Source organism: Candidatus Hydrogenedentota bacterium (assembly GCA_013359265.1).
Lineage (GTDB): Bacteria > Hydrogenedentota > Hydrogenedentia > Hydrogenedentales > SLHB01 > JABWCD01.
On record JABWCD010000005.1, the window covers coordinates 115,343 to 230,685 of the forward strand.

The 115,343-nt window shown below is 59.4% G+C and carries 95 protein-coding genes, 3 tRNA genes and 1 pseudogene (2 of these 99 running past the window's edge); 52 read left to right on the forward strand and 47 right to left on the reverse strand.

All coding sequences use genetic code 11. From position 1 onward, the window contains the following. Together HUU46_05815 and HUU46_05820 are read left to right on the forward strand one after the other, a co-directional pair. On the forward strand, positions 1-982 hold the 3' end of the coding sequence (locus HUU46_05815; GenBank protein NUM53142.1) for a DEAD/DEAH box helicase family protein. It extends 2,180 nt beyond the left edge of the window; 982 of the gene's 3,162 nt are visible here — the last part of the coding sequence; its start codon lies beyond the left edge, outside the window; it ends in the stop codon at positions 980-982. A 24-nt stretch (positions 983-1,006) separates the two neighbouring features. Further along, entirely contained in the window at positions 1,007-1,498 is a 492-nt protein-coding gene (locus HUU46_05820) for a hypothetical protein (GenBank protein NUM53143.1), read from the forward strand. On the opposite strand, the gene HUU46_05825 is transcribed toward HUU46_05820, so the two are convergent. Continuing rightward, the gene (locus HUU46_05825; GenBank protein ID NUM53144.1) at positions 1,495-1,875 is read right to left on the reverse strand and encodes a hypothetical protein; all 381 of its coding nucleotides are present in this window, start codon (positions 1,873-1,875) and stop codon (positions 1,495-1,497) included. The genes HUU46_05820 and HUU46_05825 overlap by 4 nt on opposite strands. 33 nt (positions 1,876-1,908) lie before the next feature. Between HUU46_05825 and HUU46_05830 the strand changes: the two genes are divergently transcribed. Continuing rightward, on the forward strand, positions 1,909-5,493 hold the full coding sequence (locus tag HUU46_05830; protein ID NUM53145.1) for an N-6 DNA methylase: 3,585 nt from the start codon (positions 1,909-1,911) through the stop codon (positions 5,491-5,493). An 82-nt stretch (positions 5,494-5,575) separates the two neighbouring features. Next, complete coding sequence (locus HUU46_05835; GenBank protein ID NUM53146.1) at positions 5,576-6,652, forward strand: CBS domain-containing protein; 1,077 nt, start codon at positions 5,576-5,578, stop codon at positions 6,650-6,652. A 299-nt stretch (positions 6,653-6,951) separates the two neighbouring features. On the opposite strand, the gene HUU46_05840 is transcribed toward HUU46_05835, so the two are convergent. The 6 genes from HUU46_05840 to bamD all read right to left on the reverse strand — a co-directional run bounded on the left by HUU46_05840 (position 6,952) and on the right by bamD (position 11,361). Beyond that, positions 6,952-7,030: transfer RNA gene (locus tag HUU46_05840), tRNA-Pro, on the reverse strand. A 152-nt stretch (positions 7,031-7,182) separates the two neighbouring features. Next, a complete protein-coding gene (locus HUU46_05845) occupies positions 7,183-7,578 on the reverse strand; it encodes a hypothetical protein (protein ID NUM53147.1) in 396 nt (131 codons plus the stop codon). A 166-nt stretch (positions 7,579-7,744) separates the two neighbouring features. Beyond that, the gene (locus tag HUU46_05850; GenBank protein ID NUM53148.1) at positions 7,745-8,644 is read right to left on the reverse strand and encodes a Stp1/IreP family PP2C-type Ser/Thr phosphatase; all 900 of its coding nucleotides are present in this window, start codon (positions 8,642-8,644) and stop codon (positions 7,745-7,747) included. Between the two features lie 147 nt (positions 8,645-8,791). Then, the gene (holA, locus tag HUU46_05855; protein NUM53149.1) at positions 8,792-9,814 is read right to left on the reverse strand and encodes a DNA polymerase III subunit delta; all 1,023 of its coding nucleotides are present in this window, start codon (positions 9,812-9,814) and stop codon (positions 8,792-8,794) included. Between the two features lie 3 nt (positions 9,815-9,817). Then, positions 9,818-10,426, reverse strand: coding sequence for an LptE family protein (locus tag HUU46_05860; GenBank protein NUM53150.1), 609 nt, complete (start codon positions 10,424-10,426; stop codon positions 9,818-9,820). Further along, positions 10,378-11,361: an outer membrane protein assembly factor BamD gene (gene bamD, locus HUU46_05865; protein NUM53151.1), complete on the reverse strand. Its 984-nt coding sequence runs from the start codon at positions 11,359-11,361 to the stop codon at positions 10,378-10,380. The genes HUU46_05860 and bamD overlap by 49 nt, the downstream gene beginning before the upstream one ends. 635 nt (positions 11,362-11,996) lie before the next feature. Here bamD and HUU46_05870 point away from each other — a divergent pair. From HUU46_05870 to HUU46_05890, 5 genes are all read left to right on the forward strand, one after another. After that, positions 11,997-13,574: an MFS transporter gene (locus HUU46_05870; protein ID NUM53152.1), complete on the forward strand. Its 1,578-nt coding sequence runs from the start codon at positions 11,997-11,999 to the stop codon at positions 13,572-13,574. A 131-nt stretch (positions 13,575-13,705) separates the two neighbouring features. Then, entirely contained in the window at positions 13,706-13,912 is a 207-nt protein-coding gene (locus HUU46_05875) for a hypothetical protein (protein ID NUM53153.1), read from the forward strand. Between the two features lie 135 nt (positions 13,913-14,047). Beyond that, positions 14,048-15,568, forward strand: coding sequence for a hypothetical protein (locus HUU46_05880; GenBank protein ID NUM53154.1), 1,521 nt, complete (start codon positions 14,048-14,050; stop codon positions 15,566-15,568). 15 nt (positions 15,569-15,583) lie between these two features. After that, the gene (locus HUU46_05885; protein NUM53155.1) at positions 15,584-16,342 is read left to right on the forward strand and encodes a hypothetical protein; all 759 of its coding nucleotides are present in this window, start codon (positions 15,584-15,586) and stop codon (positions 16,340-16,342) included. 45 nt (positions 16,343-16,387) lie between these two features. Then, entirely contained in the window at positions 16,388-17,140 is a 753-nt protein-coding gene (locus HUU46_05890) for a metallophosphoesterase (protein ID NUM53156.1), read from the forward strand. Here the strand turns inward: HUU46_05890 and HUU46_05895 are convergent. Then, the gene (locus HUU46_05895; protein ID NUM53157.1) at positions 17,122-17,595 is read right to left on the reverse strand and encodes a cyclic nucleotide-binding domain-containing protein; all 474 of its coding nucleotides are present in this window, start codon (positions 17,593-17,595) and stop codon (positions 17,122-17,124) included. The genes HUU46_05890 and HUU46_05895 overlap by 19 nt on opposite strands. 128 nt (positions 17,596-17,723) lie before the next feature. Here HUU46_05895 and HUU46_05900 point away from each other — a divergent pair. From HUU46_05900 to HUU46_05910, 3 genes are all read left to right on the forward strand, one after another. Then, positions 17,724-17,798 (forward strand) — tRNA-Gly (locus HUU46_05900). Positions 17,799-17,872: 74 nt separating this feature from the next. Continuing rightward, positions 17,873-17,948: transfer RNA gene (locus HUU46_05905), tRNA-Lys, on the forward strand. A gap of 25 nt (positions 17,949-17,973) precedes the next feature. Then, positions 17,974-19,146, forward strand: coding sequence for a sugar phosphate isomerase/epimerase (locus tag HUU46_05910; protein ID NUM53158.1), 1,173 nt, complete (start codon positions 17,974-17,976; stop codon positions 19,144-19,146). 13 nt (positions 19,147-19,159) lie between these two features. On the opposite strand, the gene HUU46_05915 is transcribed toward HUU46_05910, so the two are convergent. Continuing rightward, positions 19,160-20,470, reverse strand: coding sequence for a sulfatase-like hydrolase/transferase (locus HUU46_05915; GenBank protein NUM53159.1), 1,311 nt, complete (start codon positions 20,468-20,470; stop codon positions 19,160-19,162). Between the two features lie 190 nt (positions 20,471-20,660). Between HUU46_05915 and HUU46_05920 the strand changes: the two genes are divergently transcribed. The 3 genes from HUU46_05920 to HUU46_05930 all read left to right on the forward strand — a co-directional run bounded on the left by HUU46_05920 (position 20,661) and on the right by HUU46_05930 (position 23,089). After that, a complete protein-coding gene (locus HUU46_05920; protein ID NUM53160.1) occupies positions 20,661-21,617 on the forward strand; it encodes a PQQ-binding-like beta-propeller repeat protein in 957 nt (318 codons plus the stop codon). 45 nt (positions 21,618-21,662) lie between these two features. Then, the gene (locus tag HUU46_05925; GenBank protein NUM53161.1) at positions 21,663-22,058 is read left to right on the forward strand and encodes an HNH nuclease family protein; all 396 of its coding nucleotides are present in this window, start codon (positions 21,663-21,665) and stop codon (positions 22,056-22,058) included. Between the two features lie 332 nt (positions 22,059-22,390). Beyond that, positions 22,391-23,089 carry an OmpA family protein gene (locus HUU46_05930; GenBank protein ID NUM53162.1) on the forward strand — a complete coding sequence of 233 codons (699 nt, stop codon included), beginning with the start codon at positions 22,391-22,393 and terminating at the stop codon, positions 23,087-23,089. A 92-nt stretch (positions 23,090-23,181) separates the two neighbouring features. Here HUU46_05930 and HUU46_05935 read toward each other — a convergent pair whose 3' ends face one another. Together HUU46_05935 and HUU46_05940 are read right to left on the reverse strand one after the other, a co-directional pair. Next, a complete protein-coding gene (locus HUU46_05935; protein NUM53163.1) occupies positions 23,182-23,820 on the reverse strand; it encodes a four helix bundle protein in 639 nt (212 codons plus the stop codon). 114 nt (positions 23,821-23,934) lie between these two features. Continuing rightward, positions 23,935-25,614: an MBL fold metallo-hydrolase gene (locus HUU46_05940; GenBank protein ID NUM53164.1), complete on the reverse strand. Its 1,680-nt coding sequence runs from the start codon at positions 25,612-25,614 to the stop codon at positions 23,935-23,937. Between the two features lie 244 nt (positions 25,615-25,858). Here HUU46_05940 and HUU46_05945 point away from each other — a divergent pair, with 244 nt between their 5' ends. Next, on the forward strand, positions 25,859-27,919 hold the full coding sequence (locus HUU46_05945; GenBank protein NUM53165.1) for a protein kinase: 2,061 nt from the start codon (positions 25,859-25,861) through the stop codon (positions 27,917-27,919). A gap of 9 nt (positions 27,920-27,928) precedes the next feature. On the opposite strand, the gene HUU46_05950 is transcribed toward HUU46_05945, so the two are convergent. The 5 genes from HUU46_05950 to HUU46_05970 are packed head-to-tail and all read right to left on the reverse strand — an operon-like array spanning position 27,929 to position 34,177. Then, entirely contained in the window at positions 27,929-29,779 is a 1,851-nt protein-coding gene (locus HUU46_05950; protein NUM53166.1) for a hypothetical protein, read from the reverse strand. 57 nt (positions 29,780-29,836) lie between these two features. Then, positions 29,837-30,577 (reverse strand): class I SAM-dependent methyltransferase, encoded by a 741-nt coding sequence (locus tag HUU46_05955; GenBank protein ID NUM53167.1) that lies wholly within the window; start codon positions 30,575-30,577, stop codon positions 29,837-29,839. Between the two features lie 47 nt (positions 30,578-30,624). Next, positions 30,625-31,719 (reverse strand): DegT/DnrJ/EryC1/StrS family aminotransferase, encoded by a 1,095-nt coding sequence (locus HUU46_05960; GenBank protein ID NUM53168.1) that lies wholly within the window; start codon positions 31,717-31,719, stop codon positions 30,625-30,627. Continuing rightward, positions 31,716-32,456, reverse strand: a complete 741-nt coding sequence (locus HUU46_05965) for a glycosyltransferase family 2 protein (GenBank protein NUM53169.1) — start codon at positions 32,454-32,456, stop codon at positions 31,716-31,718. The genes HUU46_05960 and HUU46_05965 overlap by 4 nt, the downstream gene beginning before the upstream one ends. Next, a complete protein-coding gene (locus HUU46_05970; protein ID NUM53170.1) occupies positions 32,453-34,177 on the reverse strand; it encodes a glycosyltransferase family 39 protein in 1,725 nt (574 codons plus the stop codon). The genes HUU46_05965 and HUU46_05970 overlap by 4 nt, the downstream gene beginning before the upstream one ends. Before the next feature lie 96 nt (positions 34,178-34,273). Between HUU46_05970 and HUU46_05975 the strand changes: the two are divergent. After that, positions 34,274-35,203: pseudogene (locus HUU46_05975) on the forward strand (haloacid dehalogenase-like hydrolase). Between the two features lie 140 nt (positions 35,204-35,343). Here the strand turns inward: HUU46_05975 and HUU46_05980 are convergent. From HUU46_05980 to HUU46_06000, 5 genes are all read right to left on the reverse strand, one after another. Then, the gene (locus HUU46_05980; protein ID NUM53171.1) at positions 35,344-36,033 is read right to left on the reverse strand and encodes an HAD-IA family hydrolase; all 690 of its coding nucleotides are present in this window, start codon (positions 36,031-36,033) and stop codon (positions 35,344-35,346) included. Between the two features lie 169 nt (positions 36,034-36,202). Continuing rightward, positions 36,203-37,699 carry a DUF853 family protein gene (locus HUU46_05985; protein ID NUM53172.1) on the reverse strand — a complete coding sequence of 499 codons (1,497 nt, stop codon included), beginning with the start codon at positions 37,697-37,699 and terminating at the stop codon, positions 36,203-36,205. Between the two features lie 89 nt (positions 37,700-37,788). After that, on the reverse strand, positions 37,789-38,751 hold the full coding sequence (locus tag HUU46_05990; protein ID NUM53173.1) for a hypothetical protein: 963 nt from the start codon (positions 38,749-38,751) through the stop codon (positions 37,789-37,791). 28 nt (positions 38,752-38,779) lie between these two features. Continuing rightward, complete coding sequence (locus HUU46_05995) at positions 38,780-38,938, reverse strand: YqaE/Pmp3 family membrane protein (protein NUM53174.1); 159 nt, start codon at positions 38,936-38,938, stop codon at positions 38,780-38,782. Between the two features lie 5 nt (positions 38,939-38,943). Beyond that, on the reverse strand, positions 38,944-40,290 hold the full coding sequence (locus HUU46_06000; GenBank protein NUM53175.1) for a right-handed parallel beta-helix repeat-containing protein: 1,347 nt from the start codon (positions 40,288-40,290) through the stop codon (positions 38,944-38,946). A gap of 279 nt (positions 40,291-40,569) precedes the next feature. On the opposite strand from HUU46_06000, the gene HUU46_06005 reads away from it, so the two are divergent. Genes HUU46_06005 through HUU46_06020 form a run of 4 tightly spaced genes read left to right on the forward strand, consistent with a single transcriptional unit; the run spans position 40,570 to position 46,664 of the window. Beyond that, positions 40,570-41,925: a glycosyltransferase family 2 protein gene (locus HUU46_06005; protein ID NUM53176.1), complete on the forward strand. Its 1,356-nt coding sequence runs from the start codon at positions 40,570-40,572 to the stop codon at positions 41,923-41,925. A gap of 13 nt (positions 41,926-41,938) precedes the next feature. Continuing rightward, the gene (locus HUU46_06010; protein NUM53177.1) at positions 41,939-42,808 is read left to right on the forward strand and encodes a polyprenyl synthetase family protein; all 870 of its coding nucleotides are present in this window, start codon (positions 41,939-41,941) and stop codon (positions 42,806-42,808) included. Further along, positions 42,786-45,101, forward strand: a complete 2,316-nt coding sequence (locus HUU46_06015; protein ID NUM53178.1) for a beta-galactosidase — start codon at positions 42,786-42,788, stop codon at positions 45,099-45,101. The genes HUU46_06010 and HUU46_06015 overlap by 23 nt, the downstream gene beginning before the upstream one ends. A 42-nt stretch (positions 45,102-45,143) precedes the next feature. Next, a complete protein-coding gene (locus tag HUU46_06020) occupies positions 45,144-46,664 on the forward strand; it encodes a hypothetical protein (GenBank protein NUM53179.1) in 1,521 nt (506 codons plus the stop codon). Between the two features lie 416 nt (positions 46,665-47,080). Here the strand turns inward: HUU46_06020 and HUU46_06025 are convergent, their stop codons facing one another. From HUU46_06025 to HUU46_06065, 9 genes are all read right to left on the reverse strand, one after another. Next, complete coding sequence (locus HUU46_06025; GenBank protein ID NUM53180.1) at positions 47,081-48,094, reverse strand: hypothetical protein; 1,014 nt, start codon at positions 48,092-48,094, stop codon at positions 47,081-47,083. A 140-nt stretch (positions 48,095-48,234) separates the two neighbouring features. After that, on the reverse strand, positions 48,235-48,552 hold the full coding sequence (locus HUU46_06030; GenBank protein NUM53181.1) for a carboxymuconolactone decarboxylase family protein: 318 nt from the start codon (positions 48,550-48,552) through the stop codon (positions 48,235-48,237). Between the two features lie 129 nt (positions 48,553-48,681). Further along, the gene (locus HUU46_06035) at positions 48,682-49,638 is read right to left on the reverse strand and encodes a DMT family transporter (protein ID NUM53182.1); all 957 of its coding nucleotides are present in this window, start codon (positions 49,636-49,638) and stop codon (positions 48,682-48,684) included. 6 nt (positions 49,639-49,644) lie between these two features. After that, positions 49,645-50,844: a molybdopterin molybdotransferase MoeA gene (locus HUU46_06040; protein NUM53183.1), complete on the reverse strand. Its 1,200-nt coding sequence runs from the start codon at positions 50,842-50,844 to the stop codon at positions 49,645-49,647. Positions 50,845-50,849: 5 nt separating this feature from the next. Beyond that, positions 50,850-51,191 carry a DUF86 domain-containing protein gene (locus tag HUU46_06045; protein ID NUM53184.1) on the reverse strand — a complete coding sequence of 114 codons (342 nt, stop codon included), beginning with the start codon at positions 51,189-51,191 and terminating at the stop codon, positions 50,850-50,852. Next, the gene (locus HUU46_06050) at positions 51,188-51,481 is read right to left on the reverse strand and encodes a nucleotidyltransferase family protein (protein ID NUM53185.1); all 294 of its coding nucleotides are present in this window, start codon (positions 51,479-51,481) and stop codon (positions 51,188-51,190) included. The genes HUU46_06045 and HUU46_06050 overlap by 4 nt, the downstream gene beginning before the upstream one ends. 17 nt (positions 51,482-51,498) lie before the next feature. Then, positions 51,499-52,920 (reverse strand): DUF1501 domain-containing protein, encoded by a 1,422-nt coding sequence (locus tag HUU46_06055; GenBank protein ID NUM53186.1) that lies wholly within the window; start codon positions 52,918-52,920, stop codon positions 51,499-51,501. Between the two features lie 175 nt (positions 52,921-53,095). Beyond that, complete coding sequence (locus tag HUU46_06060) at positions 53,096-55,042, reverse strand: DUF1549 domain-containing protein (protein ID NUM53187.1); 1,947 nt, start codon at positions 55,040-55,042, stop codon at positions 53,096-53,098. A gap of 98 nt (positions 55,043-55,140) precedes the next feature. Then, positions 55,141-55,974 (reverse strand): tetratricopeptide repeat protein, encoded by an 834-nt coding sequence (locus HUU46_06065; GenBank protein NUM53188.1) that lies wholly within the window; start codon positions 55,972-55,974, stop codon positions 55,141-55,143. Between the two features lie 368 nt (positions 55,975-56,342). On the opposite strand from HUU46_06065, the gene HUU46_06070 reads away from it, so the two are divergent. The 11 genes from HUU46_06070 (at position 56,343) to HUU46_06120 (ending at position 65,984) form a co-directional block, all read left to right on the forward strand. Then, the gene (locus HUU46_06070) at positions 56,343-56,480 is read left to right on the forward strand and encodes a hypothetical protein (GenBank protein NUM53189.1); all 138 of its coding nucleotides are present in this window, start codon (positions 56,343-56,345) and stop codon (positions 56,478-56,480) included. 148 nt (positions 56,481-56,628) lie between these two features. Next, on the forward strand, positions 56,629-57,591 hold the full coding sequence (locus tag HUU46_06075) for an acetyl-CoA carboxylase carboxyltransferase subunit alpha (GenBank protein NUM53190.1): 963 nt from the start codon (positions 56,629-56,631) through the stop codon (positions 57,589-57,591). Then, positions 57,573-57,893, forward strand: coding sequence for a DUF167 domain-containing protein (locus tag HUU46_06080; GenBank protein ID NUM53191.1), 321 nt, complete (start codon positions 57,573-57,575; stop codon positions 57,891-57,893). The genes HUU46_06075 and HUU46_06080 overlap by 19 nt, the downstream gene beginning before the upstream one ends. 2 nt (positions 57,894-57,895) lie before the next feature. After that, the gene (locus HUU46_06085; GenBank protein NUM53192.1) at positions 57,896-58,654 is read left to right on the forward strand and encodes a hypothetical protein; all 759 of its coding nucleotides are present in this window, start codon (positions 57,896-57,898) and stop codon (positions 58,652-58,654) included. Between the two features lie 300 nt (positions 58,655-58,954). Next, positions 58,955-60,016: a PIN domain-containing protein gene (locus HUU46_06090; protein NUM53193.1), complete on the forward strand. Its 1,062-nt coding sequence runs from the start codon at positions 58,955-58,957 to the stop codon at positions 60,014-60,016. 12 nt (positions 60,017-60,028) lie between these two features. Continuing rightward, positions 60,029-60,724, forward strand: a complete 696-nt coding sequence (gene ispD, locus HUU46_06095; GenBank protein ID NUM53194.1) for a 2-C-methyl-D-erythritol 4-phosphate cytidylyltransferase — start codon at positions 60,029-60,031, stop codon at positions 60,722-60,724. Then, positions 60,721-61,197, forward strand: coding sequence for a 2-C-methyl-D-erythritol 2,4-cyclodiphosphate synthase (locus tag HUU46_06100; GenBank protein NUM53195.1), 477 nt, complete (start codon positions 60,721-60,723; stop codon positions 61,195-61,197). Before ispD ends, HUU46_06100 begins: the two co-directional genes overlap by 4 nt. A 309-nt stretch (positions 61,198-61,506) precedes the next feature. Continuing rightward, a complete protein-coding gene (locus HUU46_06105) occupies positions 61,507-62,238 on the forward strand; it encodes a TlyA family RNA methyltransferase (protein NUM53196.1) in 732 nt (243 codons plus the stop codon). Between the two features lie 8 nt (positions 62,239-62,246). Next, positions 62,247-63,911, forward strand: coding sequence for a DNA repair protein RecN (recN, locus tag HUU46_06110; protein NUM53197.1), 1,665 nt, complete (start codon positions 62,247-62,249; stop codon positions 63,909-63,911). A gap of 103 nt (positions 63,912-64,014) precedes the next feature. After that, positions 64,015-64,605 carry an LOG family protein gene (locus HUU46_06115; GenBank protein NUM53198.1) on the forward strand — a complete coding sequence of 197 codons (591 nt, stop codon included), beginning with the start codon at positions 64,015-64,017 and terminating at the stop codon, positions 64,603-64,605. Further along, on the forward strand, positions 64,605-65,984 hold the full coding sequence (locus tag HUU46_06120) for an MBL fold metallo-hydrolase (protein ID NUM53199.1): 1,380 nt from the start codon (positions 64,605-64,607) through the stop codon (positions 65,982-65,984). Before HUU46_06115 ends, HUU46_06120 begins: the two co-directional genes overlap by 1 nt. A 21-nt stretch (positions 65,985-66,005) precedes the next feature. Here the strand turns inward: HUU46_06120 and HUU46_06125 are convergent, their stop codons facing one another. The 15 genes from HUU46_06125 to HUU46_06195 all read right to left on the reverse strand — a co-directional run bounded on the left by HUU46_06125 (position 66,006) and on the right by HUU46_06195 (position 86,023). Then, positions 66,006-67,718 (reverse strand): glycosyltransferase family 9 protein, encoded by a 1,713-nt coding sequence (locus HUU46_06125; GenBank protein ID NUM53200.1) that lies wholly within the window; start codon positions 67,716-67,718, stop codon positions 66,006-66,008. Beyond that, positions 67,708-69,489, reverse strand: coding sequence for a glycosyltransferase (locus HUU46_06130; protein ID NUM53201.1), 1,782 nt, complete (start codon positions 69,487-69,489; stop codon positions 67,708-67,710). Before HUU46_06130 ends, HUU46_06125 begins: the two co-directional genes overlap by 11 nt. Further along, on the reverse strand, positions 69,486-72,794 hold the full coding sequence (locus HUU46_06135) for a glycosyltransferase (GenBank protein ID NUM53202.1): 3,309 nt from the start codon (positions 72,792-72,794) through the stop codon (positions 69,486-69,488). The genes HUU46_06130 and HUU46_06135 overlap by 4 nt, the downstream gene beginning before the upstream one ends. Before the next feature lie 3 nt (positions 72,795-72,797). Beyond that, positions 72,798-73,415, reverse strand: a complete 618-nt coding sequence (locus HUU46_06140) for a hypothetical protein (protein NUM53203.1) — start codon at positions 73,413-73,415, stop codon at positions 72,798-72,800. 14 nt (positions 73,416-73,429) lie between these two features. Next, entirely contained in the window at positions 73,430-73,651 is a 222-nt protein-coding gene (gene csrA / locus HUU46_06145) for a carbon storage regulator CsrA (GenBank protein ID NUM53204.1), read from the reverse strand. Further along, positions 73,632-74,099 (reverse strand): flagellar assembly protein FliW, encoded by a 468-nt coding sequence (locus HUU46_06150; protein ID NUM53205.1) that lies wholly within the window; start codon positions 74,097-74,099, stop codon positions 73,632-73,634. The genes csrA and HUU46_06150 overlap by 20 nt, the downstream gene beginning before the upstream one ends. A gap of 96 nt (positions 74,100-74,195) precedes the next feature. After that, positions 74,196-75,548, reverse strand: coding sequence for a mandelate racemase/muconate lactonizing enzyme family protein (locus tag HUU46_06155; protein ID NUM53206.1), 1,353 nt, complete (start codon positions 75,546-75,548; stop codon positions 74,196-74,198). A 34-nt stretch (positions 75,549-75,582) separates the two neighbouring features. Beyond that, positions 75,583-77,121: a GMC family oxidoreductase gene (locus tag HUU46_06160; GenBank protein ID NUM53207.1), complete on the reverse strand. Its 1,539-nt coding sequence runs from the start codon at positions 77,119-77,121 to the stop codon at positions 75,583-75,585. Then, positions 77,118-77,672, reverse strand: a complete 555-nt coding sequence (locus tag HUU46_06165; protein ID NUM53208.1) for a hypothetical protein — start codon at positions 77,670-77,672, stop codon at positions 77,118-77,120. The genes HUU46_06160 and HUU46_06165 overlap by 4 nt, the downstream gene beginning before the upstream one ends. Before the next feature lie 604 nt (positions 77,673-78,276). Next, positions 78,277-78,708 carry a DUF4189 domain-containing protein gene (locus HUU46_06170; GenBank protein NUM53209.1) on the reverse strand — a complete coding sequence of 144 codons (432 nt, stop codon included), beginning with the start codon at positions 78,706-78,708 and terminating at the stop codon, positions 78,277-78,279. Positions 78,709-78,839: 131 nt separating this feature from the next. Further along, positions 78,840-79,346, reverse strand: a complete 507-nt coding sequence (locus HUU46_06175; GenBank protein ID NUM53210.1) for a GNAT family N-acetyltransferase — start codon at positions 79,344-79,346, stop codon at positions 78,840-78,842. Beyond that, positions 79,334-79,621: a DUF1778 domain-containing protein gene (locus HUU46_06180; protein NUM53211.1), complete on the reverse strand. Its 288-nt coding sequence runs from the start codon at positions 79,619-79,621 to the stop codon at positions 79,334-79,336. Before HUU46_06180 ends, HUU46_06175 begins: the two co-directional genes overlap by 13 nt. A gap of 773 nt (positions 79,622-80,394) precedes the next feature. Beyond that, entirely contained in the window at positions 80,395-80,694 is a 300-nt protein-coding gene (locus tag HUU46_06185) for an RNA-binding protein (GenBank protein NUM53212.1), read from the reverse strand. Between the two features lie 526 nt (positions 80,695-81,220). After that, complete coding sequence (locus HUU46_06190; protein ID NUM53213.1) at positions 81,221-84,571, reverse strand: helicase; 3,351 nt, start codon at positions 84,569-84,571, stop codon at positions 81,221-81,223. 48 nt (positions 84,572-84,619) lie between these two features. After that, complete coding sequence (locus tag HUU46_06195) at positions 84,620-86,023, reverse strand: sigma-70 family RNA polymerase sigma factor (GenBank protein ID NUM53214.1); 1,404 nt, start codon at positions 86,021-86,023, stop codon at positions 84,620-84,622. Between the two features lie 347 nt (positions 86,024-86,370). Between HUU46_06195 and ileS the strand changes: the two genes are divergently transcribed. The 8 genes from ileS (at position 86,371) to HUU46_06235 (ending at position 98,232) form a co-directional block, all read left to right on the forward strand. Continuing rightward, a complete protein-coding gene (gene ileS / locus HUU46_06200; protein ID NUM53215.1) occupies positions 86,371-89,166 on the forward strand; it encodes an isoleucine--tRNA ligase in 2,796 nt (931 codons plus the stop codon). A gap of 2 nt (positions 89,167-89,168) precedes the next feature. After that, entirely contained in the window at positions 89,169-89,537 is a 369-nt protein-coding gene (locus HUU46_06205) for a TraR/DksA C4-type zinc finger protein (GenBank protein ID NUM53216.1), read from the forward strand. A 239-nt stretch (positions 89,538-89,776) separates the two neighbouring features. Continuing rightward, positions 89,777-90,658 (forward strand): prolipoprotein diacylglyceryl transferase, encoded by an 882-nt coding sequence (gene lgt / locus HUU46_06210; GenBank protein NUM53217.1) that lies wholly within the window; start codon positions 89,777-89,779, stop codon positions 90,656-90,658. A gap of 198 nt (positions 90,659-90,856) precedes the next feature. Then, positions 90,857-92,530, forward strand: a complete 1,674-nt coding sequence (locus HUU46_06215) for a sigma 54-interacting transcriptional regulator (protein NUM53218.1) — start codon at positions 90,857-90,859, stop codon at positions 92,528-92,530. A 92-nt stretch (positions 92,531-92,622) separates the two neighbouring features. After that, positions 92,623-92,853: a hypothetical protein gene (locus HUU46_06220; protein ID NUM53219.1), complete on the forward strand. Its 231-nt coding sequence runs from the start codon at positions 92,623-92,625 to the stop codon at positions 92,851-92,853. Between the two features lie 380 nt (positions 92,854-93,233). After that, a complete protein-coding gene (locus tag HUU46_06225) occupies positions 93,234-93,335 on the forward strand; it encodes a hypothetical protein (GenBank protein NUM53220.1) in 102 nt (33 codons plus the stop codon). A gap of 315 nt (positions 93,336-93,650) precedes the next feature. Beyond that, complete coding sequence (locus HUU46_06230; protein NUM53221.1) at positions 93,651-97,034, forward strand: hypothetical protein; 3,384 nt, start codon at positions 93,651-93,653, stop codon at positions 97,032-97,034. A gap of 157 nt (positions 97,035-97,191) precedes the next feature. Beyond that, positions 97,192-98,232, forward strand: a complete 1,041-nt coding sequence (locus tag HUU46_06235; protein NUM53222.1) for a hypothetical protein — start codon at positions 97,192-97,194, stop codon at positions 98,230-98,232. A 12-nt stretch (positions 98,233-98,244) separates the two neighbouring features. Here the strand turns inward: HUU46_06235 and HUU46_06240 are convergent, their stop codons facing one another. Then, positions 98,245-99,504 (reverse strand): PKD domain-containing protein, encoded by a 1,260-nt coding sequence (locus HUU46_06240; GenBank protein NUM53223.1) that lies wholly within the window; start codon positions 99,502-99,504, stop codon positions 98,245-98,247. Positions 99,505-99,760: 256 nt separating this feature from the next. Between HUU46_06240 and HUU46_06245 the strand changes: the two genes are divergently transcribed. The 11 genes from HUU46_06245 (at position 99,761) to HUU46_06295 (ending at position 114,492) form a co-directional block, all read left to right on the forward strand. Continuing rightward, positions 99,761-100,573 carry an enoyl-ACP reductase gene (locus tag HUU46_06245; protein NUM53224.1) on the forward strand — a complete coding sequence of 271 codons (813 nt, stop codon included), beginning with the start codon at positions 99,761-99,763 and terminating at the stop codon, positions 100,571-100,573. Positions 100,574-100,717: 144 nt separating this feature from the next. Next, on the forward strand, positions 100,718-101,578 hold the full coding sequence (locus HUU46_06250) for an amidohydrolase family protein (GenBank protein ID NUM53225.1): 861 nt from the start codon (positions 100,718-100,720) through the stop codon (positions 101,576-101,578). After that, positions 101,575-102,378, forward strand: coding sequence for an amidohydrolase family protein (locus tag HUU46_06255; protein ID NUM53226.1), 804 nt, complete (start codon positions 101,575-101,577; stop codon positions 102,376-102,378). The genes HUU46_06250 and HUU46_06255 overlap by 4 nt, the downstream gene beginning before the upstream one ends. 3 nt (positions 102,379-102,381) lie before the next feature. Further along, complete coding sequence (locus HUU46_06260) at positions 102,382-103,506, forward strand: alcohol dehydrogenase catalytic domain-containing protein (GenBank protein ID NUM53227.1); 1,125 nt, start codon at positions 102,382-102,384, stop codon at positions 103,504-103,506. A 266-nt stretch (positions 103,507-103,772) separates the two neighbouring features. After that, on the forward strand, positions 103,773-104,417 hold the full coding sequence (locus HUU46_06265; protein ID NUM53228.1) for a PEP-CTERM sorting domain-containing protein: 645 nt from the start codon (positions 103,773-103,775) through the stop codon (positions 104,415-104,417). A 177-nt stretch (positions 104,418-104,594) separates the two neighbouring features. Beyond that, positions 104,595-105,371, forward strand: coding sequence for a hypothetical protein (locus tag HUU46_06270; GenBank protein ID NUM53229.1), 777 nt, complete (start codon positions 104,595-104,597; stop codon positions 105,369-105,371). Between the two features lie 232 nt (positions 105,372-105,603). Then, positions 105,604-107,370, forward strand: a complete 1,767-nt coding sequence (locus tag HUU46_06275) for a glycosyltransferase family 39 protein (protein NUM53230.1) — start codon at positions 105,604-105,606, stop codon at positions 107,368-107,370. 169 nt (positions 107,371-107,539) lie between these two features. Beyond that, a complete protein-coding gene (locus tag HUU46_06280) occupies positions 107,540-109,498 on the forward strand; it encodes a sigma-70 family RNA polymerase sigma factor (GenBank protein NUM53231.1) in 1,959 nt (652 codons plus the stop codon). A gap of 439 nt (positions 109,499-109,937) precedes the next feature. Beyond that, positions 109,938-110,948: a PD40 domain-containing protein gene (locus HUU46_06285; GenBank protein NUM53232.1), complete on the forward strand. Its 1,011-nt coding sequence runs from the start codon at positions 109,938-109,940 to the stop codon at positions 110,946-110,948. A 205-nt stretch (positions 110,949-111,153) separates the two neighbouring features. After that, positions 111,154-112,965 (forward strand): sulfatase-like hydrolase/transferase, encoded by a 1,812-nt coding sequence (locus HUU46_06290; GenBank protein ID NUM53233.1) that lies wholly within the window; start codon positions 111,154-111,156, stop codon positions 112,963-112,965. Positions 112,966-112,989: 24 nt separating this feature from the next. After that, entirely contained in the window at positions 112,990-114,492 is a 1,503-nt protein-coding gene (locus HUU46_06295) for a sulfatase (protein NUM53234.1), read from the forward strand. A gap of 3 nt (positions 114,493-114,495) precedes the next feature. Here the strand turns inward: HUU46_06295 and HUU46_06300 are convergent, their stop codons facing one another. Beyond that, on the reverse strand, positions 114,496-114,954 hold the full coding sequence (locus tag HUU46_06300; GenBank protein NUM53235.1) for a hypothetical protein: 459 nt from the start codon (positions 114,952-114,954) through the stop codon (positions 114,496-114,498). Positions 114,955-115,029: 75 nt separating this feature from the next. Between HUU46_06300 and HUU46_06305 the strand changes: the two genes are divergently transcribed. Beyond that, on the forward strand, positions 115,030-115,343 hold the start of the coding sequence (locus HUU46_06305; protein NUM53236.1) for a mandelate racemase/muconate lactonizing enzyme family protein. It continues 1,078 nt past the right edge of the window; 314 of the gene's 1,392 nt are visible here — the first part of the coding sequence; the start codon lies at positions 115,030-115,032; its stop codon lies beyond the right edge, outside the window.

Consider the following 115,343-nt stretch of genomic DNA (forward strand, 5'->3'; position numbering starts at 1 on the left):
ACTGGAAGAACAGGGCTTTACCCGCGTCGACGAAGTGGACTCCGCCAGCAAGAAAGACCGGGGCGTGGTCATCACCCGCTTCGCGCCGTACTACAACGATTCGTCGTCGGGAAAGCTGGCGGAGGAGGGTCACGATGAAACGGGCATCCTTATCGCCACGGACGTGCTCTCCGAAGGCCTGAACCTCCAGGACGCGACGCGGCTCATCAATTACGACCTCCACTGGAACCCTGTCCGCCTCATGCAGCGCATTGGCCGCGTGGACCGCCGCATGAACCCGGATGTCGAGGCCGCGATTCTCAAGGACCATCCGGAACAAGAGAAGATTCGCGGCAAGGTCGCCTACTGGAACTTCCTGCCCCCGGACGAACTGGACGAACTGCTCCGGCTGTATTCGCTCGTGTCGCACAAGACGCTGAAGATTTCGAAAACGCTCGGTATCGAAGGCAAAAAGCTGCTCCGGCCCGAAGACGACTACGAGGCCCTGAAAGACTTCAACCACGCCTACGAAGGCACGCCCAGCGGCGACGAGGCAATGCACCTCGAATACCAGCGACTATTGAAGGAACACCCCGGTTTGGAGGAACGGCTAAACGCGTTGCCCAAGCGGGTATTCTCCGGGAAGGAACACCCTAAGCCGGGCACCAAGGCCGTCTTCTTCTGTTTCTCGCTGCCCGCGTTCGATACCAGCGTGAAACTCGAAGAGGGCGATCCGGAAACGAACGCCTGGACAGACGACGCGGGCCTCACGCAGTGGTATCTGTACGATCTGGCGACCGAAAATATTCACACCGACGCTGCCGAAATCTTCACAGTGATCCAGAGCGAACCGGACACGCCACGACACCGATCCGTGACGGACGAGACGCTTTCCGAAATTCGCGCTAAGGTTGAAAGACACGTCAAGAACACATACTTCAAGCAAGTTCAGGCTCCGGTCGGAGTTCGGGCCACGCTCAAATGCTGGATGGAACTAAGCTAGCCGACGAGCAAGGGGATAGGGACCATGCCGTATCGAATCACTGAGAAACTTCAGGGGGTGAAGGTTTCGGCGGGTACACTGGCCAACGCCGTGTCAACCATCCAAGGTGCAAAAGGTGGCGTTCCCGTATTCAGCTTTGCCAAGGGTGAGTTCGAACTTCGGCGACTCGATGTTGCAGTCACCATACCCGCCACCGGTGCATGGCCCGGCCCCGTCCAAGTTCGCGTGGCACAACTGCCACGTTTGAAAAAGTACTTGGATTTGAAGTCCCTGGACGCGGAAATCGATATTTTGCCCACGCTAAGAGCGTTGAGGATTGGCGAGATTCAGGTTCCTTGCACGTGGCGCGCTAGGGCGTATGAAATCTTACGGGGCGCAACTGTAATTACATCGCCGGAACACCGACGCAAGTTCGAAGAGGTGGACAAAATAATTGGGAGCAAGTACGCCGCTCAAGCGATGAAAGATGCGGTCAACCCAAAAGAAGATGAAGAATGGCGCGAGACACTATTCTAAGCATCGTTGATTTCCCTAGCCTTGTTACCTTCCTGGCCGACGAACTCGATTGGCCAATCGAGGACGACCAGTTTGACGACCTCGATGCGCTGGCATTCGACTACACGCCGGACGAACTCAACTTGCCGGACGAACTCCATGCCCGCGTGCGCAACGTCAAACAAATGCGCCCGCTCACGACCAACCAGCCGTGGGCGGTGTTCTACGTCGAGTTCGAGTCGAAGCGCCTGCCCCTTACCGCGCTCCGCCGCATTCTGAATCGGTTCGTCGAGAAAAAGCGCACGTCCGCCGGTGACCGTGTCACGTGGAAAATGCAAGACCTCCTGTTCGTGAATGCCCACGGCGACGGCGAAGATCGGGGCATGACCTTTGCCCACTTCTCGAAGCCGGACGCGGGCTACACCGCCGTCATGCGCGAGTTCATGTGGACGCGCAAAGAAACGCACTTGGCCCATATTCACAATTATATCGAGTGCCTCCACTGGCCGGATGACGGTACGAGCCAGAAAGACTGGCGCGAGCAGTGGCGTTCGGCCTTTGTCGGCTCGAAGCGAAAAGCCATCCGGGACTCGAAAGAATTGGCCCAGGAAATGGCGCACTTCGCGCGGGACGTGCGCAAGCGCGTCGGTGAAGTGCTGGACATTACGCGCAAACGGCAGTTTGAGCCATTGCAGCAACTGTACAAGGCATTCAAGACGCTCTTAATCCATGACCTGTCGGAGGACGATTTCGCCGACACCTACGCGCAGACCCTTGCGTATGGACTGTTTGCGGCGCGCGCGGCCCATCCCAACGAATCATTTGACGTGGCCCACGCGCCGGAGCGCATTCCGCCTACAAATCCTTTCCTACAGGGCCTATTCGCGCAGTGCTTGGGTCTGACAAAGGTTGGCGGTGGGAAGATCGACATTGAAGAAATCGGCGTGGGCCGATTGGTTGAACTCTTCGAGGGCCTGCGCCCCGAGGATACGACACGCATTCTCAACGAATTCGGGTCGCAGACCGGCGATCCAGTCATTCACTTCTACGAGGAATTCCTGACGGAATACGACAAGCGGAAGAAGGTTCAGCGCGGTGTGTTCTACACGCCCAAGCCGGTCGTGTCCTACATCGTGCGCAGCGTACACGAATTGCTTCAGACCGAGTTTGGGCTTGAGGACGGTCTTGCTTCGACCGATACGTGGGCAGATATGGCCGCACGATTTCCGAAATTAAAGATTCCGGATGAAGTAAACTCGAAATCCGCTTTCGTACAAATTCTCGATCCCGCTACCGGCACCGCCACCTTCCTCGTGGAGGTTATCGAAGTAATTCATCGCACACTGACCGAGCGGTGGAAGCGCGAGAAGGTTTCCGCGCAACAGCAGCAGGTCCTGTGGAATCAGTATGTCGTCAAGCACCTTCTTCCGCGACTCCACGGCTACGAACTCATGATGGCCCCCTACACCATCGCCCACATGAAAATTGGGCTGAAGTTGAGAGAACTGAATTTCACCGCACTCCAATCACTTGGTGCGAATGACCGGGTTCGAGTATATCTCACAAATGCGCTAGAAGAACCTGACGATGCAAGCGGTCAAGCGCAAATCGAACAATGCACCCCCGCGCTCGCGCGAGAAGCCACTGAGGTTGGAAAGATTAAGCGTGGCACGGTTTTTACAGTTGTAATTGGTAATCCGCCATACTCCGGGATATCGGCCAATCTGTCAACTGCAATGCGCCGCAGTGTCGACCCGTACCGTTTTGTGGATGGCGATCCAATTAGGGAAAAAAGTGCGCTCCAATTCGAGAAGAATCTCAACGACGATTATGTGAAGTTTTTTCGTTTTGCCGAGAAGCAAATAGAGAAACGAGTTGGTCTTATCGGCCTCATCACAAACAATGGCTATCTGGAAAGCGCGACCCTGCGTGGCATGAGGAATCACTTGCTGCAATCGTTTGGTCGGCGTTGGTTCCTAGATCTGCATGGTGATGCTGACAAGCGAGAGCGTGATGAACTGGACCAGACAGACGAGAATGTCTTTGAGATAAAGCGCGGGGTTTGCATCGCACTCCTCGTTCGCCGTCCGAAGATCCATCTAGCCGACAACGAGTTGTTCAGACAGGACATACGAGGAAGTTCTGGGCACAAGTATCATTGGCTAACCACTAATTCGATTTTGTCCACGCGGTTTTCTGCATTCGCAGCTAGAGAACCAAACTACTATTTCTTTGCGCGCAACGCCGAAACGGAGGCCGAATATAACCAAGCGATTCCTATGGTCGAACTTTATGGAATAAACTCGACCGGCTTTGAATCTGGACGTGACGAGATCCTTACCGACTTTACTGCAATGGAACTTCGATCCAAACTTGTGCATTTTGCGACGTCACCAAAGGACGAGATTGTCCAAAGGTACTCTGTTTCCGAAGCGTGGGGAAAGAAACTATTCGATGAAAGGGCGACCATCGTCGCGGAAAAGGATTTTGCGAGGCATATCACGCCTTTCTTGTTTGGCCCTTTCGACTTGCGATACTGCTTCTACCGAAAAGACCTCTTGAAGACAAACAGTCACAGCGCGGGGAAACATCTCCTTGCAGGACAAAATGTTGCCCTGATGGTAATGCGGCAAGTCTCCATTGATGGCCCATTTACGCATATTGGCGTGTCCAAAGTCATTCCAAACAACCGGTGTTTCTATAGTACCAAAGGGAAAATCTCATATTTTCCGCACGAACTCTTAGCTGGTGATCGAGACCTGCCGTATTCGAGAGATCGATTTGTAGGATCTAACTTCAGACCGCAGGCATTGGCGCGAATCAAACGTCTTCTTAAACCCCACCAATCTGAGACCGAACTCTCTGATCGAGCAGTGTTCGACTATGCTTACGCGGTGTTTCACAGTCCCGGCTACAGGAGCCGCTACGCGGAGTTTTTGAAGACCGATTTCCCGCGCTTGCCGTTAACCGGGAACCTGGAACTGTTCGGCGCGCTGGCCCGGCTCGGCGGCGAACTCGTCGCTCTGCACCTGCTGGAATCGCCCAAGCTCGACAAACCAATTACCGAATTTATTGGTGGGCGGAATCCCGAGGTCGAAAAGGTCTCGTGGTCGAATAACACCGTGTGGGTGGACAAGGCACAGACCACCGGCTTCCAGGGCGTGCGCGAGGACGTGTGGAACTTCCATGTCGGCGGCTATCAGGTCTGTGAGAAATGGCTCAAAGACCGCAGAGGCCGCACGCTGTCGGACGACGACATCGCGCACTACCACAAAATCGTCGTCGCGCTCACCGAGACCATCCGGATCATGAAGGAAATCGATGAGGTCATCGACCAACACGGCGGCTGGCCCGGCGCTTTCTTGACGGGCAATTCCGCGGCGACGGTCCCCCCGGAAGCATCCGAGACAGTAGATCTCACATCAGCAAATAACGAACCAGAGTCACCCTGCGCCGCCGCCGATGAACCTGATCTGTTTTCATCCGTCGAGTCAGTCGGCTCCGACGAACTGGAGGGCGCCGCCGAGGAGTTGCCGGAAGTGCAGGACGAGGACGATGCGCCAAGTTATCGTCCGATCAGCGAGGTGCCGCGCGAGGAAGTGCTGTGCGCGGTGCGTAAGATACTCACCGCCGAATCGCCCTTGGACCGGGACGACCTGCTGAAACGCCTAGCCGAAGAGTTCGGTTATCAGCGGCTCGGCCCGAAGGCGCGCGACTTGCTCGAAGACGATCTGAAGACGGCAGTGCGCCGTGGCATCGCCAAGCGTAACAGCAACGAATACTCGCTGATCGCGCGCGGCATCAACGGCTACAACCGCAACTGGCTCAAAGACTGTTTCGTCAGCGCAACGGGCCGCACGTGGATTTCCCGCGAGGACGCCATCCGCCAGTTTGCGCGGCACCTCGGATTCGCCCGCACCGGCAGCGCTATCGAGGACATGGCCCGCTCCCTCATTAAAGGCCTCCTCCGCGAGGGGCGGCTCGAATCCGACGGCCCGAATATTCGACGGGTGTAGAACATTGACGAGCAATGATCAGCACCAATCCAACTACGAGGTTTAACGAATGCCATACAGGCCAAAGGAAGAATTTGTCCAAATGGCTAAGCAGGTGGTGGTAACGGGAAGGCCGCTCACTATTTCCGTGCGACAGTTGTTGGAGTTCTTTTGGCAGGAAAGGCGCGGCAAATACGTTACTCGGTACATTCGGAGCAAACTAACGAGTCTGGGGGTCGAGACGGATCCTCCATTTGAAGATGAACATATTGACGGTATAATCAAACTCTTTCCGCGGGAAAAGCGGGGCCCGGGCCGACCACCAAAAGCTGGTAAGAAAACGCCCGGTGCCGTTGCTGTGGTACCACCTGCCCTTGTCGTAAACGATACGGAGTCGAGCCCCGTTATCGAGGAAAATATCCCGGTCGAAGATTCGGTTGAAGATGAGCGCCGCTCGTACTTGCCCATTTCGCTATTGAGCGCAGCAAACCGAAAGCCTGTGAGTGTGCGTCCAGGCGATGAGATTGAAACGGTCGTGTTCCAATTAATGTCCGAAGGACTCGCTCATTTGCCCGTGTTACGGGATTCTAGAAGTCCTGAGGGAATCATCACTTGGCAATCATTGGGCAAGGCAAACGCGGGTGGCGATCCTCCGAAGACCGCAAGAGAGTGTTTGGATGTCGACGTCCGTGTTGTCGGCTTGGATACGCCGCTGTTCGATGCTGTTAGGGACATCATCAAAAGCGGCGTAGTATTGGTGCGGAACAAGAGCAATGAGATATGCGGCATGCTCACGGCGCAGGACATCGCGGAGCAGTTCGTTGCGCTCTCTGAACCTTTTTTGTTTCTCGAACAGATCGAGAACCATCTTCGTAATTTGTTGATTCGTGCCAAGCTCTCGCAACAAGAACTGAATTCTTTTATTGATCCGGCCGACAAAAGAAGAACTCAAGGAAAAATAACCGTAGATGACCTGACCTTTGGCGAGTATTTGCGGGCGATGTCGAAGGAAGAGGTTTGGTCGCGACTAGCACTTAGAATTAATCGGAAGCTGTTCATCGATCGGATGGATAAAGTGCGCGAGATCCGAAATAGCGTAATGCATTTTCATCCGGATGGAATTTCAGATGGCGATCGTGAACTGCTCGCCAAAACGCGTGAAATGCTACAAGGTCTGTAACAGAAATGCCATAGGATATAGGATTCTTGCGAATCTCACGGCATGGAGCCCAATTTAGTCCTACGGCAAGATTCATCGTATCACAGAAAATGCGAATTGATAACACGAATGCGCCGTGATGCACACGAATGGGCGCCAGGCCAGCGGGTTTGGGACGCGCCGTAAACGGCTAACCGACAAGAGCCTGTAAATGTTGGGAGAGGGCTGCGTATGCCATGCAAGTCGAAAGCGGAATTTGTGGCACTTGCGAAGCAGCAAGTTCGAAAAACCGGACGTCGTGCATGGGCAAGAGTGAAAAATGGTCGGGGCGACTGGATTCGAACCAGCGACCCCTTGCCCCCCAGGCAAGTGCGCTAAACCGGGCTGCGCTACGCCCCGACCGAAGGTGAGAATGCGTGATTTGTACGTGAAGTTTATCAAATGGGTGGCGACTGTTCCAGTGGCGGCTTCTTGCCGAACTATCTCCAGCGAATAAAGCGAATGCCGCGCAGGACTTGCGCGGCACTTCGCATTGATCGCGTGCGTTCGGGCTATCGACTGCAGGTCCAGAATCCGTCACGCCACACTCTGTATGTCTTCGTCGTGTAGTGTCCGGGCACCCAGACTTTCGTGTGGTAACCGTTGGACACCATCACGGTGAACGTGACGCCGTGTACCGTCTTGTGTTTGTAGACGGGCGGCACATAGTCCGTTCGGTAGTAGCCGGGGACCCACACTCGCTGATACACGGTTTCGTAGCGGCCGGGGACGTACTTGCAGTGTTTCCCGTGCTGATGGTGGCCGTGATGACCGCCATGCGGTTCGCCAACCGCGATGTTCGGCACGTAGAAGTTGTAGGGAGCCGTAACCGAAACGCTGGCGCCGTGGGCCCAGGCCGGCGCCGAAATCAGCGCTACTGTGAGGGCCGCAATTGTATACCTTCGCATAACCAACGCTCCTTTCGTCTGCTGGGATTGTTCCAGCCTTGCGTTCGCAATACTCGTAGATCAGGACGCGCGGGGGGATGCCGCATTCATTCCGGCGTAGACGGGGCGCGGATTTGACGTTATGCGGAAATCGTGACGACGCGCACGGAATGGGGGAGACGGGGCGTTACGAGAACAGGCGGCGAATCGAGCCGAAGAGGCCGGGCTTTCCCAAGGTGACGGGCTTTGCGCCTTGGGCCATGCTCGTCTTGAACGGCTGTTCCAAGACTCGCACCAGCAGCACTGTCACGTTGTCCGGCGCGCCGCCTTCAAGCGCGCGGCCGACGAGTACGCGCGCGGCGCCTTGCAGATTGCCGCCGGTAAGTATGCCTGCGATGGTGTTGTCATCGACGAGGTTCGACAATCCATCCGAACACATCATGATTGTATCGCCGACTTTGAGCCTGACGGCGTAGAGGTCTGCCTTCACGGCGTCTTTTGTTCCGACCGCGCGCGTGATGAGGTTTTTCAGCGAATGCGTGCGGGCTTCGTCTTCCGAGATGTATCCGTTGCGCACTTGTTCGGCCACGAGGCTGTGGTCTTCCGTGACCTGGTACAGGGCGTCGCGGTAGAGGTAGAGGCGGCTGTCGCCGACGTGCGCGATGTACGCGTGATCGCCGTGCACGAGCAGCGCGCACATGGTGGTGCCCATTCCGTAGAACTCGGGATGATTCTCCGCTTCCTGGAAGATGCGGCGGTTGGCCTGGCTGACGGCTTCCTGCAAGCGCTCGGGCGCGGTGGTCTCGTTGCGCGCGTAATATTCCTCGACGAGCGTTTGCAGACCGAGCCGGCTGGCAAAGTCGCCGCCGCTCACGCCGCCCATCCCGTCGGCCACGGCAAATAGAATGCCGCGTTCGCGGGCGAGTTCCCTGTCCTCCGGGACGCACAGCGTGCAGCCGTCTTCGTTGCGCTGCCGCTTCTTGCCCACGTCCGACAACAGGTGCGCTTCGAGAAACGGACCGGACCAGTGATATTCAAAATTTCCGCCGCGGGGCGGACCTAGTTGGGTCTGTGGAATTACCGCCATCCGGTTTTTTCATTCCTGCGATGCAGTGCGAATGTGCGCGCGAATTCGCCGCAGCTCATGGCCGCACCCGGTTAGTATCTGCCTATAGTTTACCGTATTCCCCGCAGCGGGGTATTCTAGGGGCGGATTCCGGCGCATTGCAACCGTTTAACTGGCGCGCGACGGCCTGGCCGGACGCCTGGGCGCGGCGAGCTTGATGACCAGCAGTTCGAGCGCGAGGGTCCGGTCGACGCCGGTCGAGCGGAGCATCACTTCCGTATTCATGCACAGCGCGAACGCGTCGCGAAACTTTTCCTTTCCGAGCTTTTCCGCGAGGGGTCTGACCTTGTTTGCCAGGAACGGTTTCACGCGGGAGGCGTTGGCCGTCGCGGCGAAATAGGCGGTCTTGATAAGCCACGTGATCGTGCTGAGAATCTCGAACTCGCTCTTGTTCATGTCGAGCACGGTCCGCAAGGTCAGCAGCGCCGTGCGGGTGTCGGACTGCGCGATGGCGTCCGTCAGCGTCCAAATCTCGTCCTCGGCCACGTCGGCGCACGCCGCGTGTACATCGGACTCCTGAATTGTCGATTCCGTGCCGATGTAATTACAGACGAGTGTGACCGCGTTGAGCACGTCAGAGAGTTTTGTGCCGCTGCGTTCGACGAGCAGTACGGACGCATTCGCGCCAAGCGTTTTTCCACGCGCTTGTGCCTCGTTCCGTGCCCATGCCGCGGCTTCCCGCTCGTGCATTTCCGGGCATTCGACGACGACGCCGTGCTTCTCGCACAGTTTGAACAACCTCAATCGCTTGTCGATCCGCGGGGCGATGAGCATGAGTATCGTGGTGTCGTTCGGCGATTCGAGATAGGCGTGCAAGGCCGCGCCGCTGGATTCGGACTCGTACTTGTCGGCTGCGTGCACGACAACGACGCGGTACTCCGTGAGAAAGGGGAGCGTGCGCGCGGCGTCGACAACATCCGAGGCGGCGGTTTCGTCGCCGTAGTAGAGGTGGTAGCTGAGGTCGCGCATCGAGGGTTCGACGTGGCGCGCGACGACATCATCGACCGCGCGGTGGGCCAGCAGCGGTTCAAACGTCGCTTCGCGCGCTTTCGGCGCCCGGTGCGGACAGAAGAGGTAGACGTTTGCGGGTTTGCCTTTACCGCTTGTCTTCAGGAATTCGGCGACGTCCACGGCCTACCAAGGCTCGACCGTGCGATAGAAAATGTCCGAGGCGAGTTGTTCGAGCGCTTCGGATGCGCCGCGGTTTTCCTCTTCCGTCGAAAACGAACGTACGCTCGGCAGGAACGCTTCGGCATTGCCGCGGAGGCGGTCCGACGACTGGCCGGACGCGCGCGTGTAGAAGCTGGTTTCGCCGGCCATCGTTTTCTCTTCCCATACGACGCGGCCGGTGCCGCCTTCCGTAAGGCGCGCGCTCGCGAGCACAACACAGAGGAACTGGGTCACTTCGTCGTCTTCGTCGTAGGTGATGCCCTTTAGGCGGTAATCGCGAATGATGCCTTCGAGGACGAGGTCGGCCTCGCCTCGCCCGACGACGCGCAGGCGCCCGTCGGTGATGAATTTCCGCGTGATCGCGTTGGTGAGCGGCGCCTGAAGGTCGTACTGGCGGCTCGTGTTCTGGAACGCGGACACGAAGATTGTCTGGTACTTCTCGTCCAGCGAACTTTTCGTGGTGTATCCACAGCCCGCCGAAATCAATACCCCGCCGGCGAGCAGGGGCAACAGGAGCCGGCGCATTACGACGGGGCCTGCCAACGCTTGCTGTGTCCGTGCTGTTCCAACCATGCCTGGGCTTCCGGCGCGGAGGTCGTACTCGGGAACTGCTCGACGACCACCTCATAGTAGATAGCCGCGGAATCGAACTTGCGGCGCTTCTCGTAAAACTTCGCCGTGCGCAACCGCTGTTCGGCGACGCGGTTCAACATCTCGGTCTTGATGGAATCCAGTTCGGCGACGCGGCTGTCGTCGGGGAATTTTCGCTTGAAATTGTCGACCGCATCGACGGCCAACAAGCTGGGCGATTGGTCGTACGCCGGCGGACGCGAGTCCTTGTAATGGCACATGGCCAGGCCGTGGCTCGCTTCGTCCACGTAGTCCGATGCGGCGTAATCGTCGATGACGCGCTGATACTCGAACGCCGCTTCCCTATATTCTTCCAACGTGTAGTGGCAGAGGCCTACCTTGTACTGTGCCTGGGCCGCGGAATCCGTAAACGGCTGGTTGTCGATCACCATCGCGTACACGGTTATCGCGCGGCGGAACGGCCGCTTGCGGAACGGGTGCCACCAGCCCTTGTTCAGGTTCGCGGTGCCGCGATCGTAGAAGTGGTCGCCGATCTCGTATTGTTTCGCAATGACTTGATCGAACAAGTCGCTGTCGGGATAGACAGCGACGACTTGCTGAAATTCCTTCGCTGCCGGCAGCAGATCGCCTTGCGCCAACATGATCTCGCCACGGAGATACTGGTTGTCGTCCGCCCATTCCGTGTCGCTGTAGTAGTCCTTGAACTTCTCGGTTTCGCGCAGGGCCTTTTTGTAGTCGCCTTGGACCATGAGGCTGCGCGCGAACTCGACTTGGAGTTCGGGGGTTTCTTTGGGAAGGCGCTTCACGTTGATCCACCGGCCGGTCTGCGGACTCCACGTCCACTGGGCCTGGGCGACACCCTGAACCATCACCGTCAGCGCGATTGCCGCGCCTACCCACCGCAACATGCTGTGCATGTACAGGTCTCCTGGCTCCATAAATTGTGCCGAACAAGTCTACACTAGGAGACTTCACCCCCGCAAAGACCCACCATCGGCGTCGTCAACATTCTAACAAGAGCTCCGGAGTGGTGCAAGGGCCGAGTTTTGAAGGACCTAAGGGACCAAAAGGACAGGAAGGACCGACCGAACCGAAGGGGCACGGATGTCGCACTTATTCGTGCATGGACGCACGGGCACGATGCCCGTGCTCCCTTTGTGCGCAAGACAGAGCGAGGGTGAAACACGGCCCAGCCTTTGCGCAGCCCGTCATTTGGACGGACGATATGTCTGTCCATACTCGCCAATTTACGATGTCCGTTTGGACAATGGCGGCGGGCTTCGACGTTGAGGGGAGAGCGTCCCGGCTTTGCGCTCGATTCGGCTGCCTTGCGATACAGCCGGCGTTCGAGGCGGCCATTATTCCTTGACGGTTTCGCGCAAAGCGAGTAGTATCTCGCCTAACCGCTGCGCGGCGGGGGCCGGGTGCGAAATCCTTATCAGACGCGGGAGGCGCGTGTCTGCGCGAGGCCGCTCCGGTAAACGCTGTAGCAGCAAAGAGGGCGTCACGCTGGGAAGGGCCCCAGCCGTAACACGAGAGGGAAGGGGATAACATGGGTGCGCAAGCCGAAGCCGGCCAGACCAAGGCCGACAAAGCACTGTTCTGGGCCTGTTTCATGTCGCTCATTGCGACGGCGTTCGGGTTCGTTGTCCGCAGCATGATCATCAAGGACCTTGGCGCGGAGTTCGACTTGTCGCCGACGCAACAGGGCGAAATTTTCGGCGCGGGGCTGTGGCCGTTCGCCATAAGTATCGTGCTGTTCAGCTTAATCGTGGACAAGATCGGTTACGGCCGGGCGATGGCGTTCGCGTTCGTTTGCCACGTCGTTTCGTGCGTGATGACGATCTTCGCGACGGGATACTGGTCGCTCTATCTCGCGACGTTCATCATGACGCTGGGCAATGGTTCGGTCGAGGCTGTTATCAATCCCGTCGTCGCCACGATGTTCTCGAAAGAGAAGACGAAGTGGCTCAATATCCTGCACGCGGGTTGGCCAGGCGGTTTGGTGGTTGGCGGCGTGATGGCGATTGCTCTAACGGCTTTCGGAATAGAAAGCTGGAAGTGGAAGGTCGGTCTGGTGCTAATTCCGACCATCGTGTATGGCGTCATGATGATTGGGCACAAGTTCCCGGTGCACGAACGCGTCGCGGCGGGCGTCTCGTATCATGCGATGTTGAAGGAAGTCGGCATTCTCGGCGCACTCATCATCGTCAGCTTGATGACGTTCGAAGTGGGGCGCGTGTTTGATTTTGCGCGATTCGGTGCGTTTGAAATCGCCGGTGGAAAGATTCCGTACCTCAACATTGCGATCATCGTCGTGTTGGTCGGGGCGTTTGGCGCGTTCACGAAATCGTTGGGCCAACCTCTGTTCATATTCCTGCTGTTCATCATGATGCCGCTTGCGACCACGGAACTTGGTACGGATAGCTGGATCACGCCGTTGATGGAAGGCGAGATGGGCAAGCTCGGTCTGAACGCCGCGTGGGTTCTTGTGTACACGTCGTTCATCATGATGGTGTTGCGGTTCAGCGCGGGTTCGATTGTGCACCGCATTTCGCCGCTCGGATTGCTCGCGGCGAGCGCGGCGATCGCGGCACTGGGGCTAGTCTCACTTTCGTATGCGTCGGGCGTGATGATCCTGCTGGCGGCGACTTTGTACGCGTTCGGCAAGACGTTTTTCTGGCCGACGATGCTCGGTGTCGTGGCGGAGCGCTTCCCGAAGGGCGGCGCGATGACGATTAACACCATCGCGGGCGTGGGCATGCTCAGTGTGGGAATCGTGGGCGCGGTGTTCATGGGCAAGATTCAGGACAGCGCGATCGACCGCGACCTGCTCGCGTACGATCAGAAGAACAACACCCAGTTCCACGCCAACCTGGTCACGGAGAAGAAGACCAGTATCTTCGGCGATTACTTGACCGTCGACCAGAAGAAACTCGAAGCGGAGAGCGAGGAGAACAAGGCGGTCGTGAAGGAGGTTAGCATGCTCGCGAGCAAGGGCGCACTGCGCACGGTCGCCGTGCTCCCGTGCATCATGCTCGTGTGTTATATCATCCTAATCGTTTATTTCCAATCGCAGGGCGGCTATAAGCCGATTCACCTCGAAGGGGAAGGCGGAAGCGCGCACTAGCAACGCTACAAACGTATTCAGCGGGGCGCGGCACGTGCGAGTGCCGCGCCCCGTTTTTACTATATAGCGATGCGTGAAGCGATGGCTTGCTCGTGATACACTTGCATTGTTTGAAGCAAGGAAACTAAGCAATGGCAACCCCATCTATTGTGCCTCGATTCATTGTGGACGAGTCCGGAAAGCGCACGCAGGTGGTGCTTTCGGTTCGTGATTACAATCGACTTCTCGCTGCATGGGAAGACGTCGCGGATGCGCGGGATTTCGGCGAGGCCAAGCGCACTTCGAAGACCTTCGTGCCGCTTTCTAAGTTAAGCCAAACGCGTAAGCGCCGCAAGTAGACGTGAGTCAGAAGTACGAAGGGCGAGCACGAAGAAATCGTGTTGAGAGTGTTTTGGCGACGTTGCAATCCCTGACTCCACTTCGCACAATACCTCGATTCCGCTTGGGGAGCGGGTGAGAGGGAGCTTTGCCGAATGAGTTTGTTGGGGTTGGATGTCGGCACGACCGGCACCAAGGGCGTCGCGTTCGATCTCGATGGCAAGCCAATTGCCTCGGCATACCGCGAATATCCGTTGCTGTCGCCGCGGCCGGGTTGGCAAGAACTCGAACCCGAGCACGTGTGGCGTTGCGTGCGCGAGGTGTTGGGGGAAGTCGCGCAAAAGACGAAGGGCGATCCGATCCGTGCGATGGCGATGTCCGCGCAGGGGGAGGCGGTCCATGCTGTCGGCAAAGATGGGTCGTGTCTCACGAACAGCCCGGTTACCTTCGATGCGCGTACGGCGGACCTGCCGGCGTGGTGGCTCGAGCGCAAATCGCGCATGGACCTTGCCCAGATATCCGGGATGCCGCTGCACGGCATGTATTCGCTGAACAAGATTCTGTGGTTCAAGCAAAACCAGCCTGAGGTCTTCGCCAAGGCGGCGCGCTTTCACTGCTACGAAGACTTTGTGCAGTTGCGCCTCGGCATCGATCCGATTATGAGTCACAGTCTCGCTGCGCGGACTATGGCGCTCGACGTGCGAAAGGGCGACTGGTCGCACGAATTGCTCGATATCGCCGGTGTGCCGTGCGAACTGTTGCCGAAGACTGCCGCGTCGGGGACCGTAGCCGGCACGATTCCGGACGCGGTTGCGAACGACATAGGGCTTCCGCGCGGCATCGTTGTGTCGACGGGCGGACACGACCAACCGGCGGGAGCGCTTGGTGCGGGGATTCTCGAGAGCGGGGAGGCGGTGTATGCGACGGGGACAGTCGACTGTATCTGCCCCATATATGAGACCTACTCGGTCACCGAGCGGACCGTGGCGGGAAACCTTTGCTGTTATCCAAGTTGTGTGCCTGGTCTCTATGCGTCGATTGCGTTCAATTTTACGGGCGGATCGCTGCTGAAATGGTATCGGGACACTTTCGCGGCGGAGGAGCGGCGGGAGGCGGACGCGGCGGGTAAAGACGTCTACGAGATTCTCTGTGACGCCGTACCTGCTGACCCTGAGAAACTCCTTATACTGCCGCACTTTACGGTGACGGGCACCCCGCATTTCGACACCGCCAGCCGGGGCGCGATCCTGGGTTTGACGTTGAACACGACCCGCGCGGAGATTGTGTCCGCAGTCCTCTCCGGCGTCACGTATGAAATGAAACTGAACCTCGAAATGTTACAATCCGCAGGAGTTGGGATAGCGCGCTTACGCGCGGTTGGGGGCGGCGCGAAGAGCGCCGTCTGGACGCAGCGTAAGGCGGACATTATGGGCGTACCCGTCGCGGTATTGGAGACGACCGAGGCCGCGTCGCTGGGTGTTGCACTCCTGGCCGGGCAGGCAGCAGGGCTTGTCACGGACGTGAAAGCCGCGCTGGCGGGCGCGGTGAAAATCCTGTATGTGTGCGATCCCGATGCACGCCGCTCGCGGGAATACGCCGAGCGGTATGCCGTGTATCGAGATGTGTACGGAGCGTTAAAGGACGTCAACCACCGGTTGGCGGGCTTGGACAAGTAGGCAGGCGTACGAGTCGTGACTTCAAGAAAGCGCTGGCAGAACATCTACACCGAGGACAACCCGTTTGCGCTGCCGCAGGCGGTCGCGGGCGCGTTGACGCGGTGTTGCAAAGGTCATGAAGGCGACACGTGCCAGGGCGTGAAGTACTTGTGGATTCACCTGCCCGGAACGGCCGAGAAGGCCGCCGCGGACGCCGCGGAAAAATCACTGTCCCCCGACGAATGGATGTGTGTAATCGATGAGGCTTCCTCGATAGGGGTGAAAAGCATCATCGTCAGCGTGGGGAGTCCTCTTCAGCAAGTTCCCCAACTGCTGCAACTGTGTCAGTGGGCGCAGACTGCGCACGAGATGGTCGTCGGCATCCATGCCTATGTGCCGCTCGATCCCGGTGACGCCGGGGTGCTGCGCAAGTTGAACGCGAGCAAGACCCGCGTTTTCGCCGATGGTGAGCATATCGAATCCGCGCGGTTTGTCGAGGAACTCGGCATTCCGCTTCACTGCGCGGACGGCCTGCACGATCACGAGGAACAGCCGCATTGCGACCTGCCATCGACGATGGCGTGCGTCGGCCCCGAGGGCACGATGTACACGTGCGGGCTTGTGCTCGGCCAAGAGCAGTTCAGCCTTGGGCACTTTTTCGGACGAAAGTTGACCAGTGTGATTAAGGACAACTCGTTGCCGCACGAAATCCCCGCGGGTTCGTCCACCAGCACCCATCGCTGCAACGGGTGCCCTCCGCTCATGGCCAAGCGCATGCAGGAAGATGTGCTATAGTCCGAGCGGTGACCGCCGGGCAGAAACCGTAACGGGAGTCCGCGCGTGAAGCTGCTCGTCGTTTCCGATCTGCACTATAGCATCAAGCAATTCGACTGGTTGCTCGATCGCGCCGCGCGGCACGACATGCTCGTGTTGGCGGGCGACCTGCTCGATCTAGCCGGGCACGCGGATGTCGACACGCAGATCGTCGTTGTCGAGAAATACTTGAAGCGCCTCGCGGCTATTGTTCCCGTAGCGGTATGCTCCGGCAACCACGACCTCGACGACGAAAACGCGGAGGGCGAGCGCTGCGCGGAATGGTTGCAACATGTGCAAATCGAAAATGTGTCCGTAGACCGGCAATCGGTCTTCTTCGATGGACTCATGATCACGATTTGCCCGTGGTGGGAAGGGGACGACGCCAAGTCACGCGTTGAGTCCCTTCTCGAGTCTGACGCGGCGCGCCGGGGCGAGGCGCGATGGATTTGGGTCTACCACGCTCCGCCCACGGGTTCCAGGACTTCATGGAACGGGAAAGTGTATTCCGGCGATGCGTTCGTGGCGGAACTGATCGCCCGGCTCAAACCGGGAATCGTCCTGGGCGGGCATATCCACAACTCGCCGTTCTACGCGATGGGCTCGTGGCACGATCGCATCGGCGAAACGTGGGTGTTTAACCCCGGTCGGCAGATGTCTTCGATACCCACATGCATCTCGATCGATTTTGACACCATGCAAGCCACATGGGAATCGTCGGAGGGTGAAGAGACGATCGACCTGAACGCGCCGGAACAAACCTACTCGCCGGCCGTCTGACGCGGTTGAATTTGGCGCGGGTGGCGAATCATCAGAGCGTCGAGGACCTCGTCAATCATTCCGAGGTGCCCTTCCTGTTCGCGGAGCTGGTGTTTCACGTCCACGAGATACCGGTTGAGCGACTCGAGCCGTCGCGCGAGAATGCGCGCGACGTAGAACATCACCTCGGGGTTTGCCTTCATGAACGCGATGGGGTCCGCGGCGACCCGGCATTCCACGTCCGTCGATGCAACGACCGTCGCCGTATGCGGGCAACCGAGCAGCACGGACATCTCGCCAAACATCGCGCCGCGTTCCCGAATGCGCGTTATGAGTTCCTGTTCTTTGCGAACCTCGACCGAACCACTCGTCAAAAAGAACAACTCGGACTCGGCCGTGCCTTCGTCCATGAGGATGTCGCCCTTGGAAAAAGCGCGCGTTGGCAGGGTCTCGATGGCTTCGGGCAGCGTGTCCATGACGGCACCTCACTTCACGGCAAAACCGTGGCGTCGTAGCGCCGCCGCCCGTAGCCGCGCCGTATCCGAATTGCTCAACCCTGGATTGATCTCCAGGATTTTCGTATGATAGCATACGTTTTCGCTGAGCGGGAGTAACTCAGTGGTAGAGTGCAACCTTGCCAAGGTTGACGTCGCGGGTTCGAGTCCCGTCTCCCGCTCCATTTTCGATTTCCCTTGGGGTAGGCGCCGCCTCCAACACCGGACCGCGAGCCTCCCCTTCGCGTGACGACCGCGCGGGCCGTTAGCTCAGTTGGTAGAGCAGGTGACTCTTAATCACAAGGTCGCAGGTTCGACTCCTGCACGGCCCACCATCTTTCCCCGTATTGATTAGATTTGATGCCGGCGGGAGTATCCTGTTTCGTCAAGAATGCTTGTGTCGCTCGAGCGGGCGTGGCCATCGATGGCGGAGGAGGGAGCGCGCTTCGCGGCCGAGGCCGCGACGCTCGCCCGTGGCGTATACCCTGCACCATTGTTTGCAATTGCGCGCAGTTTGGTTCCATTGTAGGTCTCTTCAATTACTCGATACATGTGCGATCGCCGTTGGTGCGAGGGCGGCGCCGGCGCTGCGCAGGGGAGGTTAACGTGTCTGCACATTCGCTGTCCCGTCGGTCGTTTCTTACCGCTGCAACGCTTGGGGGCAGCGCACTAATTCCCACCGGCGCTTGGGCCGCGGCGCCCGTTGCGCGAGAGCACGGGCCGTACATGAAGCTCAGCCTTGCCGCCTATTCATTCCACAGCATCTTGCCGAAGCGCGCATCCGCAGAGGAGTATGCGAAGGCGGAGATGAAATTGGAGGACTTCGTTCGTTACTGCGCCGAACTGAATCTCGATGGGTGCGAACCTACGTCGTACTACTTTCCGGCCGAGGTCACGCCGGAGTATCTGCTTAACCTGAAGCAACTCGCGTTTCGTCTGGGTCTCGACATTTCCGGGACGGCGATTGGCAACGATTTCTGTGTGCCGGATGGGCCGAAGCGCGAAGAAGAGCTACGGATGACGCGCGAGTGGATCGATCATGCCGCCGTGATCGGCGCGCCGGTCATTCGCATCTTCGCGGGGAACGTGCCGCAGGGCGATACGGAGGAAACGGCGCTTGCGCGGTGCATCAGCGGCATCAATGAATCTCTCGACTACGCCGCGCAAAAGGGCGTGATGCTGGCGCTCGAAAACCACGGAGGCATTACGGCGACGCCCGAACAAATGCTCCGCATTATCGAGGGTGTGAAGGAGTCGCCTTGGTTCGGTGTGAACTTTGACGGCGGCAACTTTGCGACCGCCGACCCCTATGCGGACCTTGCGAAGATCGCGCCGTACACGGTCAATGCACAACTCAAGGTAATGATCAATCGCGCGGGCAAAAAGGAACCGGCCGACTTTAATCGCGTGGTCGGCATCCTGCGCGATGCAGGTTATCGCGGGTATCTCGTCCTTGAATACGAAGAAAGCGAAGACCCGCGCACCGCCATACCACGCCATGTCGAAACATTGCGCAAGATTCTTGGCCGGTAGCCGCCACGAATTCCTATTTCCTCTTGAGGACTTTGTCGAGGATCGGTTGCAGCCGGTTGCGAACGTCTTCTGAATCCGCTCCGGAAACCGGATTTTGCTCGTCGATGTCTTTCGATAAATCGAACAGGGTTCCATCCGAATACAGCTTCCAGTGCGTATCGCTCACGAAGTGCCGGTAATCCGCTTGCGATTCCGGGTTTCGCGCGTAGGACATGAATACCCAACCGCGCGCCTTATCTTCGCGGCCGGTCATGATCGGCATCAGGTTCTGCCCGTCGGCGTAGTCGGGGATGGGGAGTCCGGCAACGTCGGCCATCGTGGGTAGCAGGTCCGAGAAGTCGATCGGCGAATTCACGACGGTACCGGGTTTGATGCGGCCCGGCCAATTTGCGACGAAGCCTACGTGCGTGCCGGCGTCCGTCATGGTCCCTTTACCGCCCTTCACCACGCCGCGGCCCGGTAACGGAGACGTAATCTCGCGCCCGGTGCCGTTATCGCCGGTGACGATGATCAACGTGTTTTCGCGCAAACCCAGCGCGTCCAATTTGTCCACGACGCGCCCGATGCACTTGTCCATATAGTGGACCATGTCGGGGAAGTGTCTCGTGTCCTTTCCGCCGGACTCCCAGTCCGGCGAACCGGGCACGGGTTCGTACGGTTCGTGCACGAGGATCATCGGGTAATAGACCAGAAATGGTTCGCTCTTGTTGCGCTCCATGAACTCGGCGATGAACTCGTCGCACAGATCGGGTCCGTACTTTCCTTCGGTGTTTTCGACGCGTTTGCCGTTGCAGTAGAGCTTGGGGGATTTGTAGCGCGACCCTTTGTCCGCGAACTCGCCGGCGTTGGTCCGCGCCTGACCCTCGAATTGAAAGTGCCAGAGGAGGTACTCGTCGAATCCAGCTTTGCGCGGTCCATCGAGATCGCCGGGGCTCAACTGCCACTTGCCGGCGATGCACGTCTTGTATCCCGCTTCTTTCAGCATTTTGGCGAAGGTGTGCTCGGCGAAATCGAGCACGCCAAACTTCACGTAGTTGCGGAAGTTGTACTTGCCGGTCATCAACTGCACGCGCGACGGCGTGCACAGCGGCTGCGCGTATGCGTGCGTGAACAACGCGCCTTCGCGCGCCAACGCATCGAACCGCGGCGTCCGGTAGTGCGTGCTGCCGTACGCGCCGTAGCACTCGTAGGCGATGTCGTCGGCGAGAATGAGGACGATGTTTGGACGCTTACGGGCGGGCGCTTGCGCCAACGCGGGACCGGTGGCCAACATTGCTCCAGTAGCGACGCAGGTGCCCAGCATTTCGCGTCTGCTGATGTCCATTACGCTTACTCCAGAGTCCCGCAGCCGGCGCCGCCCCGCACGGAGCGGCCTGATCTCGAAAGTATCGGGCGACGGGTATGACGATTCAACCTTCCAGCGCGTCGCGCGAGCGGCTGGGCAAGGCGTATGTTGATAAATTGGCCGACCAAAGCCCACGATACGGCTTCCATTACTTAGCCCAAGGCGTTGCATGCGATTCAGGACCAATCAGGAGGAAGTCATAATGATTCGATCTGGCGCGGCCTTGCTTTGGGCGGCATCACTCCTGGCGGGCTTAGCGGGCGCGGAGCATCGCGTGCTGTGCTCCGCCAACGACAAGCTTGTAGTTGTTTCGCCGGGCGGCGAGGTCGAGTGGGAGGTGCCATGGAAGGGTGGGACGCATGATTTGCATGTGCTGCCGAACGGGAACCTTCTCGCGATTCGAGATGGTCATGTCGTCGTCGAAGTGGACCGTGCGACTAAGAAGGACGTGTGGACCTATGACAGCGCGGCGATGAACGGCAATGCGGGCAAACGCGTGGAAGTGCACGCGATCCAGCCGTTGGCGGACGGTAACGTAATGATCGCTGAGTCCGGCCCGGCGCGAATCATTGAAGTGGACCGCCAGGGAACGTTGTTGAAATCGATTGCGCTTAAAGTGGACAAGCCCGACCCGCACCGCGATACGCGGCTGGCGCGAAAGGTGGACAGCGGGAACTACCTCGTATGCCACGAGGGCGACGGCGTCGTGCGCGAATACGACGGCGGCGGTAAGGTTGTGTGGGAGTTTCCGGTGCCGTTGTTCGGCAAGGAGCCAAAGCCGGGGCATGGACCTGAGTCGTTTGGTAACCAGGTGTTCGGCGCGATTCGGATGAAGAACGGCAACACGTTGATCGGCACGGGTAACGGGCATGCGGTGATTGAAGTGACTCCAGAGAAAGAGATTGTCTGGGAAGTGCATCAGAACGATTTGGCGGGCATCACGTTGGCGTGGATTACCACGGTGATGATGAAACCGAACGGCAACGTCGTATTCGGCAATTGCCATGCGGGGCCTGGCCAGCCGCAGATCGTGGAGATCGAACACGACTCGCGCCATGTGATTTGGACGTTTGCGCATTTTGATATGCTGGGGAATGATATGACGAATTCGGTACTATTGGATTAGCCACAAAAGAACGCAAAGAACGCAAAGAAATCGCTGAGTACGTCGATGCGATTGAAGAAAACGAAAATCGATCCGAAGGCGAAAGCACAGTTTCTCGATAACCTGCGAAAGGATCGCGCTTCGCGGGAGTCGGGTTATCGCGAACAGGCGTTGGCGCTGTTTCCGCATATCTGCGCGCGGTGCGGGCGCGAGTTTGCCGCCAAGAACCTTGCCGAACTCACCGTCCATCACAAGGATAACAACCATCTCAACAATCCTCCTGATGGAAGCAACTGGGAGTTGCTGTGCGTGGCATGCCACGACGACGTTCACCAGGACGGCGAGCGCGTGAACCATTTTGGCGGTTATGCGCTGGGGGCCGCCCCGGACCAGTCGCTGGGACATAATCCGTTTGATGCGCTAAAGAACCTTCTGGACGACGATTCCAACCGCGACACGTAAGCTGCCGTCGCGCCGCGGCTGCGATGTCCTTCACCCTTTAGCCCATTGTGTTGCACTTTTCTGACCGCGTATCACACGGAAGACACGAGAGAGGCCTGGCATGCGAAACGACCCCTGTTTGGTTGACGGAATCGTATGATGGCGGTAGCGAAACAAGGGTAGACATTTTGCGAGACGAGGGGTAATCTGTTGACAGGAGGAGAGATAAGCTTCTGGAACATTTAGAGTTAGCCATACGGACGGCGGATCGCGCGGATAACACGGACGGAATCGAGCAGCGGAACTTCGTGTATCGGAAGCGGATCACTTGAATTGCCGGAACGGAGTGTTGGATGAACGGTTTTCGATTGGCGATGGTGGTCGCGTTAGTGAACAGTTCTTTACTCGCGGGGGCGAATACCGTTCCGGGGGAGGACGAACAGCCGTCGTGGGGAAATAGCGGGGCATTGCCGGAGCCGCAGGCGGATCGGGGCGCGGCGAATTGTGATAGCGAGCCGCGTGGGTGTCGTTGGTGGTGGCCGAAAGCGCCGGTAGCGAACGGCGACAGGGCAGTTTGGGGAAACAGGGGCGTTGTCTTCCACTGCGTGGAAGAGTTCTCATTGCAACCGGTTGCGGACTTGCCTGCGCCAATTCCTCCGAAGAAACAGGTCTTGGTGACGTCAAAGCCAGTTTTTGGACATGTGTTGTTTGACCTGAATAAGGCGGCGTTGGGCTCGGCTGGTAAGGCGGTCGTTGACGAACTAATCGCGGCGTTGAAGGAGTTTCCGGACGTGCGTGTTGTGGTCGAAGGGCACGCCTGCGATCTGGGGACGACCGCATTCAACCTCCAACTGGGCACACGGCGAGCGGAAGTGGTCGTGCGCTACATGGTAGAGCATGGAGTTGATCGGGCCCGGATTTCGGCGAAGTCGCTTGGCGACACGGAGCCTGCAGTGCCAAACGATACGGAAGCGGATCGGAAGCTGAATCGTCGCGTGCAGTTTGATGCCAATTTCCCGTTCGTTTGCACGTTGGAGACCGTTGACGAGTAACGGGACGCGATGGACCTGATGGACTTAATGGACGAGATGGACAGGACCGACGCTGCAGTTGGCGTAACGATGGTGGATTGGTAGTTGGATCGCTATTCGGGTTGTTTGTTTCGGGCGTTGGTCCGAGTGCGGTGGAGGCGTTCGGTGAAGCCGCCATCTTTGACGAACGATTTCGACTGTGCGGCCAGTTGCCGGTTGAGCAAGCTGCACGCCACGGTAATCAGCGCGAGTACGCCATTCGCGGTTATCTCGGGGTAGGTAGGTTGCGATTTTGTGGTCCGGCGCGAAGTTGCATTTGCTCCTGGGACGGGCGAGAGTGCGCCGGATGTTCCTTCGCGGACGTCGCGCGCCCATGCCGCGAATTCGTCTGCGGTATTCGGACGGCGCGCGATGAGGCCGGAATTGCGTGGGTCGAACGCGTCCCACTTTGCGAGGTTGTGTTGGCGTAAGAAATCCTCGTAGTCCAAGCGCAATTCTTCGAGGCTCGCGCGGGCAACGTTCGTAAGTTTGAGTTCCGACTTCTTCGATGTGCCGCTGGCTTGGCTGCCTTCGGCGATGTTTTGGACGCCACTTCGGGCGGCCTGAACCATCTGATTGTGCGTGCCGCTGTATACGCTGATGTAGCGGTCGCAAAATCGGACCGTGATGTCGTAAATCAATCGGGAGATTTGGAAGCTCTTGAGTTTTCGGTAGCCGCCGTGTTTGGGGAGCAACTCGTCGATGCTGTCCATGAGGTCCATATTGTCCATGGTACGTCGTGTAATTGGAAATTGATGGACGCAATGGACGAGATGGACGGAATGGACGGCATGGACGACATGGGCACGATAGCGGATTATCGAAACCTATTCGCTTGGAAGGCAGTTCAAGCGCTTTAAGTGGGATTTCAGGCTCAGTTCGGCCAGCGGCCAGGTTTCCGGGGGGACGTCGTCGTAGGCCAGCGGCAAGATTTCGGCTAGAGCGGTTTTGCCTGCTTCGATGGCTGCTTTTACCTTTCCCTCTCTCCAGAGGCGGTGTTCGAGGTGTTTCCGAATCTTGTCGGGGCCGTGGGTGAGGGGCATGCCGTGGGCGGGGAGGATGGTGTCGTAGCCGGGTTGGTTGGCGACGCGTTCGAGGGAATCGATGAACTGGGTCATGTCGCCGCCGTGGTCGAGGGAGACGACGATGGTGCCGGGGTTGGCGATGAGGTCGCCCGCGATGAGGGTGCGGGTGGTTTCTTCGATAAAGCAGAGGTGGCCGGGATCGTGGCCGGGTGTGTGGAGGGCGCGGAGTTGCCAGGGCGGGGCGCCGGGGATGGTGATGAGGTCGCCGTCGTGGAGGTAGCGGTCGACTGGGGGAGCGGGTGTCGGGTTTCGGGTATCGGGTTTCGGGAATTCCATTTCGGTGGGAGAATCGTTGGCTGTCGGCGACCTGTGAAATGCGGTGTTTGGGTCTTGCTTGGCATTTCCCGATACACCATTCTCGACACCCAATTCCCCGAAATCGATTCCGAGTTGGCGGGCGGTTTCGGGGTGCGCCCATATGGGGGCGTTGTAGTGTTGGCGGCAGAAGTTGGCGGCGCAGACGTGATCGATGTGCGAGTGCGTGAGGATGATGGCCTTCACCGCTCCGCCCAGGTCTTCGAGCAATTTGATTTGGCGGATGAGAAGAGCGCGTTCTTCGTCGTCGTTGGCGGCTGGGTCGATGAGGTAGAGTTCGCGTTCGCCGATGATGATGCAGTTGGTGTGGGTCGCGGGCGGCAGTGTGGGGGAGCGCAGGGGGAGCATGTAGATGCCGTTGGCGAATTCCATTTTCGAGGGGCGGTCGCCGGTGTGCTCGCCGCAGTCGCGCAGGTGGTCCAGGACGTCGGGGAAGGGGTAGGCGGCGAGGTTTTGCAGGACGTACGCGACCGGCGGCGGGAGTTGGATGGTTCCACATCTCCATGCCGCTCGCGCGCCAGCCGGTGTAAACCAGTCGAGCGCGTCGATCTCACCGACGTGCAGTTCCTCGCCCGTGGCAATCGGCACGCGGACGATGTAGTAGCGCGTATCGAAACGGATCGGCGCGATGGCAGGCGTAACCCAATCGCCCGCGAATTCGAATTGCGTGGCGTCAATTCTCAGATGGTGTCGTGTTAGGAAGGCATCGAAGGTGTCTTTGCCGTCGAGAATCGCCATGCGCGCCGCGCGGATGGTTTCTCGCTGGATAGTCTCAGATTCGGCGTTTGTGGTATCGGGTCCCGGGAATCGGGTTTCGGGTTTCGCAGAAGGTGCAGGTAACCGATTGGCGTTTCTCGTGCCGACGAGGAGGCCCGTTTCCTCGAAAATCTCTCTTGCAACGGCGTGAACTCCGCGGGCGCTCGCGGTGTCCAATGCGTTGACGACCGGCGCGGTGGGTTCTTCGTCGTCGATCCGCCCGCCGGGGAAAACATGGAACCCGGCCATGAACCGGAGCGCGGCGCTGCGCCGCGCCAGGAGGACGCGGGGCGTGGGTTCCGCCGTAAGAATCATTCCGGCGGCGGCCTTGATGGGTATGACGGGGTGCATGGTTCGTGTACCTCGGAACGGTGCGAGGATTTTGGGGTATTAGTAGGAGTGATTCAATGTGCGGCGGTTGCGGAAGGAAGGGACGTAACGGACGCAACCGGAGGCAGGCGAATCTGGATTTGGAGGCGACCTACTTCGACGTGCGGGCGACGCAGTTAATTGGCGTTCATAAAGGATTTGAGTGCACAAATCAATGAAAAGTGCTAGTATCAGCGGGTCGGGCTTATTAGGTGGAGAGGTGGACATGACCGCGCCTGACGGATCGTCGGTGTCCGAAGAACTGCAAACGATGGAATCCTTGAGCCGTTCGCTCGCGGGCGGCCGCTACCGCATCATGCGCCTGCTCGGCGCGGGCGCGATGGGGAGCGTGCGCCTGGCGGAGGACACGGCGCTGCACCGCCGCGTCGCGATTAAGACCGTGAAGGAAGAAGTCGCGCGCAACCCCGAAATCCGCAAGCGCATCGAGCGCGAATGCCTGTTGCACGCCAAGGTCGGCCCGCACCCGAATATTGTGACGCTTTTCGACAAGCTCGAGTACGACGACGAGATGCACCTCGTCATGGAATACATCGACGGGGAAACGCTGCAGGCGCGGCTCGAGCGCAACAGCGAAATGGGCATTGTCATGCCGCCGTCGGAGTCGATCCTGATCGCGTCGCAGGTGCTCGATGCGCTGTCGCGCATTCACGCGCAGGGAATCGTACACCGAGACATCAAGCCGGCGAACATTATGCTGACGTACACGGAGAGCGGGACGGTGTGCGCGAAGCTGATGGACTTCGGCGTGTCGCGGTTCGCGGAGGACAACGACCAGCTTTCACGGTTGACGACAACGAGCAACGGAGGTCCGGGCACGCCGCTGTATATGGCGCCGGAGCAGATCGACAGCAAGACGTTTGGCGAGGTGTCGTACGCGACGGACGTATATGCGATGGGCATCATGCTCTACCAGTTGCTGTCGGGCAAGCCGCCGTTCCGAGGCACGTTAACGGAAGTGTTGAACGGTCACCTGAACATGCCGGTGCCGCCGATTGTCGTCAAGCTCGACGGCGTGTTGCCGGAGACAATCGAGGGGCTGTTGAAGCGCGCCCTTGCGAAGAAGACGTTCGAGCGCATTCAGTCGGCGAAGGCGTTCCGCGAAGAACTTATCGCGCTGACGGGTGTAGGCGATACGATGAGCCGACTAAATGCGACGGTCCAGTTGAATTCCGCGTCGTCCGTGAACGCGCAGACCGTGCAATCCGGGCTGAACCCCACCGCCACGCAGACGTTCTTCGGCGGTAATACAATCATGCGCCTCGCGCGGTACCGCCGCAGCATGCGCGTACTGGGGGTCGGCGTCGCGTTGGTGCTCCTTGCAATTGTTGCTACTGCCGTTGTGATGATGCGGGGCGACGGAAAGACGACCGAAACAAGCGTTGCCAGCACGCAACCCATGGGCGAGATCGGCGGCGGCGCGCTCGCTCCGCCCGCTCCCGTCGTGCAGCAGCCGCCAGCGCCTACAGCAGGTTCCACGCAAACACAGACCACCACGCAGCCGGCCGTTCAGCCGTTGGACGGTACGACCGCGCCACAAGCGACGACGCCGGACCAGGCTGGAGTTTCGCCGACAATGCCGATCCCGGGGCAGCTACCCGTGGGCGATCCCAATCAGCCTAATGCGTCGATGACCCCGGGTGTCGCGCCCGTACCGGGTACGACTCCGGCGGATGCGCAAAGTACCGGCGCAGTTCCGACCGCTGAGGCCGTGCCCGATGGAACGGTCCCGCCGGTCACGCCGCAAACGGACCCAACCATGCTGGCGAGCAATCAGCCGAACGCGATGACTACGACGGGCACGCCCGTGATCGTCGAAGGCGCGACGGTGCAGACACCCGACGGCGCGGTGGCGCCAACGGCGGGAACCGGGCAGGAGTATGTCGTCGTATCGGGCGACACGTTGAGCAAGATTGCGAAAGCGCACAGCATCACCGTGGAAGACTTGCGGTGGTGGAACGATATTCTGAACCCGTACTCGCTCAAGGTGGGCCAGAACCTGAAGCTTTACGCCTCGCCGGATATCAAGCCGAAGGAAGAATTCCTTGCGCAGGCCGCCGCCGCGGAGAAAGCGCGCAAGGAAGCGGCTGCCGCGAAGGCGCAGGAATCGGGTACGCCGGCGCCCGAGGCCAGCGCCCCGTCCAGCGGTGGCGGAACCCTCGAGTCGCAATTCAAAGGCACGCCAGTCGCGCCTGTTACGCCCCCGCCCGCGAAGAAGGAAGAGAAGCCGAAGCGCGGGCTTTTCCGCGGGATGTTCCAGGGCCGATAGATTCGCTGGCTATGGGGCCAGCCATACGCGCGATCGCGCCGCAATTGGGATCACGGTCTGGCGTCCATCGAGCTTGTGCGTCCTTCCCGAGAACTGGTCCGTAAGGCTTCCCTTCGATGCGTAGGGCGTAGAAAGGCGGACAGCGACGTCGCGCGGCGTGTAGTTCTGAATCACAAACTGGTCGCTGCCTAATGGCTGCAGCGTCACGCGGACCGGAGCTTCCAACTTGTATCCCAGCGGCACCGTGAAGGCTTCGCGAATCGTGTTCACGGCGGCGTCCGGCAATTCCATCAGTCCGAGCGGCCTTGGCGGCAGCAGCACTTCGCCGACGGCGTCGTAATCGGCCTGCGAGAATGTGCGGGTGTTGAGAACATAGATTTTCGCGCCGTCGATTTCGTTCACCGTGAAGAAGGGGACTTGCCTGCCGCCGGTGTCCGCCATGAGCAACGGTTTCGCCGAGTCGATCGCGAGGTTCGCGGCGAGGTCGAGGCCGTTCGCAAAGGCGTGTTTCTGTCCGCGTACGTGCATTGAACTTGCGCGCATGGGTTCGAGTTTCACGGCTCCACGCAGGCCCGCGAACCGCGCGAAGTCCTCGCGCATGGGCGCCATCGCCAGAAAGCCGGCCGTCATAACGATGGAGGATTGCCGCGCGATCACGTCGCGCACAAACGTGCCGATTCCGGGATCGGCGGCGGCCTGCGCGGGCAAGAAGAGCACGCGGCTGCCGAGTGGCTGCGTCGACGCCGGCACCAGCGGCACGCCGAGCATGCCGACGTAGTCCATGATGAAGAGGTCGGGGCCGGCGTCGGTATTTGGCGGCTTGTACCCGTATACGCCGGTGACGGGACTTTGCTGAACGGCGTCCGCAAGGCGCGCCAGGTTGTCCTGTTCTTTCTTCAACACCTCGTGGCCGGGGTGCCCTCCTTCGATGTCGCCGTATGCGAACAACATGATTTCGCGCGCTCCGGCGAGCACGCTCTGATACGCCTGGTCGACGAAGTCGTTTGCGTCACAGTCACCGTGATCGAACCATGCGCCGGCATTCTTCGCTCCGGCGATGGAGCCGATCCATCGGTAGTTGACGAATCCTTGATACGGCTGCGTAAACCCGTAGCGGACGGTGTCCGGGCCGCGCGTCTCGGTGCCGACCCAGGTGCGCTCGAACATCGTGGACTCGATGGGGACGTCGTATCCGAATTCGTGGAAGCGGTCGTACCATTGCGGGAACTTCATAATGAGCGTGATGGATGGATTGGCTGTCTTCGCCGGGAGGATGATGCACTCCTGTGCGGCCTGCGCGAGGAGTGCGCGCCGGTAATCGCCCCAGGGAAGAGCGCCCTTTGCGAGTACGGACTCCTCGCTCATGTCGTTGGTGCAGAAGAAATCGTCCACGATAATTTCGTTGAAAAGCGGAGCGTGATCTGCAACGACCGCCGCGACATCCTGGCGCGTTTTCGCCGCTTGCCAGTTGAACCAGCCGAGTTTCGCGGTCTCGCGCACGCCGAAGTTCTCGCCCGGAAGCGTGGCGATGCCCCCGCCGATCTCGAAACCCTCCTTCGATAGCGCGTCGGCAACTTTCTTGATGTCGTCGTTCGACACGGGCGTTTCGCGGAAGAACTCGAGATACACCTTCGTGACGCGCAACGCCCTCAGTAGCTCGGGCGCCTTGGCCAGCGCGGCGTCGTCACTCGCAAGCTTCTGCACGGAACCGTTGGTTACGTACACGCACCACCGGAGCGGCGCTGCGTCCTGCGCGAGCGTTTGCTTGGATGCGAACTGGAGTACCGAGAGCGTGATAAGGAGTATGTATTGACGATGGAGTTTGCGCACGGCGAGTAATCCCTGAACTTCCCTGGCCAAACCGCCCGGCCACCCGGGACGTATTGTAGTGAATTGAGAACGGCCGTGTCGCGCCGGTCACTGTTCCTTCAACTTTTTCGCTGCAACGAGCACGGACAATCCGAATGGCAATGGCGAAACGCGCAGCAATGCACGTTCGGCGAGCAGAATCGCGCCAAATACGGTGCTCATGCCTTCGCCGGATGCGCCGTCGAGGTCGGATGCCGGCAATGGCCGGAGCTTTCGCCACAATCGCGTAACAACGATGGGAGGGAAGAGGAGGGTATTCCAGTACGTGATGTAAAACGGTCCCAAGCCGGATGCCGAGAGCAACGCATGGAGTTCGCCGCGGGAAAATCTGCGGTCGGTCTGGACATGCACGTCGTGCGACGAATGGAGCCATTGATACGCGGGCAGATTGAGTATGACGATTCCATTCGGTTTGAGTACGCGGTGGATTTCGCGCAATGGCTGCGATTTGTCCCTGATTGAACGATGACACAGGACATCGCACGAGAGAATGACGTCAATCGATGCATCTGCGAAGGGCAGATGCGTCGCGGACGCGGCGGCGGTTTTGGTTTCCGATCGCTGGCGGCAAAAGCGAATGGCTTCGGTGGAGAAGTCGATACCGAAGCAGGCGGCCTTTGCACGAAAGTGACTGAGGTTTGCCCCGGTGCCGCACCCGATATCGAGCATGCGAACGTCGCCGTGCGGCGCGCAGCGGTCCCAGACGCGACTCAACATCGCGCGCAGACCGGCGTACCACCAGTGCCCGTCTTCGACGCGAAACATGATGGCGTATTCGTCGCGCTCCACGTATTCTTACTTTCGTGCTTTCACCCGCAATCGAGTGTGGAAGTTGGTTATCGATGGTCCCCGATTGCAGCCGCGACATCTGCCACAGCCTTTAACTCAAGCTCGGGATACATCGGCAATGACAGTACTTCATTGCACGCTGACTCGCTTACGGGGAAGGCGCCGCGTTCGTAGCCGAGATGCGCATATGCGGGCTGGAGATGCAATGGCGTGGGGTAGTGAATTTGTGTGCCGATACCTTTACTTTGGAGGTGTACGCGCAGCGCATCCCGGTGCGGAGTCCGGACGACGAACAAGTGGTAATTGCTTCGCGCCCATTCCTTCTCAATCGTTAACCGAACGCTGGATTCGCGTAAAGCGTCCGTATAGGCGGCGGCGAGTTCGCGGCGGGCGGCGTTCCATGCATCGAGGCGCCGCAGTTTCACGCGCAGAACTGCCGCCTGAAGTTCGTCCAATCGGCTGTTGAACCCCTCCGTGACGCTCCGGTACCGGCTTTTCTCACCATAGTTGCGAAGCATTCGCACAAGCTGCGCGAGGTCTGCGTCGCGCGTGAGCACGGCGCCGCCGTCGCCGTACGCGCCCAGGTTCTTGCTCGGGTAGAAGCTGAAGGCGGCGGCGTCGCCGAGTGTACCGCACTTCCTCCCTTTGTAGAATGCACCGTGGGCCTGCGCGCAGTCTTCGATAACTATCACGTCATGCGTTCGCGCGATTTCCAGGATGGCGTCCATGTCGCAGGGATGACCGTAGAGATGCACGGGGACAATCGCGCGCGTGCGGGGTGAAATAGCGCGGCGCAAGGAGTCGGGATTCATCGTGAGCGTGTCGTCCGAAACATCGCAGAAAACCGGGCGTGCGCCGGACGCGGCAATGCCGCACGCGGTCGGCACGCAGGTGTTCGCAGCGGTTATGACTTCGTCTCCCGGCTTCACTCCAGCCGCGCGGAGCGCGAGATGGATTGCGTCGGTCCCCGATGCACAGCCCGCTGCACAGCAGCCATCGTGATAGGACGCAAATTCCTCTTCGAACGCGGCGCAGTGCTTGCCGAGAACGAACCAGCTCGAGTCGAACACGTCCGCGATCGCGGCGTCGATCTCATGCTTAATTGAGAGATACTGCGATTTGAGATCGACGAAGGGAATCATCTGCGGCCCGTTATCCGGCGGAGGTTATAGAGAAACACTTCCTCGAACCACAGATGCGACAACGTCACAGCGACGCGGAACAGGCGGGGGAAGTTGAAGAACTGCGATTTCCCGTGCGCGCGCTGGTAATGGTGGACGGGGACTTCGACGATTCGGAACCCCGCGCGGGTGATGCGCATCATCATCTCCGCGCAGATGACGCCGCTATCGTGTTTGAGCGTGATTGTGTCGAAGACGGTGCGGCGTATGAGCCGGAAATCGCAATCGGTATCGCAGATATTAAGGCCAAACGCGATCTTCACCATCCAATGATAGATGCGGCCGATAACAATGCGATGCAGTGGATCGTGGCGCTGGATTTTGTAGCCTTGAACGACATCCACGTCCGGGCCGGCTTTCTCGATTAGAAGGGCGAGTTCGCGCACGTCGTACTGCGCGTCGCCGTCGGTGTAAAAAATCCAATCTTTTGTTCCGGACGCGAACCCGGAGCGGAGCGCGCCGCCGTACCCTTTGTTCTTTTCGTGCCGAAGGACCTTTACGTTCGGATATTCCTGCTCGATGCGATCCAGCAAATCGAGCGTTTGCTGCCCACTGCCGTCGTCGATGATTGTGAAGTCGTAGTCGATGCCGAGCTTTTCCACAGTTTGCAGGGTAAATAGGACCATGCTGCCCATCGTGCCCCAGTCGTTGTAGCACGGGTAAAATATGGAAATGGAAGGTTTATCGGTAGCGATCATGGGTGCTTTGTCTTGGCCGTGATGATTGCGTAGCGTCCAAATGTTTGTTCTATACGATTGTCGCCGATGGCGTCGGTTTGACTCCGCGCGTCCAAGACGACAGCGTCATATTCCTGCCACGAATCGGTTGTTCGCACGCGATCGACTGGAAACTCGGCCAGCAAGTTCGCGACACGCTGTATCGGATAAAATGTGGTCGCGACCGCGGCTCGGTCATAGTGTTTCACCAAGTGGTCGACGACAGCATATTCGTCCTGCATTTCGTCGCGCGTCGCCATCGCGGCGATACGCGGTGCCGTCTCCCATGCGACGAACACGAGCATTACGGTTGAAGCGATATAGGCGAAGCGTCGGTATCGAGCGGCCTTGCCTTGGGAGCGGCTGAATCCACTCGCGCAGAATGTGCCTGCAAACGCGGCGCCGATTGCCATTGCATACCAAAGATAGCGGGGAATCGCGCCCGTCGTAAAGAAAATCCACCAATACGCGATGAGGAGTGCGAACAACGCCAGCAAGAGGCAGGCGGGGCGGTAGGCGGTTAGCAGCGCCGCGGTGGTCAGTGAATATATGCCAACTACCAAGTAGAAGACCGCTGCAATCCAATGTTGCGCCAACCAGGAAAGCGCCGTGCCAACTGAATCAAGGCCAAACAGCAGATTGTGCTGGTACATACTCAGGTGACCACCGGGGGTATCGGTACCGTGCGGTCCGTATAGGCTGGTCACACCAACCCAACTGGCGAGCATGGCCAGCGCGACCCCGGTGGGAACGAGTGCGTGCACCAAGCGGATGCGGCGAAACGTCATCCAATCGTAAACCCACATCCCCAGCGCGGGCCACGCCGCGACGACGAGAAAGTATTTAGTCGTCAGGGCGCAACCGAACAAGGCGCCCGATGCGACGCACCAGCTCAGCGGTCTTGCCGAGTCGAGCGCACGTTCCCACACGAACAGCGCGGCGATAAGATACAGCAGCGCGGGCGCCTCGCCGTACAGCGTGCGCGCGAGGTACAACGAGCCCGGCGCCGCCAGCAAGAACAACACGGCAAAAACGCCTGCCATTGTATTTGTCGAACGCGCAACCAGAAGGTAAACCAAAGCGCATAGCAGTAGAAAGAAGAGCGCCATTATGACGCGCCCGGAATGTAGCGGCTCACCAAACGCCCATATTGCCGCGGCAACCGGAAGCAGGACGGTCGGCCCGACACTGTCGTAGTCGTCGAAAGGCCTAAACCCCGTAGCGGGCATGCCCGATCCGTACACGCCATGCACCGCGACGTTTCGCGCCACGATGAGGTGGTGTGACTCATCCGGTTCGATGTGCGGAAACACGGACAAGCGCGGAATGGTTGCGAGCGCGACGATTCCCAGCGATACGAGCAGGGCGATCATTGTCGTTCGGCCACTCGGAGATTTCGTGCGTCCGGGCAAAGATTCGCGCAGGCCGGGTTTGCGGCGGTACAGTGCGTGCAACCCGGCTATGCTCGCGGCGAGAAGTGCGGAGAAGAACACCGCCTTCATCGCCAATCTTGGAATTGAAGGCCCGCCCTCCGTTGCACCGGAGAGGCAACTGAAGCCCAGCAGCGCCCACGACGCCGACGCGGTAAACCCCGCGCATACAAAGACCGCAAGCGCCGCAAAGGTCCCGTGGGCCCAGAGAAATTGCGATTTGAAGCGTCCGCAGTCAAACTTCGGTTCGCGATTGTTGTCCCCGCTGCTCACAAGGTGAGTGTCCCCAGCATTGCCACGCGCCGAGTATAGCAATGGCGGGATCGGATTGCGCAAGGGAAGTTGTCCGTGCCGCCTGCCCCGGCGATAATGGCGCGACCAGAGGGGAGACCACCAGTGCCGGAAAAAGGCCTGTTTCTACAGAACGTCGTCGCGGTGATCTGGGATTTCGACAAAACCCTTTCGCCGAACTATATGCAGAAGCCGCTGTTCGATGCATACGACATCGACGAGGACATCTTCTGGGGCGAGGTGAACGCGCTTCCGGACTACTACAAGCGCGCGGGCATCACCGTGCAGCGTGACACGTGCTACCTTGGCCACTTGTTGTCGTATGTGCGCGCGGGCCGCATGCCGGGCCTGGACAACTCGAAATTGCGCGATCTCGGCGCGGGCATCGAGTTTTTCCCCGGCATTCCCGATTTGTTTACGCGCTTGCGCGTGGCCATTGCCCACGACCGGTACGAGGAACACGACATTCGTCTTGAACATTACGTCGTCAGCACGGGGCTGGTGGAAATGATCCGCGGCTCGCGCGTTGCCGAGTACCTTGAAGGAATTTACGGATCGGAATTCATCGAGGAACCCGCCCAACCGGGCTACGACCGCGGCGTCGCACCAAAGCACGGACTCATCAGTCAGATCGCCGGGTTCCTGGATAATACGACGAAGACGCGCGCGCTGTTCGAGATTAACAAAGGGGTCAACAAAGAGCCGAGCATTACGGTGAACGATACGATCCCGGAAGACGAGCGGCGCGTGCCGTTCAAGAACATGATCTATATCGCCGACGGACCAAGCGATATTCCGTCGTTTTCGGTCGTGAAGAAACACGGCGGACAGACCTGTGCCGTGTACGCGACCGACGTCGAGCGCGAATTCAAGCAGGCGCTATCGCTACAGGAAAACGGCCGTGTCGCGTTCTGCGGTCCCGCCGACTATCGCGAAGGCACGCACACCTACCGTTGGCTGCACAACCAGGTGCTGCGCATCGCGGACCGCATGATCGCCGAACGCAAGACAACGTTCATGGGCAAGGTGGGCCGTGGCCCGTCCCACGCGCCGGAAGGCAACGCAGCGGAAAAGTAGACGGCTTGGAGAAGGGTTCGTTTGGGCGCGACGAACCGTCACGCAATCAGTGTGCACAAATCCGAATGAATTTAGCGGGCCTCCGGCGACGATTCTTTGCGAATCGTGGCAATCTCCTCGATGAGCCTCTCCAAGGAAAACTCCGCAAGTGACGGTACTGTTAAGTCAGCATGCCCCAAATGCAATTCCGCCGTGACCGGATTTGGAACCGCTACGGCGAAGATGCCTGCGCGGTTTGCGGCGAGCAATCCGTTCGGTGAATCTTCGAGCACGAGCGCGCGATCGGCAGGCACGCCTGTGCGCGCAAGCGCAAGGTTGAACAACTCGGGGTCTGGCTTCGCGTGCGTCACGTTTTCCACGGTCACGATACATGCGAACCGGTGCACGATACCATGGCGCTTGAGGTGCCCCTCGACCCAGTCGCGCGACGCGCTCGAGGCCACGGCAAGCTTGATCCCGAGGCGGTCCGCGTCGTCGAGATACGCCACGATGCCCGGACGCAAGGCTTCCTCGCTCAGCAACTGATAGAACCGCAGCCGGTGCCGTTCCCGCAATTCCGCCCGGGGAACCTCGCGCCCGATCACGGCCTCGAGATGTGCAATGGGATCGAAGGCGCCGGCGCGTGTGCCGATGCTGTCCGCCCACGCGTCGAGCGCCAGGCTTACGCTGAACTCGCCGTAGATTTCCTGCCATGCCTGAAACTCGGTCGTCTCCGTATCGAGGATCAGGCCGTCGAAGTCGAAGATGATGAGATCGATCATGTGGTCAGTGCCTGAAGTACGCGGCGGCTACTCGGGAAACGGTGGGAGCAATGGGAGCAATGAGAGCAATGAGACGGATGATGCGTAGAATGGGATCGAGGAGAGTGGGCGATGGCGGGGCCGGAGTGCCGATGAATTTCATCGTTTGGGACTATTGTCTGGTGCACTGCTACCGCTTTCCGCCGAGCATCGATCCGAGAATGCCGCGGACAATTGCGCGGCCCATCTGGCTGCCGACGCTGCGCGCGGCGCTCTTGGCCATCGCTTCGACCATGCCTTCGCGTCGCCGCCCGCGCGACCCCATCGCGCCGCCGAGCAAATCGCCGATGACGCTGCCCGCGCTTTCGTTCGCAGCGCGCGGCGTGGATTTCGATTGTGGATCGGGTTTGGACTCCACACGCTGTTTCAACACTTCGTACGCGGATTCGCGATCCACAACCTTCTCGTAGGCCCCCGCCACGAGAGACGATTGCATGATCTTCTTGCGTTGCGCGGGATCGATGGGGCCGATCTGCCCGCGCGGCGGCACAATAAATGCGCGTTCGACCACGCTCGGTTTGCCTGATTCATCAAGGAAAGAGACCAGCGCCTCGCCAACGCCCAGCTCCGTGATGGTCTTTGCCTCGTCGATGTTTTCGTTGTCGCGCATGGTCTCAGCCGCAGCGCGGACGGCCTTTTGGTCCTTGGGCGAAAACGCGCGCAACGCATGCTGTACACGGTTGCCGAGCTGCGACAAGACCTTATCCGGAACATCCGCGGGATTCTGCGTCACGAAATACACGCCGACTCCCTTCGACCGGATCAGGCGCACGACCTGCTCGATTTTGTCGAGTAGCGCGTCCGGCGCGTCATCGAACAGGAGGTGCGCTTCGTCGAAGAAAAACACGAGTTTGGGCTTGTCGTCGTCGCCGGTCTCAGGCAAATTCTCGAACAGTTCCGACAAGAGCCAGAGCAACAGGGTGGCGTACAATCGCGGCGACTGCATCAATCGATCGGCGGAGAGGATATTGATGACGCCTTTTCCCCGGTCGGACTGCATCAGGTCATCTATGTTCAGCATTGGCTCGCCGAAGAGTTGGCCGCCACCCTGCGATTCGAGCGCGAGCAAGCCGCGCTGAATGGCTCCGATACTGGCGGACGAGACGTTGCCGTAATCCGTGGCAAAATCCTTCGCGTTCTCGCCGACGTACGCGAGCATCGCGCGCAAGTCTTTCAAATCGAGCAGGAGTAGACCGTCATCGTCGGCAACCTTGAAGACGATGTTTAGTACGCCGGTTTGGACGTCATTGAGTTCCAGGATGCGCGCGATCAGCAGTGGCCCCATGTCCGATATGGTTGCGCGAACCGGATGGCCGGTCTCACCGAATACGTCCCAAAAGGTGACCGGAAAGCCTTGATAGACGTGCCCACCCAGCGCCAACAGTTCGAGGCGCTCCGTCACCCTGGCATTCCCGCCGCCGGGGACCGCGATGCCCGATAAATCGCCTTTGACATCGGACATGAAGCACGGGATCCCCGCCGCGGAGAACTGCTCCGCCATTGTCTGCAACGTTACCGTCTTTCCCGTGCCCGTGGCGCCGGTGATCAATCCATGCCGGTTCGCCATTGCCGCGCGCAGGCAAATGTCGTGGTCACCCGATTTCGCTATCAACAGTTCGCCGCTCATGACACCCACTATAAATGAAATAGGTCTCATACGTCCTATGAGACCCATATGCCTTTCTCTCGCCTACGCAATCACGATTGCGTACCGCGTTACGGTTTCGCCACGGCCTCCATCAACCCGAGCATCGCCCACGCCGTGCCCGCGTACGTGATCGGATCGAGGTTCTTGACCTCTGCCGCGCCTTCAACCTTGCGCGAGGCCATTGCCCACGCGCCGTCCTCGCGCTGCGTCGTCTGCAAGAACGCCAAGCCGCGCGCTGTCGCGGGATAGTTGTATCCGCACCGCGCGGACGCAAGCGCCAGTATCGCCTGTCCCGTAGCGAAAGCGTCGCTGGGCATATCCGGTAACTGGCTCCAGCCGCCATCCGCATTTTGCCGTTCGCACACACGGTCGATCAATGGCACAAGTGCGGCGTCATTTGCATGCTCGCGCGCCGCGAGCAGCAACCGCAGATTGCGCACCTGAAAGTCGTCTGACGGCGGTTGCGCGGCAAGCCACGCGTTCGCCTTGTCGACGCTCGCCTGACCGTTCGCTACCCACGGCGCCGCCAGCGCGAGACGATTAAGAATCGTCGCCGATTCCACGCCGGCGTTAACCGGCAGTCTACCCGATGCGGGCCATGAGCCATCGGCACTTTGTTTTTCCGCGAGAAAGGAAGTAAAACGCCCCATGTTGGCGAGTTGTGCCGCGTCGGTTGTTGGCGGGGTTGGAAACGCGAGGACGGAAAACGTGGCCGCGATGGTATACGCCCGCTTCTCGGGCGGCGTTTCCGGTGGATACAGGACCCTGGAGGCGTTGTCCTCGCGAAACGTCCACGCCGCCGCGTCGGCCACTACCTGGTCGTTTACGGTGTATCCAAGGGCCTTGGCCGCGCCAAGGGTCCATAACATCATCGGCACATGATGGCACGACGCGCAGTCGCGTTCGTCTTTCCACTTCAGGCCTTCGCGCTCGATGTATGCGAGCCCTCGCTCGATTACGGGTTTCAGTTCGGCGGGACTGGGACCTCCCGCAAGCATGGCGAGTTGCGTGGCCAGGAGCATTGAATGCATTGAGGCGCCTCCGTGCGGTGGCGGCGCGTCAATCGCTTGCGCGGGTACAAATGATCAGCGCGGCGATAACGCCCGGCAACCACCCGATCAGCCATAGTATAGTAACCAGCAACACCGATCCGCATCCATAATCGATCACCGCCAGCGGCGGGAAGATGATGCAGATTATCGCGCGCAAGCACCCCATTTGCACTACGCCTTTCTCAAATCCTGGACCGCTACGCTAAACCCTTCAACGGTATTCCCGGTCAATTCGTTCGCGCCGGTTTCCGCGCCGAGCCGAATGCCGATGCGCGAGGCGGGGCCGCGCGTTTCCCGGATCTCGTTTCGCGCGATCACGTTCGATGCGGTGACGCCCTGCACGTCAATGCCGACGCCGTCATCGGCGCCGCTGTCGACGACGCGGTTGTTCTCGAAACGGTTGCCCTGCGCCGTAAACCCTTCGCCGCGTTCCGGTCGAAACAATATGCCGGCTTTGCCGCTGCGGAGCACATCGTTGCCGCGCACGACGTTTTCGTTGTCGCGGTGTCCGATGGAGATACCGTAGTCGCGGTTGTCTTCGATTCGGTTTCTTTCGGCAAGGCCATATTTTACGCCCCAGCAGAAGAAGATGCCGATACCGTTGCGCTCGAGCCGGTTGTTGCGAATGAGAGGGCGCTGTGAGCCGGACCCGGGATGGAGGCCGAGGTCTTGGTTATCATGGCTGTAGCAGTCCTCGACGATGACATCGTGGCAAATCTGCCAACTGATCCCGTCCCCGTTGTTGTTGCGCGCGGTCACGCCGCGAAATACCAGGTTGCTGCAGTCCTGAAACCAGATGCACCCGCCGTAGTTTCCATCGAGATACGCGTTATTTTCCTTATTGCCGTCCAGCGCGAGGTTCTCGATTGCGATGTGCGACATGAATTCTGCCGTCACCAACGGAAACACGCTGGTGACTGTTGGCGCGCTGCCGGTCCAAAAGTTCTCGCGCAATGCCTTGTCCAGTTTGAATCGGTTGCCATTGCGCGCCACCAGCGTGCGCCTCAAAACGTGCGTCGCACCCGTGTCGGCGTCTTTGGTGCGCAGGCACACCCCGTCGCCGACATTGAAGCCGGATGCATCGGCCAGCGTGATTTCCTGGTCGTACCAATCGGAATCGAGCGTAAGCGTCGTCTCAACCGAGGGCTCCTTCAGCAGAATCGAATCCTCGCGGCTGCCGGCGAGCCGCACGTTGGAAGAAAGGAAGATTGAATTGCGCAGACGGTAGGTTCCGGGAAGCACATTGACTGTCCCGCCGCCGAGCCGCGCCACATAATCGACCGCGGCCTGGATAGCCTTGTCGTTCGCGCCCATGATATCGGCGTCTTTCGGCCCAACCGTCACGGTAAGCCGTTGTTCCCAATTCGGCTCGACGGCGCTGTCGCCCGACGTCGCGCGCGGTGTTGTGACGGCTGGACGATCGTCGGCGCGGGCAAACGATATTGCCGCCGCACCGGCGACGGAGGCGCGCAGTAGATCGCGGCGCGAAATTGCCGCCGAATTGCGTGGCAAGTTCATAGTCGTGTTCCCCAAGTTTGTACGCACGTTATTCTTGAAAGAATCGATTTCAGTCTTCGCTGGGTCCATTGTCCTCGACCGACTTCGATCGCGCTCGGGTGAAGCTGCGTGCCATGGCGAGGAGTAATCGTAATCGCAATCGGGATTGGATTAAACCTCTTGTCGGCGGGAACGAGAGGGATGAGAGCAATGGGAGGGGTGGAAGAAAGGTTGGGAGTAGAGCTGGCCGGGGCGTATCTATGCAGCATCGCGGCCCACGTTGCTATACTTCAGACTGCTATGTCCACTCCGTTTGTACATGTCCTTGTCATTAATTGGAACGGCCGGGAGCACCTCGAAGCGTGTTTTGAATCCCTCATTAAGCAGACCTACGAGAATCTCCGCATCGTGCTCCTGGACAACGCCAGCACCGACGGTTCGGTGGAATACGTCCAAGAGCGCTTTGGCTCGGACCCGCGCGTCGAGATTCTCGAGTGCGGGGAGAATCTCGGATGGTCGCGCGCCAATAATGTAGGCATGGAGCGGGCGTTAGGCGCGGGCGCGGATTACATTTTTCTCCTGAACAACGACACTTCCACCGCACCGGACGCTGTCGAGCGTTTGGTCGAATTTGCACGCGTACACCCCAAGGCGGGCGCAATCGCGCCCAAAATGCTTTTGTTCGATCAACCGTGGTTAATCAACTCCGTGGGGATCGCCTGCACGATCGTGGGCGGCGCGTGGGACGAAGGCCTTGGCCGCGTCGATGGCCCGCGCTGGGCCGAACCGAAACAGGTGCTTGGCGTGTGTGGAGGCGCGATGTTCCTGCGCGCGGACGCCTTGCGGGCGGTTGGATTGCTACCGGGCGACTTCGAAATCTATCTGGACGATCTGGACCTTTGTCTGCGCATTTGGGACGCGGGATATGAATGCTGGTCGTGTCCGTCGGCTGCCGTGCGGCACAAGTTCAGCGCGACGATGGGGGAGGGGGCGCGCGCGCATCGCAAGTATTACCTCAACACGCGAAACCGCGCGCGCCTGATGCTCCGAAACTTTCCGTCGGGCCGGTTCGTGGGCATCGTCGCGCACTATGCCGTGTCCGAAATACGAGCGGTCGGGCGCGCGGCCGCGTCGGGGGCCGTGTGGAAGGCCGTGGCGCACGTGCGCTCGTGGATCGCCGCATTGGCGTACGTTCCGAAGGCGGTTCGCCATCGGCGCTCGGTGGCGGCCAAGAGCCGCGCAATTGGCACGTTCTGGGGGCTTGTTCGTGCCGACAGACACTTCTTTCCGGGCATTGAACTGCCCAAACGCGGTTGGTACACGCCAATCCAACGGGACTGGACGGCGCAGGGTCATAGCGAAGACGTTCAGGTCCATCCGATTTCCAGTTGCGCGACCGCTGATGTGCCGGCGGGCGAATTGTCCGTAACGCACGCGAATTGTTATCCTCAACTCGGCGCGACGCGAATCGAACTCAGACTGAACGGGCGTGCGATTGCGGCGTTGAGATCGGATGGTTCGCCGCGTACCGAGCGATTCGAGACGGAGGGTGGAACGCTCGAGTTTTTCGCGCGCGCGATATTCGAGGCGGAATCGACCGGCGAACGGTATGACATCGGCGGTTGGGTCGCGCTCGACAAACCGAACACGCAGTAACCGGACACGGACAATGCCCTCGGCGGCCCTTGCTGAATACCTGGTTGAACGAAAATCACTCGTCGAATCGGCCCTTGGGGAACGATTGCCGCCGGAGCATGTCGAGCCGCGCAACGTTCATGCGGCCATGCGTTATGCCGTGCTCGGGGGCGGCAAACGGTTGCGGCCGTTGATCGCGTTGGCCGTCGCCGATATCGGAGGCCTTGAACCGGGGCAAATGCTGGATGCGGCGTGCGCCATCGAATTTGTGCACACGGCGTCGCTGATTCTCGATGATTTGCCCGCTATGGACAATTCCGACACGCGCCGCGACCAGCCTGCGACGCATCGCAAATTCGACGAAGCAACGGCGATTCTCGCGTCGCTTGCGCTGCTGTCAGAGGCGTACGCGTTGGCTGCGAGAAATGCGGCTGAATTCCTCGAAAGTGAAGGTGTAGCTGCCGTGGTCGATACACTGGCGGCAATGGTTGGCACGTCGGGGCTTATACTGGGCCAACACACGGACCTTACCCTCGAACGCGAGGCGCACACATTGGAGCGCTTGCGGGACATCCATTTGAAAAAGGCGGGCGCCTTATTTTTTGCGGCGATTTCCGTTCCGGCGCAGATTGCGCGTTTAAGTCGCGAACAAATCACGGACTTGGAGCAATATGCCTCGCTTGTCGGGGTTGCGTTCCAGATAACCGACGACATCATCGACGCGCATCATCTTCACTCCGATGGCGAACAAAAGGTCACGTTTGCCACGATCGCGGGCGAAGAGCGGGCGCGAGAAATCGTGCTCCAGATGGTGTCGAAAGCATGCATGGCACTGGACCGGTTTGGAGAGCGCGGGGCGCCCCTGCGCGCGTTGGCGGAATATGTCGCGTCGCGCACGCTCTGAATCGCAAGGCATAGCAGTCCGCGTAATTGCCGCCATCGTGTTCGTTGTGTTGGCGGGCGCGCTTGGCAGTTGGCTGGGCGCACGTACGAACGCACCGGCCACGGTTCTGCCGCAACCGAAACCCACGGGCACCCCGGCCGATGCACCCATACCCGAACAGCCGGACGCGCCAAAACCGGTTGCGCCGCCGCTCTATTTCTACGGGTCGATTCAGCCCGGCTCCGATGTCGAGGCGGTTGCGGGTGAGGTGAAGTTGGCGGCCGCCGCGGGTATCCACACGCACATCCTGCGCATGCAGTTTCCGTGGCCCGACCTTGGCCAGGATGTGAATGCTTCGTTATATCCGCTCGATCGCATCGAGCAGGAGGACCCGGAGGCATCGATTATCCTTGGCATCTCGCTGAATCCGCCGGACGCCTGGTTGGACGCGCATCCCGAAGCGGTTGCGACAAGTGGGGAAGGGCAAAAGCGATATCCATCAATTGCGTCGGATGTGTGGCTCGATGCGAGTCGGCGCGCGCTGTCGGCATTGACCGAACAAATTGAGCATTCAGGGCGCGGCGCGCGGGTAACGGGCTTTCTTCTGGGAGCGTTGGAAGAAGATCGGTGGTTTCGCACCGGCGACTACGATCGCTCCGCGGCGAACATGGAGGCCTTTCGCGAATGGTTACGCGCGGCCTACCCGGACGATACGGCGCTGCGCGCGGCGTGGGGGACCGAGGTTGTCTCGCTGGATACCGCGGAGATTCCGCCGAAACTCGACACCACCGATCAAACGAACGTGTTCTTCGATTATCCCGCCGAACAGAACCAGATCGACTATTTGCGCTTTGTGTCTGAATCCACGGCGGACTTCATTGCGAATCTCGCGGGCCACATCCATCAGAGTTCGGCGAACTATCTTAAGCTCTTCGCGCCCTATGGACATTCCTTCGAATTGACCGCGAACGATGCGGGGCACTGTGCGCTGGGTCTATTGCTGGATGGCGAAATCGACGGCTTCGTAAGTCCCGTGTCGTATGAGGATCGGGGGCTCGGCGGTGCGGGTGGATTTATGGGCCCTGTCAACAGCGCGGGGTTCCACGCGCGGCAGTGGGTCATCATTGACGATACGCGCACCGGCATCTCGCGCAATGCGGATACCGGCGCAGTCGACCGGATTGAAGGGCTCCGCACCGAAGACGTCATGCGCGTGCAAAAGCGCAACTTCGCATCGATCCTCGCGCACGGTCTCGCGCTCGCCTGGGCGGACGACCACGGCTCGGGTGCGCTATACGAGCCGCGCGTATGGGAAATGTTCAGCCGTATGCGCGAAGTGTACGAGGCAACGTGGAACGCCCCGGGTGCGCCGCGGCCGGGCGACTTTATCGAATACCCAACGCCGCAGAAACGCACAACACTCATGATCGTCGTCGACGAGGCAAGCCGGTTCTACCAGCGCTGCGATACAAAGCTCAACGAGTCCTTGTTGCTCCGCGCACGGGACAGCGCACTTCGCGTCGGTGCACCCACGCAGTTTTGTCTGTTGCAGGACGTGCTCGACGGCCACGCGGCGCCGGCTTCGGCCTATCTGTTCCTGAATGTGTTCCGCTTGGATGGCGAAGACCGGGAACAACTTCGCAACATTATGATAGCCAATGGGGCCGCCGCCATCTGGTTGTACGCGCCCGGATACCTCGCCGACTCGGCAGACGTGCAAAACGTGATCGACACGACCGGTCATAAAGTCGTCCAGTTTGATAAACCCGCAATGGCGGGTTCCGTTTATCAGCTTTCCGGCGGGCGTTGGATGGCGAAAGGCGACGAGTTTGGCGCGGCCGAGCGCTGGGCGCCGCTTTTCCATATCGACGCTGCCGAATCCGAGGTGCTCGCAAAGTATAAGGACTCGGGCAAGCCGAGCGTGGCGGTGAAGTTTTTCGATGATGGCTGGGCGTCCATCTATATTGCGGAACCTGCCGTGACCAGCGACCTACTGCGTGAGCTGCTCCTGATCCTGGAGAATTACGTGGCGTTTCGCAAAGGACCCACGAACCATCGGGATGTCGCGTACTTCGGCCCAAACCTCATTGCCGTCCACGCATCAACGGACGGCGAGCACCCAATCTACTTCAGCGAGGCGGTAGATGCGCAGGACGTACTTGAATCTGAAGTGGGATGGTTAAATAAAATATATATTCCGATTCCGATGAAACTTGGTGATACACGAATACTTACGCTGAATCTAGCCATATCTGATGAATTACCCGAGGCCTTGCCGGAGGAACCGAAAGAGGTTGCCGAGAAGGCGGAGTAGAATCTCGAGCGGAAGATGAATTGAAACATATATGAAACGCAAGTGAATCAAATGATACTCGGAATCGACATCGGAGCTACGGCTATAAAGGCGGGTCTATTTGCCCTGGACGGCACCCTCCTCGCACTGGCGCATCGTCGCAATGCGCCCGAACAGGATACGCAGGGGGAGCCGGGGTGGATGATTTGGAACCCGGACACACTCTGGCGAAAGGTCTGTGCGTGTGTTCGGGAGGTGGGCGAAAAGGCCGGTGGTACGGACGGTATCCTGGCTGTGGCGTGCACCGGTTTCGGAACCGACGGCCTGCCGCTCGATGCGTCCGGCAATCCACTCTACCCATTCATCAGTTGGCACTGTGGGCGCACGGCGCCTCAGCGCGAGACGCTGGCCGCTCGGGTGGGCGATGCGGAGGCCTTTCAGATTACGGGTTACCACAACTACCCCATTAACACCGCGAATCGGTTCCTCTGGTTTCGTGAGCACCGGCCCGAGGCGCTCGACAAGGCGCACCGCTGGCTGTGGGTTCAGGATTTCATCGCCTACAAGCTGTCCGGCGAGTTCAGCACCGAGTGTACGATCGCGTCCACCAGCATGCTGCTCGATATGGCGAGACGCACGTGGTCGCCGCGGATGCTCGAGGCCTGCGAGGTCAACCCCGATATTCTTCCGAAAACGAGCGAGGCAGGTACGCAGATTGGCGTTGTCACGGCGAAGGCCGCATCGGAGACGGGATTGAAATCGGGCACACCGGTGGTGACGGGTGGCCATGATTGCGAAGTCGCCGTGCTTGGCGCGGGTGTGAGCGACCCGAACACCTGGATTGATATCACGGGCACGTGGGAAATCTTGATCGCGACCGTTGATCGATTCGCGCCGACTCCCGAGCATCATGCCAACGGACTCGACTTCGAGTGTCATGCGCTGCCGGGCCAATGGATTTGCCAGAGCTTGATGATTGCGGGCGCGGTCACGGAATGGGTCCGCGCGAGTTTTTATCCCGATGTACCCGGGGAGCGCGCTTACGAAACGATGTTCGCCGAGGCGGAGATACCGGCCGGCGGTGTCTACATGCTCCCTGCCTTCATGCGTGGCATGGGTCCGGACGCCAGCAAGCACGCGCTGGGGACCATCCTCGGCCTGCAAACGATGACGTCGCGCGGGCAAATCGTCCGCGCGGCACTCGAAGGTCTTTGCTTTCAGCTCCGCAAGCAAATCGGCGCCATCGGCAGCGCGGTCGGTCGAATGCCCAAGCGCCTCCGTGTCGTCGGCGGTGGACAGAAGAACCCACTCTGGCTTCAACTCAAGGCAGACATTAGCGGCCTGCCCGTCGAGATCACCACCAACCCCGAAGTCACCCTCCTCGGTGTCGCAATCCTCGCGGGGAAGGGCGCGGGGCTATACAAAGACATCGATGAGGCGCTTCGTCAAATTGCGTTCTCGACAGAAGATATCGATCCGAACGAGGATGCCCAAAGTGCGTATGGAGCGCGCTTCGAGAGGATATACGCGCCAATCTCAACCGATCTGGGCGCAGTGTATCGAGAATTGGATACGTCACTGTAATCGCACATTGCGATGATAGCGGTTTGGGGTTTCAAAGTCTTATGTGCCAATGAGGCGGTGATTCATCCATCGCAAGTTGTCCCTGAATGCCGTCGAGGAAAGGGAAGGCTGGCATGCCCCAAGTTTACAGTGGCCGGCGCAAGCTTGAATCGTGCTCGCCCGCTTTTCTCGCGGTTCTACGACATCGTCGTAGCTACAAGTGCCTTCTGGCGCGGTGAGAAATGCTCGCGAGAGAATCATCGAGCGCATGGTGTGGGAATACTTTATGTGAACTGGGGGTAAAGACCAGGTCATATGGAACTTCAAGTGGATCATGGATAACGCACGCCGTTTCCGATTGCGTGAAAAACCTGGGCCAAGCGTCACTGTCGCCCGTGTGCTGCCCTCGGTTGCGCGCACCCGAAAGGCCCGGCCGATTACGGTTTGGCCACAGCGGCGCGCAAGTGTGACAAGAACTCCTTTTCCACCTTGTCCAATTGATCGAAAAGACGCCCCTCGGCTGCTCGCATGTCGAACGATCGGCGAGGCCGCTTGTCGAAAGTCAGACTGTTTGCGCCGTTGTGAAAGCACCAGCCTGCCGCGCCACCATCCTTGGCGTTTTCTAAGTCCGTCATGAAATCGTCTGCAGTGGGGTTCCAATTGCCATAATCCCTCCGAAACGGCTCTTGGTAGTGAACCGGGACAGCCTTGGCGCCCTCAGTCAGCCAGGCACGGTAGGCTCGTGTAGTGCCCGCGGTTTGCATTGGAGACTCTTCGACACGCGCTCGGTGTGGACAAATAAAATCCGCTCCACCTATCTCGACCAATTCGATTGTGGCTTCCTTGGACAAATCGCCGCCATCCGAAGCCGTACAAAGTCGGTCCGGATCAATCTGCTTTACCGCGCGAACCAGGTCTCCAACTTCCTTGATGGGGACGTGCCGCTCATCGCCAACATTCCGTTCGTTTCCAATATCGAAATACACATTTCGGAAGCGCTTCAGGCCCTTTGCCAGGCAGTTCATGACCGCGAGATGTTCCGGAAAGTTACTTGGAAACGCTGGCGGTTTCCCGCGGGTCACCGTCACGTCGACCACGATTCCGCGCACGCTGGCCAGTTCGCACAGTCTTTCGAGCCGCGCCATGTAGGGCTGGCGCGGCAATCCGTTTGTCGCAACCGCGGACACGTTGTTATCGAAATCAGCCCAGGTCGCCCACACGCGAACCCAGTTGAAGCCATGAGCTGCGAAGTCATCCATATCCTGTTCGATGAATTCTTCGCGTTCGCTTCCGAGGGCGCCGTAGTAGCTGGCGCCCAACAAAAACACGGGCTTGTCATTCAGTGTAAAGGAAAAACCATCAATTCCAAGCACGGGGCCGGCGGCGTCCGCACTTTGGGCGTGGCCTACGACCAAGAGCAGAGAGCCGACCGCAGTCAAGATCGCGTTCATGTGCCGCAAACTCCTAAGATAAGGCGCTATCTTGTACCGTTTCGCTTGTCGAAGTTTGGCGGGCGTAATGCTGATTGCTCAACGATCCGAAATTGGGCCTTCACACGACCACTACCCCGACGCCGCCCGCTCCCGATGTATCAATCACCCGCCAGCAGTTTGTCCAGTTCGTCGCCCATGAAGAAAAGCTGCGATGCGGAGGCGATCTGCGAGGCGACCATGAGTGCTTCGGCGATTTCCTCCTTGCTGGCGCCCGCGCGGATGGCGTCCTTCGTGTGCGCTTCGACGCAGTGCCCACAGCGCATGACGAGGCCGACCGCTACGGCGACCAATTCTTTCGTCTTCGCATCAAGTACGCCCTGCGTTTTCACTGCGCGGTAGTAGGTGTACCAAGCGTCCGCATGTTCCGGTGCGCGCTTGCCAAACCAGTATTTTGCCATTGGCGTGGTGCTGGGCATCGACGTGTGCTCCTTATATGTTGGTCCTTGAGAACGGTCTACGACCTGGAAAACAAAAGGTATGACATAGCCACGGGGTCGAGTAGGACCCAACGTGTTCTTGGTCCTTTCGTTGACCGCCCTATCGTATCACTCCGCGGCCTCAATCGGTGCGTCCTTGGTTTGATGCCGTTGCGATGCCGCGAGCACGAAACCCATGCCTGACATCAGCAGCGCCGCGCCGACCCACTGCATGGGCTGCATGTGCTCTCCGGGAAGCATGACCAGCGCGAAGAGAAACGTGAAGAGCGGATTGATCAGGTTTGCAGAGGTGCACAGGGCGGACCCCAACTCGCGTTGCGCGTATTGAAACGCGGGGTGCGATATACCGATCGAGATGCAACCGGAGACGATCGCGATTAGCCACACGCTTTGCGGGACGTCTACTATGCGATCATGATCGCCGAAGAGGAACGTAAGGAGGCCAAGCCCAAACATCGTGTGCAGGCTCATGACGCCGAACATCGGCACCGGGTGCATCTTCCACGCGAGATGCTTACCCCACACGGCGTACACGGCCCAGCACACGGACATCAGAATGAGCAGCAGCGTCGCCGTATTCATTACGGGAATCAAAGACTGCGAATCCTGCATGAGCACGAACACCAGGCCCAGAAGACTGACAGCCGTGCCGCCGAGATAGCGCGGATCGCGAATCACGGTGCGTTCTTCGCGGTAGAGCAGGTACGCGAAAACTATGACAAAAACGACGCTGAGCTTGATGATAAGTTGCGCAGTGGTCGCCGGCGTGCCATAGCACCCCACGGTCCAGATGTACTGCATGAAGATGTTCAGCGCCGAAATGCCCAGTAGTCGGAACGGGCGCCTCAGCAGCGACAGAAACTCGGCGCGCCATCGCAGCATGCAGATTGCCGTGAGCATGATGCTCCCGCTCACGTAGCGCACGAACGACTGCGTCACCGGATCGAAGTCGGCGCTGCACAGGCGAATAAAGATGGGCGCGAGGGACCAACCCACGCATGCGAGTATCAGTGCCGTCGCGGCGCGGACGGACCATCGGGTGTGCCGGGACGTCTGCATACTCAAGATGGACTAATGCGCGCCCAACAACCACTCGAATTCGATGCGTGTCCCCGCCTCGACTGACCCAACGCCGGGCTCGAACCGCAGGAGGGCGTTCGCAGTCGCCGCCGCGTACATGTCCGCGGAGCCGCGCCCCACCAGCGGCGTAACGCGCCACGCTGCGTCGCGATGCTCCGCGCGCGCCAACTGGAACAGCGTGCGGGGACCTTTCACTGTAAACGAAGCGGCCAGTACGCCCTCGATTCGCGGGGGTACAGGGTCGCAGTGCATGAACTTTCGCAGCGCGGGAGCAACGTAACGGTGGAACCCGAGATGGCACGACAACGGATTGCCCGGCAATCCGAAAATCAACTGCTTATCGCGTGTCGCAAAGAAGATGGGTTTACCGGGGCGCTGCGTAACCTTGTGAAAGACCGGCGTCGCGCCGAACTCGCACAGCGCATCGGGTACGCTGTCGTACTTTCCCGCTGACACCGCCCCCGTGAGGACGATGAAATCCGTGTCAGCGGCTCGCGCTAATGCCGTGCGCAATTCGTCCATCGTGTCCTTTGCATGAATGACGAGCGTGGGGGAGACGCCCAGCGCCTGCGCCATCGCCGTCAGCATTGGCCCGTTTGAATTGCGAATCTGCGACGGTCCCGGAGTCTCGTTCGGTGGTACCAATTCGTCCCCTGTCGTAATGATCGCGAGGCGCGGCGTTGAATACGCCAACACGGATTCGATGCCAAATGTAACTATCGACGCAAGTGCAAGCGGGGTTATTGTGTCGCCCACACGCAAGACGGTCGCGCCTTTCGCACACTCCGTGCCCCGACGTGTAATGTTCTGACCAATCGTGATTTCGCGTGGAAGTGTGACCGCATCGCCCTCGCGCGTCACGTCTTCCTTCGGGACCACCGCTTCCGTTCCGGCGGGACACGGCGCCCCCGTCATGATCTCGATGGCCGTTCCGGCAACTAGAACACCCGCTACTGTGCCGCCTGCCGCAACCTCACCTGCAACGCGGACCCGTTCTCCGGCGTCTGCAACGCATACGCAATAGCCGTCCATCATTGAACGATCAAACGGGGGATAGTCCGCGTCGGCGGCTATGTCCTCCGCAACTGTCCACCCTACGGCCGCGTGGACCGAATTTCGGCGGGGACCCATGGGAGCTGAATGATGGAGCACGAGTGCCAGGGCGTTATCGGGATCGATTAGGGTGCGCATCGAGTCTAGTTGTCTGAACTGCTTGCCAATTCAGACAATACTATCGACTTAAGTTGGGGCAAATCGTTCTCCACTATTTGCCATATGATTTCCAGGTCTACATGCATGTACCGATGGATCAAATGGTCGCGAAGTGCGCCAATGCGGCGCCACGGTATCTCTGAGTGACGGTTCTTCACCTCGGCAGACAGGCGTTTGGACGCTTCACCGATAATCTCGAACTGGCGAATAGACGCATCTTGCACGTGCGGCGTATTCTTGAAAACCTCGCGTCCATCGGCCGTGTAGGACTCGATCCGCGTTATGGCGTCGCGGATATGTTCGAGATACAGCCGGTCGTTCGTCAAAGAACCACGGCCTCACGCAACACCTGTCCGCGCATGTACGGACTTAGGCCTGCCGCAGTCAGCACGTCCACATGAACCCGCAGTTCATCTTCCAAATCCTGCTCTATCGCGATCAAGTCCACTAGGCTGCGCCCCGGTTCCATGTCGACGAGAATATCGATGTCGCTTTCCGGAGTCGCCTTCCCCGATACTACCGAGCCAAATACCCGGACATTGCGGGCGCCATATCTGGCCGTCACGCGCAATATCGTGTCGCGCTGCGCGTTCGTGAGCGCGATTCCAGTTGCGATTCCCAAGGGGAACACTCCTACGCGAACAATTCCATAATCGGCACGCCCTTCGCATCTTTGGTGACGTAGAACGGACGGTCTTCGATCGTATAGCCGAGGTTCGGGGGGATTCCCATCGCGTGGTACATCGTCGCGTGCAGATCGGTTGTCGATATAGGGTTCTCGATCGAGCCGCACGGCCGTTCGTCCGCTGTCTTCCCGTAGAGGAAGCCCTTCTTGATGCCGCCGCCGAAGAGCACGACGGAACCCGCGTCCGTGAAGTGCCGGTGCATGCCGTAGTGTTTCATCTCCGTGATAATCGGCGGCACTTCCACCTGGTTCTTCACCGGCGCGCCCGGCTTGCCCTCGGTCAACATGTCGCGGCTGAATTCGGTCGCGATTACGATGAGGGTGCGGTCGAGCAGGCCGCGCTCTTCGAGGTCGAGCACCAACTGCGTCACGGGCGCGTCGATCATCTTTTTCAGATCGACCATGCGCGTGTGGCCGTCCTCGTGCGTGTCCCAATACTTGAACGGAATGTATTCTGACGTCACTTCGATGAACCGCGCGCCTGCCTCGGTCAACCGCCGCGCGAGCAAACAGCCCAACCCAAACTTGCCGGTGTTGTACTTGTCGTACGATTCCTTCGGTTCGAGCGACAGGTCGAACGCCTTGGCCGCGGGCGACGTAAGCAACCGGTGTGCGTTCTCGATCGAGCGCAGCATCGAATCCTTTTGATACCCGCTGGCGATGTCCCCCAGCGGGCTTTCTTCCATTAACTGTTTGTATGCGGCGTGACGCGCCTGGAAGCGCTCCTGCGTCATGCCCGCGGGCGGCTGGACGCTGGCCTGCGCCGTTTCCGGGTTCGGAACGAAGAACGGTCCGAATTCGCTGCCAAGGAACCCCGCCGTATGGAACGCCTTCAGCTCTTCGCCTTCGCCATTGTCGAACCCCTGGCCGATGTCGATGAACGCCGGCACGTCCGGGTTTCGCGGGCCGAGCGCCTTCGCGATCATCGAACCGATGTGCGGCGCGGCGACAGACAGTGGCGGCTCGTAGCCGGTGTGCCAGTGGTACTGGTGGCGCGAATGGAGAATGAACCCGAGGTCCGCGGCCTTGTAGGTACGGATCAGCGTGCCGCGATCCATGATGCCGCCGATTCTCTCGAGTCCTTCAGATATCTTGATGTTATCGACGGCGGTGTCGATCGCCGGGAACGTGCTCAGCACCCGATCGGGATTGAGGTCCTTCTCGTAAGGCGTGTAGCGTTTTGGATCGAACGTCTCCGTGCTCGCCATGCCGCCGCCCATCCACAACACGATCATCGTGTCCGCCGTGCCGTGGAACGGCTTTCCGTATTCGTCCGCCAAGACTCGTCGTGGCGCGCTCGCGGCCAGCGCGCCCAACGTCGCGGCGCTCGCGGTTTTGATGAAATCCCGGCGGTTCAGATTGGTTCGCATTGTGCAATCCTCATTGACCTAGTCTGTCAAAAAGATTCCGATGAAAACTATGTATCCGAGCAGCAAGCAGGTCGACCAAGCGAGAACAATAAACACGTAGTAAATGGACAAGAGAGCTGTGCGAAAAATGAGCCTCGTTCTAATGGTTGCGTCCACAATGAATGTCCTTGCGCCTCTAGTATATCAGTTGGAACTCCGGCAGCATCGTCAATGCCCAAAGAAAATCGGCCACCCCTTGCGTCGTCGGTGGATTGCCGATGATTCCGGCAGCGATCGCCCTTTCCTTCTCCGTCGCATCCCGTTGCAGGGCTTGCTTATACAGCGCGCTTACCAACGCTTCGACCGACTCCGGCGTTGCTGCCACAAGGCTGGCCGCACCCTTGTCTAAAAACGCAGCCAAGGTCTGGCCGTTGGTCAACTCCACCGCCTCAAGCGGCGTTGCTACGGACTGGCGCCGTGACGTGACCTGCTCGCGGTTCGGCCTACCCATCGCGCGGGTCAACGGGTCCGACGGCACACGCCATGCGCGAACCTGTGGCGGCGGGGCAGGTTCGTCCTTTTTTCGCGGGCGCTCGGGCACGTTAAACTTCGGATCGGACTGCCAGGTGCCTGTCACCATCGCGATGGCGTCAAGGAACTGCTCCGCGTTCATGCGCCGCACTTCCGGCCCCTTGAACGCATACTCTTTCACATCCTCCGGCGTGCTCACCGAAGGCAACCGATAGGCGTGAGATTTCAGAATGAGCGCCATCGTGTGTTTCACGTTGTACCCGTTGTTGATGAGGTCACTGGCGAGCCAGTCGAGCAGTTCCGGGTTCCACGGTTTGTTTTCGATTTTATCCGGCGGTTCGACTAATCCCAGCCCCATGAACTTCGCCCAAATCCGGTTCACGATCGTGCGCGTAAAAAAGCCGTTGCCTTCGCTCGTGACAATCCGCGCGAGTTGCGCCTGACGTCCTGTCTTCGATCGCGACGGATCGATTGCGCCGGCTTCTTCCCACAGGAACTTGATTTGCGCTTCCTTACCCTGCGGCACGTCGCACCGCACCAGTTCGAGCGGCTCGTCGGAAAAGACCGACGCCATGCCGTACGAGTCCACCAGCTTCCAATGGTCGATGAAACTGTCATGGCACGACGCGCACTTGAGGTTTACGCCCATGAACACCTGCGACACCGTATTCGCTGCCTGAATGGGCGGGCGCATGGCCGCTGCCGTCACCCCGCGCCACACGATGCCGTTCACGAACCCCTCGCTCTCGGGCGTCGGATTGATCAACTGCGCCGCGAACTGATCGTAGGGCATATTCTGATACAGCGCGTCGAACAGCCACTGTGTGATCTGCTTGCGCCCGCCGTCGATATATCCCGTCCCCGTGAAATCGTTCCGCAGGTGATCGTTCCAAAAGGTCATCCAATTCTCGGCATACCCGAGGTTATCGGCGAGCAGTTTGTCTACCAGCTTCGCATGCTTGTCCGCCGCCGTATCGGCGATGAAGGCGTCCAATTCCAGCGCGGTCGGCAACAATCCTATTGTGTCGAGATAGACCCGCCGCGCGAATGCCGCGTCCGACACGGGCGCGGGCCAGGAAATGGAGTTTGCGGCAAAATACGAATCGATGAGTCGGTCAACCGGATTCGTGATCCCCGCCGCCTCGTTCGCGGGCGGCAACTCTACGTGCGCAAGATTCAGCGACGGCTTGTACGCCGCGTCGGCGGGCGCCACGTCGTACCACTTCACCCCTTGATCGATCCACGCCCGCAGCAACGCGACCTGTTCGTCGCTTAGCCGCTCGCCTTTCGGCGGCATCACCGCGTCGGGATCGAGACCGGCCACCAGTTTTATTAGCACGCTCTCGGGGCTGTTACCTTCAACAACAACCGGCCCGTTCTCGCTCCCCTTGAGCAACGCCTCGCGCGAATCCATCGAGAAGCCGCCCTTGGCCTTCCCCTGCATGTGGCAGTCTGCGCACCGCTCGGCGAGGATTGTGTGGATGTCCTGCCCGAAATCGATGACCTTTTTTGCCGGTTCCGGCAGCGGCGCCGGCGGCTGCGCGAACGCAATAGCTGCTACAAAACACGACAGCGCGCAGGCGCTGCGCCACGTTGAAGTATTCTCCGCCATTTTCCGTCGTTTACTCCGCCGTTTTTCCTTGCCGCACATAATAACAGAGCGGCCCCGTTTTACAACGTGGACCGCCGCAACACAGACTATAGAATCGACTAATTCTGGATCTTCTTAAGCACGTAGAATTTCGGGGCCATACCTCCGTTGACTACATCGCCGTTCAGCCACGGCAAGAACAAGTAAGTGCCACCGTCCTGCGTTCGCACCGCGTACTGGCACTTAACTCTTGCCGCAATTTCCGTGATCCAGCCCGGCTCCCACGCGAAGGACGAGCGCTCGCCATTCATCGACATCGTTCCGTGATCGAAGAAGCTTAGCTCACGCACGAAAAAGTCCAACGTCGACTGGCGTTCACCGGGTCGAAAGTCGTCGATATTCGAGACGAAATCCACCGTGCTCCAGTGCCCTAGCAGAGACGTTGTGTCCACGTCGAATCCCAACGATATGACGCGGAACTCGGTGGCGCCGTTCGCCGTAGCCGATTGTTGCCGCGTGACCGCTACCGGCTGCGGAACCACGGCCTTATTCTGGATCGTTGCGCGAGTGCCCAATTTATAATCGTTCTGGGTTACGAGACCTGCACCCACATAGACCCCTTCAAGCAGGAGCAGGGCGCCCAGTGCCGCGAACCCTGCGTACATCCACGCCATCCTCCTGTGCCGGGTTGGCGGCGCCGGGGGAGGTATTTCCGGCACTGGCGCGTCCTCCGCCAAGCGTGCCGCGAGCCTGTCCGCATGACGGTCGAAACCACTTAGGCGCAGTCCATCGAGCACGTGTCGCGCCCGGCTCATGCGGCCTAATGCCGCATAACACAAACCCTTGTTTAGTTCCACTTCGGGCGTGACTTCCCCGCAGGATTCCAATTCGCGGAGCGCCTGTTCGTAATGGCCTGCGTGGATGAGTGATTGGGCAAAATTCAACGTGGCCATGGCCCTGGTCCCCCTTGGAATATGGCCCCTCGCTTGGCGAGCCTTCTCCCCCGGCCGCCAGCGGGTCTCGACCTCTAGTATAAACCAAGGCGTGTTCGATGCATAGACCGATTTGTCCGCCGGGCTGGCAGACCACTGGCGAAGAGGCCTTTTCAGGTATTCTCACTCGATATTCGCGCGGACCGAAAATATGAATTATTCATGGTGGTTTATGTTAAATATATGATTTCATTAGGTTTAGGAATTGTTCTATATTGACAAAATAAAAGTTGATTTATCTGAATTGTTCTGGTATAAGTTGCGAGTTTAGTCTTTGGTTCAAACCGTGAATAAATTCACGATTACAGTAGAAAGGAGGTGTTAACACCATGAATTGCTGTGCGTTGTGCAACGAGCCCATTGACGAGATCGACTTTGAGGTGAGCAGCGTCGAAGTTATCAACGGGGAGTACTGGCATGCAGACTGCTTCGCCGAATACTTCAGCGAGGTTCTCGAGAAGGTCTAATCCACATCGGAAGCTCGGGTAAGACGCCGAACGCGCCCCATGCGCAAGTAGGCGTTTTCTCTTTTATCTCGGCCACTTCACCCGGCCTGGCCGCCGTGATATAGTAAGCCCCTTCCTAGAGCCGGGGACACAAGGCACAGGGAGTTCGATGGATTTGGCTACCGCACCCAAACGCGACAATACCGCGACCAGTCCGCTCCAGTTTGAGAAACGACTCGTCGAGTTGGAAGGCCTGTTGGCGAAGGCGAAGACCGAGGACGAGCGAACGACGCTCGCTGCCGAGCTTGAGCGTGAGCGCCAGAGTGTCTCCGCCGACCTGACCCCGTGGCAGCGCGTTGAACTCGCGCGCCACGCACAACGCCCTAAAATGCTCGATTACACGTCTCGAATCTTCGAGGATTTCATCGAGCTTCATGGCGACCGCTGTTCCGGAGAGGATACCGCCATGGTCGGGGGAATCGCCCGCTACAAGGGGCAGTCCGTCATTTTGGTCGGCACACAAAAAGGCACGTCGACCGAAGACAAGATTTACCGAAAATTTGGGATGTCCCACCCGCAGGGATACCGCAAGGCATTGCGGTTGTTCGAGATGGCGGAGCGCCTGCACCTGCCGATTGTCACGCTCGTTGATACGCCCGCCGCGCACCCGGATCCCGAAGCCGAAGAGCACGGCCAAGGGCCTGCCATCGCCGCGAACCTTCTGTACCTCATGCGCGTGAAAACTCCGGTGTTCTCTGTCATCCTCGGTGAAGGTGGGAGCGGCGGCGCGCTAGGCATTGCCGTCGGCGACTGGGTCGCAATGTTCGAGCACGCCATTTACGTAATCTGCCCGCCCGAACGCTGTGCCGAAATCCTTTGGCGTGACGCGTCGAAAAAGGAGCTCGCCGCAGCCGCGCTTAAGATCACAGCGCACGACCTCAAGTCCCTGGGCGTCATCGATTCGGTCTTGCCCGAGCCGAAGGGCGGGGCGCACCGGGACCCGGACGGCGCCGCGGCCGCGCTCTCCGCGGAGATCGCCACGTTTCTCGCCAAGGCAGAAGCGGGGGAATGGACACCCCAACGACGGCAACAAAAGTTCCGGCGCATGGGGGTATGGAGCGAGGCGTCCTGAACAAGCGGCGCAATGCCCCTGACGCCAATGCAACCTCGTGCCGAATCACCGTCCGCGTCCAACCGCGGGCATCTCGCAATGGATGTTCCGTGGAGAGTGACGGACGTGTCCGCGTTGCAGTAACCGCTCCCCCCGTCGACAGCGAAGCCAACGACGCTGTAGTGGCGTTCATTGCAGACTGTCTCGCACTTCCAAAACGATCCGTTCGAGTTGTCGTAGGCGCGAAATCGCGGAACAAGACGATTGCCGTCGACGGCTTGGACCTCGATGTGGTCGTTCGCCGCCTTCGCGAGAACGCCTGATTATGCCGCGCGTATCTCCGCTTGCGCAGGCGCGCAACGAAGCGCTCGAAATCCTTCGCGCAAGCAATTGCCGCGGTGCGCGAGCCCTTGCGATGTTCCCAACGTCATTCGCACCCAACGCCGTCGGCGACGCCCGATGCTGTGTCGATATGCATGGCCGTGCCGAGACGCTGACTGTCTGGGTCGGGATATCCGAGTCCGAACCGATGCTCCGCGCGGGGTTCGTGGCAGCCGCCGCGTACCTGGAAATCAAGACTGCTCTCCTGTTGGGCGAAGGCGTTCCGGTTTGCACGCCGTCCAAGCCCGCCTCGCTATACGCCGTGGAGGACCACATCAATCTGCTGGGCGACAGTCCGCTCATCGGCTCCCACGACCCCACACTCGGCCCTCGTTTTCCCGACATGACACAGGCGTATTCGCCAGAACTCCTTTGTGTGGCGCGTAGTTACGTCGATTTTCCCGGTTGCGTATATGCCGGCCACGCAGCCGGCGACATGAATTTAACGGACAAGAAAGAGAAACTTGCGGCGATGGGCGCGCACTTCGCCGGCCCTTGGTTTGTGCCGGAACTAATCGCAGTGAATCGGGTATACACAAAAGTAGTTGCGTTTGTGCGGCCTGTGCGTGCACACTACGGGCAGAGGGTAGGGGCGCCCTTGGATGACAACGATGTCTTTTCGGCTTTTAAGGAGATCGTGACGCGCATAATCTCGCACCCGGGCGCAAGGGGCCACGGCGTCAGCGTCCGAAGCAATTCGTGAAATAATATGCTCAACTAGTAAAATATGTAATCTAATTATTAAGATTTAGTATTTTCATATCGTTCTGTGTTATAAGTGAGCATATTGGAGTAGTATATGTTTACTCGTATTATTCGATCACTGTTCTTTATCGCCTGCACCATTACTGGCGGAATGTGGGCGAGCTACTTAATTGATCAGTACAGCGAGCGCGCCGCCGACCGGTTGACGCGCGAGGCCGTGCTGGCGTCCGCCGTCGCACGGGGCGACTACACTCCATCGCCCCCGTCGGATACAGAGGCCCACGAAGACGACTTCGAAATGGATGACGCGGCACGAGCGGCCGCCGAGAAACAGTTGCCGCCGGGGAAAAAATCGGAAATCCTTAAGTATGTTGAACATAGCGTAATGCCGCGGCATACCGCGCGGATCCTCATTGCGCTGGGCGGCCTTTGCGGCTTTCTGGTGGCGGTCGCCATTTCATTTGCCCTGCGGTTCGTTACGCAGGAGGCATTCGAACGGTTCTTTCCCGCGCTGGTCTCCGTCCTGCTCGCCATGGCCACGGGCTGGTTTCTCGCCTGGTACGTGGTCCAAAACTTTGGAGTCAAGGACCCGACCCTCCAAATCTATATCCAGGCGACGCTCGTGATTGTGTTTTTCTTCATTGGCGTGAACCTCGGTCTCACGCGCGCGTCGAGTTGGGAGAACTTGGTCCGCGCGGTCAGCCGGAAGAACTACGAAGGCCGCTACCCCAAGTTGCTTGATACGAGCGTTATCATCGACGGGCGCATCGCGGACATCGCGAAAGCGGGTTTCCTCGAGGGCGCGGTGATAGTGCCGCGCTTCGTGTTGCGCGAGCTGCAGTCGATCGCCGATTCGAACGATGGCTTGCGTCGCGCGCGTGGCCGGCGCGGGTTGGATGTGCTCAAACAATTGCAGGCGCCCGACAGCGGCGTCACCGTCGAAGTGGTCGAGGACGATCCGGAGCACGTGAATACCGTGGACGGCAAACTCATTGCATTCGCGAAGGACATCGGCGCCAAGGTAGTTACGAACGATCAAAACCTTTTGAAAGTCGCCCAAATCGACGGGGTCGCCGTCATGAACATTCACGACCTGGCGAACGCGCTCAAGACGGTTGTCCTGCCGGACGAACAAATGCACGTCCGAATTGTGCGCGAAGGCAAGGAGCCGATGCAGGGCGTCGGGTTCCTCGATGACGGGACGATGGTTGTCGTGGATGGCGGGCGAGATCATATCGGGAGCAACGTGGTGGCCACCGTCACGAGCGTGCTCCAAACGTCCAACGGCAAGATGATATTCACCCGGTTCCAATCTGCCGATCCTCAAAGCAGATCGGAAGGCATGCGGTCGAGCGCCTGACACCGGCGGCGCATGCACCCACGCACGCAACTGCTCATCCCCGCCGCAGGTATGGGGACGCGCCTCGGCGCGGACCGTCCGAAGGCCCTAATCGAACTTGCGGGCACGCCGTTGCTCGTCCGGACGCTGAGGCGCTTCGAGCCCCTCGGCCTCGTTGACGGCTGCGTCATTGCGGTCGCCGCGGTGGCGCGGGGCCGTTTCCAGGAATGTCTGGGAGCGAGCTTTCCGACCGCGAAGATTACTTTTGTTGACGGAGGCGCCGAGCGGCAGGACTCCGTTGCCAACTGCCTTGCCGCGTTGGAAACCTCGACCGAGATCGTTGTCATTCACGATGCGGCGCGCCCGTTTGTGCCGCTGCAGTCGATACGCGAGTCCATAGCGGCTGCGGCCGAGTTCGGCGCGGCGACCGTTGCGGTCCCATCCATCGACACCATCCTGATCGCCGATGACGATGCGTTTCTTTGTGATACGCCCGACCGCAGGACGCTGTGGGCCTGCCAGACCCCGCAGACCTTTCGGCTCGACACGCTTCGTCGCGCGCACGCGGCGGCAACGCGTGAAGGCTTCACCGGGACGGACGACGCGTCGCTCGTGCGGCGGGCGGGTGGCCGCGTGAAACTGGTTATGGGGTCGCCCTTGAATTTCAAAGTCACCACGCCGCACGATTTGGAACTCGCGCGTTGTGTCGTCGAAGGAGGGATCGCGTGATTCGTGTCGGCTTGGGCTACGACCTGCACCGGCTCGGCGAAGGCCGGCCGCTCATCCTCGGAGGCGTAACAATCCCGTTCGAGAAAGGTCTCGAGGGCCATTCCGACGCCGACGCGCTCGCCCACGCGATTACCGACGCACTCCTCGGGGCGGCCGCACTCGGCAATATCGGCCAGCACTTTCCCGACACGGACCCGCGATACAAAGACGCGGACAGCATTCAACTGCTCACCCACGCGGCAAATCTGGTCCGCGGCGCCGGTTACCGAATTGTCAATATCGATGCCAACATCGTCGCCCAACGCCCCAAACTAAACCCGCACCTCGACGCCATGCGAGCGCGCCTCGCAGACTGCCTTGCGATACCCGTCGGTTGTATTTCCGTCAAGGCCAAGACCAACGAACTCGTCGGTCCCGAAGGGCGCGGAGAGGCCATCAGCACGCAGGCAATCGCGTTGATTGAAACGGACTAATGTGTCGCACGATCGAATTTGGGTTCTGGATTATGAACCTTCGATTGCAGCACGCTATTGGCGCGTACAGTTGGCGGTGGCGGGTTTCGAGAAACCTGTCGGAGACGAAAGCGTCAAATTCTGACACACATAATGACGGAGTATGGTCCGCGTTGGCGTCTTCGTATTCGCGTATTCGATTGCTCTCGCTGTTGGGCGGTCGTATATGACGCGCCATGCCCGTCGATTCCGAATTCCGAAATCCAAACTTCTCCCGCGCCGCTTTCGGCGGCGCCTACGTCTTTGGCGCGTTCACCCCGTCGCACCTCTATGAAATCCCGCCTCGATAGTATCGTCGCCCGCGTCGCCGGAATTACCCGCACGCAGGCGCAGGGGCTAATACGCGCGGGCAAAGTGCTGTCGCACCACGGCGAAGTGCTCGACAAGCCGGGTGCGCAGTTCGACGACGAAATCGCGCTCGATATCCGCGACGGCTCGCCCTACGTCAGCCGTGGCGGCGACAAACTGGCTGCCGCCCTTGATGCGTTTGCGCTCGATCCAACGGGACGAATAGCGATCGACGTCGGCGCGTCAACCGGCGGCTTCACGGACTGCCTGTTGCAGCGCGGCGCCGCGCGGGTATACGCGGTTGACGTCGGCTATGGCCAGTTGGCGTGGAGACTGCGTAACGATCCGCGTGTTGTCGTCATGGAGCGGACCAACGTACGCCACATCACGCCCGCCGCCTTTCCGATACGGCCGAATTTCTTTACCGCGGACTGCTCGTTTATCTCTCTCAGTCTCGTATTGCCGCGGCTGAAATTGGTGCTCGATGCCGGCGCTTTGGGTGTCGTGCTCATCAAGCCGCAGTTCGAGGCGGGCCGGCAGCATGTTGGCAAGGGCGGCGTCGTGCGCGACCCGAAGGTGCACGACGCCGTGATCCAAAAGGTGCTAGAATCGGCCCGCGAATTCGGGTTCACGCCGGGACGGGTCGTACCGTCGCCGCTTCTCGGTCCGGCGGGCAATCGCGAATTTCTCGCGGAACTGACATACATCGGTTAATCAAGACCGTGCTTGAATTGCTGCGAATACAGAACTACGCCCTGATCGACAATCTGGAGGTCGAGTTTAAGCCCGGCCTGAATGCGTTGACCGGGGAAACCGGCGCGGGCAAGTCGATCATCATCGGCGCGCTCAACCTCGTGCTCGGCGCGCGCGCGTCGAACGAAACGGTGCGCGACGGCGCGGATCGAGCGCGCATCGAAGCGGTATTCCGCCTCTCGAAACTCAGCCGCCGTCTCAAGGCCCTCCTCGACGAATTCGATGTACCGATCGAAAACGGCGAGCTCATGGTCGCGCGCACCGTTACCTCGGACGGAAAAAGCCGTGCGCACGCTGGTGGAACATTGTTGCCGCTCAATGCGCTCGCCCAACTTGGCGACGAACTCGTAGACCTGCACGGCCAGCACGACCACCAGTCGCTGCTCATTCCGGAGCGTCAGTTGGACCTCCTGGACGGGTTCGCCGGCGCCGACGCCGCGGTTTCGGCCCTCGCGGGAATGGTCTCGAATCTTCGCTCGCTCGAAAAATCGATTGCGGAATTGGAAAGCGACGATCGCGAACGGGCGCGGCGCATCGAGTTTCTGAAGTTCGAAGTCTCGGAAATCAACGCCGCAAACCTTCAGCCAGGCGAAGAGGAAGAGGTCCGCTCGCGCCGCAACCTCATTACGAACGCAGAGCAGATTTATACGACTGCCGCCCGCGCCTACCAGGCGCTTTACGAAAGCGACGGCGACGCGGCCATCGACAAGATCGACGTGTCGCTTTCCGCGGTATCCGAGTTGAATGCAATTGATTCCCGGTTCGCCGCGCTTGCGGAATCGCTCGGGGCGTTACGCGCGAACGCGCAGGATATTTCCGCCGAATTGCGCGGGTTCACCGAGGCGGTCGAGTACGATCCACAGGAGTTGGACGACCTCAACCGGCGGCTATCCCAAATTGCGGACCTAAAGCGAAAGTTTGGCGATTCGATTGACGCAATTCTCGCGTATCGTGACAACGCGATCGCGGAGATCGAGCGGTTCGACTCCCGCGACCAGCAACTCGCTTCGATGCGCCGCGAGCATGCGAAGCGTTTGGAGTCCGCGAACGAACAGGCCGAGGCGATCTCGTTGAAACGCCGCGCCGCCGCCATGAAGCTCGACAAGAAGATCACTGGGGCGCTTCAGGAACTTGGCATGAAAGGCGGGACGCTTGAAACGCGCTTCGAGCAAACTGCGCTCACGAAATCGGGTATCGACCGCGCCGAGTTCCTGCTCTCCGCAAACCCGGGCGAACGCCCAAAGCCGTTGCGGCAAGTCGCGTCCGGCGGCGAAATCTCGCGCGTCATGCTCGCGATCAAGACCGTGCTCGCTGGTGCCGACCGCATCCCGACGCTCATCTTTGACGAGATCGACGCCGGAGTGGGCGGGGCCGTCGCAAACAAAGTGGCGCAGCGACTCCGCGATCTTTCCGCCACACACCAGACCATCTGCATCACGCACCTGCCGCAGATTGCCGCGGCGGCATCCGCGCACTTCACCGTGGAGAAGGGCACTGCGAAAGGCAGGACATTAACCCGAGTTCAGTTCCTCGAACCAACCGAGCGCACCAAGGAGGTCGCGCGCCTGCTCGATGGCTCGCTCACCGACGTGAGCCTCAAACACGCCGAGGAGCTTCTGCGGGCGAACCGATAGGGAATACGCACGAGATTGGATGCGATTCGTTCGTGTTCGTAATCGTATTCAGTCCATTTCCTCATGTATTATCTTCCTCCGCATCAGCGTTTGGAGTGACCGAATGGAATCGCAGAACGATATTGCTCGAATCAAGATTGGTGTCATGGGTTCGGCGGGCGGCGCGATGGAAGCGCGCCTGGTGGAGCGATGCATCGAAATGGGGCGCGCTATCGCGGACTGCGGCTGCGCGATTGTCACGGGCGGTTGCCCCGGCCTGCCGCATTATGCCGTGATTGGCTGCAAGCAGAGCGGCGGGCTCACCATCGGTGTCAGCCCCGCCATCAGCCAGCACGAACACGTCGCGAAGTACAGCAGCCCGACCGATCACATCGACGTGCTGATATTCACCGGCATGGGCCTGATGGGCCGCGAGGTCATCGGCGTGCGCAGTTGCGACATCATCATCATCGTTGGCGGACGCTCGGGCACACTCGGCGAGTTCGCCATCGCGTACGACGAAGGCCGCCTCATCGGTGTGCTCACCGGCTCCGGCGGCGTCGCGGACCACGTGGACGACTTCCTGCCCGTCATGCAGAAGCCCACAGGATCGCGCATTATCTACGACAGCGACCCGCGCAAATTGATCGAGCGGTGCGTCGCCGACTATAAGGCGAACCCAACTGTCATTCGCGAACGAGAGGCCTCGAAGTAATGCGCATTACATCCCTCGGCGCCGCCGAGACGGTCACCGGCAGCAAACACCTGCTCGAAGTAAATGGCAAGCGTGTCCTTTTCGACTGCGGCATGTTTCAAGGCGCGCGCAAGGAATCCGAAGCGCGCAACCGCGAGATGCCCTGCGACCCGACGACGCTCGATGCCGTGGTCATCACGCACGCCCACATAGACCACATCGGGGTACTGCCCGTACTCGCGAAGCACGGGTATGAGGGACCAATCTTCGCGACGCCCGCGACGCGCGACTTATGCTCGATTATGCTCATCGACAGCGCGCACATTCAGGCGCGCGACGCGGAATGGCTCTCGAAGAAAAACCGATCGTTCGTTGCGCCGCTTTATGACGATAACGACGTACACACGACCATGCAGCGCTTCGTCTCGTTGCCGTACAACATGCCGATGGAGATCGTGCCCGGCGTGCGCATCACCTTCCGCGACGCGGGCCATGTGCTGGGATCGGCGATGGTGATGGTCGAGTGCCGCGAGAACGGAACGGCGAAGCGATTTCTTGAGGGCGGCGATCTGGGCCGAAAACACATGCCGATCCTCCGCGATCCGTGGGAACCGGAGGACGCGGATGTTGTGCTGATGGAAAGCACCTACGGCAACCGCGAGCATGATCCTATCGAAGAAATGGACCATCGGCTGGCGGAGATTATCCGGGCCACGCACCAGCGCGGCGGAAAAATCATCATTCCCAGCTTCGCCCTCGAACGCGCACAGGAAATTATCTATGCTCTAAAGCGTCTGGAAGTAAACGGAGGTTTGCCTCGCCTCCCCGTGTTTGTCGATAGCCCGATGACGGTCAACATTACCGAAATCTTCCGCCTCCACAGCGACAGCTTCGACACGGAAATCAGAGAATTCATGACGGAGGAAGGGGACCCGTTCATGCTTCAACGCATTCATTACATCCGCAGCGCGGAAGAATCCATGAAGCTGAACGACATGAGAGAGCCGGCGATTATCATTTCCGCGTCGGGCATGTGCGAGCAGGGCCGTATCCTTCACCACCTGCGAAACAATTGCCACGACGAACGCAACACCATACTTATCGTCGGGTTCCAGGCGAAGAACACGTTGGGCCGCCGCATCGTGGAGCGCGAGAAGGAAATCAAGATTTTCGGCGTGAAGCGTCCGCTGAACGCCGACGTCAAAGTGCTCAACGGTTTCAGCGCGCATGCAGGCCGCTCGGAACTCATCGCATTCGGTCAGCGATTCAAAGACTGCGCCCAACATGTGTTACTGGTCCACGGCGAAGAAGATGCGATGACTGCGTTGAAGTCCGCGCTCGAATCCGCTGGCCAGACGAATGCTACGATTCAGAAGGAAGGTGTGCCGATAGAGTTCTGAATGGCCGGGCAAGTCGCATAGTTAAGCGCCTTCCATCGCTTCGCGCACCATCTCCAGCGACGCCATCAATCCGCGCGCGCGCTCCGCAATATTCTGATAGATTCTTAGCGTCGTCTCCGCCAGTGCGAGCGGCTCCGCGCCTTCCAAGTTATCGCGCTCGAACCGGGCGATTGCGGCCAACGGTTTGCACGCGCGATTCAGTTCCGCATACACGCGAATATCTTCGTCGAGCGCCATCAGACCGCGCACCAGCCCTTGTGCTCGCCGCATTGCGCCGTGACTTCTCAGTATTGTCAGCAGCTCCCCTGTCGTCGCAGCTCCGCGATCGGCAAGGGACGCGAGGCCGGCCAACGACTCTCGCGCAGACTGCCAGAACGAGGAATCAGAGAGGGGCAAATAGTGTTGTGCAATGCGTTTTATGCTATCTGTTTCGCTGGCGGACGAATCGATCCTGTCCGATTGAACAGGAAAGGTCTGATTCGACCCTTGCGCGAAGTACTGAAGCCACATTGGACGGTACGCCATTCGTACAACGTCCAGCTCGGCCGCCTCCCGGCGAACGATCGGATACCACTGCAAGCAGCCATCCTGCGCAAAGTCAGACCAGTGCAAGTCGACGTTCGCGAGGTCTCCGTCGTCCTCCAGTGTGGGAATGGCCCCTGCCCCCGTAATCACGAGTTCGACGGCGCGCAGCGCGTGTTCGGGAAGAATGCCGCTCTCGCCTGCGGTGTCGCGGCCGCGCATGTCCGAGCGTCCGGCATCCGCGCGCCGCACTTCGATGGCGCAATGCCCTGCGCCGTAAGGTCCCGTCTCTCGAAAATGCACGTAGCCCACCGATAACAAGACTATCGGACAGCGCACGGCCGCTGCGATGTGCATGGTGCCCGTGTCGTTCGTCACGAGTACGCGCGCGCGTTCGAGAATCGCGGCCAACTGCGGGATATTCGTCTTCCCAAAAAGATGCGCCGCGACACCCGGCGCGTGCTGTTCAAAGGCTTTTCCCAATGGCGCTTCGGCGTCGACGCCGAGCAGTACGATGCGCGCCCCGTAGCGTTGCACCAGGAGCTTCGCCAGTCGCGCGAAACGTTCCTCGGGCCACCGCTTGTCGCGGTCACTAGCGCCCAACTGAAAGCAGACGAGGAAGTCGCGCTCGGAAATACCGTGTTGCGAAAGCAGAACACCGGCCTGTGCGCGTGGGTGGTCGTCGATCTCCATTACAAGACCGTGCGTCGCCGGTGGGTCATCCATGAAATGGCGAAACGCGTCGCATATATTGAGATCGTTGGCTTCGCGGTGCAGCACGCTGGTAATGAAATAATTGGGGCCGCGCCCGCGCCATACGTAGCGCCAATCGTCGCTAAGGTGTGCCCCAACCACCTCCGGGATTCCTGCAAGTTTGAACAACATCGCGGAACACAGGCTGTGCGTGCAGTTGTAGGCGACGTCGAATCGGCCCGCAACTAACCGCTGCACATAGGCGTCGGCATCGCTATACGCTTTGAACAGGCGGTCCGCGTCATCGCTGCGCAAGTCGAGATAGGTCTCATCCTCCTCGTAGACAATCACGTCGTCGATGTCCGGGTTGCATTCCGCGATGGCCTTGCCCATGCGGCGCACCATCGCGGTGATATGCGCGTCCGGATGCCGCTGCTTTAGCGCGCGGACGAGCGGCGACGTTTGCAGTACGTCTCCCATACGCGTCATCTGCGCGACGAGTATCCGCTCACGCGCCATCAAACATTTCCAGGAGCGTCTCCGCCGACGTGCGCAGTTCGCGCAGATACGCAAATACGCCTTCCGCATGTGAGAGTTTGGCGCCCATCAGGGGAATGCGTTCGTTCAATGCCGCCTGCGCGAATGGCGTGTCCGGAGGGAGTGTGGCAAGGTACGCGCCCAACGGCGAGGCTGCTCCGACACGTTCGATAATCTCGGATACAGTGCGCTGCGCGCGAACACCCTTGTCGGCAATGCGGTCCGCGAACCGTTCGACCACAAAGTCCAACATCTGTTGCGCGCGGTGCGCATAGGTGTGTTCGCGCAATGCGCGCTCTCGCGCCCGCGCGGCAATCGCCTTGCGTTCCGAATCGTCCGGCAAATAACGGTCGATAAGCCGTCGGCATTCCGGCAAATCGCGGTACGTCGGCAACTCCGACTGCGGATCGAAAAACCGATCAAGACCCTTGCAGGGATCGCATAGTTGAAAACCGCCGCATGCGGCAATTTCGAATACGCGCGGGTTGATTGCATCGCACCGGGGATCGACTCCCGAATGCGTTGCGCTCGAATGAAGGTTCAAGTTAACGGCCGCGCCCGCGACAATCTTCGCGAACTCATCCGCTGTGAACCGCTTCTCCGGCCGGCACAAGAACGGTTGCAGTTCGCGCGCGTGCCATTCCGTCCCCCAGATTTTCAGTTGGTAATCCGTCAAGCCCGCAAGGAACTGATTGCGGTTGTAGTATCCCGCGCCCGCGAACGAAATCTCGCACCCATATTCGGCCAACTCCTCCTTGGAGAGCTTTACGGGCTTATGCACTTCCGGGTCGCACGCCGACTGCACGAATGCATGATTGGTGCAACCTGCTTCTTCCAGCTTCTTTTCGAATTCCCCAGGCTGGATGTGAAAGAAACTGTCGTAGTGTGCGCAAATATGTCGCCAGTACGGCATGTGCCGCCAATTCTCGACAAACCAAAACGCGCTGACGATCTTCTCCTTCTTCAGTCGCAACGGAAACGCCGGACTGACTGGCGCTTGCGCCATGACGATGCACACGTTGGGCGCGAACTCGGCGACGCGCGCGTAGCTCCACTGCTCCAGCACGTTCGCCAGCAAACTTCCCAACTGTCCCGATGCGTTTTTCGATTCGACCGTGCCCGTTATGGACTGGTACAACGCCCACGCCTCGCTGTTGTCGACGAACAGTGTTCGGTGGCCCAGGCGCTTGAACGCATTCGCGAGATACGTACAGAGTGGGAGGGAGCCACCGTACATCGGTCCGACAATCGCCACACCAAGCCGTTTCCCGTGTAGCGATAGGCGGGCTACGATGCCGCGCACGGCGTTCGCGTACTGTGGATGCAGCCGCTCCGTGGGCGGATGAACAAACACCTGGGCCCCGCGTTCGACATACGCCCGGAAAGTTTCGTCACCCAACAGTACCTCGGGATTCCCGAGGTGTAACGGCGCATCGCAGCCTTCAAGAGCGCCTTCGACTGCGTTCTTCGCCACGCCCCGATCGGGTTCGACAACGACGACGGAGCGCCCCAGTTCGATCAATGCGCGCACGTGGTACCCGGACCCCGCACCCACGACGATGACCGGTTTGCCGGGTTCCAGTTCGGCGCTTTCGATCAGCCGGAAGGCTTCCTCGCGCGGCCGGTACTTGCTGTGCATGAGCACGCCGTCCACGCGCAGCGTCGTTTCGCCGGACTGACACGGGACGACTTCGATCCCGGGCCGCAGTGGTTCCTGCGCGAGTTCCGCCGCCCACTCGCGCGCGGTCTTCACGACGCGCTACCTCGAATGCGCGCGAGCAGGGCGCCCGCCGCGGAATGCCCCGGTTGCAGGAGCAGCAGCGTATCGAGCCGATGGACCGCTTCCTGGGTTTGGCCTGCCGTATAAAGCGCCTCGGCGAACCGCAACGCAATGTCGAGGTTGCCGGGAAAGAACTCCACGAACCGCCGCGCCACGGGAATCGCCGCGTCGAACCGTCCCGTGGCCGCCGCGCACTCCAACAAGCGCGCGACGATTGCGGCATTATCAATCTCGATATCCAGCGCGCGAACGAAGTGGTCGATTGCACCGGGCATGTCGCCGCGTGCCAGGGCAATTAGGCCAAGGGCGCTAATCGCGCGGTGATGCTCCGGGTCGCGTGCGAGCGCGGCTTGCAACAATTCTTCCGCGTCGTTCCCGCGTCCCGACGCAACAAGCAACAAGCCCAGTTCCGCCATCGTTTCGGGTTCGTCCGGATTCGCGGCGAGCGCGTCGCGGTACAGTGCCTCCGCCTCGTCCAACTGGCCGGTCCGCACCATCGCCTTCGCCATGATGCGTTTTCGCTCGTGGCCGTCCACGTTCGTGGCCGACTCCGCGAGTTCATATGCAGCTTGGTGGTCGTGGTTTTGCAGGGCAAACTTTGCGTCGGCCAGGCGATCCATTCCCGGTTTGGCCGCGACGACGAGGTATTGGTACACGAGCAGATCCTGATACTCCGTGTCGTCTAACGGCCCCAGCGTCACCTTGCCCAAACGCAGACAGCCGTTCTTGTCGCGCGGCAATTCTTTCGGCGGCCACATCGACAGCGGTTGGATTGTGAGCACGTCAAGGCCCGCGTCCACGACCATCTGGTGCATGTCGGGCGCGCAAAAGAAGCGCAGGTGGGTGCGGTCCATAATGCCGGCATCCTCGTACTGCCAGCGCCCGTTCGCATGCATCAACACTTGCTGCCAGAAGCGAATGTTGGGAATGCTCATCACTATGACGCCATCGCGCGACAATACCCGCGCAACTTTCTTCAGCGCGTTGACGGGTTCGATTAGATGTTCCAGCACATCGCCGAATACGACGCAATCGAAGTATTCATCGTCCCACGGCAATTCCAATTGTTCGATGCTCCCGAGTATCGCGTGGTCCAGGTTTTGCTTCGCGAAGGTATACGCGCGCTCAACGATCTCGATGCCGCACACCTCTTTCGCGCCGCGGTGCTTCAGCGCCAGGCCAAACTCGCCGCCACCGCAGCCGCAATCGAGGACCCGTTGCGCGCGCAGGGGCACGTGCGCCTGCAATTCGGGACGCGGCGATCGGTAGTAGCCTCCTTTGTTATACCGCGATTCGCCGCTGATGCCGCCCAGCGCGCCGAGCGACTCCAACACCATTAGCATCATCTGGCGCGTACGATGGCGATAGGTGTGTTCACTCAAGACCAAGGCACGCCCAGCCGACGCAATGCGCTCGCGTTCCGAATCGTGTTTTAGGAAATACGCTACTCGTTCGATCAAGTCCTCATCGCGGCGATAGACAACAAGGTGCTCGCCATCAGCGAATAACTCCTCAAGGCCGTCGGCGTCATCCGTAATCAGCAACGCGCCGGACGCAAGCGCCTCGAACACGCGCATGTTGACATCGCGCCCCGCGGACACGTTCACCACGATCTTTGACTGCGCGTAAATGCGCGCCATGTCCTCCGGCCACGCCTTTCCGATCCAACAGTTCGGAAACCGCTCCTTGACTGCCGCAAGCAATCGGCTTCGCCGATCGCTCGGGTCGTCCGGGACAGCTCCGACAAAGGCAACGTCGTACTTGCGCTGCATCGGCCCGATAGCGTGCAATTCCGGCGAACACGCCAGCGGCATCCACGCGACATTTGGGATACCCGCCTGAACAAAATCGCTGAGCCTGGTCCGCTGAGCAAGAAACGTGAAATTGAACCGCCGTGCGATAGTCAACCGTGTGTCTAAAGCGCAATGCGTGTCAATCATGTAGCACATGCGCGGCACGTTCAGCGTTTCCAGATCGTCCGCCAGGTCCGCCACGCCCGAATCGATCCACACGTACACCGATGGCTTCCACTCTGCCGGCAACCGCGCGACCGCGCTCGCGAAGGAATCCTTCAGCGCGCGAGGTATGCTATGCGGCTTGCGCTCCGGCGGTGTGCCTTCAAATCCCCAATCGCGCAGCATGTCGTCGGGAATCCGAATCCCCGTGGTGATTACGTCGTTGTCGTTGCGCAGCGCGTCTTCGAAATACCGGCCCGTGCTAAATGGCGACTGGCAATACTCCAATAGAATCTTCGTGATCGGGAATCCCGATTCGAATTCCGCTCGTTGCGACGAAGTGCGGCCCACGCGCCGTTCGGCAGCCCTTTCAATCGTGTCCCGCCACCGTTCCACAAATTTCGTGATGGGAAACTTCTCCGCGACGGTCTCCCTTCCTTTCGCGCCGATCGTCCGCGCCAGTTCGTGATCGTCCAGCAATTCTCGAATGCGTCCGCGCAGCACGCCGGCATCGTATGATGCAAACCCATCCACGCCGTCGGTGATCGGGGACGTCGCGTTTGCAAGGCTCACCACCGGCATGCCGCTTGCCATGGCCTCCAGCGTGGACAAGTTGTACCCGTCCTCGTACGCTTCCCGTGTCACGTGAAGGAGGCAGCGCATTCCTCGGTACGCGTTTAGCAATTCGTCGAACGAACGCGAAGGGCGCGCCTGAGGCATCGCCGCGTCCTCGCCCATGACGCGGTTCTGGAACCCGTCGCACACGCGTTCCTGAAAGTCCACGTCAAACATCAGATTGCGCGCCCGCATGGCATTGCCGACGCGCAACACCTCGCGCTTATCACCGCGGTATCCGCCGTATTCGTCCACGTCGATTCCCGGAGGAATCACATCGCCGTCCATCCGGTAGTCGGCCCGTTTTGATTCCGAGATGAAGACGAACGTGAACTTTTCGCGCAACCGTGCGAGCAGCTTCTCGTAGGTTTGCCTGCCCTGTTCCTTGTCGCCGGAGACGGTCGTCTCCAAGAACGTGCGGCGGTTGTGGCACACGAGAATGCACGGCACGGGCGCGCCAAAGATGTTCGCCGCATTCATTTCGTTGTGCGCGATTGCGACGTCGAACACGCCCGCATCCAAATCGCGGCGCCATTGCGCTTCCTCGACCAGGGTGATGTTTTTCGGTATTGCGCGAAACTTCGTCTGCCACGGCCGCGCATACGGCGGTTTCTCGTACATGCCCACGGAGATGCGAAGGCCGGTCTTTGCCAACAGGCACAGGTAGGGTTCGTGAAAGTTAAATGTCAGAACGTGCGGGCTGGCCATGACTCAGCCGCCGGTCCGCTCCCGCAACAATGCCGTGATGCGGACCTCCGCTTCCGCGCGCGGCGCCAGTTCGTACTCGAGCAGATCGCCCAACAACACGAGATCGCCCGATTCAAGCGCGCCCACGGCCTCCGCGAGGAACTTGTTCAACTCGGAGTGCAGCGCGCCGACGCTCTTGCCGTCGAGGCTAAGGGCATCGAGCGCGAAGCCGAGGGTATGCGCGATCATATCCTGCCGCGACTTCACGTGCGACCAGATGTTCGCCAATTGTTGGAACGGCTCGAACCCCGACTGCGGCTCCGCTCCCTGAAACACCGCGGCGAGTTCGTGGCACACTTTCGCGAGGTCGGGAATCACCGCCTCCAATTCGGCCAGGCTGTCCGCGACCAGCTTCGAGGTGAGTTCGGACGTGACTTCGAGTTTCTCCACCGCGTCCAGCGGTTTCCCGCTCAACACCTCGACCATGCGCGCCGGCTGCAGTTCTTCGCCGTCGGCCTTTACGGCGAGAATCGCCCGCCCGTTGTTCTGAAGCGACACGCTGATCGCGGCGATCAGCCCCATCACGTCTGTTGGCGCCGCGTCCGTCGTGAACCCCGGTGTACCGTCTACAATGACCTCCATGTCATCGCCCCTCGCTAGGCCTTCAGTAGGCCCGTGATATTCTCGACCTGTCCCGGCGCCGCGGCCTGGGCGTTCTCCGCCTGGATCGCCTCGTAGATTTCCTGCCGATGCACCGCAATATTCTTCGGCGCGACAATCCCGATCTTAACTTGGTTCTCCTTCAGATCGAGCACCTTAACGACAATGTCGTCGCCAATCATAATGCTTTCGTCTTCCCTACGCGTGAGAACGAGCATGGGAAACCTCCGCCGGGGAATTGGCGCGCGCCTGCGCCAGATAGAACTGAATTGGGTAGTTGCTGCGTTCGAGGATGGTCTGTTTGCCCAGCCGGTGTTTCTGGCTAATCAGGACCGGCGCGCGCAGGTTCGTGCGAATCTGCGCCGGATCGTGCGGCACCACCACCAGCGTATAGACCGACAGCTCTGCCGGGCTCGTCACCGCAAGTTCCGCCAATTCGGGCGCCTTCAACTCCAACTGGTAGTCCGGCATCACCGACCGGGGATCGATCAGTATGAAGGCAAGCTCGCCCGAGTCCGTGGACTGCAGCCACGTCAAGTGGTCGCCCGGCCCGGGCAGCAGAATGTAGCGCCGAAACTCCTGAAACCCGAGGATTGGCTGCGTAAACGTAATGATCTGGTTTGGGTCAACTTCGAGCTTCCCAAATCGCGTTGTTTCGAGCAGCATTCCAGACCTCTCCACCCCAGACTGTGGTGACTTTGAGTATGCACGAACCGGGGCTGAAAGCGCAAGATATTGTGGCATACCTCCTAGATTTTGTGGCTAGAACGGAGGATCGGGCGGCGCAAACCGGACAGTTTCCTGGCGTGAGAGCGTTTCGTTGCGTTTCTTCTTGAGGTAGAGCGCGTTCTTCAGGCCGCGGTCGAACAGCACGTAGCGCGACACGCGGCCCTGCGTGCCGTGGTAGATGCGCTTGCCGAAGCGCGCGACGACGTCCCAATCAATTTGAACGCCCAAACCCGGTGCGTTGGGAATCGCGATGCGTCCGTCCGGCCCGGGACCTGGGAGGTCGCGGACATATCGACCCCAGTATTCGGGTTTCCAGTTGCCTTCCAGCGGATATTCGAGCAGGCTTCGTTCGGCTTCCGGCAAAACGCCGACGAGATGGAGGCCAATGACGAATCCAAGCCCCGTGGTCCAAGTGTGGGGAGAAAAGCGCGGACGGTAGCTGTCCTCGGGCGCCGCGCGCCTCTTGAGCACTTCGCGAACGATCCACGAGACGACAGAAATACCTCCGGCGTAGGTGCCGCCGGCGAGAACGGCATCGGGCTGAAACACGTCGAGACTTTCCAGTTCGAACATGCGTTGGAAGTCGCTCCACGAGGCATTCAATTCACCGCCCGCGATTGGGGTCTTCGTCTGTCTGCGCAATTGCGCCAGACCCACGAAATCGCCGCGGTTCAGCGGTTCTTCGAGCCAGTACACGTTGCAGGGTTCGATGGCTTGCGCGAATTGTGCGGCAAACTCGCGCGACCACCTCGGCGTTTCGTCGACGACATCGACCGGCCAACCCTGGTTCGCATCGACCATGATGCGCATATCGGGGCCGGCTTCCTCGCGCGCGGCGGCAACATAGTCGACCATTGGCGCGAGTTCATGGTGTTTCACGCGCAGCTTGATTCCGCGAAATCCCTCGTCTTTGCGCATGCGGACAATGTCGCGGATCACGTTGGGGTCGTGATCGTGCGTCTCGCCGGTCGAAGCGTAGGGGTACACATGACCGCCGGTTCCGCCCAGCAATTTCCAGAGCGGCTCGCCCCTGATCTTGCCGATAAGGTCCCAGCACGCGGCGTCGATCCAGCCATTTCGCATGCCGATGTATGACAACTCTTGGATGCGTTGATTGACGGTGTTGATGTCTTCCGGGTTCATTCCCATAAGGTAGGGGCCAATGAGATTGCCGAGACCGTATCGCTCCGTTCCCATGGCGGGCATCGCGGCGCAGCCTTCGAGTCCCGTGTCGGTCACAAGACGAAGCAAGTAGAAGCGGACCTCGGATTGCCGGAATCCCGGTATCCAACTTGGCAGGAAGTGTGGGTGCGCCGCGAAGAACCCGGGGCGGTTTTCCGCCAATGGAATCCGGACGTAAAAGAAATCGACCTGAGTGATTCGCATATCTATTCCTTCAGATGACCATTGGACGCCGGGGTCACGAGAGTTTCGCCAATAACGCGTCGGACAAGTGGTGCGCGATGGCGATGATCGGCGTCATCGTATGGCTCGACGAACTGGACGGGTACCCCGCGGAATCGAAGACGTACACGCCGCGGGCGCCGTAGACGAGTCCTTCCGGGTCCGCGCCGCCTTGGTTGGGCGAATGCGCGAACCGCACGCCGCCTTGCTGGTGCGCGGAGATGAGCGAAGCCGTGGCCGGCGCAAAGTCGATGCGGTCGATCTGATCGAAGTCCTTCTCCGATTCGATGCGCAACGACGGCACGACGGGCACGTGTACCTCACGCGCGCCGGCCGCAAGGTAGACGCGCGCCGCCTCTTTGATGGCCTTGCGCAGGCGGCCCTTGTGGTCCTCCGCTTGTCGATACTGCACGACAGGCCGGGCCGATGCGCCCGCCTTCACCTCGCCGGACGGGTCGTCCGGCACGAGCAAGAGCGACGACGCGATGTGCGCGTAGCGGCTCATCAACTCTTTTCCATCGAGGCCGGATTGCGGCAGCAGCGAGGCGGAGATGCCGGGCGTGCCCATGATGCCTTCGATGCGGAACCCCCACAGGCCGTGCTCCGGGTTGTCGGTCTCCTCGAATTCAGTGATGGCGTAGGATTGCGGAATGCCGTAGAACGCCTCGATGCGCTGATCGAACTGCGCGGTTACCGGGAGTTGCGGTTGCAGGCTCAGGTAACGCCCGACGAATTCGTTGCCAATACCGGATCGGAGCAGGAGATGCGTTGTGCCAATTGTGTTGGCCGCGAGTATGACGGTCTTCGCCGTGATCGTGAACTGGTCGCGTTCGTGATAGCCCTTGGTATCGAGCGTGCGCACGTCGATGCGTTTCAGGTCCTGCGTTGCGCCCGTGACCTTCACGGCCCGGGCGCGCGTGTAGAACGTCGCGCCCGCGTTCACGGCTGCGGGAATCGCCACAAAGCGCGGGTTCCTTTTGGCGTCGGCGGGGCAACCGATGAGGCACGCGCCCAGCCCGACGCAACCGTTCCGATTGTCCATCATGGCTTCGCCACGGTAGCCAAGGGCCTGTGCCCCGCGTTCGAGCAGCTTGTTTGCCTCGTTCAACTCCGAACGTCTGTCCGGACTTGCGCCGAGATCGGCCATCGCCCGCTGCACGCTCGAGCGCAGTTCTTCGGGCGCAAACGACGTCAAGCCGAACTTGTTCTTCCAGAATTCGAGAACGCCATCCGGCGGCGGAACCACGTCGCACGCGTTGATGACGCCACCGCCGCCGAGCACGCGGCCCTGCAACACGGAGACGGACGCATCTTCGGTGACGCGGCCGCCGCGGTCCATGTAGAGCTGGTCGTACATTTCGCTGCCGCGTTGGGAAAGCTTCGGCCCGGTGAAGTCGCCGCCTTCTTCCAGCACGATGACCTCGTGACCGGCCTCGGCGATGCGGCGCGCGGCGGTGGCACCCGCGCAACCGGACCCGATGACGCAGACTTCCGCTGTCAGGTTCGCGGGCGGCCGCTCGCGCGACAGGTCAACTATGCCGCCCGGCGATGTCATGTGATTGTCAGGGCCGGGCCCGGATAGCCGATGTGGGGCCACACGTCCGGTTGGTCGTAGAACATCATGAAGAAGTATTTCCGAAACGCCAGCGCAACTTGGCGGCGCACGAGTTGATCGCTGGTTTCCCAGGTGCGCCAGTGCGCTGCGCGCTCTTCCGCGGTGAGGTTCGAGAACGTGACGAAACGCCGGTCGAAAACCACGGGCCCATACTCGACGAGATGCAGCGCGCGCTGAATCGCGCGGACCGTTTCCGCCGGTTCGTCGGCGAGGTAACCGTCGAAGGCGCGGGCGAGATCGAAATCGGACGCGCCTTGCGGAATTGCGCCGCCGCGGGGAATCAGCGTGTCGCCGATCGCGGCGAGCGTCCGGTAGTGATACCGGCTGAGAATTCGCAGTCCGGTGACCGGCGGAGCGCAGCCGCGTATCCCCAGCGCGCCGCCGACGCCGGCAACCGCGAGCGCGCCCACGCCCGCGGCACCCAACTTCAAAACGGTGCGCCGCGTCAAAAACGCGAAGCCGCCCAATCTCGTTTGCGGAACGTCCCCCATCGCCCAAGCCCCCTCGACTCAGGGTGTCGCACGTCACCGCAGCGGTGTTCGCTGCGTGTTGCGTGTATTTCAGTCTACGCCCGGATAGTTGGCTTATCAATACCCTCGAAGGTTGAGACGTTCGCTGCTGTGCTTCTATTACTTAGCCCACGGTGTTGCACTCAGCGAGAGGCGTCCAGGATAGACGGGTTCACGGTTCATAATCGAAAACCCGGATTCTACCCCCCCTCTACTCCCTTTTTTTGACGAAACGAGGGGGGCAGGGAGCTATTTTGACGAAACATGAGGGGGGCATGGATCGTTTTTTGACGGTTCAAGGGGGGTGTACGAGAACCAACGTATACCCTGCGCCAATTTCCGCCGCCCGAACTGCGAGAATGGACGCCGCCGATCCTCCTTCGCGTGGAACTGCCGAGGAGAAGGTCGACGCGGATACGCACCGATTCCCCTATCCATTAGCCCACGGCGTTGCACTCAGGCAGTAATCCGTCAACCGCGGAGAGACGGAGAACACGGAGTTACGAACGCGCGGTTTCCTTGGGCGTGGGTGAGAGTGTTGGCCACTCCCGGCGGGATGCGGAGGTCTGGGTGAACGAGGGGAGTATCATTTGTCCGTGGTGTCGTGGAACACGAACAGCAATCTGCAATTCTCGCCGCCGGCGTCGCGGCAGAATCTCTTGGCTTTCTTCTTCGCCTTCTTTTTTGTGCTCATTGCGAGAACCCAGCCGCCTGCGCCCGTGTCTTCGTCGTAGTGTACGGCGCCCCACCCGGTCTCGGAGGTGGAACCCGCGATCTGCGGAAACGACGCGCCATTGTCCATGCAGTCCGCCAGCGCGGCGGTCTTTGCGTCATCGACATTGTCGGCAATCCCGTAGCCGAAGATACGGACGATTTGACCGCTGGCAGAAGTAGTCTCGAAGGCGATTGCCGACGCGGCGCCGACTTGCGCGCTCGCCAGGCTCGCGGAAGCGACTATGGCGATCAACTTTGCGCGGACCGAATGGCGGTTCGCGTTCGTCTCGATAGGATGATTCATGGCAGGAAGCCTTTGCCCCAAAGCCCCGGAAATCATCGGTTGAAATGATTGCACAATACGGCGGATTTGTCGAGACGGGCGTCTTACGCGGCCCCCAATCGGCGTTGGTTGCTCGAGGGGATTGAAGTGCGTCAGGAAAGGGCCGCGCGAATGTCGGACAGCGTGACCATCAGCGTCATGGGGTCTTGCGGGCTCGGGGTGAAGCCGAGGGCGAGATAGAAGCTTTTGGCCCGTTCCGATATGGCGTGGACGACGATGCCGCGGATTCCGATTGCGTCGGCGGCCTGCGCCACGCGCTGCGCTGCGTCACGGAACAAGGCGCGGCCGATGCCGCGGCCCTTCCAGGTCTCATCCACCGCCAAGCGCGCGAGTACGGCGACGGGAATTGGATTTGGCATGTTGCGCCGGAACCGGCCGGGTGCGGCTTCGACGGCGATCACGCCTGATGCGAGTGCGTAGTAGCCGATCACGCGTTTGTCGTGGCACACGACGTAGGTGCGTGAAGCGCCGCTTATTTGGTTGGGCCGCGCGCGGCGACCGAGCCAATCGTCGAGGGAGGCCTCCCCGGAACGGAACCCCGCAATGTCGTGGTGATCCGCAAGTAGATCGGGGGGTAGTATCCCCTTTATTTTTCCCATGGGGCGGCGGTCTGCAAGGAGCGGCGCAGACGCTTGTTCGGGCGCGGCGGCGCGTCAAGGCGCGCGAGGAACTCGGCGTAGGCTTTGGAGTTCACCATGAATACGGTGCAATTCAAAAGCGTATCTTCGGCCGCCTGGCGAGCGGCCTCGAGCACGAAGTCTGTACGGTTTTTGCCCGCCAACTCGGCAGCCTGATCTATGAGTCCACGGAGTTCCGCGGAAATGCGAAGGTTCAGCGTGTTGCGCTTGGCCTTTTCTTGTTGAGAAGCAGGCATGACAGGGTCTCCCGTTCGAACAATGAAGACAGGATACCGTAATGACAATGTCAGTGCAACATACATCGATGGTCCATCACCCGCTCGTACACCACGGAGATGCGAGCATGGCGTAGTGGCAATCAAAGGGCCAGGAGGGTTAGGGGTCAGGGTTCAAGGGTCAGCGGAAATGGGATTCGGGTCTGTCGGGTCTGCCGGGGAAAGGCAAGCGGGTATCGGGTTTCGGGTATCGGGTTTCGGGAATGCAGGAGAAGAGGCCGGGTCAGGACATGGGTAACAGTTTGGGTCAAGACATAGGTAACACTTGACCAGAGTTTACGTGTGTTTTCAGTGTATCTGCGAGGGGCGTTGGGGTGTTGGCGGAGGGCACACGGGTATGGGGTATGGGGTATGGAAGAGGGCTGTCGGGTGTGCGGGGTCTATCGGGCATGTCGGGGAAAGGTAAGCGGGTATCGGGTTTCGGGGGGCCCGGTGCGCAGAGCGTGCAGCGGAAAGGGCGAATATATCGCCCGCGCCGCGATAAGTTGCGAACAGAATACGTCGGCGTGACCTTTGGCGCGGCGCGAACTGGAGTGAAATTGTTGACTAAGTTGGGCGGGGTGGGACGATCCGCATGAAACGGCTTCGTCGTAGCAGTTGAGGCAGGGCGATGCAAGACATCGCTTTCCAGCGGAGCGCTGTAGCGAGTGGTTCACTGAGCGCGACAGAAAAAAAGCGGGGCCGCGCAGTTTCCTGCGCGGCCCGGGGATGGGTTCTAATCTGGCAGGATTGGATTAGTAGCGGCTGCCGCCACGTCCGCCGCCGTAACCGCCGCGGCCACCGCCGCCTTCGGTCTTCGGGCGCGCTTCGTTCACGTTGAGCGTGCGGCCACCGAGGTCCTTGCCGTTGAGGCCGGAGATTGCGGCCTGCGCTTCCGCGCCGTTCGCCATTTCGACGAACCCGAAACCCTTGGAGCGACTGGTCAATTTGTCTATCACGACGCGCGCGGTGTCCACGCGGCCGTAGGTTTCAAATTGAGTGCGCAGGTCTTCGTCGGTCGTGGTGTACGCGAGGTTGCCTACATAGATGTTCATTGTCTTCTTTTCCTTCACTTGGTACTTCGACTCTTCGGTGCGATGGTCCAGGATTCTCGGGTGGGAAGTTACCAAGGAGGAGCAAGCGCCGGGATGCGCGGCATGCAGAACGTTGGCAGGGTAGCCATCAAAGAGTCTCGAACGAAGGCGTCAACATGACGCCTCATCCGAAATGACCCTAACACGGATGGGGGAGGATTGCAAGCAAGCAATCGGAGGCTGCGGTTGCAGGATATATTGACGTTTTAATATCCGTTCATGAACCACGGAGTCCGCCAGGGCAAGACGGAGAACACGCAGTATCGAGGGCGCGCGTTGCTTTGGAGCGAGGAGGGTACGAAGCCTGACTAACCGAAAGCGTCGGGCGAGGCGCAGGGCGCTTGTGCGGATTGAAGTGCATAGTCCAAGTCATGAGACGGGGCGCAGTAAGGGACGAGAGACGGTATCGGTCTGTGTGCAGGTGTACGAGTGGTGTAATTCGTGGCCTGTCCCTGAATTGTCATGTTCCTGAGTCTTCATTTCGATTTTACTCGTGCCATATGAGTGCTTCGCTACATACGATGCGCGGAAACTCGGCGAGGCGCCTCGCCGAGTTTTCGTCCTGTTCGATGCGATCACGCAAACGGTGCTGATGATAGATGGTGGTTAACGATTTAATTAGTGCCTCAGCCGTCACCCCATTGCGTCGCAACGAATTCAGTTCCTTCGTAAGCGCGGCAGTTGGCGTCAATCGGAAAGCTCGCTCCAGTTCGGAAATCTGCGCCTTACGGTCTTCGTCATCAGTCCCAGCAAAGAGTGTACGAAGTTCGCGTAACACGTAACGCTGGCAAAGACGGAGAGACATTGTGTGATCACGCTCGGACTGACGATGTTTCACTTCGTGCGCGAACAAATCGCGAACACTCATGACCCGTTTGTTGTAGCCTTGCGGCAGCGGCGACATTGTCGGCGTCTCCTGAGTCGCCTTAATTGCAGAAAGTACACGCGGAAGATCGCGTGAAATAATCTGCCCATCGGTGCCAATAAGAAAAAGTTGATTGTATCTTCCAGCTTTACAGAAGACATAGCTGCCGTCTTCAGAGGCACTTTTTCCAGAGCGAATTCCATCTCGTAGATTTTGAATGCGCTCGAACTCACCTGGAGTGTCGCGAGCTAAATTACGGAAAAACTCCTCAGCCTCATTAAGATCGAGCAAGTCTTCCTCGCCTTCGTGCTCTACTCCCAACTTCCCATCCTGATATATAGCGTACATTGCCTTTTCATTGATCATTTCATTCTTGTCAAGTATGGCTGCGTCTTCGCCTATGGTTTCGTGGATTTCCGCTATGCGGCGCGAAAGAATTGTCGTCAGACCCAAATTTCTGTCGATACCTGTTTCAGGTAGAAAATTGAGACCGTGTATGGTGCCAAATTCGGACCCTATCCGGTCGATTCGCCCGAATCGTTGAATCAGGCGAACAGGATTCCAGTGTAAGTCATAATTAACAACCACACTGCAATCCTGGAGGTTTAGCCCTTCCGCGAGTACGTCCGTGGCAATTAGTAGACGTATTTCTTGCTCAGGATGGTGCGGTGCCAGTTCGGGATTTGATTGCGGAGAAAACCTCCCGACGATTCGCTGCTTGCTCTTGTCGGTACCAAAGATGATGTCGACGTCCTTGATTAATGCGTGCGGATTTACGTTATCGAATATGTATTTCGCCGTGTCAGCGAATTGCGTGAAGATCAGACACTTATTTTTCCCTATCGGAGGTTTTTTCAGACGGTGCAAGAGAGTCTGTAGTTTTGCGTCGTGCTCGGGCGTGATTGGCATAACGGCCGAGACCATACTTTTAAGAAGCTCAATATCCGCTTGAATATGGGACCGAAGGATTTCTGAATTGAAATCCCGCAAATCATATTGGCCCGCTACTTCTTCGAGCGCACAAAGCAAATCGTCATCGTCTATTTGACCCGAGCGTCCGAGTAGCGCCTCGGCATCTTCGCCTGCTGGAAGAAACCCCTGATCAATCGCCTTTACGAACATCTCGTGCGTACGCACCATGCGCTTGAGCGACAGCCGAAATGCTTCAACACTCGACTCAAAACGCTTGAATAGACTTGTGCGTATGAGGCCACGTAAGTTGAACCCTGCCCGCTGCAAATCCGTGTATGGTTTTTGCTTCTGTTTCTCGATGTGTACATACCGCCACAGCCCGTATCGCGCATAGGTGAGTTCCTGACCCGGCCTAACGTCTCGTCCTTCGCCCCGAGGCCGCCCCAAATTAGCACGAAGGGTTTGATACAAACCTTGATAAGTCTCCTCAATGCTGTAGCGGAGTGTGTCAAGCTCCCGTTTTGGAAAGTATTGGTGTCGACCTGCCACGAGGACGTAGGCGCGTTTGCCGCCATTAAGGTATACTCCACAGTGATCGTCGTCCAGCTCGCGTAGGGGTTGCTGAGTATCGTCCGCGTACCCGTACCAACGCAAAATGTGTCGGCGCTGCCTTCGAATCAATACATGCCGAAGCAAGTCTTCAAGGCGCCTTCCTCCGTTATCTATTAAGCGGAAGTATTCCCGCAAATCTGGCGGGTCGATGGGAAAATAGGTTTTTTCTTCCGGATGGAAGAGCTTAATTTGGTGGTACAAATCTAGCGCTCGACTATTTCTAGGCGTCGCTGTCAGAAGGCATACTTTTCGGCCTGTGGATATGAAGCGTTGAAGCTCCTCGTAGCGCTGAGAGGAATGGTGACGGAAGTTGTGCGACTCGTCTACTAGAACAAAGTCGCGATCGCGATATCGAACGTCCTCAAGCATGTTGACGCCGCGTCCGGGATCTGTTTGGAGCATGCTCATCGGAAGGACGTGTGCGTTGAGATGGTAGGTTTCGTTGTATCGAATCCACATCCCTTCCAACGGCTTCGGACAAATCACGAGTGGCCGCGCATGCTCGGTACGCTCAAAGTGTTTTATAATGGCAGCCCCGATGTAACTCTTGCCCAATCCGACAACATCTGCGACAAAACATCCGCCATTATCGCGAATCATTTGAATGGCTTGTCGTACGGCGACTCTTTGAAAATCAGCTAACCTACGCGTAATTTCGTCATCCCATAGGATCTCGGTCGTCTCTGTTCCGTCGAGACGATCCTCCACCAACGTGTAAAGCGTTTTAAGATAGATATCGTACGGCGTGGCAAGTTGGACCGCCCATGACTGTTCTATTTCCTTCATCAAATAGGAATCGAAGTCTTGAGCCTCGCTCCATAGTTCGTCAAACCAAGCAACAAGCGCGGCGTGGTTGCCATCTCCTGGCCGGAGGGGACTGGCGTTGTCGTGCACAAGTACGTTGAGTTCCGTATTGTCACGCACACCTGCGAGAGTTAGGTTTGACGATCCAACGATAGCCATACCGGAATTGCCCGGGTTTGGCCGAGCAAAGTCAAATATGTATGCTTTTGCATGTAGTCTGCCTTTCGTGTAGACCCGGACCTGCAACCGGCCATGCTCAATCATGTCGAGCAAAGATCGCGCTAGATCTTGTCCTGCATCAGTTTGATCCATCATCTCCATGGATTCGCGGATGTTCAACGCTGTTGTGTCTACTCTGCGGCGTTGTTCGCTGCGTTTGGGGTAGCGCTGCGCTTCGAGACAATCCTCGACCATATCAAGCCGTCTGTAACCTTCCGCCAGCAATTCGATGGTTTCTCGACTGGATGTATTGCCCACGAGTAATTTCAGTTCAGTTAGCGACCCTAGGCTGTGGCCGATTGCCTCCAACCCAGAGAGAAAAAGGTAGCCAACAGCGAACCGTGCCTTTTCAGACTGCGGCAATATAGCGAGAATATTTTCTACCAACTTTTCTTTGCGGTTGTCGATAATGTCGTGGGATGGCACCGAATTTGGAATCCTTTTCTAATTGCGCAGCCAACTTCGGCCAAGCATCTAGAGTAACATTCTCAAGTATCTCTTTCTTGTTGGATGGCGTAACTTGCGGAGACCTTCAGCTTCAATTTGCCGAATGCGTTCGCGTGTCACATCAAAAATGGAGCCGACCTCTTGAAGCGTTCGCGGGTATCCGTCGCCAAGTCCAAATCGTAGACGGATTACTTTTTCTTCACGTTCCGACAGGCTAGCAAGTGTTTCATCTATAACGTCGCGAGCGATACTTTCCTCTGCCACGTGCTCGGCAGCAGCTACGGGGTTCGCTTCTGCCAATGCGCACTTTAGGTTCTCGTCTTGAGTTTCATCGTTATGGGTCGCTAAGGGCAAACGACGAAGCGGTAGCAAACGGAGTGCGGTGATCCGGCGCGGACTGATCATCAATTCACTTGCAAGGTCGTTCGATGATGGCAATTTCCCTAAATGTTGGGTTAAGCGGCGTTCGACGGATGCGAGTTTTCTGCGCTCATCAAGCGCGTGCACAGGTATGCGAATCGTGTTCCCCTGCAAATCAATGTGACGACGAACCGTTTGTCTAACCCAATAATAGGCGTAGGTTGAAAAGCGGTGGCCGCGGCCGGGATCATATTCTTGGACCGCCCGCATCAAACCTATGGTGCCTTCTTGGAAAAGATCCAACAGTTCAAGAGCAGTCGAGCACTGGTCGCGGAATTTGAATCCGATCCACGCGGCCAAACGCAAGTTTCGATAGACGCACTCTTGAAAGTATTGCGCAGCCGGGCCTCCAGGACAGGAGTGTGTGCCGCGCTCTGTCATTGGCCAAAGGTCTGCCAAACGCAAGAACGTCTGCCTTTCCTCCGCGGGCGAGAAAAGTCTGTAACTGAGCATTGTCTTTATCCATAGCGTAAAGGCGGAGTGCGTGGGTGCTTCGAGGTTTGCGAACCAATGGCGTATGATTACTTCGCATCGGGCCCAATCCAGTCCCGACGCAATTTGGGTATCGGCTTCTAGTGTGGAAAGATCGTCCCCTGCGAGGGAGCGGCCAATTTGGGCAAGGACAGGTACTGCCTGCATACTAGGATCAAATAGGCGGAGCGCTGCGGCACGCGCTGCGCCGTTCTGCTGCAATAGAATCCACTCGCGTTCCAGGTTATCCGTGAGTAGCAGCGCTGAAGTGGGCCACTGCCGGGCGACGGCCTGTGCGATCTCATCAAGCAGACGAGGATTCCAGCTTGTGCGGCCGTCTAGGTGTGCAAGAATCAGTTTGAAATCGTCTATTTCGCCAAATACCTCGACCGCCGAGACGACACTTTCTTTCGAGAGGCCGAGCACGTTGATGTTTAGTTCGTCACGTACGCGGTCGAACCCTAGAATCTCCCAAAAAATCTGCTTCACGGCTTCAATTCGTGGTCGCACCACTAGCGCGTTTCGAATTGTGTCAATCATGATTCTCTACCTATGCGTAGAGGGCGCCTTTCCCCATCGTCGAATTTGAGACAACGAGATAATCTCAGCCAGCCACCAGTGGAAATCTCTCGCAGCCCACAACCAGTAATAGCGGTGTTCGGACCGTTAAGTCCGGTCTCCCCACCTTGGCGCGTGAATGATACACTAACACCACCCAAGGCGACCGTCTATTTGTTGGATAGGTTGGCGGGGCTGAATTTCCCGAAAGCATGGGCCAGTGTTACCGCTTTTTGATTTACCCGCCGCGCCGTGCTAGATTCTTGGCCTCAATTCGGGGGGATCTGCGCATATTTTTGGCGGATTACCGAATGGCTTGGTAGGCACACATGGCAACGGCGACGGACAAAGACTACAAAGACACGGTCAATCTTCCGAATACCGCGTTTCCGATGAAGGCGAACCTGACGCAGCGGGAGCCGGACATCCTGGCGCGGTGGGAGGAGATGGGCTTGTACAAATTGATGCGGGAGTCGCGTGCGGGGCGGAAGAAGTTCGTGCTGCACGATGGTCCGCCGTACGCCAATGGCGAGCTGCATTCCGGCCACGCGCTGAACAAGATTCTGAAAGACGTGGTGGTCAAATCGCGGCAGATGGCGGGGTTCGACGCGCCGTACGTGCCGGGTTGGGACTGCCATGGGTTGCCGATCGAGCACAAGGTGGCGTCCGAACTCGGCAGCAAGGCGAAGACGATGTCGCAGGCGGAAATCCGCCAGAGCTGCCGCGCGTTCGCGTTGAAATACGTGGACATTCACCGGAAGGATTTTAAACGGCTTGGCGTGACCGGCGAATGGGAGAACCCGTACCTCACGCTCAGCCCGCAGTACGTGGCGACGATCATCCGCACGTTCGCGGAAATCTACCAGACCGGGGCGATCTACCGCGGGCTCAAGCCGATCTATTGGTGCCCGAACTGCGAGACGGCGCTGGCGGAGGCGGAAGTCGAGTACGGGGACAAGACCTCGCCGTCGATTTATGTGAAGTTCAAGGCGGAAAAGCCCGTCCCCGGCGTGAGCGGCGACGTCTATTTTGTCATTTGGACGACGACGCCGTGGACGCTGCCCGCGAACCTCGCGGTGTGCGTGCATCCCGATTACGACTACAGCGCGATCAAGGTGGGAGGGGAGACGTACATCCTGTCGTCCTTCCTCGCGCCGGTTGCGCTCGAGGCGATGGGCATCACGCAGTACGAGACGGTCGCGAAGTTCACCGGCAAAGACTTGGAACATCTAACGTACCGTCATGCGATCTTCCCCGAGAAGGTCTGCCCCGTGATCCTGGGCGAGCACGTCACGCTCGACGCGGGTACGGGCTGCGTGCACACGGCGCCCGGACACGGTCACGAGGACTACGTCGTCGGCATGAAGTACGGCATTGCGCCGTTCTCGCCGGTGAACAAGAGCGGCGTGTTTACGAACGACGCGGGACCTTATGCGGGCCAGTTCGTATTCAAGGCGAACGCGCAGATTGTCAACGACCTGAAAGAAAGCGGCGCGCTCGTCGCGCATTCGGCGTATCAGCACAGCTACCCGCACTGCTGGCGTTGCAGCGGCCCGGTCATCTTCCGCGCGACACCGCAATGGTTCGTGAATATGGACCACAACGGGCTGCGCGAAAAGGTGCTCGCGGCGATCGACACGGTGCAGTGGATTCCCGAGTGGGGCAAGGAACGCATCTACGGCATGGTTGCGCAGCGCCCGGACTGGTGCATCAGCCGGCAGCGCGCGTGGGGCGTGCCGATTCCCGTGTTCTACGGGAAGGAAAGCGGCGAGGTCTACGCGACGCCGGAATCGTTCAAGCGCATCGAAGAACTGGCGCTGTCGTCCGCGGACGGCATCGACCGCTGGTTTGACACGCCGACGGAGCAACTGTTGCCGCCCGGTGCGAAACACCCGGTGACCGGTGAGACCGAGTTTGTCCATGAGAAAGACATTCTCGATGTCTGGTTCGATTCGGGTTCGAGTCACCGGGCGGTGTGCGAAACGCATCCCGACCTCACGTGGCCGGTGGACCTGTACCTCGAAGGCAGCGACCAACACCGCGGGTGGTTCCAGTCGTCGCTGATTCCCGCCGTTGCCGCGAAGGGCGCCGCGCCGTACCGCGCCGTGCTCACGCACGGCTACGTGGTCGATGCCGAGGGCAAGGCGATGTCCAAGCGCCTCGGCAACTACGTCGGCCTGCCGGATCTATTGAAAAAATACGGCGCGGACATCGTGCGTCTGTGGGTCTCGAGCGAGAATTACCGCCAGGACGTGCGCATCTCCGACGAAATCCTCACGCGGCAGCAGGATTCCTATCGTAAGTTTCGTAACACAATGCGGCACATGCTTGGGAACATCGCGGATTTCGGCGCGAACGACGCCGTTGCGTACGATGCGATGTGGGACATCGACAAGTGGGCGCTGCACCGGATGCAGGTGGTGAAGGAGCGCGTGCTGAATGCGTACGCCGATTACGAGTTTCACATTGTCTATCACGCGCTGCACAACTTCTGCGCGGTGGACATGAGCTCGCTGTATCTCGACGTGCTCAAGGATCGCCTGTACACCTTCGCGAAAGAATCGAAGGACCGGCGCGCCGCGCAGACCGCGCTGGCGGAGATTCTGTCCGACTTGTTGTCGCTCCTGGCGCCGGTGCTTGCGTATACGGCGGACGAGGCGTGGGGCTATCTGCCGGAACACCTGCGCCGGGAACAAAGCGTGCACCTTGCGGAGTTTCCTTCTGTCAGGCCGGAATACAAATTGGCAAACGGCGCTGCCGCGGAATGGGACGCGCTGCTGCGCGTGCGTGCGGTTGCGTCGAAACAACTTGAAGAAGCGCGCCGCGCCGAGATGATTGGTTCGTCGTTGCAGGCGTCGCTGACAATTTGGCCCGGAGATGAAGAAACTTGGCGCGTGTTGCGGGTCTATGAGAGCCAGCTATACGACCTCATGATCGTTTCACATATTCAGATTGCGCCGATTTCGGATCGAGGAAAGGGTGCGGAAGAACGCGTAGCTGTAACCGTCGCGCCGGCGCCGGGGTCGAAGTGTGTCCGTTGCTGGCATGTGCGCGAGACGGTTGGTACTATTGCCGGCCACGAACAAATCTGTGCCGTTTGCGCCAAACAACTGGGAGTTGGTTGACGATGAATAAGAGGGATTCGAAGAAGTACGAGAAACTCCTCCTCGAAGAGGGCGAACGCCTTGGAATGGGCATTCGCCGCCTTGAGGAAGATACCCTTTATCAAACCGCTACGGACCAAACGGCCGACATCGCGAGTTACGCCGAAGTCGGCACGGACAACTTCGAGCGCGAGACCGCGCTCAGCATCGCCAGCGGCGAAGCGCAACGGTTGCGCGACGTAGCCGACGCGCTCGAACGGATCAAGCTGGGGAAATACGGCGATTGCGAAGGCTGCGAGAAACCGATCAACCCGAAACGGCTCGAGGTATTTCCGTCGGCGCGGTACTGCATCGAGTGCCAGGCGAAGTTGGAAAAGACGGGGTCGCTGTAGGCGGATTGCACCAGGGCGTTCTCGGCCATTTGAAGCTCGCAGTCGTAATCGTCCTCATAATCTGAATCGGGCCACTAATCGAACAATCCTAAAACGTCCGCGCGTCGGTTGCTGGGGGTACGTTTCGCCCAAGTTTTGCAGAGCGCTTTTGACGTCCATATTCGATTACGATTACGAGCGCGATTACGACGCACGAGCACGAGGTGCACGGAGTTCTGCAACCGAATAGGGATATGTGAATGTACCCCATCCTCCTAAAGCTCGGTCCGCTGCCGATTCACTCCTACGGCCTGATGATGGCGTTCGGGTTTCTCGCGGGATTATTTCTCGCGCGGCGCGACGCCCCGAAGTTCGGTCTCGACCCGGACAAGATCGCGGATGCGGCGTTCTGGGTGTTGCTGCTCGCGCTCGCGGGCACGCGTGTCGCGTTCATTATGATGTTTCCCGAAGATTTTTCCTGGTCGAATCCGCTCGGCTGGTTCGCGTTGTGGAACGGGGGACTCGTCTTTCAAGGTGCGATTCCGCCCGCGGTCGTTTTCATCTGGTGGTGGACCCGCCGGCACAAGATGCCGTTCTGGACGGTCTGTGACCTTGCCGCGCCGTGCCTGGCGCTTGGCCACGCGCTCGGGCGGCTCGGCTGTTTTCTGAACGGTTGCTGCTACGGCGCGCGCACCGATATGGCGTGGGGCATTAGTTTTCCGCGCGTACCGTTCGACACCGCGAAACCTATGACCGGAAGCCCCGCGTTTTTGGATCACGTTCACAGATTTGGCCTGAACCCGGCCATTGACCAGTGGTCGTATCACATTCACCCGACACAGCTTTACAGCAGTTTTGGTTTGGTGATTTTGTGTATATTATTAATAACGCTTCGTAAGTACTGTCGGCCCTTCCACGGCTCGACAACCTGCTACTATTTCTTCTTCTACGGCATCGGCCGGTTCGGCATCGAAATGCTACGCGACGATGGGAACCCGATCCTCGCCTTTGGAATGACCACCCAGCAGGTCATGGCCCTGGCGGCTTCGGCCGCAGGGGTCATTCTTTGGATCGTGCTTAGTGGGCTCAAGAAGCGCCGCGTTCTACAGAAGGCCGCCGCCCAGTCCACCCCTGCAAAGTAGCTCGACGTTGCTCGCTTGGGCTTGGCTACGCGCGCGGGATCGGGGTTGAGCCAATCAAACAGGGTCCATTTTGGGGATATTGACATGTTGTGCGTATATTATCTTTTTACATATTATAAGCAGTAACGTCATGTTTCTAATGAAACACTTGATTTTCTGACAAGTCACTGTTAGACTCCCTCACCTAGGGGAATTGCCATGATAAAGCGTCCAACCCGCCTCAGCGCTCAAGTTTTTCTGGATTTGCCCCCCGTCCTCGGCCACTACCTAGAGAACACTCGGACGAGTTGGATCGAGACTAGTCCCCCTTCCGGCAAGGTCAGCTTCATGGGCCGGGTCGGGGTGTTCGAGGATGTCGAGTCCCTCGCTGTGGAACGGCGCCAGGTCATCCAGACGCTTGGCCGGGATCGTGCGCGATCCCTGTATTACCGGATCGGGTTTGAGCAGGGGCGCCGGGACGCCTTGCGGCACCTTGAGCAGTACGAGGGGAATGTTCGGTTGGCGCTCCAGGCGGTTACGGTCTTTGCTCAGATGTTGGGGAAGCTCGTGGCGGAGCCGGTGCGGTTCGAGTTCGACTTGGAGTCAAATACACTTTACCGAGAAATCACCCTTCAATCTTCGACAGAAGCCGCTGTCCACCGCCTGGTTACGACCGAAGCCGCTGACTCGGTGTGCTGGACCACCTGCGGTTACCTTGCCGGGCACACGAGCGAGGTTCTAGGCCGGCGGGTTATTGCGATGGAGAAGTCGTGTTCGGCTTCGGGCAAGGGCCCGTGCCGCATCCTCGCCAAGTTCGAGAACGAATACGGCGAAGAAGCGAACTGGGTGCGCAACGCATTCAAGGTAGATTCCATTGATGCCGAACTGACCGCGCGCGACGAGCAGATTGTGCAGCTCAAGGAGACTGCGAGCCGGTCGGCTGCGGCGCTGAACAGCATCAACCGCCGGCTCAAGAGCGACCTGTTGCTCGACAGCCTGATCGCGGAATCCGAAAACATGCAGTCGGTCATGCGGCGCGCGAAGCAGGTTGCGCAATCCGACGTGCCGGTTCTCATGGTCGGCGAACCGGGCACGGGCCGGGCCACGCTTGCCAAAGCGATCCACTTGTGCAGCGCGCGCAAGGCAGGCGCGTTCGAGGTGGTCGACTGCCGTGCGCTGGCGGCGTCGCTGCTCGTGCAGGAACTTGCGGGGTTTGCGCAGGGCGCGTTTCAGGGCGCCAGCCGCGGGCACACCGGCGCGCTCGCGCGCGCGAACAAGGGCACGACCTATTTCGACGAGATCACGCATCTCACGCCCGAGGCGCAGGGTATGCTCCTCCGCGCGATGGAGGACAAGACGGTGACGCCGCTCGGCGCGCAGGAACCGCAGAAGGCCGATGTGCGCGTCATCGCCGCGACGCAGTACGATCCGCAGACCCAGATGACGCACGGCAAAATCCGCGAAGACCTGTATTACGCCATCGCCATCGGACGCATGGACGTGCCGCCGTTGCGCGACCGGCTCGACTGTATCCTTCCGCTGGCGCACGCGTTCATGGTCGATGCGCGCGACCGTTACGATCGCCCGGCCGCGCAGTTCTCGAAGGAGTTCAAGCAGGCGCTGCTCGATTGTGCGTGGCCGGGAAACTTGCGGCAGTTGCGGAATACAATCGAACATGCGGTTGTGTTTGGCCCCAATCGCGAACTTGGTATCGAAGACTTGCCGGAAGAGATAATTTCGTTCCGCTCCGTGCGGCCCTCGCAAGAACTCACCGGCGACGTCCTGCGCGCAATGCTCAAACGCACCCGCGGCAACCGATCGGAGGCGGCGGAGTTGCTGGGCATCGGGAGGACGACGTTGTGGCGGCTGATGAAGCGCGAAGGGATTGATTGATCCATAAAGCCGCCGTTGCCGGCATTTGTATTCGGTGTTAGAATTGAGACACGTGACATTCCGGATCGCAACGGAAGCATTGGAAGAGAGCTATGTCATCCAGCGCGATAACAACGGTCGTCCAAATACTTGAGGACCTGCCCGAAGCCGCGCAACGACAGGTCGTCGACCACCTGCGGGAATACCTCGAAGATCTCCGCGACGAAATTCAATGGGACGATACGATCGCGAGAACGCAACCGCAACTTGCGGAAGCTGCCCGCCGCGCCAAACGGGAAATCGCGCAAGGCCTCGCCGAGCCGCTCGATCTTGAGCGGTTGTGATTTCTCGCGCGCTGCCCTCGTTCTGGGCGTCGTACCAATTGGTTGACGAAACGCTCCGCACTCAAGTCCGAAAAGCTTATCGTCTGTGGAAAGATAATCCGTACCATCCGTCATTACACTTCAAGTGCGTGGACACCGAAGAAAACGTCTGGTCCGTCCGCATCTCGCGCGGGTACCGCGCTCTTGGAATCCGCGAGGGCAATACGGTCACATGGTTTTGGATCGGTCCGCATGACGAGTACGATCGATTCCTTTCTTAATCGCCTGTTGCGCCTTCGGGTGCAGGCGAGTGACCCGGCATCGATTAACCGCTGGAGGAAATCATTCACTCTCGCTCCGTGCGGCCCTCGCAAGAACTCACCGGAGACGCCCTGCGCGCAATGCTCAAACGCACCCGCGGCAACCGATCGGAAGCGGCGGAGTTGTTGGGCATCGGGAGGACGACGTTGTGGCGGCTGATGAAGCGCGAGGGGATTGATTGAACTGTTTTGCGGCGGCCTGGCACGAGGAAAAGAAAGCTATCGGTCCCGCGTGAACGACATGCCGTGGCTGGTAGACTCATCATGAACCTGCTCGACCCTCACGGTCCCATCCGAGACCGCGCTTACGAATCGCTCCTATTGCTCAGGCGAGCACTGCGACTATGTAGAATGCGGCGCCGGGCGGACGCCGCGCCGCTGCCGTCCAAATAGTCTCATGCGTCATTCAAATGGATTGCAATAGTAGGGCGGAATGGCGTAGCATCACGCCGGTCTTACTCTCGGGTTTGATGGGTGCGTTGTACGCGAGGGCCGCGCATGAATCGCTTTGCTTGGGGGATAGTGGCGTTGGCGGTCGCCCTGTGCCCTTGTGTGGGCGCGCTCACGGGCAGCGGGGACTCGCAGGTCGGGTTGCTGGACACGATGGGGCCGACGGTGACGAACCTGCAGGTGAGCCAGCCGAATGCGGACCCGGGCGAGGCGGTCACAATCACGTTCGATGTCTCCGAACCGCTGCTTGGCAATCCGCTGGTGTACGTGAACGGATACGGGGCGTTGTTCGTGGGCGAATCGGGCGGGACGTACACCTACACATTCACCGTGCGGCCGGGGGGCGGCGGGCCGACCCCGGCGGACATCCATATCAGCGCGTCGGACGCGCTAGGCAATGTCGGTACGCTCGACGATTCCGCGTTGTTGACGTTGAACTTTCCGGCAGTGCCGGTGCGGGTGTGGGCGGTGGTTGTGGCGTTGGTCGTGTTGGGCGCGGTTGTGGCGCGGCGGCTGGGCCGCGCGGCGCACGTGACGTTGATCCTTGCCGTGTTCGCTGCGCCTGCGGCGCATGGGCAGGCGCCGGAAGTGACCAACGTGCACTTCACGCAGCAGCCGCGCTCGGGCGGCGGCACGGAAGTCGTCATCACGTACGACCTCACCTCGCTGCTGTGCAACTGCGATATTGCCGTGTCGCTGTCGAAGAACGCGGGCGCGGACGGCTTCTCGTATCCAGTCACGTCGATAACCGGCGACATCGCGCACGTCGCGCCGGGCGTGGACAGGCGCATCGTGTGGGACATCGCCGCCGATTATCCCAATGAACACATGCCGCAGGCACAATTGCGCGTGACGGCCATGACAAGGCCGGATGATTTGACGCCGTGGCAGCGCGGCAATAAAGCGCACGTCTTCGCGTATGCGTCGAGTTGTCGAGGAAATCTGGTGCGAACCGGCCTCGTACTTAAGGAATTTACATTCGGCGGAAACGTGTGGTTTCCCAAGCTATCAAGCGTACCTGGTCGGCTGATGTTTACACAGGATGAGATTTACGCCGGATGCCGGTTCGACCCCGAGTGGCTCTCGTGCCAAGGGCGGATCGATCCGCCGCCGTTAGTGCCGTATGACGATAAACACTACGTCTACTTGGGATACGCGGTCCGAAACGAGATCGACGTTATGGCCTTTGTGAATGCATATTCAGCACAAACTGCATCCGGTGGCGAATTCTCCGGTGATCTTCCCGGTGTGACAAGTTTTGGCAATGCGGTGTACCGACTAAGGGAGAATCTAGTACCCGCGGAGAATAAACACTTAATACCGATAATGTTTGAATGGCCTGATAATCATCAAGAGGGATTTGGCGGTAACGTTCTCTACATGGACGGCCACGTTTCATTCATTCGATATCCCGGCGAATTCCCGATGACGGAAGCAACGATTTCAGCATTGGGCGCTTTGGCGGGATACGAACCTCCCACGGGATGGAACTATCCGCTTCTAACGTGGCCGTATTCACTTGAGCGAGAGACCTATCATTTTGGCACCCGATGCTCAGCAAATATCACATTCGAATTGCAGCATTTCATCCTGAACTTTGCACGCGACAATCCGCAGGAACGATTACCGAGACTCTCAAGTGAACCAGGCAGACTTATGATGCGGGAGGACGAAGTGTATCCTCTCTATATTCCGAAACCGGATGTCCTTATTTGCCCGGGCGCTGCTCCCATAACGCCAAAGCCGCGCTTTGACGATCAACACTTCGCGTTTCTCGGATATGCCGTTCGAAATGACGAAGACGTCGCCGCGTTTGTTGACGCGTATTGGGAGGAGATCGGTTCGGGTGGCGATTTCTCGGACGATCTGCCCGCCGAAGCGAGCTACGGAGACGAATTGCTGCGACTACGTCTGGACATAGGTCGCTTTCTCACGACGAACGTCAATGATCCGAGCCAGTGCATTCCGGACAGAGAATTCCCGATCTTAATTGAGTGGCCTGGAAACCATAAAGGCATTTCAGGTGGGCACATTGTGTATCTTGACGGACACGTGGAATGGAGGGACTATCCCGGGGAATTTCCCATGACCGCCAATACAATTGCTGCGCTGGCGTCGCTTGCAGGCCATCTACCCACAACCGCCTATGCGCAGCTTCAGCCGTGGGAAACGCTGGACTATGATCCGTACGGATGGCTCGACGCGTGCAGCCGGAATTTGGGTACTGTGGATCTCGCGTGCCTGGGATTTGGCCGAGATCAAAGCAGCAGGCAGTATGCGCGCATATCAAACACGCCTGGAAAACTGATGGTCGCTCAAAGCGAAGTTTTTCCCGAATACGTAGACAATCCTAATTTTTTCGTTTGCCCTGCTGCTGCGCCAACAACATTGCCACCGGACTTTGACGATAGGCATTACGTATATTTCGGGTACGTGATGACGAACGATTCGGACGTACGGGCGTTCGCACAGGCATATCAAGCCGAAGTTACCGGCGGCGGAGATTTTTCGGACGATCTTCCGATTAGCAGCAGTTATGGAAACAGCTTAGTTCGATTACGTGTGCCTCGGTCTGGCCAGCTATTCCATGAGATTGATCCCAGTCCAGAAGGATTCGTAGGTGACCACGAGATACCCGTTTTAATGGAATGGCCGGGGAACCATCAAGCATTGACTGGCGGTCACGTGCAGTTCTTGGATGGACACCGCGAGTTCGTTCCGTACCCCGGCAAGTTTCCAATGACGGAGAGCACGGTCACGACTCTTGCATCGATTGCGAATTGGGCACCGACGACGAGTTGGGCGAGTAAAGATTTCACTCGCGAACACGATCCTCATCTTCAAGCGCTTTGCCAAGACAATCTATTCTCGTTAGGCATCTCGATGAGGACGTTTGGGTGGCCCGAATTCGGATTCCTGCCGCAATTGTCGAACGCACCCGGTAGACTCATGTTTACGTCATATCCGATGGTGCCATTCTATCTGGACGATATTATCCGGCTTAGTTGCCCAGCATCTTCTATGGCGTGTGCGACTCCAGTGGTTGACGATCACAGCTACGTGTACTTGGGATATGCCGTCATGACCGATGACGACGTTGAAGCGTTCGCGAATGCGTACCTGGCCAGACTCGCCGAGGGTGGCGATTTTTCCGCCGATTTACCGGGTAATACGAGTCTTGGCAGTACAATTCACCGCCTGCGCAATGACCTGGCATTTCTTGCAACCGAGAGAAGCCGCCTCCCATCTCTTGCGGCCTCGCGCATTCCGATGCTTATCGAGTGGCCGGATAACCACGACGACCTTAGCGGTGGGAACGTGCTTTTTATGGATTACCATGTCGAATGGATTCCATATCCCGGCGGCTTTCCGATGACGGAGGCGACGATGAACATTCTGACAACTCTGGCGGGACGGCCACCGATCGAGTGACGTCCGCGCGACGCGACGTCGCCGTTGCGTCCGAATCTGGATGTGCGCGTCACGGCGAATCAAGTTTGTGTGCAGGCGAACTTGGACCACACCAGCCGCAGTATCGCGCGGATGCTTCCTGTTACAATGGCTCGGGGGTAGGTGGGGAGGGGGAGCCATGTCCGTTCTCGGAATTCTTGTCGCCTCGTTTGTTGTGACCGCGGCTCCGGATGCGGCATCGCCGGGAGACCGCGTCAAAGCGTTTTGTGTCGATTTCAATTGGGGGCCGGAGGGGTTTGCGACGCCGGGGATGTTTGCGTCGGCTTCGCCGGAGCAGCACGTTGCCTGGTACAAGGCGCTTGGCGCGAACACGATTCAGACGTTTTGCGTGAGTTGTCCCGGTTACGCGTGGTACCGCAGCGAGGTGGCGCCGGTGCAGCCGGGCATGCAGGGCGAATTCCTGGCGGAAATCACGCGGTTGGGGCATGCCGAGGGCATGCGGGTCATGGGCTATTTCTGCATCGGGGCGAATGCGTATTGGAGCGAGAAGTATCCCGGCGAAGTACATCCGCTGCCGAACTCGATATCGATTCCGTTCACGACGAAATATCTCGATTACCTTGCAGCCGTAATCCCCGAGGCGCTGACGAAGACAGGAATCGACGGGTTCATGATCGATTGGGTGTACAACGCGTCGCACTTCTATACGGACAAGCAGTACGCGTGGCTCGATTGCGAGAAGGCGATGTACTCGGAACTGTTTGGCGAACCGTGGCCGGGCGACGACGCGATGACGCGCGAGCGCATCGACGAGTTCAACCGCCGCGCATTGGCGCGGTGTTGGGAGCGCATTCGCGACGCGGCCAAGCGCGCCAAGCCGGACTGCATCATATGGCTCACGTGCTACGACTTGCTGCATCCGCAACTCAAGGACTCGAAGATGTTGCAGGAAGTGGATTGGCTCATGAACGAGCATCCCGATCCGAAGAAGATGTTGGCGGTGCGCGGCGGCGTGGGCGCAAACACGAAGCTTATCCAGTGCGTGTGCGGTTGGGGCGACCAACACAACGCGCAAAAGATCGTGGACGATGCCCGCTTCGCGGACTGGGGCATCTACGGGTTCGCCAAGGCCGATACGACAACCACGTTGCCGCCGGAGGACAACGCCGGAAATGCGCGGAACATCGAGGCGCTCCGCGCGTACTTCAACCGGCCTTAACGGGCCCTGCGTCTATTTTCCCGCGGTGAAGGCCTGCCATGCGGTGTCCAGAAACGCGGCGAACAGTTGCGTCGATCGCGTGTTGGCGGCGTCGTTGGGGTGAGAGTCGCCGGAGCCGCCGCCATACTCGCCGCGCAGGCGGTTCGCATGAGCGCGGTCCGAGGCCGGCGCGGCAAGTACGTCGAACCAGTCGAACACGGCGACGTTGTGCAGGCCGGTTCGCTGTTGGTAACCGGCGAGCCACTCGCCTTTCAGCCATAGGTTGAACGCACGTGCCCGCGCGCCGATTTCCGCATCCGAATCCTGCCAGCATTCCGGCGGGGCGGTGATGGCGATAAAGAGCGTGTCCGAACGTTTCGCGAAGACATCTTCCAGCGCACGGTAGGCGTTGCCATCGTGTTCATAGGTATTGCCGGGCCCGGCGGGATGCCGGAACACTGCCTTGTAGTTTGCGGTCGTTTTCCAGTCGCTGAAGGGGTCGCCGGGTTCGGTTCCATTGTCGTCAACGTGGCTGTTGGGGAAGCAACTCTTGAACACGACAATGCGGTTGACGCCGGACGCGCAGTCGTGCCTGCGAACGCCGTCGAGGTAGTCATTGAACCAGAGGACCCAATGATGCATGTCGGTCAGTTCGCCGGCCACGTCGCCGAGCGACGCGGGCCTTCCGGAGTCGTGCGCGACCGCAACGCCGTAGGTGATGTCGTTGCGTTCGTCGATGTAGTTTTTCGCGGCCAATGTGTGGTGCAGACCGCTGTTCAACCAGTTCTCGCCGCAGGAATGGTGAATGAAGACTAGGTCGTCCGCGGCCGATGGTGGCGATAGGTTCGGCGTCGTAGCACGCTCAGAGGTTTGCGCCGGTTGCGGTTGATCCTGCGGCGTCTGTTCGGGCTGCGACTCGGTCTGTGGCGCGACGTTCGCACCGACCGAGATGTAGTTTTTCCTTGCCGTGGTGTACGTCTTGTCACCTATCGTGTGGGCCAGCGAGACTGTAAATGTGCCTTCCTTTTCGTACGTGTGCGAGGTGTAACCGTCGCTGCTCGTGGCGCCATCTCCGAAATCCCAGGACCACTTCGTAACCTGGTTCATCGTGGATTCGTCGCACTCGAGATGAAAGTGGACCTCGAGCGGCGGTTTGCCGGAATTTGGCGAGCCGTAAAAGTTGATTTGAGAAGCCGGCGAGCCGCCGGGTCCTTGCGCGTGCGCTGTTGCGGTAATGAAGAGTCCTGCACCAAACAGGGCAATGATGCAGAGCGCGAACGGAATCGATCGCATGACACATTCCCCCGACTGGAGATTGGCCCAGTCTTTTCGAAGTGAATTCCCCACCGACCAGAATATCACCGAAGGGGCGAATTGTTAATGTTTACTTAAAAGACTTCTTTGGCGCGCATTGGAATCGTGCCCTTCCGTGGCGGGTCCAGAAGTGCCGCGATGCAGGGGGATTCCGGCGAATTCGGCGCAAGTTAGCATGAGTCTGCGCCATCCTCTACAATACGCGCTTTCGCGATTTCCCAACGAAGGAGGCGTCATGGCGGAAGGTTTGCTTGCGGGTAAGCGCGGCGTGGTGTTTGGCGTTGCGAACGAGAAGTCGATCGCGTGGGGGTGTGCGCAAGCGTGTGCGGCGCAGGGGGCGTCGCTGGCGTTCAATTACCTGGGCGAGCAGTTGGAGCGGCGCGTGCGCAAGCTTGTGGACGAGTTTCTGCCAGGATCGCCGGTGTTTAACTGCAATGTACAGAGCGACGACGAGATTGCTGCATTTTTCGCGTCGGTTAAGAAGGAATGGGACACGATTGATTTCGTGATTCACTCGGTCGCGTTTGCGGACCGGGAAGACTTGAAGGACCAATACATCACGACACCGCGCGCGAACTTCGCGTTGGCGCTCAATATTTCGGCGTACTCGCTAGTCGCGCTCGCGCGCGAGGCTGCGCCCATGATGCCGAACGGGGGCAGCATCGTGGCGATGACATACTACGGCGCGGAGAAGGTGGTGCCCCGGTACAACGTGATGGGCGTGGCGAAGGCGGCGCTCGAATGCAGCGCGCGCTACCTCGCGAACGATCTTGGGCCGAAGGGCATCCGCGTCAACTGCATCAGCGCCGGGCCGATTAAGACCTTGTCCGCAAGCGCTATCGCCGGCATGCGTGGCATGCTGACCGCGGCCGAGAAGGTCGCGCCCATGCGCCGCAACGTGTCGCAAACCGACGTGGGGCAGACGACGGTGTTTTTGTTATCGGACCATTCGAGTGCGATTACCGGCGAAGTCATCCACGTGGACAGCGGATACCATGTGATGGGGCTGTTCGGGTTCGAAGACCTAGCAAACGGCGGGGAGAAATGACGCCAGCAGGCGGCGAGAGTATCCATTTTGGATTTTGGATTTTGGATTTTGGATTGAACTGCCGCTCGTTGCGCTGTGCGGGACACCTCAGATGATTAATTCGATTGGATTCGCGCCGGTGATAGCAGCCAGATCGAGACTGGTATGGATCAGACACCACGGCAGCGTCGATTCGTCCGGTCTGTTGTGGACCGTCAATCCAAAATCCAAAATCCAAAATCCAAAATTCCCATGGTGATCGATTGTCACATGCACGTCCGTGCGGCGAAGGACGGTTCGCTGGACACGGAGTATTGCGACGCCACGATCGAGGCGGGCGACCTCTTGGGAATCGATCTTTTTTGCGTGGTCGACCTGCAACTTACCGGGCCATTGACCTATGTGGAATTCCATGCCGCGAACGAGCGCGTGAAGCAGGCCATTGCGCGGCACCCGACGCGGTATCGCGGGTACTGTTACGTGAATCCCTCCGATCCGAAGGCGCTGGACGAAATCCGCGAACGCGTGAAGAACGACGGTTTCATCGGCGTGAAGCTGTACAACCAGCATTTCATCGATGACGACGTTGTCGCTCCGGTTCTGAAACTTGCGAGCGAGTGGCAGATTCCGGTGTTGTCGCATGCGGGGCGCCCGAACGATCCGGTGACGCAGAAGTTGCAGCCCCACATCAGCGACGCGGCGCGATTTGTCCGCGTGGCGCAGCGCTTTCCGGAGTTGATCCTCATCGAGGGGCACATCGGCGGCGGGGGCGACTGGGAGTGGGCGCTGAAGCATTTGCGCGAATCGGAGACGGTTTATCTCGATACGTCCGGAAGCGTCATTGACGAATGGATGGTTGATAGAGCGGTCGAGGCGGTCGGCGTGGATCGACTGCTTTTCGCGACGGATATGACGATGGAGGGCGGCGTCGGGAAAATCCTCGATGCAAACCTGACGGACGAAGAACGGGCGCGAGTGCTTGGCGCGAACTTTGAAGCGATCCTCCGGAAGAGGGCCGTGCCATGAAGAGGTATGAGTCACTCTTTGGTCCCGGCATCGTCGATGCGCACACGTTTATCGGGAACTGGCCGTTTCGCCGGTTGCGGCGGAACGATACCGCCGGCGTGCTTGGGATGATGGAACAATTCGGGATATCGAAGGCGTGCGTCGCTTCCGCGGATGCGATCCTGTACCGTGATTCGCACGACGGCAACAAGAAGCTGTACGACGATACGCGCGAACATGCGGACCGTTTTGCGTTGTACGCGACGCTGAATCCTGCGTACGCGGGATGGCAACGCGATTTGAAAGAATGCGTTGACCTCGGGTTCAAGGCGCTGCGCCTGTACCCGATCTACCACGGCTATTCGATTGAAAGTCCCGAAACGTTGGCGATTCTCGACGCCGCGACGGAGGCGGGTTTGCCTGTTTCGTTTCAATGCCGGATCGAAGACGCGCGGCAACGGCATTGGATGGATGTCGTGGACAACCTCGATCCCGTGCGTGTGCTGACGTTGGCGGAACAGCGGCCAAACACCACATTCATTCTTCTGGAATCGATCCTCGGTTGGCCGCGTGACAGCGACAACTGGAAACGCATGCACGCGCTGCCGTTCTACGTCGAGATCTCGCGCATGACCAGCGTGCTCGGAAAAGACATCGAGATCATGGTCGGCGCGCTTGGGCCGGAGCGCGTCCTGCTGGGTACCGGTTTCCCATTCAAGACGGCGTCGCCGGCCTTCCTCAAGTTGCAGTGCCTCGATGCGGATGAAGACGCGAAGCAGGCGATTGCGGGCGGGAATGCCCAGCGGCTGTTTCACGCATAATCGATGGTTGCCCTTCCTGCCACGTGTAGGGCCGCGGTATTCGAGGGGCCGGGCAAGCCGATCGCGATTCGCGAGTTCTCCGTGCCGCGCGCGCTGCCGCCCGGCTCGGCGTTGTGCCGAATTCGGTTGAGCACGGTCTGCGGGTCCGATCTGCACACGGTGTCGGGCCGGCGCAACGAACCGGTCCCCAGTATTCTCGGCCACGAATCGGTAGGCGACGTTGTCGCCGTGGGGGAGGGGACGCGCTACTGGAACGGAAAAGCGCTGCGTGTTGGCGATCGGGTAACGTGGAGCATCATGGCGTCGTGTGGCGCGTGCGACCGTTGCGCGGCGCAACTCCCGCAAAAATGCCGCCATATAAAGAAGTATGGCCACTTGTCCACGGACACCTGGCCGGGACTTACCGGCGGGTATGCGGAATACATCTACCTCTATCCCGGCACGGCCATCTTCGCGGTCCCGGCGGCCCTAGACGACAGCATTGTGGCGCCGGCGAATTGCGCCCTGGCGACTGCCGTGTGTGCCGTCGAGTCCATCGGCGGAGTAGGGCCTGGCGATTCCGTATTGATTATGGGGGCCGGACTGCTTGGCATTTATCTCGCCGCGCTCGCGAAGTCGGCGGGGGCGGGTCGCGTACTGGTCAGCGATGTAGACCGGATTCGCGCGGACCAGGCACGACGGTTTGGCGCGGACTTCGCCTCTTCGGATGCCACCGATGTCCGCGGCGTTGTGCGGTGGGTGCGAGATACCGGCGGGGCAGAGGGAGTAGACGTTGCTTTCGAGGTGTGCGGCGATCCACGTGCGGCTGCCGCCGCGATTGAAGCGCTCCGCATTGGCGGGCGACTTCTACTGGCGGGCATGGTGACACCGGGCTGCCTGTTTGAGGTGGATGGTAATGTCATCACACGGAAATGCCTCATGATGCGGGGCATCCACAATTATCACCCTGCGCACCTCGAGCGAGGACTACGTCTTCTCGATGCCGAATCGAGACGATACCCGTTCGCTGGACTCGTCTCCGAGATTTTCGATTTGGGGCGCGCTGATTCGGCGTTTGCGTCAGCACGGACTGGACGGGCGCTTCGGGTAGGGTTGCGGCCGGGCGATTCACGGGAAGGGAGTGTATAAAGGTTGGTCAGTGATGACAAAAGGTTTTGAGTGTTTCAGTGCGAGTTACTATCCGGCAAAGTAAACTACTGACATAGCAGAATTCCGCGCTTCTGCCCGGACGTAGTTGCTAAGCATATATGCGGCAGTAATTTGAAATGCGGCTTGCGACGATATTCTGGCTTCCGTATTGTTACTTTTCGCCTTAGGTGCGATTCGGCATTCCTCTTGCTCCATCTCATTTATCCTATTTATATCAGGCTTTGACACCTTTAGGAGTGGGAACAATGAAGACGAACAGGGTGCTGGCGCTGGTAGCCGCTTTCCTCGCGGTTGCAGCCGTGCCAGCGGGTGCGGAGGTGATTGCCTTCAGCGGTCAACTGAGTGACCAGGACCAGCCAGACGCAGGGGTGTTTGACGCCCAGGTAGTTTGGAGTTTCGATGTCGGTACAAGCGTGCTGACGATGGAGATTTCCAACCAGACGACAGCCCCCGACACGTATACGTTATCGGAATTGTTTTTCAACGTGTCCAGCGACGTGACGTCATTATCGATTCTCAACGACGGTTCATTGACGAATACCGCGCTGACGCAGAACTCTTCGGCCGGCCCATTCGGGACATACGACTACGAGTTCGACTTCGGCGATCCGGGGAATGCCGGTCTCGCGTCTGGTGGAACCGTGACGGTAACATTCCTCGTTGGTGGGTCGAACCTCGATGTTTTGGACTTCTTCAATGGACTTCCGAGTGGCGGGTCGCCGGATTTCTTCGGGAACCTGGCCGTCGTGAAATGGTCTCAGGGCCCGAATGATGACAGCGTGTTTGCAGGAAATCTGCCGGGCGGCGTTGTCCCCGAGCCTGCGACGCTTGGCCTGCTGGGGCTTGGATTGGCAAGTCTGGCACTGTATCGGCGCAAGAATCACTCCTAACCGGTTGCTGACCGCCGGTTCTCTTTACGGAGGCGAGGATTCCACCCCTCGCCTCCGTCCCTGTTTTGTGCGTGGCCAAAAGTGCTTGGCATTGTTGCGGGGAATGCTGTAAACTGATTTTGTTCGGGGCCGGTATGGGCCCTATGGGGTTTGGCACATAAGGTTTGGAGAGGCTTCATGCAGCGGATGAGACTCCTCTTGGTGGCGGGGCTGACTTCGGTAGTGGCGTTGAGCGCATCGGCGCAGTACCAAAAGTACCACACGTGGATCGAGAGTTCGGCGCCGGTATCCAAACAGCGCACGGCGATCGAGCCTTCGCATTGGGGCAAGTATGGCAATGCGGAAGAGCCGGCGACGCGGCCGTTCAAGGCGTTTTGGCGGGGGCTGAAGGCGTTCCATTATCAAATCGGTGCGACGATTGACGAAGGCCACCGGAAGGCCGGCCACGCGGGCGGAGGCGTCCAGTTCTTCCGCGGGGTGCGGCGTGGGCTGGTGGAGATTGGCGGGGGCACCTACATGGGTATGGCCGGCCAGTATCCGCTGCCCGTCGAGCAGACACACCCGATAAACGAATACATCGACTCGGATCGGCGTCTGGCGGCGCTGGCGGATTTGCCGTCCACGGCGGCGATTCTTTGGTACGGCGGCGCAACCAGCGTCGGCACGGTGTTCGGCACCGGGGCCATAACGGTTGCGCAATCGGAAGTGGATCGGCACGCGATGACGCCCGAGGAGCGCGCGGAGGTGGCACGGGCGGCCGCGAAGTTTTCGAAGCAGCAGTGGCCGGCGTCCGCGCATGACCGCAATACGCCGCGTCCCGGTGGATTGAAATACGTCGGCGAGTGGAAAGAAGCGGACGATGCCGCGAAGCGGGAGGGCAAGCCGCTCGAGGGGAATCCGTATTCGGGCGACATGCTCAAGAAGGCCCGCAAGGGATCGATTCGAGACAACTGAATTCAATTCGATTGACGAATCGTGCGCCCGGCTTCATGCCGGGCGTTTTTGCATTTGCGAAGGACTCGCGCGACGTGCTTGAGGGGTGCATGCGGCGCGGGTGACTGATGCACCAGCAAGGGGTCGATTACGAACTCGATTGCGATTAGGATGACGAGCACGTGAACGCGCACGAGTGCGGGCGCGAATGCGGGTGTTGAGGGAGGGGAGCGTTGGAGTGCGTGGGTGAAGCATGACCAGTAGGTTCTGGGTGGTGTTGCTTGGGGCGGCGCTGTTCGCGGTCTTTTTCGCGTTGGGGCGTGGCGACATTTTTGAAGACAACGAGGGGCAGCGCGCTGCGCCGCCGGCGACGATGGTGCGCACGGGCGACTACGTTATTCCGCGGTTGAACGGCGAGCCGTATCTCGTGAAGCCGCCGCTGCTGTATTGGGCCATTGCGGGCGTCTACCGCGCGGCGGGCATATCGGAATTCACCGCGCGCACGCCGACGGCGCTTGCGGGTGTTGCCCTGGTGATGAGTATGTACTTCCTGTCGCGCAAACAGGCGGGCGAACGCGCGGCGCGATGGGCAGCGCTGGCGATGCTTGCGTCCCCGTACGCGCTGCAGCGGATGCGATACTCGGAATTGGACATCCCGCTGACGTTAGCGATTTTTCTCGCGATCGTGGCCGCGCGCAACGCGACGCTGAACGAATCTGCCGTGCGGCGAGCGCAGCTTTGTATCGCGTCCGGAATCGCGTTTGGCGCGGCCGTGATGTTGAAGGGGCCGGTGCCTTTCCTGTTCTTCTGGGCGGCCGCGATTGCGGTGTTTGTAACGAGCAGCCCGAATCTCACAAAGGTAGCGGGCGTTGGCATCCGCGTGAGTATCGCCGCGTTCGCTCTCGAATTGTTGCTGAAAGAGATCGCGGTGCGCGTGCTGCCGGCACATGCGAAAGCATTGGGGACACCTGTCGCGCTCATCGCGGTAATGCTTGTGTGGACATACCTCGCGCTCCGCCACGCGGGAATCAGGCGCGCGAGGTTGGGGTATTGGTTTGGTGCGATGGCGATTGGCGCTTCGCTCGCGCTGCCGTGGGGCGTTGCGGTAATACGCCAGATGAGTTGGGAGACCATCCGCGCGATGCTCCACAGCCAGGTTGTCGAGCGCACGTATGTCGCGAGCGAGATCAACAGCGGCGCGCCGTGGTACTTCATCGCGGCGATCGCGTTCATGATCGCGCCGTGGGGATTCCTCTTGCCGTTTCAGTTCTCGAAGCGCGAGTGGGACCGGCAGAACGATTTGTACCGGTTTTGCGTGCTGATGTCGTGGCTGAGCGTGCTCCTGTTTTCGCTGATCGCAGGGAAGGAGTATGAATACATTCTGCCGTGCGTGCCGTTCATGGTGATTGCGCTGGGGTATCACATCGCACAGATAGGGAGTGGGTTGGCTGCGGATTGGATGGAGCGATGGGCGCGGTACTGGCAGATTGCGACGCTCGCGTTATTGGCGGTTGCGCTGCCGGGCGGGATCGCGTATTTCGCGGTGAGGGGTCCTTCATTCACATTGTTCGCATTGACCGCGCCCCTGGCGGTAGTGGGGCTGCTCGCGTGTCTGATTTCGTTTCGCAGCCGGACCTATCGGAACGCAGGTATATTTGCCGCGACGTTGTGCGCGGTGCTTGTGTATTTGATCGGGCGCGGCGACCATTATCGGGGCAACGAATCGCCGAAGGGAATTGCGGTGCTCGCTGCGCGTTTTGCGAACGCGGGGTACACGGTCGAGCAGTCCAAAATGTACCCATCCGTCGATTTCTATTCGGCAACTGTCATTCCGTTGGAGCAGAGCCCTGCGCGGGTGAAGGAGAAGTTCGCGTCGAAAGAGCCGTACATTTACTTGACGCGTGAGAGCCTGCTGCAACTTGCGGGGCTAAAAGAGTACCACGTGCTTGCAGGGCCGATTGGGTTCAAGGATTTGATGTTGATCTCGAACCAGATGATGGGGCCACCGGGAGAAATGTAGCTATCGAATCTGGATCGCGATTTACCCGGGCTTGACACGATTCAAACATGATCTCGGCTGCAGAATTCATACTTGCGCCTTCAGAATGCTCGTAGCTAACGAAACCGACGGGCGCGGTGAGATTAGGGGTAGAACAGGCAGTCAAGGCACCTATCCTGGAGACCCGATCATGTCAACAGCCGACCAAACGCTTCTCAGTCAGTGGTTCGCGCGACGCGATGCGCAAGCCTTCAAAACTCTAACCAAGCGCTATTGTGCAGCGGTTTACGGCACGAGTATGCGAATTCTACGCAGCCCGGCCGACGCAGAGGAGATTACCCAAGAGTGTTTTACCGCGCTCGCAATGGCGCACACGGGACCCACGGGATCGTTGGGGGCATGGCTCCACCGTGTAGCGACGCACAAAGCGCTGAATCGGCGCCGAAACGATCAGCGGCGGCGTGAACGGGAGGAACGGTTTATCAGGGAGCGCGCGTCAATTGCCGTAGCGCAGTGGGACGATATCAGCCAGTTTATCGATCAATCTATCGAGGCCTTGCCCGAGAAGATTCGCGCAACCATCGTTGCGCATTTTATCGAAGACGAGTCCGTCACGGCGATCGCCGAAAGCGAGGGCGTGACGCACGGGGCCATATCGCAACGGATTCAGAAGGGCGTCGAACTGATCCGGGAGCGCATGCGGCAGAACGGCATTCCCATTGCGGTGGCGGCACTCGCCGCGATGATGTCGCAGCAGGCGTCTGCGTGGCCACCCGTGCCGGCGAGCCTTTCCGCAAGCTTGGGAAAGCTCGCGTTGACCGGCGGCGCCACCGGTCGTGCGGCAGCGGCGGCGTGGCTCAGCGCGAAGCTGCTTGCAGGTCTTGCCGCGACGCTTGTAGTCGCGGGCGCGATCGCGATATACGCAGCGTTCATCCACTCCGAACCTGTCGCGAACGCCGTGGCCGCGGATGCGCCCGTAGCTGTCCCATCGGTAATCGCGCCTGCGCCGGTCGATCCTCTCGCTGTCGAAGCGTCCGTGGCGTCGGCCGTTCCGGAACCCGCGGCGCCCGCTGTCGTGAAGCCGGAAACGAAGGAACCGACATCGTGGCGGGAAGTCGTCGATGCGTATACGTCGAATCAGGACCGTATTCGGCGGATAAGTTTCGAATACGTGCACCGGACGAGTGGCGCCTACTTCTTCCAGTCCTTTGCGGCGGAACCTGGACGGAACGACTTCTCCGAGCGCGGGTCGTTGATCACGGACGGTACGCGGGTTGCCCAAAAGCGATGGAATTGGGGGCGGCGTTGGGCCGACAGTTATCCCGCCGAGCGTGCGGCATTTCACATCTGGGTGTACAACGGCGACGCGCACGCGCAGTACGACGCGGGCGGCGGCGAGTTCCATGGTAAGCCTGGGATGTTGCAGATTACTTCTGACGCTTTGAACACTCAGATACTACAGAGCGCCTTCGACCATGGACGAAGCTGTGTGCTCTACGGCGCCTATCCCGGGGGAGATATGCTCGGTTATCCGTTGGTGGCGGGACTGCGCATGGAGGAGCTTCTCTACAGCGCTCGGCAAATCGCCATGCGGCCCGCGAAGGAATCCGTCGGTGGGCTCGAGTGCTACGTCGTCGATGCCGATACCGCATTCGGGGATTTTACGGTGTGGTTCGCGCCGGGGCGAGGCTATAACGTCGCGAAGTCCATTATTGCGATGCGAGAAGGGGACATCTACGAAAAAAATCCGCTGGAGCCCACCAGGTCCGCCTATTACGAGTATGTAGTCAGTAAGTTCGTCGAAATCGATGGAAACTGGGTGCCGGTAGAATCGAATTCGCATCATATCTCGAACGGGCTCAACAACAACGGATACGATTACAACCTGACTCACAAGCGGAGCAACATCAAGTTGCTCGGGCCGGACGACGACAAGGATGCATACTTCATCGATGGTGATGACATCCCGAACGGCGCCACGCTTATGGGGAAGATTGGCGAGATTCGCCGGTCTGGGGACCCCGAATGGCGATGGATGGATGGAGAATTCGTCCTCATGACGGATACACCCGGCGCTCAACCGATTCAACGGAGCGACGGGACCACTGGCTTCGGCGGTGGCATTATGGCCACGGGCGATTCGCAGTAGTCTTCACGCATTCAACACCGATTCGTCGCTCTTTGGGTAATGTGCAAGGGGGGACGAATCGGTTCGCTTTGATCCTGGTATCCCGCCGTTCTCATACTCTACGTAGAAAGCCGTTCGGGCCGTTGGCACCATGTTTGTAGGCGTACGGGTGCGGCGAGGGCGTCTTGAAATCAGCATTGGAACTATAGGCATGCATTCCACATTCACGACTAGACCTGCCATTTGTTGTCCATCGCGCGATAGTTCAATTGCCGTTTTAAGAGGCGACGCAATGTATCGAAGAGCATTCCTGCGACAGTCGCTAGTAGCGGCGTGTTTTTCCGCTGGCTGTACTACGTTTTCGTCTGCAAAACTCACGGGTGGTCTCGTCGGGTACACGGAGTACCGGACAAACCTTCCGACGCGGCATGCGAACCAGGTTACGTCGCGGGCGTGTGTCGTGCGTGACGAGGGAACGGTACGGCGAGAGCTGGCTCCGGAGCTTATCGAATCGGAGAACTGCTGGACACAGTTCGCGGGTTGGTCGCCGGACGGCCGCCAAGCGGTGATCGGGTGCGGATGGGAAGATCCTGAGAATGCGAAGTGGGAGGAAGAGCACAAAACGTTTCGGATGACCGAGGGATGGTTGTTTGATATCTACTTGCACGAAATGGCCAGCGGCGAGCTGAAGAATTTAACGGAGATCGAGCGCGTCAGTGCATATAACAGCGGATTAATCTTTATACCCGGCGCGACGCCCAAACTTGGGTTTACGGCGCTCATCGACGGCGTCTCACATCCGTTCGTTATGGACATGGACGGGCGCAACAAGCGGGATTTATCACAGGGCACGAAGGGCTTCGCATACGGGTTCAGTGCGTCGCCGGATGGAACCAAGGTCGCGTATCACCAGGACTATAAGATTTATGTTGCGGACGCCAACGGCGAAAATGCGCGCATGATCGAGACGGGGAATCCTTTCAACTTCGTGCCTCAGTGGTCGCCGGATGGACAGTGGCTGATGTTTCTTTCCGGGGAACACTACAACTGTCATCCCCATGTCGCGCGGCCGGACGGATCGGAGTTGCGAAAGCTCGCCGATCGCGGTGGGTATGACGGGGTGATGACCGTCTACGACGTGTTCGATTTTCATGGCGGCAGTAGCGACGTGCCGGTGTGGTGCTTGAGTGGCGACGCGGTGTATTACACGGCGAAGGTCGGAGACGCCTTCGAGTTAATGTGCGTGATGCTCGATGGGAAGGTCGAACAACTGACACATTCGGCCCCGGGCGTGCACCATTACCACGTCAAACCGGCGCCGGACAAGCAGCGCATCGCGTTTGGATCGACGCGGTCAGGCCGCCGTCAACTGCATGTCGCCAACCTCGATGCGTCCGAGGCGCATCCGATTACCAAGGTTCCCGAGGGGTACGGTGCGATGTGGGCGCATTGGCAGCCGTCGACGCGTTGACTCAGGACAAGTATCGGTTGAATTTAACAGGTGACTGTCCCTATTTAAGCAGCGCGGGGAGGCGGTTTGCGCGGGTTTGCTCGATTTTGGATAATTGGGGCATCACTGGTGGAACGAAGTTCGAGCTGACTTGTAGTAGAAGAGGCCGTGCCTTTTCCGGATGCGCCGCCAGCCACCGTTCACCCCGTTCGAGGAGGTTTTCCACGTGCATGCAGGATTCCGTTATTCGCTGTTTCTTGTCGCGGCGTTGTGCGCTTTAGCAGTCGTTTCGTGCGGCAAGAAGGAGGAGGCCGCGCCCAAGGAAGAAATCAAGGCGAAGCAAATCGAGCCGATGGCCGTCACGGGGCCTGCGCCGGAGAGCATGAAGAAGCGGGCCCAGATGCAGGTGGAGGGCGAGTCCGCGGAGGCAGGCGCCGCGGCGGCGCCGGAGATGAAGCCGAAGTCAGAGTTGACCGATGAGGAGAAGGCGGCGCGAAAGGAGGAGCGCAAGAAGCAGCGCGATGGCCAGACGGACGCGCGCAAGGAAAAGAAAGCGAGGAAGCAGGCGGACCGGGATCGGAAAGCGCAAGAGGCCGCGGAAGACGCGAAAAAGGCGATGGAAAGCCTGCCCCCGAAACCGGTCGGCGACTACAAGAATATTCTGCTGATTACAATCGACACCATCCGCGCCGACCGCATGACCAGCTACGGCGCGCCGCGCGACACGACGCCGAATATCGATGCCATCGCGAAGGAGGGCATGGTGTTCGAGAATGCGTTTGCCCAGCGCAACTCGACGTGGCCGTCGCTCGCGACGATTATGACGTCGTTGTATCCCATTCAACACGGCGTGCGCAGCAACGGCCTCAAGATCGGCAACGAGTTTCTGACGCTTGCGGAGTACTTGTCGCAAAACGGGTATCTGTGCGCCGCGGTTTACGCGAACGCGACGGCGCAGAACTGGGAGGGGTTCCAGTTTCGTTACCCGTGCGACCACGACCCCGTGGACGAGCGGGCCACGCACAGCGCGGTGAAGTGGCTCGAGGAGTACAAGGACTACAAGTTCTTCATGTGGGTGCACTACCTCGCGCCGCATGCGGACTACGAGCCGCCGCAGGAGTATCGCAAGTGGGTTGACGCAAATTACGCGGGGCCGGTGGACGGGTCGAAGGCTTCGGTCACAAACCTGACGCTCAAGCGCTTCGACGTGACGGACGCGGACGTGCAGCAGGTGTTGAATTTGTACGATGGCGAATTGTTGTACGTGGACAACGAAGTCAAGCAGATTATCGATGCGCTGAAGTCGCACGGGCTTTATGACAAGACGCTGGTGATGATTAGCGCGGACCACGGGGAGGAATTAAACGATCACCACGGCTATTTTGGGCATGGCGCATCGGTATATGATGGCGTGCTGCGGGTGCCGCTGATCGTGCGTTTGCCGGGCGTGGTGCCCGCGGGCAAGCGCGACGCGACGCTTGTCCAGCACCTCACGATTGCTCCGACGATTTGCGAAGCGGTGGGGTTGCCGGTACCGGAGCCGTTCGTTGGCAAGAGCCTGATGCCGTTGTTCAAGGGGGAGGAGGCAGACTATGGCCCGGTGTTCGCGGAGATGAAGGACGAGATTTTGACCGTTCGCACAGCGGACTACAAGTACATCGCGAACCCCTTGAGCTATAAACCGCGCAAGTTGAACGAGGAGCGCCGCCAAAGTGTGGGGTTGCCAAGCGCAAGGGGCAATAAGCGAGGCGGAAAGGACATAGAGGGCGACGTCGAGGTGGACGACGCCTCGGTCGATCCGGCGTTGCTCGAGATGCAGATGAAGGACGAAGAGTTGTATCACGTTGCCGAGGATCGATTGGAGAAGTTGGAAATCGCGCAGGCAAAACCCGACGTTGTGAAGGAAATGAAACAGAAGCTGACGGAGTTTCAGGAGAAGTACAACTGGAGGTTTGGCCATACGGTGGACGAGCGCGTTCAGAAGGAAGTGGACCCGGAATTGAAGCAGAAACTTGAGGCGATGGGCTACGTGTTGTAGTCCCGGCGGCGAGGTAATTGATCGTTGAACCGAGTATTGACTTTCTGTTGCGTTACGCTGGCGCTGGGTGTCGGCGCGTGTTCAAAGCCGGCCGAGCCGGCCCCAACGGCGCAGGAGCCGCTCGCGAGGCAAATCGAAACACCGGCGCCTCCGGAAACGCCCGCGAAACCGGCCGAGCCGATCGTGAAGAAAGACCTGGACTACACGAACCTGCTCATTATCACGGTCGATACGCTTCGGGCCGATCACCTTAGTTGTTACGGAAACCCGAACCCAACAACACCGAATATCGATGCGGTCGCGAAAGAGGGGACGCTGTTCGAGTACACGTTTGCGCCGAAGGGGTCCACATGGCCCTCGCTGGCGACAATTCAGACCGGGCTGTATCCCGTCACGCACGGTGTGCGGTACAACGGGATGACGTTGGACTCGAAGCACGAGACGTTGGCAGAGACGCTGGCGCCGAAGGGCTATACCAGCGCGGTCTTCATCGCGAACGGCGGGCAGCAAAAGTGGGAAGGGTTCGAGATGCGCGTCATCCTGAAGGATGAGCCGCGCGACAAGGGTGTTTCCGACGCGGCCGTCGACTGGCTCGACAAGAACGGCGACAAGAAGTTTTATCTGTGGCTGCATTACATGGCGCCGCACGGCCCGTACGAACCGCTTAAAGAGTTCAACAGGTTCACGGATACGAACTATAAAGGCGACCTTGACGGAAGCTATGAGAGGCTGACGCGCGCATTTGTCCGCCGAGAGAAATTGTCGGACGCGGACATTGCGTACGTGAAAGGGTTATACGACGGCGAGGTCGCGTTCAACGATTTCCAGATCGGGCGCGTGCTGGACAAGGTCGCGTCGCTTGGAATTCTCGACGATACGCTGGTGGTGATCAGCGCGGACCACGGCGAGGAACTGGGCGATCATCACGGATATTGGCACCACCAGGCGTCGCTGTACGATGGCACACTGCACGTGCCGCTGATTTTCCAACTGCCGGGTAAAGTGCCGGCGGGCGTGCGCGAAACGACCCCGGTATCCCTGGCGGACATCGCGCCGACGGTGCTCGAGCTGCTGGGCGTCGAGCGTCCGCAAGCGTACGAGGGCGTGAGCCTTGCTGCGGCGTTTAACGAACAGCCGATCGAACGCGGGGCGGTGTTCGGCGAGTGGGGCGACAAAATGCTCTTCGTACGCACCAAGGAACACAAGTACATCTACAATCCGAGCGGGTTCGAGCCGCCGGTGAAGCGCGAACGCAATCAGGCCGGAGGCGAAGCGCAGCGCAAGAAGGGCGACCACACGCTGCCGATCAAGAAGTTCGAGCTATACGACATCGCGAAGGACCCTCGCGAACTTTCCGACATCGGCGCACAATCGGCGGACGTGATAGGGAAGCTGGACGCCGAACTCAAGGCCGGTTACATCGACAAGTACGGGTGGAAGCTGGAGAACAAGGCGGAAGAGCTGCTCCAACAGCAGCTTGATCCCGAGATGCGAAAGGAACTGGAAAACCTGGGTTACGTGCAGTAGCCGCTACAGTTCGACCTCGCCCGGGACAGGTTCGATTCGCGACACGGAAATCGGAGCGCCGCCGCTTCCCCCGACGTAGTAAGCGATGACGCGGTCGCCGCGCCGGAACCGTTGCCACGTCAGTTCGTCGCAGGAAACCGCGAACGATTTGGTCTCGCCGGTGTGCAGGGGGATGGATACCCGCAACACGAGCCCGTTGGCGCCGCCCTCACGCCCGACACTTTCCTTGGCCACAATGCTTCCGACCGCGGTGAAGTCCGTTGGTGTGGGGTTTGGTCTTCGGACATATGCGATCGTGATACCCACGACCGCGATCGCCAACACGACTCCGATTGCGGATGACTTGCGTACGCGGGGTTCCGGGGCCTGGATGGGCTCGATACCTTCGTCTGGCGGTTCGTGATCGCGGAACCGTCGAATCGCCGGACTGGTGAATCCCTTTGGGCCGAACTTCACGGGCATGTCTGCTGCTCCACATGCAATTTGCGTTGTCCATCTTTATTCTACCCCAAGCCCGGCGACTGCAGAGGAACAGACGTGACACCGAAACCGACGGATATCCGCGTTATAGGCGCGGAATTGTATTTTCTTCCCATCCAGACGCGCGTGCCGCTGAAGTTCGGCAACGAGACGTTGACGCACGTGACGTGTGCGCGGGTGCGCGTGCTCGTGGAAACGAGAAACGGCACGAGAGCGGAGGGTTGGGGTGAGACGCCACTGAGCGTGCAATGGGTGTGGCCGAGCGCGATTGCGTACGAGGAACGTCACGACGCGTTGATGCGGATGTGCGGTTCGATTGCGAAGGCGTGGGCCGCGTACGAGGAGTACGGTCACCCGATGACGATCGGGGT

Coding starts and splice junctions, on each gene's coding strand:
- HUU46_06125 (NUM53200.1), bottom strand. CDS start 67,718: ATGGCGCGTGAGCGGATACTCGTCGCGCAGATGACGCGTATGGGAGAC.
- HUU46_06015 (NUM53178.1), top strand. CDS start 42,786: ATGTCGCGTCGCGCACGCTCTGAATCGCAAGGCATAGCAGTCCGCGTA.
- HUU46_06235 (NUM53222.1), top strand. CDS start 97,192: ATGTCCGTTCTCGGAATTCTTGTCGCCTCGTTTGTTGTGACCGCGGCT.
- HUU46_06055 (NUM53186.1), bottom strand. CDS start 52,920: ATGCGAACCAATCTGAACCGCCGGGATTTCATCAAAACCGCGAGCGCC.
- ileS (NUM53215.1), top strand. CDS start 86,371: ATGGCAACGGCGACGGACAAAGACTACAAAGACACGGTCAATCTTCCG.
- HUU46_06155 (NUM53206.1), bottom strand. CDS start 75,548: ATGCGAATCACTCAGGTCGATTTCTTTTACGTCCGGATTCCATTGGCG.
- lgt (NUM53217.1), top strand. CDS start 89,777: ATGTACCCCATCCTCCTAAAGCTCGGTCCGCTGCCGATTCACTCCTAC.
- HUU46_06075 (NUM53190.1), top strand. CDS start 56,629: ATGGATTTGGCTACCGCACCCAAACGCGACAATACCGCGACCAGTCCG.
- ispD (NUM53194.1), top strand. CDS start 60,029: ATGCACCCACGCACGCAACTGCTCATCCCCGCCGCAGGTATGGGGACG.
- HUU46_05875 (NUM53153.1), top strand. CDS start 13,706: ATGGCAACCCCATCTATTGTGCCTCGATTCATTGTGGACGAGTCCGGA.
- HUU46_06105 (NUM53196.1), top strand. CDS start 61,507: ATGAAATCCCGCCTCGATAGTATCGTCGCCCGCGTCGCCGGAATTACC.
- HUU46_06255 (NUM53226.1), top strand. CDS start 101,575: ATGAAGAGGTATGAGTCACTCTTTGGTCCCGGCATCGTCGATGCGCAC.
- csrA (NUM53204.1), bottom strand. CDS start 73,651: ATGCTCGTTCTCACGCGTAGGGAAGACGAAAGCATTATGATTGGCGAC.
- HUU46_06230 (NUM53221.1), top strand. CDS start 93,651: ATGAATCGCTTTGCTTGGGGGATAGTGGCGTTGGCGGTCGCCCTGTGC.
- HUU46_05820 (NUM53143.1), top strand. CDS start 1,007: ATGCCGTATCGAATCACTGAGAAACTTCAGGGGGTGAAGGTTTCGGCG.
- HUU46_05990 (NUM53173.1), bottom strand. CDS start 38,751: ATGCATTCAATGCTCCTGGCCACGCAACTCGCCATGCTTGCGGGAGGT.
- HUU46_05835 (NUM53146.1), top strand. CDS start 5,576: ATGGCTAAGCAGGTGGTGGTAACGGGAAGGCCGCTCACTATTTCCGTG.
- HUU46_06245 (NUM53224.1), top strand. CDS start 99,761: ATGGCGGAAGGTTTGCTTGCGGGTAAGCGCGGCGTGGTGTTTGGCGTT.
- HUU46_05960 (NUM53168.1), bottom strand. CDS start 31,719: ATGATTCCCTTCGTCGATCTCAAATCGCAGTATCTCTCAATTAAGCAT.
- HUU46_06150 (NUM53205.1), bottom strand. CDS start 74,099: ATGCTGCTCGAAACAACGCGATTTGGGAAGCTCGAAGTTGACCCAAAC.
- HUU46_05980 (NUM53171.1), bottom strand. CDS start 36,033: ATGATCGATCTCATCATCTTCGACTTCGACGGCCTGATCCTCGATACG.
- HUU46_06175 (NUM53210.1), bottom strand. CDS start 79,346: ATGGGAAAAATAAAGGGGATACTACCCCCCGATCTACTTGCGGATCAC.
- HUU46_06000 (NUM53175.1), bottom strand. CDS start 40,290: ATGAACTTGCCACGCAATTCGGCGGCAATTTCGCGCCGCGATCTACTG.
- HUU46_05850 (NUM53148.1), bottom strand. CDS start 8,644: ATGGCGGTAATTCCACAGACCCAACTAGGTCCGCCCCGCGGCGGAAAT.
- HUU46_06070 (NUM53189.1), top strand. CDS start 56,343: ATGAATTGCTGTGCGTTGTGCAACGAGCCCATTGACGAGATCGACTTT.
- HUU46_05945 (NUM53165.1), top strand. CDS start 25,859: ATGACCGCGCCTGACGGATCGTCGGTGTCCGAAGAACTGCAAACGATG.
- HUU46_05965 (NUM53169.1), bottom strand. CDS start 32,456: ATGATCGCTACCGATAAACCTTCCATTTCCATATTTTACCCGTGCTAC.
- HUU46_06220 (NUM53219.1), top strand. CDS start 92,623: ATGTCATCCAGCGCGATAACAACGGTCGTCCAAATACTTGAGGACCTG.
- HUU46_05915 (NUM53159.1), bottom strand. CDS start 20,470: ATGGACATCAGCAGACGCGAAATGCTGGGCACCTGCGTCGCTACTGGA.
- HUU46_06030 (NUM53181.1), bottom strand. CDS start 48,552: ATGCCCAGCACCACGCCAATGGCAAAATACTGGTTTGGCAAGCGCGCA.
- HUU46_06225 (NUM53220.1), top strand. CDS start 93,234: ATGCTCAAACGCACCCGCGGCAACCGATCGGAAGCGGCGGAGTTGTTG.
- HUU46_06170 (NUM53209.1), bottom strand. CDS start 78,708: ATGAATCATCCTATCGAGACGAACGCGAACCGCCATTCGGTCCGCGCA.
- HUU46_05880 (NUM53154.1), top strand. CDS start 14,048: ATGAGTTTGTTGGGGTTGGATGTCGGCACGACCGGCACCAAGGGCGTC.
- HUU46_05920 (NUM53160.1), top strand. CDS start 20,661: ATGCGATTCAGGACCAATCAGGAGGAAGTCATAATGATTCGATCTGGC.
- HUU46_06215 (NUM53218.1), top strand. CDS start 90,857: ATGATAAAGCGTCCAACCCGCCTCAGCGCTCAAGTTTTTCTGGATTTG.
- HUU46_06205 (NUM53216.1), top strand. CDS start 89,169: ATGAATAAGAGGGATTCGAAGAAGTACGAGAAACTCCTCCTCGAAGAG.
- HUU46_06115 (NUM53198.1), top strand. CDS start 64,015: ATGGAATCGCAGAACGATATTGCTCGAATCAAGATTGGTGTCATGGGT.
- HUU46_06165 (NUM53208.1), bottom strand. CDS start 77,672: ATGGGGGACGTTCCGCAAACGAGATTGGGCGGCTTCGCGTTTTTGACG.
- HUU46_06060 (NUM53187.1), bottom strand. CDS start 55,042: ATGGCGGAGAATACTTCAACGTGGCGCAGCGCCTGCGCGCTGTCGTGT.
- HUU46_06085 (NUM53192.1), top strand. CDS start 57,896: ATGCCGCGCGTATCTCCGCTTGCGCAGGCGCGCAACGAAGCGCTCGAA.
- HUU46_06270 (NUM53229.1), top strand. CDS start 104,595: ATGCAGCGGATGAGACTCCTCTTGGTGGCGGGGCTGACTTCGGTAGTG.
- HUU46_06040 (NUM53183.1), bottom strand. CDS start 50,844: ATGCGCACCCTAATCGATCCCGATAACGCCCTGGCACTCGTGCTCCAT.
- HUU46_06140 (NUM53203.1), bottom strand. CDS start 73,415: ATGGAGGTCATTGTAGACGGTACACCGGGGTTCACGACGGACGCGGCG.
- HUU46_05935 (NUM53163.1), bottom strand. CDS start 23,820: ATGGACAGCATCGACGAGTTGCTCCCCAAACACGGCGGCTACCGAAAA.
- HUU46_06240 (NUM53223.1), bottom strand. CDS start 99,504: ATGCGATCGATTCCGTTCGCGCTCTGCATCATTGCCCTGTTTGGTGCA.
- HUU46_05985 (NUM53172.1), bottom strand. CDS start 37,699: ATGAGCGGCGAACTGTTGATAGCGAAATCGGGTGACCACGACATTTGC.
- HUU46_06120 (NUM53199.1), top strand. CDS start 64,605: ATGCGCATTACATCCCTCGGCGCCGCCGAGACGGTCACCGGCAGCAAA.
- HUU46_05940 (NUM53164.1), bottom strand. CDS start 25,614: ATGCACCCCGTCATACCCATCAAGGCCGCCGCCGGAATGATTCTTACG.
- bamD (NUM53151.1), bottom strand. CDS start 11,361: ATGCACAGCATGTTGCGGTGGGTAGGCGCGGCAATCGCGCTGACGGTG.
- HUU46_05830 (NUM53145.1), top strand. CDS start 1,909: ATGCGCGAGTTCATGTGGACGCGCAAAGAAACGCACTTGGCCCATATT.
- HUU46_06005 (NUM53176.1), top strand. CDS start 40,570: ATGTCCACTCCGTTTGTACATGTCCTTGTCATTAATTGGAACGGCCGG.
- HUU46_06180 (NUM53211.1), bottom strand. CDS start 79,621: ATGCCTGCTTCTCAACAAGAAAAGGCCAAGCGCAACACGCTGAACCTT.
- HUU46_06185 (NUM53212.1), bottom strand. CDS start 80,694: ATGAACATCTATGTAGGCAACCTCGCGTACACCACGACCGACGAAGAC.
- HUU46_05860 (NUM53150.1), bottom strand. CDS start 10,426: ATGGTTGGAACAGCACGGACACAGCAAGCGTTGGCAGGCCCCGTCGTA.
- HUU46_05925 (NUM53161.1), top strand. CDS start 21,663: ATGCGATTGAAGAAAACGAAAATCGATCCGAAGGCGAAAGCACAGTTT.
- HUU46_06275 (NUM53230.1), top strand. CDS start 105,604: ATGACCAGTAGGTTCTGGGTGGTGTTGCTTGGGGCGGCGCTGTTCGCG.
- HUU46_05910 (NUM53158.1), top strand. CDS start 17,974: ATGCCGGCGGGAGTATCCTGTTTCGTCAAGAATGCTTGTGTCGCTCGA.
- HUU46_06195 (NUM53214.1), bottom strand. CDS start 86,023: ATGATTGACACAATTCGAAACGCGCTAGTGGTGCGACCACGAATTGAA.
- HUU46_06280 (NUM53231.1), top strand. CDS start 107,540: ATGTCAACAGCCGACCAAACGCTTCTCAGTCAGTGGTTCGCGCGACGC.
- HUU46_06265 (NUM53228.1), top strand. CDS start 103,773: ATGAAGACGAACAGGGTGCTGGCGCTGGTAGCCGCTTTCCTCGCGGTT.
- HUU46_06010 (NUM53177.1), top strand. CDS start 41,939: ATGCCCTCGGCGGCCCTTGCTGAATACCTGGTTGAACGAAAATCACTC.
- HUU46_05870 (NUM53152.1), top strand. CDS start 11,997: ATGGGTGCGCAAGCCGAAGCCGGCCAGACCAAGGCCGACAAAGCACTG.
- HUU46_05930 (NUM53162.1), top strand. CDS start 22,391: ATGAACGGTTTTCGATTGGCGATGGTGGTCGCGTTAGTGAACAGTTCT.
- HUU46_06135 (NUM53202.1), bottom strand. CDS start 72,794: ATGGCCAGCCCGCACGTTCTGACATTTAACTTTCACGAACCCTACCTG.
- HUU46_06300 (NUM53235.1), bottom strand. CDS start 114,954: ATGCCCGTGAAGTTCGGCCCAAAGGGATTCACCAGTCCGGCGATTCGA.
- HUU46_06080 (NUM53191.1), top strand. CDS start 57,573: ATGGAGCGAGGCGTCCTGAACAAGCGGCGCAATGCCCCTGACGCCAAT.
- HUU46_06160 (NUM53207.1), bottom strand. CDS start 77,121: ATGACATCGCCGGGCGGCATAGTTGACCTGTCGCGCGAGCGGCCGCCC.
- HUU46_06260 (NUM53227.1), top strand. CDS start 102,382: ATGGTTGCCCTTCCTGCCACGTGTAGGGCCGCGGTATTCGAGGGGCCG.
- HUU46_06065 (NUM53188.1), bottom strand. CDS start 55,974: ATGGCCACGTTGAATTTTGCCCAATCACTCATCCACGCAGGCCATTAC.
- HUU46_05995 (NUM53174.1), bottom strand. CDS start 38,938: ATGGGGTGCTTGCGCGCGATAATCTGCATCATCTTCCCGCCGCTGGCG.
- HUU46_06025 (NUM53180.1), bottom strand. CDS start 48,094: ATGAACGCGATCTTGACTGCGGTCGGCTCTCTGCTCTTGGTCGTAGGC.
- HUU46_05845 (NUM53147.1), bottom strand. CDS start 7,578: ATGCGAAGGTATACAATTGCGGCCCTCACAGTAGCGCTGATTTCGGCG.
- HUU46_06250 (NUM53225.1), top strand. CDS start 100,718: ATGGATCAGACACCACGGCAGCGTCGATTCGTCCGGTCTGTTGTGGAC.
- HUU46_06090 (NUM53193.1), top strand. CDS start 58,955: ATGGATGACGCGGCACGAGCGGCCGCCGAGAAACAGTTGCCGCCGGGG.
- HUU46_05895 (NUM53157.1), bottom strand. CDS start 17,595: ATGGACACGCTGCCCGAAGCCATCGAGACCCTGCCAACGCGCGCTTTT.